The sequence below is a fragment of the Catenovulum sp. SX2 genome (genome assembly GCF_052056295.1).
Lineage (GTDB): Bacteria > Pseudomonadota > Gammaproteobacteria > Enterobacterales > Alteromonadaceae > Catenovulum.
On record NZ_CP182494.1, the window covers coordinates 173,014 to 288,356 of the forward strand.

At 39.9% G+C, this 115,343-nt stretch carries 76 protein-coding genes and 2 pseudogenes (2 of these 78 only partly in view); 37 read left to right on the forward strand and 41 right to left on the reverse strand.

The annotated features are described in order from the left end of the window. The 6 genes from ACMZOO_RS18160 to ACMZOO_RS18185 all read left to right on the forward strand — a co-directional run. Positions 1–3,558: the 3' portion of a TonB-dependent receptor gene (locus tag ACMZOO_RS18160; RefSeq protein ID WP_440906655.1), read on the forward strand. Its footprint begins 150 nt before the window's first position; the window shows 3,558 of its 3,708 coding nt (coding positions 151–3,708); its start codon lies beyond the left edge, outside the window; its stop codon occupies positions 3,556–3,558. A 54-nt stretch (positions 3,559–3,612) separates the two neighbouring features. Then, the gene (locus ACMZOO_RS18165) at positions 3,613–5,613 is read left to right on the forward strand and encodes a hypothetical protein (protein WP_440906656.1); all 2,001 of its coding nucleotides are present in this window, start codon (positions 3,613–3,615) and stop codon (positions 5,611–5,613) included. A 96-nt stretch (positions 5,614–5,709) separates the two neighbouring features. Next, positions 5,710–7,260, forward strand: coding sequence for a tryptophan halogenase family protein (locus tag ACMZOO_RS18170; RefSeq protein ID WP_440906657.1), 1,551 nt, complete (start codon positions 5,710–5,712; stop codon positions 7,258–7,260). Between the two features lie 39 nt (positions 7,261–7,299). Further along, the gene (locus ACMZOO_RS18175; protein WP_440906658.1) at positions 7,300–8,010 is read left to right on the forward strand and encodes a SapC family protein; all 711 of its coding nucleotides are present in this window, start codon (positions 7,300–7,302) and stop codon (positions 8,008–8,010) included. 254 nt (positions 8,011–8,264) lie between these two features. Beyond that, entirely contained in the window at positions 8,265–9,032 is a 768-nt protein-coding gene (locus ACMZOO_RS18180) for a phytanoyl-CoA dioxygenase family protein (RefSeq protein ID WP_440906659.1), read from the forward strand. A gap of 84 nt (positions 9,033–9,116) precedes the next feature. Continuing rightward, the gene (locus tag ACMZOO_RS18185) at positions 9,117–10,193 is read left to right on the forward strand and encodes a 6-bladed beta-propeller (protein ID WP_440906660.1); all 1,077 of its coding nucleotides are present in this window, start codon (positions 9,117–9,119) and stop codon (positions 10,191–10,193) included. Between the two features lie 45 nt (positions 10,194–10,238). Here ACMZOO_RS18185 and ACMZOO_RS18190 read toward each other — a convergent pair whose 3' ends face one another. The 4 genes from ACMZOO_RS18190 to ACMZOO_RS18205 all read right to left on the reverse strand — a co-directional run bounded on the left by ACMZOO_RS18190 (position 10,239) and on the right by ACMZOO_RS18205 (position 17,752). Then, a complete protein-coding gene (locus tag ACMZOO_RS18190; RefSeq protein ID WP_440906661.1) occupies positions 10,239–12,578 on the reverse strand; it encodes an agarase in 2,340 nt (779 codons plus the stop codon). A gap of 77 nt (positions 12,579–12,655) precedes the next feature. Next, positions 12,656–13,354 (reverse strand): SapC family protein, encoded by a 699-nt coding sequence (locus tag ACMZOO_RS18195; protein ID WP_440906662.1) that lies wholly within the window; start codon positions 13,352–13,354, stop codon positions 12,656–12,658. A gap of 8 nt (positions 13,355–13,362) precedes the next feature. Then, positions 13,363–14,916 carry a tryptophan halogenase family protein gene (locus ACMZOO_RS18200; RefSeq protein WP_440906663.1) on the reverse strand — a complete coding sequence of 518 codons (1,554 nt, stop codon included), beginning with the start codon at positions 14,914–14,916 and terminating at the stop codon, positions 13,363–13,365. 55 nt (positions 14,917–14,971) lie between these two features. Further along, positions 14,972–17,752, reverse strand: a complete 2,781-nt coding sequence (locus tag ACMZOO_RS18205; protein ID WP_440906664.1) for a TonB-dependent receptor — start codon at positions 17,750–17,752, stop codon at positions 14,972–14,974. Between the two features lie 198 nt (positions 17,753–17,950). Between ACMZOO_RS18205 and ACMZOO_RS18210 the strand changes: the two genes are divergently transcribed. The 7 genes and pseudogenes from ACMZOO_RS18210 to ACMZOO_RS18240 form a co-directional block, all read left to right on the forward strand. Further along, on the forward strand, positions 17,951–18,610 hold the full coding sequence (locus ACMZOO_RS18210) for a GntR family transcriptional regulator (protein ID WP_440906665.1): 660 nt from the start codon (positions 17,951–17,953) through the stop codon (positions 18,608–18,610). 22 nt (positions 18,611–18,632) lie between these two features. Then, positions 18,633–19,787 (forward strand): mandelate racemase/muconate lactonizing enzyme family protein, encoded by a 1,155-nt coding sequence (locus ACMZOO_RS18215; RefSeq protein WP_440906666.1) that lies wholly within the window; start codon positions 18,633–18,635, stop codon positions 19,785–19,787. 14 nt (positions 19,788–19,801) lie between these two features. Then, complete coding sequence (locus ACMZOO_RS18220) at positions 19,802–21,079, forward strand: MFS transporter (RefSeq protein ID WP_440906667.1); 1,278 nt, start codon at positions 19,802–19,804, stop codon at positions 21,077–21,079. Next, entirely contained in the window at positions 21,076–22,092 is a 1,017-nt protein-coding gene (locus ACMZOO_RS18225; protein ID WP_440906668.1) for a PfkB family carbohydrate kinase, read from the forward strand. Before ACMZOO_RS18220 ends, ACMZOO_RS18225 begins: the two co-directional genes overlap by 4 nt. Positions 22,093–22,164: 72 nt before the next feature. Then, entirely contained in the window at positions 22,165–22,803 is a 639-nt protein-coding gene (locus ACMZOO_RS18230; RefSeq protein ID WP_440906669.1) for a bifunctional 4-hydroxy-2-oxoglutarate aldolase/2-dehydro-3-deoxy-phosphogluconate aldolase, read from the forward strand. Between the two features lie 103 nt (positions 22,804–22,906). Beyond that, a pseudogene (locus ACMZOO_RS18235) lies at positions 22,907–25,093 on the forward strand (agarase); the annotation flags it as partial. Between the two features lie 144 nt (positions 25,094–25,237). Then, positions 25,238–25,996: pseudogene (locus tag ACMZOO_RS18240) on the forward strand (SMP-30/gluconolactonase/LRE family protein); the annotation flags it as partial. Between the two features lie 115 nt (positions 25,997–26,111). On the opposite strand, the gene ACMZOO_RS18245 reads toward ACMZOO_RS18240, so the two are convergent. Together ACMZOO_RS18245 and ACMZOO_RS18250 are read right to left on the reverse strand one after the other, a co-directional pair. Continuing rightward, on the reverse strand, positions 26,112–28,745 hold the full coding sequence (locus tag ACMZOO_RS18245) for a CRTAC1 family protein (RefSeq protein ID WP_440906670.1): 2,634 nt from the start codon (positions 28,743–28,745) through the stop codon (positions 26,112–26,114). A gap of 38 nt (positions 28,746–28,783) precedes the next feature. Further along, positions 28,784–30,484 carry a sulfatase-like hydrolase/transferase gene (locus tag ACMZOO_RS18250; RefSeq protein ID WP_440906671.1) on the reverse strand — a complete coding sequence of 567 codons (1,701 nt, stop codon included), beginning with the start codon at positions 30,482–30,484 and terminating at the stop codon, positions 28,784–28,786. Positions 30,485–30,643: 159 nt separating this feature from the next. On the opposite strand from ACMZOO_RS18250, the gene ACMZOO_RS18255 reads away from it, so the two are divergent. Then, positions 30,644–32,734, forward strand: coding sequence for a methyl-accepting chemotaxis protein (locus ACMZOO_RS18255; protein WP_440906672.1), 2,091 nt, complete (start codon positions 30,644–30,646; stop codon positions 32,732–32,734). Positions 32,735–32,810: 76 nt separating this feature from the next. On the opposite strand, the gene ACMZOO_RS18260 is transcribed toward ACMZOO_RS18255, so the two are convergent. From ACMZOO_RS18260 to ACMZOO_RS18275, 4 genes are all read right to left on the reverse strand, one after another. After that, positions 32,811–33,806, reverse strand: a complete 996-nt coding sequence (locus ACMZOO_RS18260) for a beta-agarase (RefSeq protein WP_440906673.1) — start codon at positions 33,804–33,806, stop codon at positions 32,811–32,813. A gap of 35 nt (positions 33,807–33,841) precedes the next feature. After that, the gene (locus ACMZOO_RS18265; RefSeq protein ID WP_440906674.1) at positions 33,842–36,100 is read right to left on the reverse strand and encodes a CRTAC1 family protein; all 2,259 of its coding nucleotides are present in this window, start codon (positions 36,098–36,100) and stop codon (positions 33,842–33,844) included. Between the two features lie 4 nt (positions 36,101–36,104). Beyond that, entirely contained in the window at positions 36,105–38,495 is a 2,391-nt protein-coding gene (locus tag ACMZOO_RS18270; RefSeq protein WP_440906676.1) for an alkaline phosphatase D family protein, read from the reverse strand. Positions 38,496–38,695: 200 nt separating this feature from the next. Beyond that, positions 38,696–41,098 (reverse strand): hypothetical protein, encoded by a 2,403-nt coding sequence (locus tag ACMZOO_RS18275; protein WP_440906677.1) that lies wholly within the window; start codon positions 41,096–41,098, stop codon positions 38,696–38,698. Between the two features lie 137 nt (positions 41,099–41,235). Between ACMZOO_RS18275 and ACMZOO_RS18280 the strand changes: the two genes are divergently transcribed. The 4 genes from ACMZOO_RS18280 (at position 41,236) to ACMZOO_RS18295 (ending at position 47,583) form a co-directional block, all read left to right on the forward strand. Next, positions 41,236–43,785, forward strand: coding sequence for a glycoside hydrolase family 2 TIM barrel-domain containing protein (locus ACMZOO_RS18280; protein ID WP_440906678.1), 2,550 nt, complete (start codon positions 41,236–41,238; stop codon positions 43,783–43,785). A gap of 134 nt (positions 43,786–43,919) precedes the next feature. After that, entirely contained in the window at positions 43,920–44,999 is a 1,080-nt protein-coding gene (locus tag ACMZOO_RS18285; protein WP_016953861.1) for a glycoside hydrolase family 117 protein, read from the forward strand. A 32-nt stretch (positions 45,000–45,031) separates the two neighbouring features. Next, positions 45,032–45,958 (forward strand): sugar kinase, encoded by a 927-nt coding sequence (locus ACMZOO_RS18290; protein WP_440906679.1) that lies wholly within the window; start codon positions 45,032–45,034, stop codon positions 45,956–45,958. Positions 45,959–46,269: 311 nt separating this feature from the next. Continuing rightward, positions 46,270–47,583, forward strand: coding sequence for an RICIN domain-containing protein (locus tag ACMZOO_RS18295; RefSeq protein WP_440906680.1), 1,314 nt, complete (start codon positions 46,270–46,272; stop codon positions 47,581–47,583). A 17-nt stretch (positions 47,584–47,600) separates the two neighbouring features. Here ACMZOO_RS18295 and ACMZOO_RS18300 read toward each other — a convergent pair whose 3' ends face one another. After that, positions 47,601–48,656: a hypothetical protein gene (locus tag ACMZOO_RS18300; protein ID WP_440906681.1), complete on the reverse strand. Its 1,056-nt coding sequence runs from the start codon at positions 48,654–48,656 to the stop codon at positions 47,601–47,603. 387 nt (positions 48,657–49,043) lie between these two features. Between ACMZOO_RS18300 and ACMZOO_RS18305 the strand changes: the two genes are divergently transcribed. Next, entirely contained in the window at positions 49,044–49,838 is a 795-nt protein-coding gene (locus ACMZOO_RS18305) for an IclR family transcriptional regulator (RefSeq protein WP_440906682.1), read from the forward strand. A 75-nt stretch (positions 49,839–49,913) separates the two neighbouring features. Here the strand turns inward: ACMZOO_RS18305 and ACMZOO_RS18310 are convergent, their stop codons facing one another. From ACMZOO_RS18310 to ACMZOO_RS18330, 5 genes are all read right to left on the reverse strand, one after another. Then, on the reverse strand, positions 49,914–51,545 hold the full coding sequence (locus ACMZOO_RS18310; RefSeq protein WP_440906683.1) for an MFS transporter: 1,632 nt from the start codon (positions 51,543–51,545) through the stop codon (positions 49,914–49,916). Positions 51,546–52,062: 517 nt separating this feature from the next. Continuing rightward, entirely contained in the window at positions 52,063–52,338 is a 276-nt protein-coding gene (locus ACMZOO_RS18315) for a helix-turn-helix domain-containing protein (RefSeq protein ID WP_440906684.1), read from the reverse strand. Next, complete coding sequence (locus ACMZOO_RS18320) at positions 52,335–53,684, reverse strand: type II toxin-antitoxin system HipA family toxin (RefSeq protein ID WP_440906685.1); 1,350 nt, start codon at positions 53,682–53,684, stop codon at positions 52,335–52,337. The genes ACMZOO_RS18315 and ACMZOO_RS18320 overlap by 4 nt, the downstream gene beginning before the upstream one ends. Before the next feature lie 198 nt (positions 53,685–53,882). Continuing rightward, the gene (locus ACMZOO_RS18325) at positions 53,883–54,860 is read right to left on the reverse strand and encodes a DUF1186 domain-containing protein (protein WP_440906686.1); all 978 of its coding nucleotides are present in this window, start codon (positions 54,858–54,860) and stop codon (positions 53,883–53,885) included. A 67-nt stretch (positions 54,861–54,927) separates the two neighbouring features. Beyond that, positions 54,928–55,476: a TrmH family RNA methyltransferase gene (locus ACMZOO_RS18330; RefSeq protein WP_440906687.1), complete on the reverse strand. Its 549-nt coding sequence runs from the start codon at positions 55,474–55,476 to the stop codon at positions 54,928–54,930. A gap of 369 nt (positions 55,477–55,845) precedes the next feature. On the opposite strand from ACMZOO_RS18330, the gene ACMZOO_RS18335 reads away from it, so the two are divergent. Further along, a complete protein-coding gene (locus ACMZOO_RS18335; protein ID WP_440906335.1) occupies positions 55,846–56,100 on the forward strand; it encodes an AbrB/MazE/SpoVT family DNA-binding domain-containing protein in 255 nt (84 codons plus the stop codon). Continuing rightward, positions 56,100–56,453: a type II toxin-antitoxin system PemK/MazF family toxin gene (locus ACMZOO_RS18340; RefSeq protein WP_440906336.1), complete on the forward strand. Its 354-nt coding sequence runs from the start codon at positions 56,100–56,102 to the stop codon at positions 56,451–56,453. Before ACMZOO_RS18335 ends, ACMZOO_RS18340 begins: the two co-directional genes overlap by 1 nt. A 54-nt stretch (positions 56,454–56,507) precedes the next feature. Here ACMZOO_RS18340 and ACMZOO_RS18345 read toward each other — a convergent pair whose 3' ends face one another. The 5 genes from ACMZOO_RS18345 to ACMZOO_RS18365 all read right to left on the reverse strand — a co-directional run bounded on the left by ACMZOO_RS18345 (position 56,508) and on the right by ACMZOO_RS18365 (position 66,708). Then, entirely contained in the window at positions 56,508–58,982 is a 2,475-nt protein-coding gene (locus tag ACMZOO_RS18345; RefSeq protein ID WP_440906337.1) for a ThuA domain-containing protein, read from the reverse strand. Between the two features lie 159 nt (positions 58,983–59,141). Continuing rightward, entirely contained in the window at positions 59,142–62,147 is a 3,006-nt protein-coding gene (locus ACMZOO_RS18350; protein ID WP_440906338.1) for a TonB-dependent receptor, read from the reverse strand. 36 nt (positions 62,148–62,183) lie between these two features. After that, positions 62,184–63,227 carry a FecR family protein gene (locus ACMZOO_RS18355; protein WP_440906339.1) on the reverse strand — a complete coding sequence of 348 codons (1,044 nt, stop codon included), beginning with the start codon at positions 63,225–63,227 and terminating at the stop codon, positions 62,184–62,186. Continuing rightward, complete coding sequence (locus tag ACMZOO_RS18360; RefSeq protein WP_440906340.1) at positions 63,224–63,778, reverse strand: RNA polymerase sigma factor; 555 nt, start codon at positions 63,776–63,778, stop codon at positions 63,224–63,226. The genes ACMZOO_RS18355 and ACMZOO_RS18360 overlap by 4 nt, the downstream gene beginning before the upstream one ends. A gap of 158 nt (positions 63,779–63,936) precedes the next feature. Beyond that, the gene (locus ACMZOO_RS18365) at positions 63,937–66,708 is read right to left on the reverse strand and encodes a TonB-dependent receptor (RefSeq protein WP_440906341.1); all 2,772 of its coding nucleotides are present in this window, start codon (positions 66,706–66,708) and stop codon (positions 63,937–63,939) included. A 307-nt stretch (positions 66,709–67,015) separates the two neighbouring features. Here ACMZOO_RS18365 and ACMZOO_RS18370 point away from each other — a divergent pair, with 307 nt between their 5' ends. The 5 genes from ACMZOO_RS18370 to ACMZOO_RS18390 all read left to right on the forward strand — a co-directional run bounded on the left by ACMZOO_RS18370 (position 67,016) and on the right by ACMZOO_RS18390 (position 76,028). Further along, on the forward strand, positions 67,016–67,582 hold the full coding sequence (locus tag ACMZOO_RS18370; protein ID WP_440906342.1) for a paraquat-inducible protein A: 567 nt from the start codon (positions 67,016–67,018) through the stop codon (positions 67,580–67,582). A gap of 97 nt (positions 67,583–67,679) precedes the next feature. After that, entirely contained in the window at positions 67,680–70,052 is a 2,373-nt protein-coding gene (locus ACMZOO_RS18375) for a beta-L-arabinofuranosidase domain-containing protein (RefSeq protein ID WP_440906343.1), read from the forward strand. A gap of 160 nt (positions 70,053–70,212) precedes the next feature. Beyond that, positions 70,213–71,655, forward strand: a complete 1,443-nt coding sequence (locus tag ACMZOO_RS18380) for a TolC family protein (protein WP_440906344.1) — start codon at positions 70,213–70,215, stop codon at positions 71,653–71,655. After that, positions 71,642–72,898 (forward strand): efflux RND transporter periplasmic adaptor subunit, encoded by a 1,257-nt coding sequence (locus ACMZOO_RS18385; protein WP_440906345.1) that lies wholly within the window; start codon positions 71,642–71,644, stop codon positions 72,896–72,898. The genes ACMZOO_RS18380 and ACMZOO_RS18385 overlap by 14 nt, the downstream gene beginning before the upstream one ends. Then, positions 72,888–76,028, forward strand: a complete 3,141-nt coding sequence (locus tag ACMZOO_RS18390) for an efflux RND transporter permease subunit (RefSeq protein ID WP_440906346.1) — start codon at positions 72,888–72,890, stop codon at positions 76,026–76,028. The genes ACMZOO_RS18385 and ACMZOO_RS18390 overlap by 11 nt, the downstream gene beginning before the upstream one ends. Positions 76,029–76,049: 21 nt before the next feature. Here the strand turns inward: ACMZOO_RS18390 and ACMZOO_RS18395 are convergent, their stop codons facing one another. Next, positions 76,050–76,526, reverse strand: a complete 477-nt coding sequence (locus ACMZOO_RS18395) for a DM13 domain-containing protein (protein WP_440906347.1) — start codon at positions 76,524–76,526, stop codon at positions 76,050–76,052. A 317-nt stretch (positions 76,527–76,843) separates the two neighbouring features. On the opposite strand from ACMZOO_RS18395, the gene ACMZOO_RS18400 reads away from it, so the two are divergent. Continuing rightward, positions 76,844–77,533, forward strand: coding sequence for a 2'-5' RNA ligase family protein (locus tag ACMZOO_RS18400; RefSeq protein ID WP_440906348.1), 690 nt, complete (start codon positions 76,844–76,846; stop codon positions 77,531–77,533). Between the two features lie 13 nt (positions 77,534–77,546). Here ACMZOO_RS18400 and ACMZOO_RS18405 read toward each other — a convergent pair whose 3' ends face one another. The 6 genes from ACMZOO_RS18405 to ACMZOO_RS18430 form a co-directional block, all read right to left on the reverse strand. Beyond that, positions 77,547–77,948, reverse strand: a complete 402-nt coding sequence (locus tag ACMZOO_RS18405) for a hypothetical protein (protein WP_440906349.1) — start codon at positions 77,946–77,948, stop codon at positions 77,547–77,549. 120 nt (positions 77,949–78,068) lie between these two features. Further along, the gene (locus tag ACMZOO_RS18410) at positions 78,069–78,557 is read right to left on the reverse strand and encodes a hypothetical protein (protein ID WP_440906350.1); all 489 of its coding nucleotides are present in this window, start codon (positions 78,555–78,557) and stop codon (positions 78,069–78,071) included. Between the two features lie 32 nt (positions 78,558–78,589). Continuing rightward, positions 78,590–79,051 carry a thioredoxin domain-containing protein gene (locus ACMZOO_RS18415; RefSeq protein ID WP_440906351.1) on the reverse strand — a complete coding sequence of 154 codons (462 nt, stop codon included), beginning with the start codon at positions 79,049–79,051 and terminating at the stop codon, positions 78,590–78,592. 251 nt (positions 79,052–79,302) lie between these two features. Continuing rightward, on the reverse strand, positions 79,303–81,438 hold the full coding sequence (locus ACMZOO_RS18420; RefSeq protein WP_440906352.1) for a trypsin-like serine protease: 2,136 nt from the start codon (positions 81,436–81,438) through the stop codon (positions 79,303–79,305). A 199-nt stretch (positions 81,439–81,637) separates the two neighbouring features. Continuing rightward, the gene (locus tag ACMZOO_RS18425; protein WP_440906353.1) at positions 81,638–85,261 is read right to left on the reverse strand and encodes a LamG-like jellyroll fold domain-containing protein; all 3,624 of its coding nucleotides are present in this window, start codon (positions 85,259–85,261) and stop codon (positions 81,638–81,640) included. A 2-nt stretch (positions 85,262–85,263) separates the two neighbouring features. Continuing rightward, a complete protein-coding gene (locus tag ACMZOO_RS18430; RefSeq protein ID WP_440906354.1) occupies positions 85,264–85,956 on the reverse strand; it encodes a PEP-CTERM sorting domain-containing protein in 693 nt (230 codons plus the stop codon). A gap of 149 nt (positions 85,957–86,105) precedes the next feature. Here ACMZOO_RS18430 and ACMZOO_RS18435 point away from each other — a divergent pair, with 149 nt between their 5' ends. Then, on the forward strand, positions 86,106–86,306 hold the full coding sequence (locus tag ACMZOO_RS18435; RefSeq protein WP_440906355.1) for a hypothetical protein: 201 nt from the start codon (positions 86,106–86,108) through the stop codon (positions 86,304–86,306). 37 nt (positions 86,307–86,343) lie between these two features. Here the strand turns inward: ACMZOO_RS18435 and ACMZOO_RS18440 are convergent, their stop codons facing one another. After that, positions 86,344–87,867 (reverse strand): family 43 glycosylhydrolase, encoded by a 1,524-nt coding sequence (locus ACMZOO_RS18440; protein ID WP_440906356.1) that lies wholly within the window; start codon positions 87,865–87,867, stop codon positions 86,344–86,346. Positions 87,868–88,165: 298 nt separating this feature from the next. Next, positions 88,166–89,353: an iron-containing alcohol dehydrogenase gene (locus tag ACMZOO_RS18445; protein ID WP_440906357.1), complete on the reverse strand. Its 1,188-nt coding sequence runs from the start codon at positions 89,351–89,353 to the stop codon at positions 88,166–88,168. Positions 89,354–89,638: 285 nt separating this feature from the next. Between ACMZOO_RS18445 and ACMZOO_RS18450 the strand changes: the two genes are divergently transcribed. Then, positions 89,639–90,487, forward strand: a complete 849-nt coding sequence (locus ACMZOO_RS18450) for a diguanylate cyclase (protein ID WP_440906358.1) — start codon at positions 89,639–89,641, stop codon at positions 90,485–90,487. Here ACMZOO_RS18450 and ACMZOO_RS18455 read toward each other — a convergent pair. The 8 genes from ACMZOO_RS18455 to ACMZOO_RS18490 all read right to left on the reverse strand — a co-directional run bounded on the left by ACMZOO_RS18455 (position 90,468) and on the right by ACMZOO_RS18490 (position 102,036). Beyond that, positions 90,468–91,670 (reverse strand): ABC transporter substrate-binding protein, encoded by a 1,203-nt coding sequence (locus ACMZOO_RS18455; RefSeq protein ID WP_440906359.1) that lies wholly within the window; start codon positions 91,668–91,670, stop codon positions 90,468–90,470. The genes ACMZOO_RS18450 and ACMZOO_RS18455 overlap by 20 nt on opposite strands. 68 nt (positions 91,671–91,738) lie before the next feature. Continuing rightward, positions 91,739–92,821, reverse strand: a complete 1,083-nt coding sequence (fbaA, locus tag ACMZOO_RS18460) for a class II fructose-bisphosphate aldolase (protein ID WP_440906360.1) — start codon at positions 92,819–92,821, stop codon at positions 91,739–91,741. A 12-nt stretch (positions 92,822–92,833) separates the two neighbouring features. Then, entirely contained in the window at positions 92,834–93,604 is a 771-nt protein-coding gene (gene tpiA, locus ACMZOO_RS18465) for a triose-phosphate isomerase (protein ID WP_440906361.1), read from the reverse strand. A 348-nt stretch (positions 93,605–93,952) separates the two neighbouring features. Next, the gene (locus tag ACMZOO_RS18470) at positions 93,953–94,900 is read right to left on the reverse strand and encodes a sugar kinase (protein WP_440906362.1); all 948 of its coding nucleotides are present in this window, start codon (positions 94,898–94,900) and stop codon (positions 93,953–93,955) included. Next, entirely contained in the window at positions 94,900–96,180 is a 1,281-nt protein-coding gene (locus ACMZOO_RS18475; RefSeq protein ID WP_440906363.1) for an MFS transporter, read from the reverse strand. Before ACMZOO_RS18475 ends, ACMZOO_RS18470 begins: the two co-directional genes overlap by 1 nt. Positions 96,181–96,188: 8 nt before the next feature. Further along, complete coding sequence (locus tag ACMZOO_RS18480) at positions 96,189–96,524, reverse strand: cupin domain-containing protein (RefSeq protein WP_016954248.1); 336 nt, start codon at positions 96,522–96,524, stop codon at positions 96,189–96,191. 119 nt (positions 96,525–96,643) lie between these two features. Further along, positions 96,644–98,857, reverse strand: a complete 2,214-nt coding sequence (locus ACMZOO_RS18485; protein WP_440906364.1) for a chondroitinase-B domain-containing protein — start codon at positions 98,855–98,857, stop codon at positions 96,644–96,646. An 80-nt stretch (positions 98,858–98,937) separates the two neighbouring features. After that, a complete protein-coding gene (locus tag ACMZOO_RS18490) occupies positions 98,938–102,036 on the reverse strand; it encodes a TonB-dependent receptor (protein WP_440906365.1) in 3,099 nt (1,032 codons plus the stop codon). Between the two features lie 245 nt (positions 102,037–102,281). Between ACMZOO_RS18490 and ACMZOO_RS18495 the strand changes: the two genes are divergently transcribed. The 3 genes from ACMZOO_RS18495 (at position 102,282) to ACMZOO_RS18505 (ending at position 106,487) form a co-directional block, all read left to right on the forward strand. Beyond that, positions 102,282–103,022, forward strand: coding sequence for a FadR/GntR family transcriptional regulator (locus tag ACMZOO_RS18495; RefSeq protein ID WP_440906366.1), 741 nt, complete (start codon positions 102,282–102,284; stop codon positions 103,020–103,022). A 326-nt stretch (positions 103,023–103,348) separates the two neighbouring features. Beyond that, the gene (locus ACMZOO_RS18500) at positions 103,349–104,452 is read left to right on the forward strand and encodes a polysaccharide lyase family 7 protein (protein ID WP_440906367.1); all 1,104 of its coding nucleotides are present in this window, start codon (positions 103,349–103,351) and stop codon (positions 104,450–104,452) included. A 334-nt stretch (positions 104,453–104,786) separates the two neighbouring features. Next, a complete protein-coding gene (locus ACMZOO_RS18505) occupies positions 104,787–106,487 on the forward strand; it encodes a VCBS domain-containing protein (RefSeq protein WP_440906368.1) in 1,701 nt (566 codons plus the stop codon). Between the two features lie 64 nt (positions 106,488–106,551). Here the strand turns inward: ACMZOO_RS18505 and ACMZOO_RS18510 are convergent, their stop codons facing one another. Further along, complete coding sequence (locus ACMZOO_RS18510; protein ID WP_440906369.1) at positions 106,552–107,031, reverse strand: LabA-like NYN domain-containing protein; 480 nt, start codon at positions 107,029–107,031, stop codon at positions 106,552–106,554. A 177-nt stretch (positions 107,032–107,208) separates the two neighbouring features. After that, complete coding sequence (locus tag ACMZOO_RS18515) at positions 107,209–109,035, reverse strand: polysaccharide lyase family 7 protein (RefSeq protein ID WP_440906370.1); 1,827 nt, start codon at positions 109,033–109,035, stop codon at positions 107,209–107,211. Positions 109,036–109,618: 583 nt separating this feature from the next. Here ACMZOO_RS18515 and ACMZOO_RS18520 point away from each other — a divergent pair. The 5 genes from ACMZOO_RS18520 to ACMZOO_RS18540 all read left to right on the forward strand — a co-directional run bounded on the left by ACMZOO_RS18520 (position 109,619) and on the right by ACMZOO_RS18540 (position 115,050). Beyond that, positions 109,619–110,374, forward strand: coding sequence for an SDR family NAD(P)-dependent oxidoreductase (locus tag ACMZOO_RS18520; protein WP_016953973.1), 756 nt, complete (start codon positions 109,619–109,621; stop codon positions 110,372–110,374). Between the two features lie 89 nt (positions 110,375–110,463). Further along, on the forward strand, positions 110,464–111,465 hold the full coding sequence (locus tag ACMZOO_RS18525) for a polysaccharide lyase family 7 protein (RefSeq protein ID WP_440906371.1): 1,002 nt from the start codon (positions 110,464–110,466) through the stop codon (positions 111,463–111,465). A gap of 23 nt (positions 111,466–111,488) precedes the next feature. Further along, the gene (locus ACMZOO_RS18530; protein ID WP_440906372.1) at positions 111,489–113,729 is read left to right on the forward strand and encodes an alginate lyase family protein; all 2,241 of its coding nucleotides are present in this window, start codon (positions 111,489–111,491) and stop codon (positions 113,727–113,729) included. 57 nt (positions 113,730–113,786) lie between these two features. Continuing rightward, positions 113,787–114,611, forward strand: coding sequence for a substrate-binding periplasmic protein (locus ACMZOO_RS18535; protein WP_440906373.1), 825 nt, complete (start codon positions 113,787–113,789; stop codon positions 114,609–114,611). Between the two features lie 82 nt (positions 114,612–114,693). Beyond that, the gene (locus tag ACMZOO_RS18540) at positions 114,694–115,050 is read left to right on the forward strand and encodes a zf-TFIIB domain-containing protein (protein ID WP_440906374.1); all 357 of its coding nucleotides are present in this window, start codon (positions 114,694–114,696) and stop codon (positions 115,048–115,050) included. On the opposite strand, the gene ACMZOO_RS18545 is transcribed toward ACMZOO_RS18540, so the two are convergent. Next, positions 115,051–115,343: the 3' portion of a MarR family winged helix-turn-helix transcriptional regulator gene (locus ACMZOO_RS18545; protein ID WP_440906375.1), read on the reverse strand. Its footprint extends 202 nt past the window's final position; only the last 293 of its 495 coding nucleotides appear in the window; its start codon lies off the right edge, out of view; its stop codon occupies positions 115,051–115,053.

Consider the following 115,343-nt stretch of genomic DNA (forward strand, 5'->3'; position numbering starts at 1 on the left):
AAGTCAATTAACGACAAGCGTTTCTCAAAAAACATCGCCGATACAATTAATGCAGAAGACGTTGGTAAAAACGCCGACCAAAATATTGCTGACGCATTAGGCCGAGTTACTGGTGTATCAATAGTTAGCCGTGATGGTGAAGGCGCTCAAGTAACCATTCGTGGTGCTTCTTCTCAACAGAATAATATTACCTTAAATGGTCAGCAGTTAACGTCAACTGACTTCAGCCAAGCAGTTGATTTAAGCTCGTTTTCAGCAGATATCCTTTCTCGTTTAGAAGTCGTTAAAACTTCTAGTGCCGACCATGATGAAGGTTCATTGGGTGGTAGTGTTAACCTAGTGACAATTCGCCCTTTAAATCGAGATGCTACTCGAACAGGTGAAATTCAAGGTCGATTTAATGATTTGGCTGAAGAAGAAGATTATAAGGTTCAATTTACGGTTACCGAAAAGTTTCTTGATGATACTTTAGGTGTCGCTTTTACCGCGTACAACGAAACCAATCATATTCGCCGTGACCAATATCGAGTTGACAATTTTGTTGAGTCATTAGATTTTCTCGCGGCTACAGATCAAAATGGCAATGTTTTAAATAATGTTCGCGGTATTACTCATTCAGCAACTATGTATGAATTGATTCGTAATAATACTGATAGAACGGGTATGACATTAGGTTTGCAATGGTTACCTGGTGATGCCACTGAAGTTATGTTTGATGTAACTTACAGTCAGCAAGATTATGAACAAACGCTAGACGGTTTGCGTACACGCTTAGGTTCAAGTGCAGGTTTTGTAGAAGGGGAGTTAAATGTACCTAACTATAGTAAAAATGCAGAGTACACTTCTCCATTTACCGATAACTTTGCCGATTGGATTGGCATAGACACAAATACTAATACATTAACGAAAAATGTGGGGCGTTTTGGTCAAGGGGATATTACTCGTTCTGATGGCGGTGATAAACAAAGTAATTTAAGCACCACCTTGGATATTAAACACTCTTTCACCGATGAATTGGAGATGAGCGTTAAACTTGGTTACTCGCGCAGTAAATCTGACAGTATTCCAGACAATGCTTACACTAATATGCAGAACTTCCATCAAGTGCCTTCGCCTTTATTGTTCCGAGCGGGTGAGAATGTCGTACCTGTAGGTTATGATTGTTCAGCTGGTAATTGTGAAATCGTTGCTGGTAATACTGTTAGTAATTTAGGCACACATGTTAGTTCAGAAGGTTATGTCGATGATGAAGGTATAGCTCGAGCTGGTTGGTGGGATAATACTAATGTATTAACTGGTTTTAATCCTGCTGACTCAAAAACTTTTCATTTAGGCTTCATTTCAACTAAAGATGTAACTGTTCAAGATGAGCTTGCGAATGCTCAAATTGATTTTGACTGGTATGCAGACTTAGGTCCAATTACAACGCTTGAATTTGGGGTTAAATTAAGTCAACGCGAAAAGTTTGTTGACAACCAAAACTACCGCTTTTCTTCGTCTAATCAAACTGCTGTGTTTGAAGATCCACAAACTGGTGAGAAATTTATTATTCAAGCAGGTGGTTTGGCTGACATTCGAGCAAACTTGATTGCAAGAGATGAGGGGTTGGGCGTAGATGATTTTATGCAAACCTTAGGTTATGAATCAAACTACATTACTAATGGTTTTGTTCCAATTGATATTAAAGCGGCACGAGATCTAATTTTAAGTGCAGAAGACACTGTTTACAACGTTGATAACACCGAAACGCGTAAAACAAATTTGGATACACAGGCGTTATATCTTAAAACCAATTTTGAGTTGTTAGATGGTCGTTTAACTGGTGATTTTGGTGTTCGTTACGTTAGAACTGAAGTTGAAACCGAAGGTTTCGCTGGTATGTCTAAATTCACCCACCGCGATTTCAATTTAGGTCGTGAGTTTGAATACAAAGACCTTATTAACTTACGCAATAAATCCTTGCCCGAGTGTTACGATGTGGGTGGTCGAGAGCTTGGTTATGAGAAAAAATTCAGCCGTGTTGATGGTTTAGGTTGGGATACATCATCAGGAACTGATCCGTCTCAATGGACAAAAATTCCTGCTCAAGGCGCCTGTCACGATCCGCTTTATGCTGATTGGTTTGAAGTGAAATCAGCAGATCCAAGTGCGGTTGTATATCCTGATGATTGGGCTGATGCGAGCCTACGCGGAGCAGATTTACCTGCTATTGGTTGGGACACTATGTGGCGTTATGCTCGAATAGACGGTTCACATTTCAATGAGTTTGGTGACGCAAGCTTGCAATCAGCTCCGTGGGTATTGGATCCAAATGCCGCGATTAACGCCAATGATACAGTTGCATTTGTACCAAATGAAGTTAGAGATACCAGTGTGCTTTCTATCCCGACAAAAGGTACACATACTTATACAAATTTGTTACCTAGTTTGAATCTAAATTATGCATTTAGTGATGAATTAGTTGGTCGATTTGCAGTGTCAAAAACCATGACTCGCCCAGAAATTGATCAGTTAAGACCCGGTTTTTCAATGAACCAGAATACTTACTGGTCTGGTACTGATTCTAATGTTGGCAGTAAGTTGACTATGTTCAATACTAAGTTAGAGCCTCTAGAATCAAATAACATTGATATTTCATTAGAGTGGTACTTCAATCCAACGTCTATGTTGAGTGTAGCTATCTACCAAAAAGACATGAAAAACTTTACCGATACAGTAAATGACCTGTATTACATTCGTGACTTCACTAAAGATGAGGGCCCTGTTGATAGCAGCACACTTAAGTTAGCAAGAGCTACTTTGGAAGATGAAGATGATGCATTATTACAAGACTGTTTATCTTTAATCGGTGTTGCTGATTATCCGTTTAATACCAGCACCCCTCACGCCCTTACTAATAACTATGACTTATTGTGTGATACCTATAATGTTGCAGAATACGTAAATGGTGATGGCGCAAAAATTACTGGTATAGAATTAGGTTATTCACAAACTTATGATTTCTTACCAGGATTCTTAAGTGGTTTAGGTGTTTCAGCGAACTACACCTATCAAAAATCTCAGTATGATACTGATTATGCTGATGCAGAGAAAACCATCAAATTACCAGAGTATCCGGTGGCCGATACGCCGGAGCACACGTATAACTTTACAACTTTCTGGGAACAAGACGGCAATCAAATTCGTTTAAGTTACCGCGGCACAACTGACACTTTAGTTGGTATTGATTGGAATACTGGCTTAAATGGTCGAACGTGGAATCAAGGTAGCTTATGGAATGAAGGTCGAGATTCATTAGATTTATCTGCAACTTATAAGGTTAATGACAATGTATCTATCAGTTTCCAAGCAGTTAACTTATTAGACTCGGAATACCGCCAATATTTCACCAGCCGTACTTTGCCTGTTGAGAAGATCGCTGCTGATAACGAGTTAGGATATACCTATGCGGAATACAACGAAGGTAACCCTCTAGAAGGGGAAGCACCTAAGTCACGTACCTATGTTAATTACAAAACAGGTACAACGTATCGTTTAGGTGTTCGAGTTAACTTTTAAGAATTAATTGTGTGGGCCTATATGGCTCACATATTAAAGAATGGTGTAAAGCATATGAATATGATGAAAAAAACACTTTTAGTGAGTGCTGTATTAACTGCACTAACAGGTTGTGAAGAAGATTATAAAGGTAAAGCATCAGTAGATGAAAACGTAGCGCCTACTCACTCGGGTAGCATTTCCGCTACCTTTCATGAAAAAGATGGCGTTAAACGCATTTACTTGTTAGGAACTACTGAAGGTCGTGCAACTGGTAAAGATGACAACGGTACGTTAGTTGCAACTGATGCTAATGGCGACCATTTACAAATTCAGAACTTGCAGGCTAGCACGGATGATTTAACGGGTTTTGAAATTAGTGATGGTCTTATCGTAGTTCGCCCGTCTGAGCTAGTTGATAGCTTGGATTCAGGTCAAACAAAATCAGTAACATTTAACTATGAGATATCTGATGGTGAGTTATCAGTAGCCCGCAGTGCAACAATTAATATTGAAGGTGAAGATTTTGCACCTGCTTTCGAAGCAACTTTGTCAAAAGTATTCACAAAATTTGACAGTAAACAGACAATCGACCTGTTAGAAGGTGCTACTGATGACGACGGCGAAACATTGACTGTTAGCGATTTCTCTGCCGACGCAACTTATCCTGCTGGTCTTTTTATTCAAACTAACGGTACTATTGACATAGATATTCCATCTGTTGCAGATGATATTGCAATTGGTGAAAACATGGTTTTGACGTTCAGTTACAATGTAAGTGATCATAACCATACATTACCTCGTACAGTTTCTGTGCGTATCCGAGGCGTTAGAACAGAGCCTGTTGCACCTATTGTATCTGGCGTTCAAACATCTACAGTGAATACAAGCGGAACGCGAGCGACAATTGACTTGGCTGCTGAGCCAGTGGTTGTTGACGAAAACGGTGATGCGCTAACTGTCGATTTTTCAAGTTTATCACCTGCTAATGGAGCGCCTGATCTTGAATTTGCAATGAGTTCTGGTAGCAATTTAGTCTTTGACCCGTCGATTTTTGGACCTTATGTTGCATCCGGTGCTACAGAAAAATTTATGTACAATTACGACGTGTCAGACGGAACCCATACTGAAGCAGCTAGTATCGAAATCACTGTGACCAATGATGGTTTAGGCAATCTAATAACAAATGGTGGCTTTGAAGACGGCTTGAATGGTTGGACACAAGCCACAGGCGGCGTTGCGACAATTGCTAATGCCTCAGCATTAGGTATGGATGTGGAAGGCTCTAATATTGTTGCCTTCGCGGGTGCCGAGACTATTAGTCGAAAACTTCCTGACTTAGCTACAGACGCTTATTATGTAATTGAAGCGCGTATGAAGCATAAAGATGGTTGGGGTGGTGCAAACTTAATGCGTGTCGTTGATAGTGAAGGTTCTGTTGTAGCCAACACAAGCACATATGAGCATGGTGGTGGCGCACGAACCAACGCAATTGCATTTATGGGTGGTAAAGGCCTCACTTTTGAGTATGAAGCTGCACAAGAATCTGAGCTAGATGACGTTCGTTTATATAAATTGGGTGTGGATCAAGGTATTAACATGATTACTTTGGACAATTCTAATTTTGAAAACGGTGCAGCTGATTGGGTGTTAGCGACAGGCGTATCGGTAAAATCTGATTCAGGCGTTATTTCAGGCACAAATAGCTTGTTCTCAGGGACAGGTGGTGATCCCCGCAATGTTTATGCCTTGCCAAATGGAGCATTGTCAAACACTCATAGATATATGATAGTGATGGATGTGAATATTACTGATTTTGCAGCATCTAACCACACTTTCCGTGCATCAGTAGTGAATGCAAGTAATCAAGATGAAATTGTTACCGGTCATGCGTTTGAGGGTGTGTTCATGTTGGCTGCAGAATCTCAAAAATTTGTCGCTATCTTGGATTTGCCTAGAGATGCAACTAAAACTGATTGGGCAACTACTGACCAGGCTTTACATATTGGCACTAACGTATGGGGTCAAGGGTTTGAATATATAATTGACAATATTCAACTATTCCAATTACCTTAAACTTTGGTTTGTACTCAAGTTTGTAGAAAAGCCCTATTTAGGGCTTTTTTTTCAGCTCCAAAATATTATATCCAGATATTCTTTAGAGGGGCCAAAATGCAGAACGTGTTAAAACACATCGCCATAGTCGGTGGCGGCTCAGCTGGTTGGCTAACTGCTGCCGTTATAGCTTCAACCCATAAACACCGTATTGAAACTGGTACTTTGCAAATTACCTTGTGTGAATCACCGAATATTCCAAATATAGGTGTAGGCGAGGGTACTTGGCCTACTATGCCAAAAACTTTACAGCAAATTGGTATATCTGAATCTGAGTTTATTCAACGCTGTGATGTGTCGTTTAAACAAGGTTCAAAGTTTGTTGGTTGGGGGCAAGATGATGGCACTGGCTTTTATTATAATCCGTTTGATTTGCCGCATGGTTTTGCAGAAGGTTTATCTGTGGAGTATTGGCATCATACTCAGCTAAAAGACGCTTTAGCTCATGTATTCTCACCGCAGCAAACAATATGCGAACTCAATAAAGCCCCAAAATTAGTCACGGATGCAGAATATGCACAAGTTTTAAACTATGGTTATCACCTAAACGCAGGCGCTTTTGTAGAGTTGTTGAAAGAACATGCGATTAATAACTTAGGGGTTAAGCATATAGTTGCAAATGTTGAGCATGTCGGGCTTGCATCCAACGGCGATATATCCAATTTATTGCTCGATAGCGGTTCACAAGTGACAGCTGATTTGTTTATTGATTGTACTGGCTTTAAACGCCTGTTGATTGAAAAAGCGCTTAAAGTTGGTTTCTCACCGTTAAATAATACTTTGTTTGCAGATACAGCGCTTGCCACCCAAGTTGAGTATGCAACTGATGATGAGGCTATCAAATCTTACACCCAGTCAACCGCACAAACGGCGGGGTGGATTTGGGATATAGCTTTACCAAGTCGTCGAGGTGTGGGCCATGTATATGCGAGCGACTTTCAGACGGATGAGGCCGCAGAGCAAACATTGCGACAATACATACAAAATTCCGGTGGCTTAGTAGAAAAGTGCAACATACGTAAAATCAGCTTTACTGCCGGCCATATGAATAAATTTTGGCATAATAACTGTGTCGCCGTCGGTTTGTCTGCAGGTTTTTTAGAGCCTTTGGAAGCATCGGCACTGGTGCTCATTGAACTTTCTGCAGCAAAAATAGCGGAAATTTTACCTGTAACGACAGATGTTATGCAGATAGCTGAAAAACGCTTCAATCAAACTTTTGCATACCATTGGCAAACAGCGGTCGATTTTTTAAAACTGCATTATTTAATGAGTTCACGGACGGATGATTTTTGGCAAGAAAATAGAAAAACAGCTACAGTATCAGGTAATTTGCAAGAGTTGATGGATTTGTGGAAGCACTCAGTGCCAAAAATGTCAGATTTCCCAGCTAGAGCTGAATTATTTCACGCGGCAAGTTATCAGTTTGTTTTGTATGGGCATGGTTATCGCAGTCAGCTATTTTTCGAATTATCAGAGCAAGAAAAAGCTTATGCCCAACAGCTTATTCAATACAATAAGCAGCGAATAGCGCAATTGTCAGATGCACTACCCAGCAATCGCGACTTAATTAACAATATTAAAAAGTATGGCCTTTCTAGGACATAACAAAGCTAAACCAAATCAGGCATTAACTTAGGAAACGCAATGACAGATAAAAATGTACAGTTATTAGATAAAACAGTTCACCGTACTTTAACCATAGATACAAGCCAAGTTGATATAGCAGAAAACCAAATAAATATGGCTATGGTTGTGGTTAATGAGCTAAGTACCATAGTGCATGAATATCCAGTTTTTATCGCCAAAAATCCGCAGACAGGTCAGTTTATGTTAGGCGCTTTGTTAGGGCTTAAATCTGGACAAAACTTATTTATTCAAGATGGTCAGTGGCAAGCATCTTATTTACCTCTGGAAATTTTACGCCGGCCATTTCAAGCCTTGTTTGATCCGGAAAAACCACAAGAAGGTGGGCGCATCGCTATTGATCTTAATCACCCTCAGGTGGTTAAAGACGGCCAAAAAATATTTGATGATAAAGGTGAAGCAACCGAATATTTAAAACGCATTCAACAAACTTTTGCTGCATTAATGGCAGGTACTCAACAAACAACAGAAATACTCACTCAAGCTGACAAACTTGGTTTAATTGAAGGAATTAATATAAGTGTCGATTTACCTAATGGTGAAAAAGCTGCTTTAAACGGTTTGTTTGCTTTTAATCAACAGGCTGTCAGTAAGTTGTCTGGAGACAATTTAGAGTTGGCACATACATCGGGCATATTGCAAGTTTGCCACTTAGTATTAAGCTCTGGCTTACATTTACAGAAGTTGGTGAAGTGGGCCGACGAAGCTTAATTTAGTCAAGTCACCAATAAAAAGCAGGTTGGCAGTCCGCTAACCTGTTGCTGCAGCGTTTAAACTTTCCTCCGCAATATTCATTTCCATTGATAGATCAATCGCTCTGGTGAAAAAAGAGTAGGCCACCTCGTAACTATAATTTTTGTTATTCTTATATGAATTTTTTATTCATATAAAAATAATTGTTGATCGGTTTTTGTGTTTGTGTGAACATTGTTGACAATTAAATGTTGTTTTAACTGAGGTGTGTTATGAGTTCAATTTCTTTAACTGAAAAACAAATGGAAGATTTCTACCGTGATGGGTATGTAATCGCCCGCGGCTATTTCAATATGGCTGAGATTGAAAAATTGCAAGCAAAAGCCTTTAGCGATGATTCGCTATACGACAGAGCTTGGAATAAAAAAGATGGCAGCGGTGCTGTGAGTAAAGTGTGTTTATGGCAAAAAACAGGTGACGACTTGTATAGCATGTTTTCCAGAAGCCGTCGTTTGGTTGATTCGTGTGAAAAACTGATTGGTGAGCCAACTTACCACACCAGCACTAAAATTATGATGAAAGAACCATTTGTTGGTGGTGCGTGGGAATGGCATCAAGATTTTGGTTATTGGCATCAAGACAATTTAATGCTTTATCCAAAAGCCATTAGCTGCATGGTCGCAATTAACAAAGCGACAATCGAAAATGGTTGTTTACAAGTTTTAAAAGGTTCACACCATTTGGGTCGATTAGATCACAGCAAAACGGGTGATCAAAAAGGTGCCGATCTTAAGTTTGTTGAAGAAGCGATGAAATATCACGAGTTGGTGAATGTTGAGTTAGAGCCGGGTGATGTGTTGTTTTTCCATTGCAACTTATTACACAAATCAAACCAAAACCGTTCGAAAGATCCTCGTTGGTCGATGATCTCTGCTTATAACGCAATAAGCAATCAAGCTTTTGCCGACAACGAAGCTGTTTATTATCCCCTAGAACGTGTTGATGATGATGCAATTTTAAATTGGCAAGAAAACCAATAAGCGCAAATTATCAATTTCTATACAGCCGCCGACAGAGCTCCTCTAGGCGGCTTGTTTGTTTTATAAACTCAGGATAATAACCAGATGAATAACAGTGCAACATTAAAAATTTCTGATGATTTAGACGGAAAAACATTCGGTGCTGCAGGTTTTGAATACACACTTGATGCCAATTGGGGCAAGTTAGATTCAAAACAATATCCAGTAGAAAATTGCCATGATTTAGCAATTGATTCAAAAGGGCGGATTATTCTAGTTACGGATAATGTGCAAAATAACTTTTTAGTTTACAACCAAGCGGGTGATTTACTCGATAGTTTTGGTACTGAGTTTCCTGGTGCACATGCGCTGAAAATTCGCCAAGAAGATGATGGCGAGTTTATGTATGTGGTTGACAGCGGCTGGAAATTAAATCGTGATTGGGACGGTGTATCTATCAATGAATGGGACTCGCCGCGTAACAAAGTTATCGCACAAGCTGGCTTTATTGCTAAATTGAATATGCGTGGTGATATTTTGTTTACCATTGGCCATCCACAAACAATAGGTATTTATACCCCTGATATGCCTTTTAGGCCGACTGACATCGCCATAGCTGATAACGGTGATATTTATGTGACTGATGGTTATGGCTCAGATTATGTCATTCAGTATGACAAACAAGGGCGTTATATTCGTCATTGGGGCGGCCACGACAACCAAGACCCAAATCTCAATTTGTGCAACACTCATGGTATTGAAATTGATAGACGCAACCCTGACAAACCAATGTTAATGATAAGCTCCAGAGCTGAATTTGCGTTTAAATTTTTTACCTTAGAGGGTGAGTATGTCGACACACTTAAGGTACCTGGCGCTTGGGTTGGGCGTCCGGTTTTTCATGGTGAGCATTTTTATGTGCCAGTATGTTGGTCTGATATTGATGGTAAAAACCAAGACGATTCAGGTTTTATCAGCATCTTTGATAAAAACAATCAGGTTGTGGCAAACATAGGTGCTGAACAACCAATTTATCTAGAGGGGCAATTGCAGCCAATGAAAACCAACTGGCAACTATTTAATCATTGCCATGGTTTGTGTATTGATGCTGAAGGTAATTTATATGTCGGCCAGTGGCGAGCGCATAACTCTTACCCGCTTAAATTGCTAAAACAAGACTAAAAATAACTAAGGGCGTGCTCGCCCTTAGTTATAAATCAGCACAAATTATTTTTTATATGCAGGGTTGTCGAAGTCACCGTTGAAGCGTTTTTCATAGACAGTCGACATAAAGGATTTAATTGCATCTACCATTTCTGGATATGGAATATCCGTACCTGCGACAAATCCAACATTGTAGGGTTCGCCGTCAAACGCACGACCGGTTAATGGCGAATCTATATATTGGAACCAATGTGCACCAACCATGTTCGGGTGAGCGGCCACACTGGTAATATAGTCTAAATACATTTTCGCTCTGTCTTTATGATCATGTGCTTGCACTAAACCTGCATGAAATACACCCGTATCTGTGGTTGAACCAATGTGGAACTCACCAATTGCCACAGGTAAATCAAACTCGGTTAAGAAACCCCATTCTTCAGGCTGGACACCTTCTTCATAAATGTTGAACGACAATACATCTGAGTATTTAACCGAAGCTTTAATGGTTTCTTTTGGCATACCAAAGTTCGCCATACGTGCGCCCATATACAAATGATTTGGCAAAGCTTGTTCAAGCGTGTCATGGACTACTTTAAAATAACGATCAGATAAAGCTTCAAGCATATGGGATAAATCGGCTTCTAATTCGCTAGAATACGGCGCTTGTAAATGCACTCCTTTTTCTATGCTTGCCCAGCTATCTGCTTGAAAATTCCACGCTTGGTTGAGCTGGTTAATGCTGCCATATTTTGCTTTTAAATATTCAGTAAAATAAGTTTTCGCAGGGCTATCAGCATTGTTTACGGTTAATGTTGATAAGATTACCCCGTATTTTTGGGCAACTGTACCTTCTGGCAATCCCCAACTTTTTTCATTATCGATAAAGATACCGGCGCACCATGGGGAGCCTTTAATTTCTTCGGCAATTACATCAATGGTGATTTTTGCACGGCGGACAAATTCAGGATCAAATGGATCAGGTAAAGGTGCCCAAACATCATGTTCAGATTTTAACGTTTTAAAATCACCGATAATCCAGCCATTGGCAAAATAAGGCACTTGTTCATTTGGATAAAATGCCGGATCAACCCAGTTACCAAATGAAGTGAATCCCCAGTTGTTCATACGATCTAACGTCACTTGTTGCCAAGTTTGTTCAAAGTTTTCACCATAACGTCTTTCTAAATTTGCCCGATAAAAACTAAAAGTTTCACCTGAAGTTAATGGGCCTTTATGTACTTCACGACGATAGCTATAGTGTTTAGCCATAGGATCGTCATAACTTGGTAACCAAGTAAACATGTTATTGCGTAGCTCTGATGCTACAAAACGTGTTTTCCGGACCTCGTCTGACACTTGTACTATGCCCATAGAATCTTCTGGTGTTACTCGAGTTGGGTCTATATATCGCACTGAGTCATCTTTAAAGTCGACACCTGTTAACGTGGTTAAATTTGCCATCCGCACATTAGCTGGGCCATGTGAGAAAAAGATATGGCCTTCAGGGTCGACCATCCACCAACGGCCATCAATTTTTTCTGTTCTGAAATAGCCAGTCGCTTTAAGTTTAGGGCCATCTTTCCAACCGCCGTATTTAGAGCGATTGGCCATTAATCCACCTTTGGCAAGCTCGGCAAGTTCTTTATCGGCAACTGCTTTAAGCTGTTCAGCAGAGTTAACTTTAATTGGAAAGTTTTGTTTAGCATTTTGACCAAATTCATCAGCCAAACCGACTAGATAACTGTCGTTGTATTCAGGGTTTTTACGTAAACGTAAGTTTGTAACTTCAATTTGTTTATCGTGTAAATTACCGCGCACAAACAAGGCGACTTCGGTAATGCGGCTTAAATCGAGTTTTTTACCAAAACGGGTGACAAACATTTCTTCGTTGGTTTGCCATGGGTAAGGTTTTTCACGAATACCTGCATTGGTATCAAAAAACTTGCCTTTAATAATTGAAAAGTAGGTGCCTTGTTCACCAGCGGCTAAGTTAACCGCTCGATTGAGAGAGCGTGCGCGGCTGCCGGTAATTTCCATATCTTCTTTGACACCAGCTTCGTCGGTTAACGACAGGTAAACTTGGATAGATTCGTCTGATAAGTTTTTAATATCAACCGCTAAGTTAAACTCATCAAATTCAGACCAATCCCAAGGTGTGTCAGGGTGAAATTTAACCGATGGACGGTAGTGATCACTCTGGTAACTGACTCTCACTGAGTTATTCAACAGCTGAGTTTGAGCACCCCAACTGGCAATATCCACATTGGAATTTGCACTGCCATTCCAAATAACAGCTAGTGCTTGTTCGGGTTGTGCTTGAGTTATTTGCACTTCGGACTTTTTGCTATCACAAGCTGACAGCAATATTGCAGATAGAATAGCTGCAATCGGGAGTTTACGCATTTTCGACCTCTTGTCATGTATAGTGTTGTAAATTTTTTGCTTGATTGACGCTAGCGTTAACTAAGCTTGGGCTGTAATTAACCTTTGTACCAATTGATCAATTTTTTGAAATTCTCTTGTGACGCCAACAACAAATAACAAGCTTGTAGTGCACCTGTTTTATGGAGATTAATAATTGATTGTTCAGATAAAGATGCGAGCTGTTGTCGGCTAACTTGGTACAAACCATCTATTTTTTTTGTTTGCCCGTCCGCCTGTTGAAATTGGAGTTGGCTCGGCTCAATTAAATCTATGTTTAATAAGGTTTGAATAAAATTTTGATTGCTGGCTAAACTTGACTGCAAAAACTCAACAAGCTTGGCCATTTTTTGTAAATAATCACTGGGTTGTTGATCATCCAAAAATAGTGCTTCACCAAGCTGATTATCTATTCTTGGGCTGTCAATATTTATCGCTAGGTTTAAACCTGTGGAATTATTATTGATTTGGTAAATAAAGGGTTGTCTTTGAATATGCAAAGGCAAGTAGTCTTGTCCCCACTGACCACTTTTAATGTATAAATTTTGATTGGGTTCAAAACCTAATAAAACATATAAACCAAATTGACCTGTTTCTGTGTCTTTTAAAAAACAAACCGGGTAATGAACTGCTAATTGATTTAACTCGTTTGCGACAACAGGTACGCAGTGAACATTTTCACCAAAATTTTCACCATGGCCTGTTTTAATGCGTATATCTTGATGGCGTTTTCCATCTAATGTTTCAAATGATTGCATAGTTATACCTAAATTTTTTGCAGCCCAAATTTTTTTATTTTTTCAATGAGTTTACGGTTGGGTTCAAGAGTATTGATAAGATGGTCTAGCTGTAATTGAATATCGCTGCATTGAGCCAAGAGTAAGTCTTTCTGTTGTTTACTAACTTTAAATGGATAACCAGTTTTAAAACCCATGCCGTACAAAATATATAAATAACTATCGAGCGGAAACACCTCTATTGCTTGTTCAAAATCATGCACACAAGGATATTGGTATCGCCACAACTCAAGCTGGTTTTGTAATGATTGAGGAATGCTCTGTGCTTGTTTAATATCTTGCCAAAATGGCTCGTGTCTTTGATTGAGTAAGTAATGCAACTTAAGAAAATCTATGATGCGTTGCCAACGATATAAAAATGTTTGATTAAACTTATCTGCAACTAATTGCATAGCGCTTTGATTTGCAGGAAAGTGCTCAGATAGAGTATTGGCTGACATCTCAATCAGTAATAAAGCCGAAGCTTCAAGCGGTTCTAGAAAACCAGCTGATAATCCAATTGCAACACAGTTTTTATGCCAAAATTTGCTTAAATGCCCAGGTTCAAATTTAATGGTTTTGAAAGTACAGTAGTTGGCATTGCCCGCTGTGTTGTTTATGTAGCTAGCCAATTGTGCTTGGGCGTCAGAGTCTGAGATATAATCACTGGCGAATACATAACCAACACCTCGGCGGTTTTGTAAGCCAATATCCCAAATCCAACCGGCTGATTGTGCAGTGGAAATTGTCGTTGAAGCAATTGCTTGCTCTTGATTAGCATAATCAACTTGGCAGGCTATGGCTGAGTCGGCACTAAGGATTGTTTTGCACGATTTAAACGGAATTTGATAATGTTTATTAATCAGGAGTCGCTTAAAGCCAGTACAATCAATAAATAGATCTCCAGACACAAGACCATTTTCTTTAGTCACCACGGCTGAGATAGTGTTTTCTACAGAAGCCTTAACTTCAATCACATCGTCTGTTAGCTGTTTTACTCCAAGTTTTTCAACACAATGTTTTTTTATAAAGTCAGTAAATAAACCAGCATCTAAATGGTATGCATAGTTGCTAACGGACGCATATTCGGGAGTGGTTATGCTTTTAGGTGCCAAACCAAGTTCGCATATATAATCTTGTACACAAAAAGCTTTGGAAAAAGCACTCTGTTGGGGTTGTGCTTGATGGTTCCAAGCGTGCAGCGTATTAAATTGTTCGTCTTCGCCTGCCAACATCAGCGGATGGTAATAAGCATCATTTTTAGCGCCTGAAACCCAACCGACAAATTTTGCACCTTGTTTAAATGTTGCATTGCAACTTTTAATAAACTCAGTTTCACTCACGCCAATACTTTTAAGGGTACGGCGCATGCTTGGCCAAGTACCTTCACCAACACCAATTGTTTTGATGTTTGGTGATTCAATTAGACTAATTGAAACTCGTCCAGCACATTTGTTTTTCAGCTTGTTGGCTAGTATCGCGGCAGTGATCCAACCCGCATTGCCACCACCAACAATAATCACCGACGAAATAGCATTATTCATATAACTAACCTAAAAGCGGCAAAATAAATTTTGCCGCTGATGTTGGACAACTCAATTAAAACTTGGCAGTAATACCAATGTTGTAACGCGCACCATAATCTTCAAAATCAACGATTTGATTTTTAAATCTGTTATGACGGCGAGTTGTCTCGTCGGTTATGTTTAATCCTTCAATAACTAAACTGACACTGTCGGTTAACTCAACGCTAGCTGAGATATCTATTTGCTGATAAGCCTCGGTAAAAGTTGGCTCGTTACCGCCTTTCAGTAAGAACTTATCACGCCAGTTATATGCAACTCGAACAGAGAATAAATCTTGTTCATAAAAACCAACTAAGTTTGCTGAATCACTTAGGCCAGTTAGTGCAAAATCATTGTTTAAGTTATAGATATCGTAGTTATCTGAGCTATCAACTAAGGTGTAGTTGGCGATAGCACCAAAACCACTGTCACCCAACATGTGCTGGATATTAAATTCCCAGCCCGTTACTTCAGTCGAATCTAAGTTTTTCGGTGTAGTCACTGTCCATAAAATTGCTGGATCTGTCGCTTGTGATGTACAAGCACTTACTGGATTAGTTGGGCTACCTTCAGGGCAATTTCCTCGTGGATTTGCACTCGGATTGGTCAAAGGACCATTTGGACCTGATATAATGCGCTCTTCTTCGCCAGTGGCGATAAAGTTATCAACTTGTTTACGGAAATGGCCGACTGACAAATAACTGGTATCCTCGTAATACCATTCTAACGAAACGTCAAAGTTGCGTGATTCAAATGGTAGTAGATTTGGATTACCTTGATTCGCTTCAAATGGGCCTGTAGACAGGTGGTTGTTTAACTCGGTTGCTGGGAACATTGCACTAATATCACTACGTGAAATTGTGGTGCTGTATGACATACGAGCGACAACTTCATCGGTAATGTTTAAGCTAAAGTCCATATTTGGTAAGAAGTAATTATAGTCACCGTATAAGGTGCTAGAAGCCACTTCATCAGCATACATTTTTGACATTTCTAAATCTGAAACCCAGTTAAAACCAACAACTGGTTTTTCAATTGAGTATGAGGAAACATCTGTGCTTTCGTATCTAACCCCAACATTTGCGTTAAAGTCCATACCGTTAAATTCGGTCGAAAAATCAAATGATAGGTAATAAGCTAAAGTATCTTCTTCAATACCATTTAAGTTTTTATTGGTATCAACAAACAAACCTTGTTGTTTCACCATGTCGATAAATTGCATAGCTGAGTAGTTAGGAATATGCTGAAAACCTATGCCACCATTTTCTAGCGATAGGTCAAGTGCAGAGATGTCCATTGCACCACCCAAGGCAAAGTTTGCGCTGTATATTTTAGTGGTATCAACTTTGTAGTTTGTGGTTGCTACACCAAAGTTGATTGCTGTCAGTCCACCACTAGAGCTGTTTTCCCAGCGGCCGTCTAATTGAATTTGTTGAATATTGTTTTCAATTTCGTAACCACGCTCTTGATATAAATCCGCACGCATATTGGCCAGATCATAAGCACCACCAGTTAACATAGAATCGTCATAACTAACACTTGGGATATCTGAGCTAAAATCTGCTGCTACGGTAACACCTTGACCATCAGATGTTTTTATATTCGCCAAGTTGGCTAAACGCTCTGCAGGTAGTGCACCTGGGTTGGCGTGTGAAGTTGAATCATGTAAATCTAATTCAAATTTTAAATTGTCTGTGGCAAACCATTCAAAGTTTAAGCCGTAAGAATCATTCTTAGTTTCAAAAGCATATTCCCACGCCCAGAAATTCAATTCATCGTTGGTGCGGCGAGGGTCGATAATTGTACCGTTTATATCCGCTTTGCCTGATTCAACATTGTCGAACCAAAAACTCATACGATTCATTTTAGTTTTTTCATCATGGCGTGACATAGTGTAATCAGCTGTAGCAGTTAGGTTATCTGCCAAGGCAAATTGCAATACGAGTTGAGCATTTTGACGTTCACGCTCAGTGTTTGAATCGTCTAAATCAACTGTTGGTACTTTCCATGTTTGTAACGTTGGATTTTTAGTTGTATCTATCGCGCTTGTATCGGGTGATTTTCCTGCTGCAAACCCTGGATATCCACGGCTCCAACCATTTTGTGTTCCAATTCTATCTTTATGGCTGTCACGCTCAGCGTGAGACATCGACAACATCACACCTACTGTGTCATCTAAAAATGTATTGCTAATTGTACCGGATAACTCTGGGGTAATTCTTCTACCTGTACCATCACTTGTGCTTGTGTCCATCACGGCTTTGGCACTTGCATGAGCATTAAATCCAGGGCGTTCAAAAGGACGCGCGGTTTTAATATTTATGGTTGCACCTATACCGCCTGAACTCACATGTGCTTTACCTGTTTTGTATACCTCAACGGTAGAAACAACATCAGCACCTACTTCTTTAAAGTTAAAGCTTCGAGAAATACCTTCTCCATCGAGTGCTGATGAGTTTGGCATCTGCCGACCATTTAGGGTTACTAAGTTAAAGCTGGGGCCAAAACCACGGACAGTAACTTGGTTACCTTCGTTATTAGAGCGATCGATGGATACACCGGTAATACGCTGCAATGATTCGGCCAAGTTAGTATCTGGAAATTTACCAATATCCTCAGCTGAAATGGCATCAATAACCCCTGATGCATCGCGTTTTAACGCAGCCGATTTATTGAGTGAGCTACGAATGCCTTTTACGTGAATGACTTCCGCTTCTTCCGCTTGATTAGTTTGAGCTTGAGCAACCGTAGTCATACCTGATGCAGCTAACATAGATAATAAGACGGTATTGAGTTTAAACATGCTATTACGCATTTAGTTGTCCTCTTGTTTGTGTTGTTTGTTGAGTGTTTAACTTCCTAGCTGTACTGCTTGTAATGTCAGCTTTACAAACATCTCTATAATATTTTTACTTTTTGTTAACGGTTGTTGTCAAGTGTTTATTGTAAACAATTAAATTTAAGTGTAGTCTGTAAATGGATTATGTGTAATTTGAATTGGGTTGTGAGCAATATGCCGGCAAGTGAATATTTCAAAGATTTTTTTCAACACGAGAACAAAGTTTATGCGCAAATTCTTGCTGACATAGCCCAAGGTATATACGTCAGCGGCGATAGGCTTGTGACTACAGCTTTGGCCAAACGCTACAGCACATCAATTAATCCAATTCGAGAAGCCATAAAACAACTTGAAGGTGAAGGATTTGTTACTTCGCAAAAAAATAGCGGCGCGCGCGTTGCGAATTTTAGCCACGCGACCATGCGCGATGTATTCGAAATTTTACAATTGCTCGAGCCATATTTGTTTGAATGGTATATCCAAAGATATACGCAAGATTGTTTGTTAAAACTCAACGAAGTATTGCATCAAATGCGCAGTTTAGCGGTTGATGAGCATATGAAATTTCGTGAACTCGACACAGAATTTCATTGGCTGATGTACAAACACCATTACAACAAAAGTGCTGTGCAACTTTGGAAAAAAAACAAACTTATCTTACAAGCGCTGCACGGCAATATTCCGATTAGTTTGGCAAGGCGGGAACATGCAATTGTTGAACATGAAAAAATTCTATCCGACATAGTCAACAAAAAGCCGCAGGACGCAGTGCAAGCCTTGCAGCAACATATCAATCAAGGTCGGCAATATTGGTCAAAAGTATTAGTGCAGTAAGTTGGTTAACTAGAGAAGTAACATGAAAATAACAGATATAAAAACATATGTATTTTGGCTCGGCTTTCGCAATGTTTGTTTGGTGAAAGTTGAAACTGATCAAGGTTTATATGGCTGGGGCGAATCTGGTTTGTCTGGTCGAGAAAAAGCTGTGGTTGGCACTATTGAACATTTTAAACAATTTTTAATTGGCCAAAATGCGCTGAATATCTCTGCCATGTGGCAAGAGATGTATCGCAGCCAATATTTTGAAGGTGGTCGAGTATTGGCAGCCGCCATTTCGTCTATTGATATTGCGTTGCATGACATTGCCGGAAAATATTTAAACCAACCCGTTTATCAATTGTTAGGTGGCAAACAACGCAATCATATCCCTTTATTTGCAACCTCAGTAAAAGATTTCAACCAAGGTTTAATTGAAGATTTACTCAAATTAAAAGAGCAAGGTTGGCAGTCTATTCGGGTGACTACAGGTGAACATGGCAAAGCAGAAGGTAAAACTGTTTTTGACAGCAGAAAGTCATTAGCCAAAACAGCACATTGGTTAACCCAAGCACGCGAAGCTATAGGTAGTGAAATTATGCTGGGTATTGATTACCACCACAGACTAAGTGTTGGTGAAACCGCATCTTTTTGCCAACGCATGCCAAGTGGCACTTTAGATTATTTAGAAGAGCCAATACGCGATCAGTCTATTCAGGCTTATAAAAATTTACGCTCCATGGTGGATATTCCGTTTGCGATAGGTGAAGAGCTTACCAGTAAATGGGATTTTGCCCCTTACGTTGACAGCGCCTTAACCAATTATGCGCGCATAGATATTTGTAACGCGGGTGGTTTTACCGAAGCAATGAAAATTGCTGCCATGTGCGAAACCAAATATATCGACATGATGCCGCACAATCCACTTAGCCCAATTTGTACCGCTGCATCAGTACATTATTGTGCTGCCATTGCCAATATGAGCTGGTTAGAGCTTGCGCCATACGATGGTGATTTATCTGAATACGATGAAATATTTACCAACCGACCAAGAGTAGTTAACAACAGCTTTGAAGTTAAAAACTGCGTTGGTTTGGGCATAGATGTAAACGAAGAAAAACTGCAAAACCAACAATTCAAATTTTGGGAACCACCCAGATTAATTAAACCAGACGGCAGTTACACCAACTGGTAATAAAGGGGGATAAGATGAAAAAAGGTGGCATTTTAGCGCTGATATTTATCAGTGTGGTCATTAACTATATGGACAGAACCAATATATCTGTCGCAGCGGCTGCAATTTCGGCTGACTTAAACATTAGCAAAGTTGAAATGGGTTTGATCTTTTCCGCATTTGCTTGGACTTATTCAATTATGCAAATACCGGGTGGCATGTTAGTGGACGCCGTGCGTATTCGTTTTTTGTATCCATTTATTTTAGTCGCTTGGAGTTTAGTGACTTTAGTGCAAGGTTTAGTTAGCTCAGTTGCGGCGCTTATTGGCTGTCGTATGGCGATAGGTTTTTTTGAAGCACCAAGTTATCCAGCTAACAACAAAATAGTCACTCAATGGTTTGCCGAGCAAGAAAGAGCAGGGGCGATTGCGGTTTATACCTCTGGGCAATTTATAGGTTTGGCGTTTTTAATGCCCGTGTTAGCAGTTATTCAAGACTGGTTTGGCTGGCGTGGATTGTTTATTGTTTCTGGTTTAATCGGCATAGTTTGGGCGGTTATTTGGTATATTTTTTATAAAGAAGCACCGACTGAAAACACCCAAGCCAATACTCAATCTAACATTCAAGGCAATAAAACAACTGCTGAACCAGCCAATGCAACACCCGTTAGCATGCAAAATTTGAAACTGGCATTTTCTAGCAAAAAACTCTGGGGCATTTATATTGGCCAGTTCTGTTTAGGCGGCACCTTAGTGTTCTTTTTAACTTGGTTTCCAACCTACTTAGCTGAATACCGCGGATTTAGTGATTTAAAAACCGGCTTTTTAGCCTCAGTACCATTTTTAGCGGCATTTTGTGGTGTGCTGTTGTCAGGTTTTGTATCTGATTTATTGGTGCGTAAAGGTTACTCAAATGAGTTTGCGCGTAAAACTCCTATCATATTAGGTTTGTTTTTATCTAGCTCGGTTATTTTTGCTAACTATACCGACAGCACTTTATGGGTGACTTTCTTCTTATCTTTAACCTTTTTTGGCAATGGTTTGGCATCGATTAATTGGGTGTTTGTCTCTTTAATTGCACCTAAACATATGGTTGGTTTAGTTGGAGGTTGTTTTAATTTTATCGGCGGTTTATCTGCGGTAATCGTACCTATTCTTATTGGCTTTTTAGTACAGGATGGCGATTTTAGACCGGCATTAGCACTGATAGCTGGTTTAGCATTTGTCGGTTTGTTCTCGTATTTATTTTTGGTTGGCAAGGTTGAAACCATAGAAATGCCAATTGTCGAAAATGAAGTGGAGGCCAAAGCGTGAGTATAGTTTTTTTTGGCGAAATAATGCAAAGGTTGACGCCAGCATTACCACAACAAAAATTGGTGGTGGCGAAAAATTTAGCCGTTGATTTTGCAGGGGCTGAAGCAAATGTTGCAAGTTCACTTGCAAGGTTAGGTCATCAAAGTTATTTCGCGACTTGTTTACCCGATAACCCAATAGGTGATCACTGTATTGCCACGCTCAAACAATACGGAATTAATACTGATTATTGTTTGCGTAGTGGCAAACGTATTGGCAGCTATTTTATTGAACTTGGTGCATCTATTCGACCATCGCGCGTGGTTTACGATAGGGCTGATTCGGCTTTTGCAACTTTACAGTCAGGTCAATTTGACTGGGAAACAATATTAGCTGGCAAAGACTGGTTGTTTTTAGGTGGCATTACACCTGCGCTTTCAAGCAACTGTGCTAGCGAAATAGTAAAAGCTGCACGTATCGCCAACGCCATGGGCGTTAAAGTTGCTTTTGATATTAATTACCGCCGCAGTTTATGGTCTGAAGAGCAGCAACAAAACAAAGTTGCAGAGCTGATTTTTAGCCAAATTTTACATTACAGCGATCTAGCTTTTGCCAACGCAGGTGCAGTTGCTGATGTGTTTGGCAAAACTTTTGACGAGGCTGATGCAATTGACCAAGCCAAGCTTGTGGCAGCTTATTTAATCAATACCTTTAATCTTGATACGGCAGTAACCGCGCGAATACACAAGAGTGCATCTAACAACCAGTTAGCCGCGATTTACCGCACCCAAGGCGAAAATTATCAAAGCAATTGGTTAGATGTAGAGATACTCGACCGCTTAGGTACTGGGGATGCATTTGCCGCAGGGATTTTGCATGGGTTACTAAGTGGCAAATCAGCACAACAGACAATTGATTTTGCCAATGCAGCTTTTGCACTGGCGCACACTTGTTACGGCGATCAACATTGGTCGGATGAAGCTGAAATAAATGCAGTCGTTCAAGGTTTTACCAGCGGATATGTTATTCGCTAATTTTTTTGTCTTTAAAAATTATAGTTAACAGTTAACGTTTTAATTTAAGGTGTTGAGGTGTGGAATTATCCAATGAATAAACAACAAATAATTGAACAGATGTTTAAACAAAAGCTGGTGGTGATTATTCGAGTTGAACAGCCAGAACAGATAGACGGCATAGTTGAAAACCTATTAACCGCGGGTGTTGGTATTTTAGAAATAACCAGCAACACCCCGGGGTTCGCGAGCAAAATCACCCAACTGCGCGAGCAATATCCAAACTTAATTGTTGGTGCTGGCACAATCACCACAGTAGAAATTGCTGAGCAAGCCAAAGCTGCGGGTGCGCAGTTCTTAGTAACCCCGAATACTTGTAAACAAGTTGGTGCTTTTGCTAATGAACACAATTTGCCAGTGTTAATGGGCGCATTTACCCCGACTGATGTGGTAGAGGCGAAAAAAGCCGGCGCTGATGTAGTTAAGTTGTTTCCGGCTGAGCCAATTGGCCCTGAATATTTGAAAGCTTTAGCCAAAGGGCCGTTTTTAGACACAGCATTTTTCCCAGTTGGCGGCATAGATCAAGACAACTTTGAACAGTGGATAGATGCTGGGGCGAAAGGTTTAGGTATAGGCGGCGCATTGGCAAAACCAGTAAAAACTGACGCAGAAAAACAACAACTCATTGCTGGTGTCAGCAAAATAGTTAATCGACTAAAACAAATGGGATAAAAGCACAATGCAATTTATAAATATAAAACACCTTAGCCTACTCGGTTTTGCTGGGTTATTAGCAGCATGCGGGCAAACTTCGAATACTTATAACAGTGAAAAAATGTTGTGGGATTTTGAGCAAGCGGCTGATTTTAATAATTTAGTCACTGAAAATGCTTTAATTAAACCTATTGTTGCAGGTTCAAATACAGCTGCCAAAATTAGCTTTGATTCAAAACAGCAGCATGTGTCCGGTTTTGAGTTTAAATCAGAGCATGGGTGGGACTGGTCGCACGAACAATCTTTTGCTTTTGCATTAGATATACAAAACCCAAAAACAACCTCAGTGCACATGTATGTCACAGTTAAAGATAAAGCTGGCAAAACGCATAATCGGAGTTTTGTTGTGCCTGCTAGTTCAGCAGACACCTATTTTATTGAACTTAAAGGCATAGATTTAGATGTAGAAACCGGCATACGCTCAAATCCGCCAAGCTGGCAGAGTGATTATGTACCTATTATTTGGCGACATGGCACAAAAAATATCGATATCAGCCAAATAACCAGCATTAAATTTAATGTAAGAGGTGTACTTGAAGATAAACAACTGATGATCGACAACGCCCGTTTGATTTACCCAAAAGCAGTTGATAATAACTACCTAACTAATTTAGTTGATGAATTTGGCCAGAGTACGCGCGTTGATTTTCCAAACAAGGTAACGTCAACCGCTGAGCTGATTGAGATCCACAATAAAGAACAAACTGAACTATCTGCGAGTAGTTTTACCGACCGCTCCAAATATAATGGCTGGAAGCATGGCCCCAAATTGGCAGCAACGGGTTATTACCGAGCTGAGAAATTCCAAGGAAAATGGACTTTAGTTGATCCTGAAGGGCACTTATTTTTCTCTAATGGTATCGCCAATGTACGTTTAGCCAATACTTCTACCATTACAGGTTATGACTTTGACCACAGTAAAATAGTTGAGCGCAAAGCGGGCGATTTAACCCCGGAAGATTCATTAGGTTTAAACCCAGCACCTAAAGCTGCATGGCCTAGCCGTGAAGTTTCCTCAGAGTTGCGAGCAAATATGTTTAGCTGGTTGCCAGAATACGGCTCTGAACTGGCTGATAACTTTGGTTATAGACGTTCAGTACATACAGGCGCTATCGATAGAGGTGAAACTTTTAGCTTTTACCGCGCTAATTTACAGCGTAAGTACCAAACAAATGATGACGCTGAATTGATGGAAAAATGGCGAGAAACGACAGTAAAACGTATGCAGTCGTGGGGTTTTACTTCGTTTGGTAATTGGATTGACGCTAAATATTACGACATGCAGCAATATCCATATTTTGCTAACGGCTGGATTATTGGTGACTTTAAAACCGTTAGCAGTGGCAACGATTATTGGAGCCCGTTGCCTGATCCGTTCGATCCTGTTTTTAAACAACGTACCGACATCACAGTCAAACAAATTGCCGATGAAGTAAAAAACAGCCCTTGGTGTGTTGGTGTGTTTATTGATAATGAAAAAAGCTGGGGCATGATGGGCTCAGTTGAAGGTCAGTATGGCATAGTATTAAATACGCTCACCCGCCCAGCCAGTGATAGCCCTGCTAAACAGATATTTGTTGATGAATTGGCTAAAAAATATAGCTCGATTGAACAGCTTAACCTAGCGTGGAATACACAAATATCTGATTGGCAAACCTTAGCCAAAGGCGTTGAAATAACCAAGTATTCAGATGTTATGTTGACCGACTTTTCACATTTATTATTTGTTTATGCCGAGCAATATTTCAAAGTAGTTAAACAATCCGTTAAGCACTATATGCCTAACCATATGTACATGGGCGCACGTTTTGCCGACTGGGGTATGACACCTGAAATCCGTTTTGCCGCAGCTAAACATGCTGATGTTATGAGCTACAACTATTATAAAGAAGGCATTAACGACGATTTTTGGGACTTTTTAGCTGAAATCGACAGACCAAGTATTATCGGCGAATTCCACAATGGCGCTTTAGATTCAGGTTTATTAAACCCTGGGTTGATTCATGCAGAGTCGCAAGCTGATCGTGGACGTAAATATCAAGAGTATTTGTACAGTGTTATCGACAACCCATATCTAGTTGGTGCACATTGGTTCCAATATATAGACTCGCCATTGACTGGCCGCGCTTACGACGGCGAGAACTATAATGTTGGTTTTGTCTCTGTTACCGATATTCCATATCAGCCTTTGGTTGAGGCGGTAAAAGAGGTAAACAAAAACATATATCCACGCCGTTTTAGTCAAGCTTTGTATCAAATACACCAGCAAGCAGCGCTAAACTATTTAGATATAAACCAAGGATATGAACAACTGGCTGAGGGGTTTAAATGGGTGGAAGGGCCATTATGGATTGAAAACTCACTTGAGCAATCAGGTTATTTGCTATTTTCGGATATCCCAAATAACCAGATTATCAAGTATTCGCCCACTGAAGGTGTATCTACTTATTTAACTGATAGCGGTTTTTCAAACGGGTTAAATTTAACACCACAAAATCGGTTAGTGCTAATGCAGTCTCGCAGCCGACAAGTGGCTGTGATGGAAGCTCCACTAAATAACGCCAAAACAAACTACAAAGCATTGGCAACCCATTACCATGGCAAACGGCTAAATAGCCCAAACGATGTTGCCGTTGATAACAAGGGCAATGTGTTTTTTACAGATCCGCCTTATGGTTTGCCAAAAAGAATGGACGACCCAGCGAAAGAATTAGACTTTCAAGGCGTTTTTAAATTGTCACCCGAAGGTGAGCTTAAACTGCTGGATAAAAGTTTAACCTTTCCCAACGGAATCGCACTTTCACCAGATAACAGAACCCTATATGTTGCAGTATCCGACCCAGATGCGCCTGCTTGGTATCAATACCAATTAGATGAGCAAGGGGAGGTACTTAGCAAAAAACTTTTTTACCAAGTTACAGGAGACGGCACGCATGACAATGGTGCGCCTGATGGCTTAAAAGTGCATAGTTCCGGGATAGTGTTTGCCACAGGCCCTTACGGCGTTTGGCTATTTTCACCAACCGGCGAAGTATTGGCAAAAATTAATATTCCATACTTTTGCGCTAATTTGGCATTTGAGGACAAAGAGCAGTATTTATATATCACTGCTCATGACAGGTTGTTACGAATTAAATTGGCCGGCGATTAATCGCCACCAAGGAAACTCATGTAAAAGGTTTTGACTACTGTGGCTGAGGGCTAGTTGCCCTTGGTTACGGGGAACAACACTAGGATCAGCTAGGTTCCATTAGGTTCAGCATTCCTCATTCCACCAAATCCAATGGATAAATTACTTCGTCGAGCATATCGCCGTTGCTTGAGGTAAATGACACTCTAAATTGATAGAAATGTTGCTGGGCTAACTCTGTAGTTGGTATTAAATCAGCAAGGTCAAAGGTCATTTTTGAGGTGCCAGATTCACGGCCAATAACAGCAGTATCAACCAAGACTACATCTTTTACCGGTATCCATTTAGATTTAAAATGTCGCAGCCAAAAACGTATGCCACCTTGGTCTGATTTAATAACTCGGTTGCCAGTTCCTGCATGATATTCCACTTGTATAGTTACTTTATCACCTATTTTAAGTGGCTTATTTTCAAACTCACTTCGGTTTAATATTTTGATATAAGGCGCGATGTAATCTGAACTATGTTCAACTTGGTTATTCTGTTTGTGCGCAGCTGTTAAAGTTACGCCAGCATCTATGATTTGATTAGCAGAAACCTTGTCAAAGCTAGCGGTTTCACCGTTGCGCCATTTAACTGTTATTTGCTCAATGCTTTTATGTTCAGCTAAGCCAAAATGGACAATATTGAGTAAACTTTGTGAGAATACTGAACCTGCGGAGCCAACCTTTTGTCGGTAAGTTTTATCACCTACTTTAGCTGTAACCAATGCTGATATAGCGTCAATCTTAGCTGCAGGTGAATAGCCCACTCGAACTAATGCATAGTTTGCTTGTGCTTGTTTAACTTGATTGGGAGTTTGGTTTTGATATAAATACCATTCACCACCTTCGCTACCACTGAGTAAATCAAGATCACCGTCTAAGTCAAAGTCAAACGCTTGGCCCATGTCACCGTTTCCTGGGCCAAGCGGATCGCTGGCACCGTGCGAAGTGGTGGCAATAAACTGCTGCTTACCATTGTTTAATAACATTAAATCTGAGCCTCGGGCATGAATTAAGCCCCAACGGTACACCAATATGTCTTGGAAAGTGTCGTTGTTGAAATCACCGACAGTCACACCCAGTGAATTACCCCCTTTAGGGATATTCCATTGGCCGGAAACGTCGACAAATTTGCCATTGTCATTGCGCAGTAATACATCTGTCATATTGCGATTTTCCGGTTGAAAATCAATATCTGTTGAATCTACTCCAGCTAAACTGAATTTATAGTTCCAAAATATATTGCCATTGCGCACTAAAGCCGCTCGCCATTTGTTGTCACCAAGATAGCCAAAGTACGCACCATTTTCGCTTATATTTTGTGGCCAGCCTAATGCAGCTTGTTGATGTAACGTGAATTCATCACCAGACATCACCACATGAGGCTGTTTATTTTTGCCTAAAAATATTGGGTAATCTTGGCCTCGAAATTCGCCTTGAGTGAGATAATAATGGTTGAATAAGGTGACTTCGGCTGGTGCGGTAAAGCTGAAATTGTCAGTACCTTTAAATCCACGTGGTTTAATCGAAAATATTTGTTTTTCAGGTTCAAAATCAACACTCGGCGCTTCGCCAAAACCGTTTTCAAATTCTTTACCGCGTGCTAGGTATAAGTCTAAATCACCATCGTTATCTATATCTAAATCGGCTACTGCCATTATGCCTTTTAGCTCACGGATTCTTTCAGGAAATTGTTTGGTGATGTTAGTGAAGGTAAAGTCTCCGTTGCCTTGCCAAACGGACAGAGGGCTGAACAAAATGATATCGTCAATTTGATCCTGATTTAGGTCAGTGACAAGTGTTCTGGAAGGGTGTTGATCGAGTAATCCTTCAATATGACGCAACTCAAAAGTGCTATTACCTAAATTTTCATAAGCAAAATGTTGTGGTTTATCACCATGTAAACTCGTTTCGTTGACTAGGAGTAAATCTAAATCGCCATCCACATCCATATCAATCCAAAAGCCACCACGACCACGGCCGCCTTTGTAGATGTTGACGTCACCTGTCATTAACACTAACTTGCCATTATTATTTTGGTAAAAATTTGCAGTTGACGGATTTTTACCATTGCCGCCACCTTGAGTTACTATTAAATCAAGATCACCATCTTGGTCGTAATCACCTGCAGAAATACCGTGGAGGTCGTGCATAAACCAGCGTGCTAAGTCTTTGTTATGTTTGCTAACTGTGCCGTCGCCATTGTTCCAATATAGTTTGCTGCTTTCGGCATTGTGATTATTAACAATAAAATCATAGTCGCCGTCATTATCAATATCGGCAATTGTTGGGCCGCCGTACTTTATTGAACTAACTTTATCTAAACCGGCTTGCTCGGAAATATCTTGGTATTGTGGAATTTTAAGCTCTGTGATATCAGTTATTTTGAGCGAAACTATATTCAAGGTTGCATTCAAGCTAGATATTGTCAGTGGGGCATCACCGGTTTGGTTAAATTTTACTAAAGCGCTTAACTTGTGTTTGCCACTGGATTGAATCGACAAATTGTCAATAAGGATTTGCTGACCACTTAATATACTGATGCTGGCGTATTCACTTGGATTGTGTAGTTCTATATCTACTTGTTTAGTCAGTGAGCCTGTCACCTGATAGCGAATTTCGATACTTTGTTCTGGTGATACTTTAAGGTTATTTGCGATTTCTAGCTGCTGTTTTGTACAGGCTGACAAAAACAGTAGTGCAAAGTAATAGAGAATATTTTTCATTGGATAACTAATTTTATCTAGTGAGTGAAAGATCCGCATTAATACGGATCGTTAGGCTTGAGTTTAATGATTTCGGCGTAATCAGTAATTTTGTTGGCAACTTTCCACTGTTCAGACATTTTTACTAGTTTAGTGACCAGCTCAGGGTAGTGTTTAACTAGGTTTTTGGTTTCGCCTGGGTCGTTGGCTAAATCGTAAAGTTCAATACTCACACCGGGTTTCGCCAAAGTTTGTAGATACCAGCCTGGTTCAATTAACAGCTTCCAACGACCTTGGTAAATAACACTTTGCTGGCCTTTATCATTATTGAATATGGTTTCTGGTGGGGCGATTTTTTCCCCTTTGAGTGAGGCTAATACACTGCGGCCATCTAACGGGTGAATTTTTTTACCTCGGTAGCTGGTTGGGAATTGAGTATTCGCCATTTCTAAAAAGGTTGGCATAAAGTCGCCTACCCAAATTACATCGTTGTTAATTGTATTAGGTTTAATAACATTTGGCCAAGTGGCTATGGCATGGGCTCTGGCACCACCTTCCCATAATAGGGCTTTTACACCATTATAAGGTGCATTCATTAAGTCACCTATATGTGAGGCTGAGCCGTTATCAGACATATAAACAATTAAAGTATTGTCGTACTCACCACTGTCTTTTAAACCTTGAACAAGTTTGCCGATATTTTCGTCTAATTTTTCCATCATAGCTGCGTGAACGGCTGACATCAGTCTAAATTCTTCAATTTTGGCTTTGTCTTGTTTAGTCCACATGTAGTTGTTGTTACGCACCTCTGCATCTTTTGGATACAAACCTTGTTTAACTAAACCCGCATGTCTGTCATCGGCAATTTTTTGTAAATCACTGTAGCGAGCTAAGTATTTTTGCACTAATTCTTCAGGCGCTTGCAAGGGTTTGTGTGGCGCACGGTAAGCCACATACATAAAAAACGGATCATCTTTTTTTGACGCATCTTTAATCATGTCGACAGCTTTGTCTGTCATACCGTCGGTTGCATAAAAAGCGTGACCTTTTTTGCCATGGCAGTCGCTATACATTTTTTTGGCAAAGGGGGTTTTCGCATAACAATGCATTGTGTAATGGTAATCGTACTTTAATTTGGCCGGTTTATTACCCTCGTAATATTCATGTGGCTTGTTTGGTAAATAGAATAAATTTCCTTGGGCGCCATGAAAAACAAAACTTTGTTGGAAACCACGTTGTGGTGGGAGTGCTAGGTAATCAAGTTCGATTTCTTCTTGTGTTAATTGCATTTGTGGTGGGTGAGTACGCTTCCAGCCCTCTGCCATTTGGGGGTTATGTTTTATATAACTACCACCTAAATGCCACTTACCCACCATAAGCGTTTGGTAACCATTGTCACCGAGCAATTCTGATATAAGCGGCTGGTCATAAGCAAGACGACCTCGGTGTGCTTCAAAAGGCAATTCGCGCACCCAGTCACCAACAACACCACCACCAAATCCTACTTTTGCTGAATCTACACCTGTTAATAACGATGCGCGAGTTGGGCTGCAGCGCGCATTGCTATAAAAAGCGCTAAATCGCATTCCTTGTTGCGCCAGTGAGTCTAAATTAGGCGTGTCAATTTCACCGCCGAAGCTGCCTAGGTCGGTATAACCTGCATCGTCTGACAATATCACGACTATGTTTGGTCTTTGTTGAGCATGTGCGCAAACCGAAAAGGATGCGACTAAAAAAAGAATGAGGACTTTTAAGTTCATTATGTTGTTTGTATATTGTTGACAATTATTGTTAATGTAGAACAAATAATTCTCTATGTCACTCCTTTATTAACCAAACAGTAACTTTTCCATACTCTGTATTATTGCAGTATTACGTAAACTGGTATAAATTCTTTGAATGTTGTTAATGGTAAATTGATGACAATTTTCTGGTTGGCAAGTGTGGTTAAATTTAAAGGTGGTAGGTGTGGTATGCGTATATTGAATAGATTTAAAATCAAAACAAGAATGATAGCTTTATCGCTTGTGCCACTTATCGTTACCTTTATGTTTGCATCTGAACGCCTCAACCAAGCGTTTTCGCAGCAAGATAAAATTAAAGAGCTAGAAATAGTGCTAGAGTACGGTCATGTTACTTACCCGTATATTTCTGCGCTATTAAACGAAGCCTATTATAGTCGCCAATATATAGATAATACTGACACCCAGATGCAAGATAGTTTGCGACAAATGCAAACCTATAATCGAAAAGCTGTTAAAGCACAAAAAGCTTATGTTGAATTTATTGAGTTAAATAAACAAAAGTTGCGTGAATTTACCGTTTTGTCAGAGCAAATAAACCAAGTCACAGCTTTGATTAATTCTCTGGTTTATGTGCGTAAAGGCGCAGCGGCTAAAAGTCACACACATAAAGAAAGTGGCATAGAAACCCATGTGATGTGGCAATTTAATTTAACCGCCAGACAGCTAGTGTTAACTCTGAATGAAATTGCCGTGATCTCTAGTCAAAACGAAGTTTTGAGTAGAATGTCGAATGCATATTTTAATTTGGTGTCTGCACTGGCAGAAACTTCTTTTCACAATGCATACGTATATACCTCAATTACTAAGCAGATAGATGCGTATATATTTGGAGAAATTTTCCGAGGTGCAACATCGGTTTCACGTTCAATTGAGTTGTTTAATAGTTTTGCTAGTGACGAAGCGAAAAGCGCATTTTTAAATATGGTGAACCACCCAGACTATAAAATGTGGGAAGAGGTTGCACTGCAGGTACGTTCCGACATTTATCAAAACGTAAATAAAAAAGTACTTTTGAAACAAGAGGTTGATTGGAATCAAATTAATAACAGTGTGATTAATTTATACGATCAAACTATGGCAAAGGTGCTGGCACAAATTATCGATACAAAAGAACTGCTAGTCGCTGACGCGCAAAGCAAAGTTGTGCAAACTATCGCTATGATGGCATTTTTATTGATATTAATTGGCATATTTTCATTTATTGTCACTAATAGTATCGTCAAGCCGTTAAAAAGTATGGTTAACACTTTTAGCCAACTGGCGAGCAAAAAAAATATGTCAACCAGATTAGATCAAACTGGCCAAGATGAACTAGCGGAATTAAGTAAAGCTTTTAACGTGTTGATTGCGAGTTTTAATACTACTTTGTTAGGTGTGCAGGCAGAATCTAATAACATTAGAAAAGCAACACAAGCAGTAAACAGTTCAATGGCTGATACCTCAGGTTTGTTGGGTAGCCAACAATCGTCTACTGATAGTATTTCTGTCGCAATTAATGAAATGACCACCACAATTGAAGAAGTCGCGAACATGGCGACCCTTACGTCAGACAGTGTGCAGAAAACTTTCGAGTTATCGGTTTCAAGTGCCGAAAGTGCTGAAAAAAGCAAAATAGTGATGGAAAACTTAACTCGCGAAGTCGGCAATACCTCTTTATTGATTGAAAGGTTAAATCAAGACAGCGATCAAATTGGTAGTGTGTTAAACGTGATTCAGGGTATAGCAGAACAAACAAACTTATTAGCACTTAATGCTGCAATTGAAGCGGCTAGAGCTGGTGAGCAGGGGCGTGGTTTTGCCGTTGTAGCCGACGAAGTTAGAAATTTAGCGTCTAGAACACGAGAGTCAACCGAACAAATTCATCAGCAAATTGAAACCTTGCAAAAAGGCGCTATATCCGCCACGCAAAGCATGAACAACTTACAGCTTGAAGGCGAAAACGCAGTTAAGAGTGTAATTAAGAGTGTTGAAGCATTTGAAACTATGAAAACTGAACTGGATGCCGTTACTCAAATGGCGGTGCAAATAGCCACAGCAGCTGAAGAGCAAAGTAGCGTTTCTAGTGAAATTAATCAGCGCATTTTAACCATAAAAGATGATAGTGATAAAATTACCTTACAAACCTCTAATACGGTTGATACAGCGCGTGATATTGATGACACGGGCAAGCGTTTAAATCAGCTGATCCATGAATTTAAGCTTTGATTTAAACGGGACTATTTAGCCTAGTGATGACGCAGATTCGGAGATTCAAATCTGCGTTTTTAGCATTTTAAACGGGTTATTCGTCAACCAATTGCCAAGTTCTGACCCAATCGATTTTCATTGTATTGCGGTTCTCATCTAACAAATCAGATTTTGCCGGTAAACCGCCAACCCAGCTTGAATCTTGCGTCCATAGATCCCAGATCAGGTGCTGTTCTAAGGTAAAAGCTTGGGTGGATGTAACTGAATTAACAGGTTCACCATTTAAGTAAAATTGAACTGTGTGAGCGTCTTTCCACCAAGCGCCATATACATGATAGTCTTCGTTCCATTTTACCCCTCTCAAAGTATTGCCTTCCGACAATTGGCTACTGTGTGATGGGTTGTTGTCGCCCGCACGTTCGGTTACACCGTCTTTAACAATAAAATACTGAGAGTGCATTTCAAGTGGATATCTATCGTATTTCGCACCAGTCATAGATGGGTTTGAATTATTTTCAATGATGTCTATTTCATCACGATTATTAGCATCACCATTGTTTAACCAAAAGGTGTTATAAGCGGAGATGTGTGCGGTTTTAATCCGGCTTTCTGTGTACATAGGAAATTTGATTTTAGCTTTTGAACGAACGCGCGCTGTTTCAAACCATTGGTCTGCACTGCCTTCGTCTAACGTCGCTTTTAACCATAAATAGCCATCGGTGACACCTGAGTTTTTGGCCATCATATTGACTGGCGTATTGCCATAATTCCAAAAGGTTTTTAACCACTTTGAATCATCCCAAATATCAAATTCATCTGACAAAGAGGTGACTTTTTGCCATGTTTTACCCGCTGGTGTGTTGTCTTCAAATGAGACAAACGAAGGGTAAGCCGGGTTTGCTGTGTTTACATCTATTATGTTAGCCTGAGGTTGCTCATTTTCTTCAGGTGTTTCATCTTTCGCTGGTGTTTCTGGTTGAACTATTACAGGTTCGTTATCATCTTGTACTTCTACTTGTTTGGTTGAATTACATGCGCTTACAAGGCAGAGCGTGACAGCGGCCGCGAGTGCTGTTTTATTGTTTTTCATGGTCTTAAACCCTTCTATTTGTTTAAATTCAGAATTTATGGCGTGCTTTGGTATAAGCGGTTTGCAGTTAAATTTGTCAGTGTTTGAGTTTCACCATTGCGCCAGCGAATCGTCGCCGACTTAATTTCTCGCTCGTTGCCTAAACCAAAATGGACTATGTCTAATAAACTTTGTGCATGGATTTCACCTGCTGAGCCAATTCGCTGCTGATATTTTTTGCCCGATGCAGTTTCAATACTGACAAGCGCTGCGTTGGGGTCGATATTGTGTTTGGGGCTGTAATTTACGTCGATAAGTAGATAGTTGTTGTTGGTACTTGTTTGGTTGCTGAATAAATACCAATGACCTTCTTCTTCGCTACCGCTTAATAAATCTAACTGGCCGTCAAGGTCAAAATCGAATAATTGCCCCATATCACCATGGCCAACGTCAGTTGGTTCATAAGCACCGTGGCTGGTGATAATGTCGAATTTTCCTTTACCAGTATTCAGCAGCAATAAATCTGAGATACGCTCACTTAAATGACCATATCTATACACAAATAAGTCTTGCCAGCCGTCATTGTTTACATCGCCTCTGGTGACGCCCCAGCTATTACCACCTAACGGTAGGTTCCACTCTTTGCTTGCGTTAACAAATTTATCGCCTTGGTTCACCAGTAATATATCTTGTACATTACGGTTGTTAGCTTGCCAGTCGTAACTGACATCCGATAAACCAGTTAAAGAGAAGGTCACTGTCCAATAAATATTGCGGTCGCGTACCCATTCGGCTTGCCATTTGCCATTACCCATATGGCCAATGTATAAACCATTAACATTGCGCTCGTCAGGCCAGCCTTGTGCGTCAGCTGCACTAAAGGTCATTTCTGACGGTGCGGTTTTCATTTCTTCTGGCAATTGTGTTGGTTGAAACCCTTTAGCTTTTACTATTTTGCGGGTTTTATTTTTACCTAAAAATATCGCAAACCCATCATTGTACTGGCGATAGGTGAGATCCATATCAGATAATTTAACGCTGCCTTTGGCATCAAAATTGATTAAGGTTGTACCTTTTTCGCCATCGTCACGTACGTCTATTCGTTTGCTTTGTGGGTTAAAATCGATCGATTTACGCGATAGCTGATAATGTGTGCGGCTGCCTGCAAAATATAAATCGAGTAAACCGTCATTATTTACATCAATATCTGTTGCTGCGTTGTAACCAACATCACCTTGAAGATCTTTTGGCAACATTTTTGTCGTTACATCGGTAAAAGTGAAATCACCATTGCCTTGCCATAAAGTGATTGGTGAATAAATCACAATATCGTCAATATTGTCGTGGTTAAAATCTGTGATCAGTGCTCGCTCACCGTAAGCTTGTTCTATCCCGTCTATTTGCTGTTGGGTAAAACTGCCATCACCATTATTTTTGTAAAAAAGCTGGATTGGCCCGTCATAATTGGGCGTTTTGGCATTAAATAAGGCTAGGTCTAAATCACCATCTAAATCTAGGTCAAGCCAACGCGGCGAGCGACCTCGCGCTGGCGTTAAAATGCCAGTTTCAGGTGAGGCATTGGTAAATTTTTGATTGTCGTTTTTTAGCAAGATATACGAGGTTGGGTTAGTACCATTGGCACCACCTTGTGCAACCATAATGTCTAAGTCGCCGTCGTTATCGTAATCACCCACTGCCGAACCATGAAAATCTAATGAATGTTCAAACAAGCGCTCAATTTTTACCGTACCATCACCATTATTGGTAACCAACTGGGTAGGTACATGGTTGTGGTTGTTTAAAACAAAGTCATAGTCACCATCTGCATCTATATCCCCAATAGACGGGCCGCCGTATTTGTAGGTGATTTCTGTATCAAAATTCGCTTGTTTGGAGATGTTAGCGAATTTCGGCAAGTTTACATCCGAGACATCTTCAAATTTAATTGAATGAATTTTGATATCCGCACTGCGGCGAATAAATGTCAGTTTTTGTATGCCAGTTTTTTCAAAATCGACCAAAAAATTTAATTGGTGTTTGCCTTTAAAGGGAATGTTAGCGTTATCGACCAATACTTTGTCGTTTGCTAATACGGTTAAGTTTGCATACGGCTTTTCAATCGACACCTCGGCAATTAAACGCTTAACTGTTGAGCCTGTTACTAAATAATCGGTTTGAAAATTTTGTTTATTGGTTAGAGTTTGCACTTGTTCTACGAGTTTTACTGACGGTAACTGACTTACGCAACCGCTAATGGTGGCAGTAGCCACAACACTTGCTAGTGTTGTGGCTAAAATTGTTTGAATAAACTTCATCTTATTAACCTAATTTATTGATGCCGATATTTTCGTCTTGCGCTATGGTCACAGGCCAACCGGCAAATTGGTTGTCTGGATTTTTATCTGTCACATCAACCAAAAATTTGTAAGCAGAAGTAGTGTAGGTTTTATTGTGAGTATCAAATTCAATAAAACCAAAACCACTGCCTTTTTCATGCGCTTGAATATATCTGTTGCCTGACTTGCCCACTTGTGGATTGCCAACCGCATATACGTATACTTTGTTGCCAAAGCTATCTAGGTATTCACCCGTTTGTTCTAATCCGTGTGAAGGGCGGTTTTTCATTGGTAAGCCCATAGCATCAGGTCGCCACCATCTTGGCCAACCTGCAGAGATTGCTGGGGTACAGAATGCCCAGTTGCTGTCACGTTGTTCATTGACACCATATTGCGAAAGCGTGCCCAAATGGGTATCGCCACAAATATGCAGGGCTTTTGATTTACGCATAATTTCTATTGCACGGTTTCGTGCCGAAGCGGGCCAGCCACTGCTGTCAAAATCGTATTTTAAATATCTATCTGGTAACGGCTGGTGAGTAGAAATACCGGCAAATACGGTTTGGCTGAGCATGGCTTTTAAATTGTGGCCACGCCAATCATTAGCCCATTTTTCTAAGAAATCTTCTTGGCGTTTACCGAGCAACTCTAGGCCATCGCGGTCAAAATTTGGGTTAAAATAGTTTGGTGCTTCGTCGTTGCCACTGACCCCAACGTCAATATTTAAAGTTTCTGGGCCGCTTTTCCATTGTCTGTCGGCAATAATTGCAAAACTGACATTGCCGTACACTAACTCAGTGTAGTAGACACTGATGTTGCGCGCTGAAGGTGTTGGGTCAACCGGATCTGGGTGGTGGCCTGTATGCGTTTTATGCACAACATTTACTAGTTTTACCGGGCTAATATAACCGCCTGAATTATCAGTACGACCGCTTGCTATTGCCTGATCACTCATGGCGTTACCACCTTCCCCCCACAAATTGCCTTGCAGAATATCGTGATCGTCTGGCAAAACCACAGTTGGTGCGTTGCGCATTGCTTCTCTAAATGCCCAACCAAATTGGTAGTATTTACGTAAATAATTCAAAATTGCTAAATCGGCAGGGGCGTATATCACACCAAAACCGCCGTGATTTTCGTAAATTTGATCGCCAGAAAAATAAACTAAATCTGGCTGCATATTCACAACATTGTTAGCAACTGGTGCATATGGGAAGCCATAATCATTTTGGCAGGTTAAAGCCGCCATACGTAAGTTGCGATTGGTCGGACTCGCTTTTATCGTGCCGCTAAATACGTCTTGAGTTGTGCTGTTGTTTTTGTGTTTTTGGTTATAGATAACACGGTATTCGTGATCGGAATTTTCTTGCCAATTATTTACTGTGAAGGTTGCGCCCCAAGCGTCTTGGTCTAACTTTGCTTGCGCAACAGCTTGCCATTTACCGCTTTTTTTAACTTCTAATGTGAGCTGGTGGTTATCTTCTTTACCTAGTGGGCCGGTTAACGCAGACAGTTTTAAAATGAAACCTTGCTCTGAGCGTGAATCATTGAGTGTGTACATGCACCACAATATCGGGCCAAATGTTTGTTGTGGCTTGTCGCAAAATGCCTCACCACTTATTTGCCAATCAGTAAAACGATAGAGTGAGCCAATTTCTTGCTGGCCTGGCTTTTCACTCGATTCAATCGCAAAATTACTCACAACAGCAATATTGCCTTGTACTTCATTGGCAGGATAATAGTCGGTTAAGGTCGCGATTATATTGTTATCTGTTACATCAACAGCTTGTGCGGTTAATGCATAAATGCCGTTGGTGACATTACCAGACAAGATCACTTTTATTTTGTCTTTATGTTTATCTTTATCGCTCGCTTGGATTAAGTGAGTGCGTTTTTTGCCAAGCACTAATTGTCCGTCAATTACCCCGGCGTCTATGCCTTGTTGTACAAAGCAGTTACTTTTGTATTCGTTAATATCACTTTTAGCGCCGATACGAATACCCGCGCCGCCGTCCGTCTCGCCAGCTTGATATTTTTCAACAACAACCGAGGTTGAAAAGTTTTTATCTAAATTAACAATTTGGTGTTTCAGTGAATGAATACTGCGGTTACCACCTTTTGATGTACACTCTGCCGCACCATTTTTGATACACCAGTTTTCCATTGGATTAGCCCAATAGTCGCCACCAATAAAAATACGATCAAAAGTGTTGTGCCATTGGCTCGATATAGATTTGTTCAGCTGAACATTATTCTCGCTAGCGAGTTTGCTGGAAGCTTGCTCTGAGAGATTTGTTGAACAGCCAATAGCGGAAGTTGCGATACCTGTCATTGCAATCTTTAAGGCATCGCGGCGAGATAAGTGGTAATTCATTACTGCACCTCAGTGAATTGTGTCGAGCTTTAAAAAACTATATCGACGATCTTTTTATTTGATTATTGTTAACAATTAACTTTTGTTTGTAAAGTTAATTTTGTGATACCTTTTAAAGAAGGTTAATAGAATTGCAGTTTTAAGAATGGTTAAGTGGCTCAAACTTGAGCCACTTGCATTAGGATTATGGATAGGTTGTTTTAGTTTGCTGTTAATACTTGTAATACAGCAGAGCTGACATAACCACCTGTGTCTGAAAACTCCACTGTTACTGTGTTGTTTTGTTGCAGTTGGTCGTATGTCACTGGAATTTCCACTACACCAAAAAAGTTTGGTCTACCTGTACTATTTTTCCCTTGTTGTTGGTCATAACCTTGCACGTCACTTGGAACTATCACACTGTTACCATTTATTCTCACAACTGGCGTTAATGATTTGCCGTGGTCTCTACCTAAACCTAAACGCAATACTGCTTGCCCGTCAGTGCCTAGTTGTACTGAGTTAAACGCAAAGTTGATGCTGGTATTAGCGACAATTGCTTGTTGATAGCTGGTGGCATAATATCTTTGTTCGGTTGTCGACTCAGTTATGTTGATATCCTTGGTGTATACCAGTTTAACTATCATAGTTGCTTCAGCTGGTAGTTCGATATTTTCAGGCAGTTCAGTTGCTGACTGCTCGGTAAATTGTGTTTCGTTATTGTCTGTGTAACTTAGTAGTTTAAAATCAACAGACTGCAAATCATTGTTAGTGATCCCAAGGGTATTAACCGCGAGTTTTATATCATCAAATTCCAAATTGGTTAAAACAACATAAGCAGTATTGCCGTCAACATAACTTTCAGTTAATAGGTCGATTTCAGATGAGCTTGTGTCAACACGAGTACCGTTCACTTCAGACCATAATTGGTAAAAATAAACATGATCAGAGTAGACCCAAGTATTATCGTCTGAGCCGTCACGTTCTTTTTGTTGCACCATTAAACGGCTTGAATATGCAATGCTGTTGCCATTGACATTACGTCGACCCCATTCGGCTTTTACCGGAATAAACGGGATCACTTTTAAAATGGTATTAGGGCGTTGCAAAAATTGTGTATTCATTGTGGTGATGGAGCGAACTTTTTCGGCATCACGCTGCGGTGTCCAAGCTTGATTAACCCTAGCATGAACAGATGAACCAACTTCAGAGATCAACATAGGTTTTACCGCACCATATTTTAAATAGGTGTAGTGTTCTAGCATATCTAAGGTGGCTTCTAAATTACTGCCACGGCGGTAACGCTCGCTGTTTTGAAAGGTTGGGAAATCGTATAAATGCAGCGAGATAAAATCCATATTGTCGCCTGCGGTATCAATAAAGAGTTTGTCTCTGTCTTCCCAGCGTTTAAAGTTGTCTTTGTCAAAATCTGGAAAAGCTATGGTGTAACCACCAACCATGACATTGTCATTGTTTGCATTTTTTCTGATTTCAGCCGCTACTGTATTGTGAAACTCAAAAACTTTTAACGGCTCAACATAGTCTGCCTGGCCTTCTCGGTCGGTTGTTAAGTCGTATAAAGGTTCATTCATAACCTCAAAATAGACAGGTTGAGCTTGGCCTAGATCATTGTCATTTAGAGCGAAAAATTTGGCTAAAAATTGCGACATGTAATGTCCAGTCGCTGTGCCAAACGGCTCTTGTGCAGTGTCAGTTTGTGAAAATGCCCAAGCTGGATCGCCATTAACAGGATTAATCAATGTGCCTTCTGGCCAGTAAGGATGTTGTTGACCACCTGCAATCATGTCTTGCATTCTATCTTCGACCAAGCGCGCGTTAACATACTTATATCCAATGTTATTGTCGTAAACCCATTTTACGTCTCCTCCACGTTGGCTAGCTGAAGCTTCGTCAACAAAACCTGGACGAGTTGCGTCTTCAGACACATTACGTAAATTCCAACCGATAGAGCCAGTATCTCGGCCAAAATACACATCATACCCTTGCATAAAGTCGAGCATTAAATTTTCACCCAGTTCATTCGGCGCATTTAAACTATGGACATCGTTTTGCCCCCAATCGTTTTCTAAACTAGACGCATGTATATTGATGTATTTTTTACGCTCAAATTTATCTATGCCACCAATACTGTGTTTGGTATTTAACTTAACATTTACCTGCACAATATCGTTATCGACTATGGGCTGTGCCATAGTGGTCACGGAAAATGTTCTATCAACAGCGTTTATGCTGACTGTTGCGGTAGATGCTGTTTGATAAGTATTGGCGGAAGACACTCTAATTTTAAGTGAATCACCATTGTTTAATTTGCCGGCTAAGCTGGTGTAACTACCACCGTTGATTGAATACTCGCCGCCACTGATGGAAATATCAATGGCAGTATTTATGCCTTTGATAACAACAAGATTTGATTCAGCTTGAGCGTTTAAACCAATATCTTTTACTGCCACAAAGGTAAAATTATCTGGTGTGCTATCCAGTGTTTCTTCTGTTTTATTTTCATCGTCAATGCTGACGGAGCCACCTCCACAAGCGGCTAAACTCAGCATTGAGCTTAAACAAATTGCAAGCAAAGGTATTTTAGAGTGACCTCGAGTAAGCATAGTGTACAACCTTATATAAACTGATTTACCAATAAGTTTCTTATATGTATGTTAATGTGTTGACTGTATATTGTATACAATTTAATATGTTTTTAACTAAAAACTTACGCATAAATACATTTATGAGGAATTGCCACGTGCTCAGGAATATACTGTGGATCTGCTTATTATTAGGGTTTTCGCAACTAAGTTTCGCGAATGCCAATAAAACATTACGCGAAACAGATTTTAATTTTGATTGGAAATTTACATTAGTTGAAGATACAAAATTACCGCGAAATATACCCTTGCAAGACGACAATTGGCGCGATGTTCGCTTGCCTCACGATTGGAGTGTTGAAGCATCTTTTGCGGAAAAATGGGAGGGCGCAACAGGTTATTTGCCCGGTGGTGTTGGTATTTATCAAAAGCATTTTAAAACTCCGGCCAATCCAAATGAATTTAACGTGTTTGTTTTGTTTGATGGCGTGTACAACAACGCGACTTTTTGGCTAAACGGCGAAAAACTCGGAGAAAACCCCTATGGTTATTCACCCGTTTATTGGGATTTAACCGACAAATTATATACAGACGGTAGAGAGAATATTATTACCGTGCATGTTGATCACTCGCGTTATGTGGACAGTCGCTGGTATACAGGTAGTGGTATTTATCGCAATGTAAAATTGGTCACTGTCAATAAACTGCATATTCCAATTTGGGGTACCTTTGTCACTACACCTGAAATATCCACCGACAAAGCTCAGGTTGATTTGGCTGTACAAGTGCAAAATAATTTTGCCACAGATGTTGAATTTGAATTAACCACTAAGATAGTTGATGACCAAGGCCGCACCGTGGGCAAAATTGCAAGTCAAGTGCAGTTAGCTGAACATTCATCAGACACCGTAAAGCAGAGTTTAAACATATATAACCCAAAACTTTGGGATACAGAAACCCCCAACCTATATAAAGCAATTACTTATATAAATCTGAATGGCAAACAGCTAGATGCATACACCACAAACTTTGGTGTACGAGATATCAAGTTTCAAGCGGGTAAAGGCTTTTTCTTAAATGGCCAACCAACCCTTATGAAGGGCGTTAGTCTTCACCATGATGGCGGTTTAGTTGGTGCTGCAGTACCTAAAGGTGTATGGGAGCGTAGGTTAAAAATATTAAAAGCCAGTGGTGTTAACGCAATTCGTACCGCACATAACCCGTTTTCAGAAGAGTTTTTAGACCTGTGTGATGAACTTGGTTTGTTAGTACAAAATGAGTTTTTTGATGAGTTTGATTATCCAAAAGATAAACGACTAAACAAAAACGATAGACATGATGACTACATATCACGCGGTTATACCGAGCATTTTCAAACTTGGGCAAAAAGTGATTTAACCCGCACTATGTTGCGTGATCGTAATCACCCGAGTGTTGTCCAGTGGAGTATAGGTAACGAAATTGAGTGGACTTATTTAAACTACCGTTATGTGACAGGTTATTGGGACCCAAGCAAACCAGAATTAGACAATGATAATTTTTGGGGCGGATTGCCAAAATTTAGCCCAGCGGAATTAAAACAAAGGTATGACGAGTCGGAAAAAGGCCAATACAAACTGCATGAAACTGCAAAAAAACTCGCAGATTGGACAAGAGAATTAGACGATACAAGGCCTGTCACCACCAACATGATTATTCCACAAGTCAGTTTGGTTACAGGTTATGCGGATGTGGTGGATATTATTGGTTTTAGCTATCGCAACATTACCATTCCATGGGCTCAGAAACATTTCCCAGACAAATTAATTACCATCAATGAAAACCCAGGTTTATGGAATGACTGGAAAATGGTATTAGAACACCCAGGTGTATTCAGTATCTTTATGTGGACTGGCATAGACTATATGGGCGAGCGCCATAATAAATGGCCAGAAAAAAGCGGCTGGGGTGATATTTTAGATTTAGCCGGTTTTAAACGCCAAGGCTGGAACTACTTTAAAAGTATTTGGGTTAATCAGCCGCATTTGTCGCTAGGAACATTACCTTTGGCTGAATCTGGCTTTAAACAAGATGAACTGTCTGGATTAGCATTGCCATTAGCCGAAGATTCAAACGGCTGGGGGGCTAGTTATGCATGGCGAGATTCTAATCTGCATTGGAACTATAAAATTGGTGAACCCGTGTTGGTCGAGGTGGCATCTAATCATGCAACTGTTGAATTGCTGCTAAATGGCCGTTCATTAGGGTTTAGGAGTATGTCAGAAAGTGTTAACCGAGTGATGCGTTGGATTGTGCCTTACCAGCCTGGCACTTTAACCGCTCGTGCTGGATTTTCCGGGCAAGAACAACAAGTGCAACTGACCACTACCACAGCACCTGTAAAATTGAGTGTAACCTCAGATAAAAGTGACCTAACGGCGGATGCGTACGATGTCGCGCATCTGGTGGTGCAATTACGTGACAAAGTGGGCCGGGCAGTTACTACAGACGAAACTCAAGTTAACTTCGAAATAACAGGCCCTGCCAAGTTGCTTGGTGTCGACAATGGTGCTCCAGACAATATTCAAGACTTTCAATCAAATAAAATAGTGACCAAACGCGGTAGGGCGTTGGCAATTATTCAATCGACCAAGCAGTCAGGCACTATTAGAGTGAAAGTAACAGCAGAAAATTATCCAGCACAAACTATCATTATTGATAGTGAATAAGGTCTAGTGCAAGAATTGGCATTTTATATTGGAATGATTTATTGTTAACAATGTACAATTTGTTTTGTCTCGTGTATATTGCCAATTCAAGTGAAGAATATGACTTGGTATCCAAGTGTAAAGTGGTGAATTAAATGTCTGAACAAAAATTGAGTTTAGCCAGTAAACGCGCGCTAGAGCGTGGCTATGATGAAAAAGACTCTCAATGGTTGATTGAGTTTGAAGTAGAACCTTTATTTGGTGATTTTGCATTTGAAGAAGGCATTATTCGACGAGACCCAACAGCAGTCATTGAGGTCGATGGTCTTTACCACGTTTGGTATACCAAGGGGCAAGGCGAAACCCTTGGTTTTGGCTCGAGCAACCCAGAAGACAAAGTATTTCCGTGGGACTTAACTGAAGTGTGGCACGCAACTTCAGCTGACGGTTACACATGGAAAGAACAAGGTATGGCAATTGGCCGCGGTGAAGCTGGTCGATTTGACGATAGAGCGGTTTTTACCCCTGAAGTGTTAGCGCATCAAGGCAAATATTATTTAGTCTATCAAACCGTGCAATTTCCTTATACCAATAGACAATATGAAGAAATTGCTATTGCTTGGGCTGACTCGCCATTCGGCCCTTGGAATAAATCTGACGCACCTATTTTAAGTCCAGCCAAAGATGGTGAATGGGATGGTGACGAAGACAACAGATTTCATGTTAAATCAAAAGGGAGTTTCGACAGTCATAAAGTACATGATCCTTGTTTAATGGTGCTAAACAACAAGTTTTATCTGTATTACAAAGGTGAAACTATGGGCGAAAGCATGAACTTTGGTGGTCGTGAAATCAAACATGGTGTCGCTATTGCAGACAATATTTTGGGCCCTTACGTTAAATCTGAATATAACCCAATATCTAACTCTGGCCATGAAGTGGCGGTATGGAATTATAACGGTGGCATTGCGTCACTGATCACAACTGATGGCCCAGAAAAAAACACCATTCAATGGGCTGCCGATGGCATTAACTTTGAAATTATGTCGCACATCAAAGGCGCGCCTGAAGCTTTGGGTATTTATCGTGATCCTGAAGGAAAAGAAATTGCAGCACCTGGATTAGAGTGGGGTTTATGCCACAAGTATGACGATAGCTGGAATTGGAACTATATCTGTCGTTACCGTATTAAGCGCCAAATTCTTGATGCTGGTACTTTTCAGAACAGCAACTAAACCGACACTTTGGTAATTAAAAAGGTAATGATATGAATAGGTTGTTGGTTGTCGGCGAAGGTATGGTTGAATTTAAATACGCAGCCGACGGCAATCTTATCCAAAAATTTGCTGGTGACACACTCAACGCGGGTATTTATGCCAAGCGTTGGTCACCTGCAACAGATGTGAGTTATTTTAGCGCATTAGGCTCAGATATTTTTAGCCAAAAAATGCGTGCTTATTTAGCGTATGAGCAGATAACAACTCAGGCTGTTTTGCAAAGTAGCAACGCCAATATTGGCATTTACGCCATTCAAACAGACGAAAATGGCGAGCGCTCTTTCACCTACTGGCGTAAAGAGTCGGCTGCAACACAAATGGTCGATTTGTTATTAGCAAGTGGCGGCGCTGCACTGTTGCCAACTGCAGATATAGTATTTTTTAGTGGGATATCTTTGGCTATTTTGACAGATGCAAATAAAAGCAAACTGCTTGAAATTCTTCAACAAGTACAAGCACAAGGTAGCAAAATTGCATTTGATCCTAATTATCGTCCACGTATGTGGCGCGACCAACAGCATGCAATGGAGTGGATTGAAAAGGCATATCATTTGGCTGATATTGCGCTACCAGGATTGGATGAACATCAAGATTTGTTTAACCATAACACAGTAGATGCTGTTAAAAATTACCTACTTCAGCAAGGTACAAGCGAGTTTGTAATTAAAGCAGGCGTACAAGGTGTGTACGGTTATTCGGCAACTGAAGATGATTGCCATGTGCCATTTAACCCAGCACCGAATCAACTTGATTCAACTGCAGCAGGCGACTCTTTTGCTGGTACTTATTTGGTTTCACGAATTATCGGCAACTCAGTATTACAAGCAATTAACAATGCGGATAATGTTGCCAGAGAAGTTGTGCAACACCCAGGTGCAATTATGGATGCGCACTTGTATCAACAGGCTTTTAAATAGCTAATTAAATATTTGGCACTATTAGTTAGTAGACGCTTTAGTAGTCGTGCTCGTGTGATGAGCAATTAGCAGGGACGCTTTTTTTTACTCACACTTAAGTTTCATTATCATTTCTCATTTCTCATTTCTCATTTCTCATTTCTCTTTTCTTAGCTAAATATGTTTCCTCATTAACACGTCAAATAAATGTAACATTACCAATGCTTATTATTTATTTTTGTTATTTGTTGTTGGTTAATTGTTTACAATGTGTGTTGTGGTGTGTAATTATACTGGTGCAGTAATCACACAAACTTAATAGGAAATCAGTTATGCGAAAGAAAATAGCCTTATACGCTTCTCTTACACTTTCATGCACCAACGTTTTAGCAGCAGATTGGGATGGTGTACCGATTCCGGCACCAGCGGGTCAAAATAAAACTTGGCAAATACAATCTGTTTCAGATGATTTTAACTACACAGCTTCAGCCAATAATAAACCATCCGCTTTTACCAGCCGTTGGAATGACAGCTATATTAATGCGTGGTTAGGGCCTGGTGATACAGAATTTAGTGCAGGTCATTCGTATACTAACTCCGGTAAATTAGCTTTGCAGGCCGCTGAAAAAACAGGTACAGACAAAGTATACGCAGGTATTATTTCTTCAAAACAAACATTTACTTATCCGCTTTATATTGAAGCGCGCGCAAAATCAACTAACAATACTATGGCGAATGCCGTGTGGATGTTAAGTGCTGATTCAACTCAAGAATTAGATGCAATGGAAGCTTACGGTAGTGATAGACCTGGCCAAGAATGGTTTGATCGCCGCATGCACGTAAGCCACCACGTATTTATTCGCGAACCATTCCAAGACTACCAGCCCAAAGACGCTGGTTCATGGGTATACAATGAGCAAGAACCATGGCGTGTTGCATATCATAACTATGGTATGCATTGGAAAGATCCTTGGAATGTTGATTATTACATTGATGGTGTTTTAGTTAGAAGTGTCTCTGGCCCTCAAATGATTGATCCAAATAACTTCACCAACGGCACAGGTATCAACAAACCATTACATATTATTATTGATATGGAACATCAAGACTGGCGCGATGTTAAACCAACTTCTGCTGAGCTAGCTGATCCTGCAAAAAGTATTTTTTATGTAGATTGGATCAGGGTCTACAAACCTGTTGATTCAGGTGCTTCAGCGCCTACGCCACCTACAGGTGCCACTTCTTTACAGGCGAGACATAGCAGTAAATGTTTAGACTTATCAGCTGGTAATTCGGCCGATGGCACTAACATGCAGCAGTGGGGTTGTAGTGCAACCAATACTAACCAAGATATTACTTTTGTGGCTAAAGGTGATGGTTATTATGAGTTGAAAACTAAACACAACAAATGTATTGATGTTGCAGGTAAAGAAACAACTAATGGTGCTAACCTTGTGCAGTGGAGTTGTTACAACGGTACTAACCAGCAGTTTAAATTGCTTGATAAAGGTAACGGTTGGTTTCAATTACAAGCAAAACACAGTGGAAAATGTTTAGAAGTCGCCAACTCTGCTACCACCAATGGTGCAAATGTGCAGCAGTGGGCTTGTGGTAATGGCAATAACCAGCAATGGAAGTTCCAATAAGCTAATTCTACCCGCAATCAGTTAATTGGTTGCGGGTTTATTTCTAAAGAATTCGCCCAATCAGTAGCAGCTTCTTCATCTATTTCTCGCCACTTTTGTATAACTACCTTAGCAATGTCAGCTTGGCTATTTGCTGGGATAGCATCAAATTTATCAACTAGCCATAATACATCTTGATTAGCGATATTTTGCGCTACATTCAATAACAAGTGTTGCTGCATGTTAGGTTCTGTTTCATTTAACGCCATTTGCCAAGCAAATTGATTATTTTGTGGCTCCGCTACCGCCAAATCTAAAATAGTGGTTAACGCCGCGGCACGCTCGGTTGAGTTTTCTATGGTTTTTGCCCAAGTTAAAGCCGAATTTAAATCTTGTTTAGCTGCTGCATGTGCGTAACGCGCAAGCAGTTTAGTCTTTTGCGGGTTTTCTGGCATTAACTCTAAATAATACAAGGCTTCGGAAGGTTGTAGCTCTAACAGGTTTAATACCAGATTATTTACCACAGTATGATACATATCTGAGCGCTCGCGTCCGTCAATCCAAGCTAAAACCGCGTTGTAATCTTGCTGTGCCCAATCAACTAGAATGTTGTCCATTACTTGTGTTTTTAATTGTGGATTGGATAGGCTTTCAGCTAACGACAAAATCGATGTTTGGTTATTGGCACTGGCACCAACATAAGCAGATACAAATAAATCAAACTTAAGGTTTTCTTCTAGTGTTTGTGAGTCAAGCCAAGCTAACACTGAATTTAAATTATTTGAACTTGCAGCACTGATCACGTCATAAATTAAATAACTCGAAATTTCAGTAGGCTGAGCCACTAAATGAGTCAAAGCTGAATGTAAATCTAACGCAGCCCAAGCTTGGTATAAAGCCATTAAGTGTTCAATTGATGGTGGTTTTTCTGCGGATATTAGCGCTAGACAAGTTTTAATTGTTTGTGGGTTATCAAGTTGCAAAGCTTTGTCGTCACATTGTGCAGTATTTTTTAGCGAATCTGCGATTTGGACTCTGTTTAGCTCAGCCGACATTCCAGCATCCGCCCGTGAAATTTCGCTATTTGTCGGCACTCTTGTTTCTTCTACGGAATTGGGTGGCTGCCTTAATAGAAAAGACAGCAAGCCTACAATGCAAACAAGAGTTATGGGTAGAGCGAGAACAACAGCTTTCATAACCTACTCACAAATTTAGTGAACTTAGTATTGGCCATAATTGACACAGTTTGTCTGAATTTAACAAAATAGGGCAAAATGCTTTGCCCTATAAAAGATGCACCGCCATTGCTGAATGGTTGTGCCGCCAGAAAAGTTTTAGTTTTATATTATACAATTTTAGCTTAATGTTATTCACTCTTTTTGTAAACAATAAACATTTTAAATGTAAGCATGAATTGGCTCTAAGCTTTAAAGCTCCTATGTTAATATAAGCGCCAAATAATATGCTTGAGGGCAACAACTTTGACAGCAGTTGAAAGCAAGACTGGCAGTAGCAGCAAAACAAATAAGTATGCAGTACCAGCCTTAGACAAAGGCTTGGATATTTTGGAGTACTTAGTTAGCCAAGAGTTACCGAGATCACAAGCTGAAATAGCCCAAGGTGTGGGGCGTAGTGCTAACGAAATTTACCGAGTATTGGTTGGACTTGAAGCGCGCGGATATTTAGTACGTGACGAGTTGTCAGGCCGCTATCAACTGTCGTTAAAGTTGTATAATTTGTCGCGCTCCATTTCGCCAATTGATCAATTGCGTCAAGTTGCTTTGCCACAAATGGAAGACTTAGCTGTGCGTATTGGGCAATCTTGTTATTTGAGCATGCTTTATCAAAGCCAAACTATGGTCATTATCCAAGCACGCAGCCAAGTTCCTGTGTCAGTTAACATAGCTGAAGGTTCATTATTTCCAACTATGACAACAACCTCAGGTAAAGTATTGTTGGCCAATAGTAATGACGAAGTACGCGATATGATTTTACAGCGTGAAAAAAGCTTTTCTAAACTGACTAAATCAAACCAAAATAACTTATTTGCAGAATTAAATACCATTCGCGCACAAGGTTATTTGTTGGCAGATAACTCAATTACTGACGGTATTTGTGACGTCGCAGTACTGATTGGAGAGCCAGAAGGCAAAGTGGTTGCTGCGTTAGCGGTATCAGTATTAAAAAATAAAACTGACCAAACAAGCAGTATGCTAGATATTAAAAATGAATTGGTAATCACGGCAGGTAAAATTGCTAAACAGCTTGGCTACTAATTTACAGAGCTAAAGAGGTGTGTAGCCGCCTTTAGTGCGGCAAACAAACAAATTTAAAAGGCAGCTACACGAAAACTAATTAAACGAATTGGCTTGTTTAATATTTGAATTTTTTGTTTGTGGCTCGTCGTTTTCTGCTGAAATTAAATCTTCAATTTCTTCAATTGTTTTGCCTTTAGTTTCTGGGGTTATTTTCGCCATAATCGCTAAACCAGCTATACAAAAGCCCGCATATGCAAAAAAGGTTAAACTCGCGCCCAAATTCTCAATTTGCCAAGGAAAGAAAGTCGGAACAATAATGCCACCAAATATGGTCGCAACTAAGGCACTTGAGGTAATCGCCACTGCACGCACTTTAGTTGGGAAGATCTCGGAAAACAAAATCCACAAAATAGGCCCAAGTGAAAAGTTATATGCACATACAAAGGTGATGATCCCCAATAAGACCAATTCGCCAGGCATATCTGTGGTGAGTAACAACAAATCTGATTCTAACAATGAGAATTGGCTTTGGCCGATTAAGTTAATTACCGCTGCTTTAAATTCGATATCGCTATAGAAAGCTTGGTCAAGCATAGGTTGTAAGAGTTGGCTGTTGAACTGTGGATGCGTTAACGCTAACTGTTCAATTGTACTGCTTTCAATAAGGTAGACTGCGTTAAAAAAGCCATAAGCGACTAAACTTAAACTAACAACACAAGTAAACAAACCACCCAGTAATATCTTGCGACGACCTAACTTATCAATTAATACCAGGGCTAACACGGTAAACACAGTACCAATTAAGCTCACCCAAATTGATTGTAAAAATGCCGAGTCACCACCACCAACTTGTTGGAATATCATAGGCATAAACGCCAAAATTGCATTCATACCAGATAAAGATTGAATAATGGCCATAAATACACCTATTAATAAAGCTAGGCGCATGCTCTTGCTAAACAGGCATTTTATCTGCTCTATGTAACTTAGGCTGTGCTCTGTAGTATTTAAATGCTGTTTGATTTGTTTATATTCAGCGTCTACTTCGGCTGCTGGAACTAGCTTTTTAATAACATCAAGCGATTGTTGTTTTTTGTTGTTCAGCATCAACCAGCGAGGGCTTTCTGGAATAATTGTTAATAATGCTAACCAAATTAACGCTGGCAAAATTTCTAAGCCCAACATCCAGCGCCATACGTTACCTTCATTTAAACCAATAGAGCTTGCCCATTCGCTTTGCGTGCCAACAGTTTGCACTAGGTAATAATTTAAAATTGTAGCTGCAAGAATACCAAATACTATATTTAACTGATTTAAACCAACTAGTTTGCCACGCATTTTAGCTGGGGCGATTTCACCTATATACATTGAAGCTAAACTGAGCGAGGTAAATGCAAGTCCACCGATTAAGCGGGCGAAAAATAACCAAAAGTAACTGGGCGCAAATGCTGAGCCTATAGCTGAAATTACGTACAGACCCGCTATTATCATTAAGGTTTTTTTGCGGCCAAGGCGTTCACAAAAATAACCAGCAACTAATAATGCTAATAAAGCGCCATAATTTGGCGCTGCGGCAATGTTGCCTTTTTCAATTGCGGATAAACCAAACTCAACCGTGGTATATTGAAAGGTGCCAGAAATTAACATGATATCCAGGCCAAAAATAAAGCCGCCTATTGAAACAATAAAAGCGTAAAACAAAGCGTTTCTTTCAGGTTGTGACATTCTTAACATTCTCTTAAATGACTCTTTGCAATATAAACCAAACTGTATAACAAGGCCAAAGTATCATAGATAAAGTTTCTTTGGAATCTTTTTAATGTTTATTGTATACAATTTGTGTTTTTGGGTCACTAATAACCTCTTCCAGCTAAATAGTTAAACTGTTACTAAATAGAGGTTAAATTTCCAACAAAAAATTGACTGTTAAACAAACGGAAACTAAGCAATGGCGACTGAATTTTAAATGTTAGTTAATGGTGAGCTTGTTGGCGCCGAAACGACTTTCCTGTAGTCGATGTTTTTCCACTGGCGTGAAAAATCAATGCCACGTTTCCTCGAAACTTTCTCTGTTGATGGGGTGAAGCAAGATGGTGGCTCGGTAGATCACTAACCAGCTTAGCTAAACTGTTTGTTTGCCAAAGGGCCAACTGCGAAAGCACTGGCCTTTTTTTGTTTGCCCAGTTAAGCTGGCAAACCCGTCAGATTGAAAGAAATCTGAATCACCCTGATTATCTGCAAGTTATTTAAGCTTCACTCCCATTGTCATACCCATTGGTTTTAACACTTTGTTGAGTGTCTGTAATGACGGATTGCCAGTATCTGTTTCAATTTGTTGTATGCTTCTACGGCTAATTTTTATTAATTCTGCATAATTCGTTTGGGTTAAATGCGTTAATTGCTTTCTAAATTGAGTAACCGCCTCTCCCAATGATATTTCATTATTTTCAAGTTGCTGCAGTATTTCATTTCGAATCGCTTCACGTTGGCTTGGTGTTAAATTAGTTGGTTTACTCATACGCTAGCCACCCATTTTTCATGTTTAATCTTCCAATGTCTAAAATGATTCTTAGGGTGTTCGATAATGCTAATAGGACAACCTGCATCAACCAACATCTCAGGTAGGCTCTCAAATTTGCTCATCGCTTCGATAAAAGCTGCTGTTAATATTGTTTCGTCACACGCGATCTCCTGCTGTGCACAGTATTGAGCTAAAGAATGAATTATTTTTTTCCATTGGTATTCACCGCCTGATTCATACTGACTGCCCCAAGTAATGGTTCTTCTTATATCTTCAGGGTCAACTCGCATCGGTGCAAAATCATAAATAGGGGATAGCTCTATTTTATTGTCTGACTTTAGCAAAGAGCTATTGCGTGCATGATTGTCTGCATTGCCAAACATCACATTCAGTACATCTCGTTCAAACCATTGGCAAACAAATAACGCTTCGTCAAACTCTGTATCTGTGTCGGTTATTGATTGTCGGATGTTATTAATCGTTTTGCTTATAACCTCAAAATGATTTAATGGTGCGCCAGATGAGCCTTGAATTGTTGAAAGAATACTTTCTAAACCATAGTGCGCTTCCTGCCCATCGTCGAACTTCAAATCAAACCTAGGTAACCATAAAGACGGCATATTAACGCCTTCTTCTAGCTTCATGTTCAGAATATCTATTGTGTTGTAGCCTGCACGGCTTAATACTTGGTAGTAACTGTATTCTGCTCGTAATATATCTTTATCTATATCTGTACGAGCACCACGTGGAAATTTAATTAAGTAAGCTTTGTCTGGCAAGTTTGTATTTTGGAAGCAGTCAATCCATACCTGATTATTATCATTCACTCTTAGTAGTAACTTAGGTGCTTCGCCACCTGCGCCAGTTGCGCCCCCTGTTAATGCGCCTCTTTCGTGGGCGTAACTTAAAAAGTCCGAATCCCGATTAATAACATCTTCGATAGGGAAGTACTGCGTAATTATATTTGCGTTGAGCTTTTCAACGGCTGATTTGATTCTTAAGTTGCCAACAGGAGAAATAGCGCCTTGCGTTAATAAAGCAAACTCAAGATCATCAGCTTGTTTTATTTCGTCAATTTCTAGCCACTTTCTTCTAGCTGCACCAGCAGGAATGATATCGTCGATAAATCCTAGTAATTTATCTTCATTATAAATATCAAAAGTTACCGGATAGTTTACACCGCAGGCTTTAGACGATATATCGGCATAGTAAGCACTTTGGTGTTGCTGCATGTATGCAAATTTGTTGGTTGAGTGGATGATCTTTTGGTTACCAATAAACTCAACTTGGCAAATGGTCTGCCAAGTTCCATTTACATGCATTTCAACGTCTACAGTTTTCATAGTCAGCCCTACTACAATATGTGTAGCGCAGTATAATACGCATTTACTTATTACTCCATGGTTTTAAGCTTACTATAATGCGCTTTTACTGTCTTTTGTTTTTCCTTTGCGTTTTATAATGCGCTTTTTGTAGATGAGTTTGTATACTTAGATATGGGAAACCTGTTTCTATTTAAAAAACACAGGACTTGTGTTGATTCAATGCAAACAACATTTTTTATATTTTTTGCCGCTACCACATGGGCAAGGATCATTCCGGCCAACTTTGGCGGTTAAACTGCTAACAGGCACACTGTTTTGCAAAATGTATTCTTCACCAAATAAAGTATTGCTACGCAACTCGCTGGTTGCTTGCGCCATCAGTTGGGTTATTTCGTCATCCATTTGCTGTTGGTGAGGCTGTTGCTGAGCGCCGTCGTCAGTTAAATTGTCAGGTGTATGCCAAGTAGCAAAAATTTCTGCTAAGTTGAATTCCGTATAAATTAAGCCGGATTCTATTTGTTTAACACCATTGGCATGATCCCATGCTTTAATCTCTTCTTTTGGAGCGCGATCTTCATCAAAAACATCTTTACTGCACAGGGCAATAAACTCGTTTTTAAATTCGTCTAGTTGGTAATCAATACATGATGTTGCTAAAACGCTGAGCAAATAACGATTGGTTAAGCTCAGATTTGTTAAAAAGGTAGTTTTCCAGTAAGACACATACTCAAACAGTTGAGATCTGGAAACTGCACCAGCTTCATATTGGGCAAATACCACCTCAATAGCCGAACCTTTGCCATACATAGCCAAGTGACTATCTAAAATGTAGTCGGATAATATTTCGGGGTTTCCGTCGGCTAAAATATAAAATACGCTTGGGATCAATTCTGTCAGCGTATCGCCAAAAACACTTTCAATTGGGGTTAAAAAGGTGTCTTGGCAGGAAAATAGTTCAAGCACTTTATCTAGCGCTTGGTTATGTTTCATTTCCGCAAGTAAAAAGGTGCCATAAAATAAAGTACTTTGTTGTTTTGTGGTTAACAGAGCAGGATCTGTAATAAAAACATCAATTGTATTAAGGATCTCAGGGCACACTAAAGACCATTGTGCTTTTGCTTGATTGATACCATCTATTGGCAAAGAGTCGTTATCTGTACTTGCTAAGGCGTTTAAAATTTGTTCTAAGTTCATCTGTTTAGTTTAGTGTGCACTCATGCGCCGGATTATAACCTATTGCGCGCACCGCTGCAGTGTTGGATTAGAGCCTGTCGTGTTTGAAAGATTTTACATGCCTGTCGTACATCACAATCGAGCTACACACACCCACATTTAACGAATTACCCATAGCTATTTTTACAAAATCTAAATGGGCTGTGTGTTTATTGCCAGCTAAATGCTCCGCTGGTATATCTTTGTTTAACTCAGCAAAATGCTGTTTTATGCTGTTAAGTTCATTCTGGCTAAAACCTTTTAACTCTGGGCCAAAGATGTAAGTGGCGTTTTCTGGGTGTTGATAGCTTTCTAAGTATTTAGCTTGCTCTTCCATTTCAACCACAACCAAAGTCGTTTTAGCGGGTAAGTGTTTTAAGAAATCTTCAAGCGTTGCAAAATACAAAACGGTTAAGTTAGACATACCGTCTTGTGTATCCATTTGGTGGGTAAATTTATGAATATTGCCTTTGTATTTATCGGCAATAAAACCGCCTATTACAATAACTGACGATACTGAAAAATTTTGCCCGCTGCGCATAACAGTGGCTAAATTTTCACGGTTTCTCGGATTCAACAATACAAAATTACACACCATAACTAGTTACGCCCAAAGCAAAAATTTACAACGCCGCGAATTTAACCCCAGCCGATACTAGAATGCAACCTCAGTGGCTTATAACGCAAATTCATTAATCTAGATAGTGTAAAGTATATGATGTTTAAAAAAGGTTAAATGGCGTAGTGGGTTGATTACCAGATTTGACTTCTGTAAAGCGCGAATCTGGTATTTTTTTATCAATGAAATTGGCGTGATAACTTGGTATTTTGTTTTGTTTCTAGAGAGCTGATAATAAATGTTATGTTAAATTATTGGTTGGGTCGTAGTTATAACAAAGTTGACACTAGCAATGGGCAGCGTACAATCAATCATGTTATAACAATGTGATTACTAATGAGGTGTGATATGCGCACTCAAGTCCGAAAAATTGGCAATAGTCTCGGCAATATAATTCCAGCCGCTTTTATCAAACAACTTGGTTTAGCTGAAGGTTCTGACATTGAGGTTAAAGCCGATGGTAAAAAAATTATTATCGAACCAATTAAACGCCCGAAAAAACGCTTTCCCTTCAGTGAACAAGAGCTATTAAATGGTTTGGATGCTCACACTGCTCATGCTGATGAACTTGCGTCCGTATCGGATAAGGAATTGGGTGATTAATGGCTGAGTATGTGCCTAAACGCAACGAAATTATTTGGCTGGATTTTGAGCCAGTGAAAGGTAAAGAAATCGGCAAGTACCGACCTGCATTAGTCCTTTCAAGTAAAGAATACAATCAGCAAACTGGCTTGCTGATTTGCTGCCCGATTAGTACCAGTATTCGAGGTCAAGCCACCGAAGTTCCGGTAAATAACCTAGATAAACCAAGTGTTGTTGCTTCAAGTTTGATTCAAACACTTTCGTGGAAAGACCGTAAGGCGCAGAAAATTACCACGGCTGAAACTGGTGTAATGCAAGATGTTTTGTTACGACTTGTCCCTTTAATTGGGGCTGAATCTTTATTTGATGAATAGCGAGATGTATAACTGTCTACCAAATTTGCAGACAGTTACACTCTAGGTAGTAAATTATTCCTCTGCTTCAGCCGCAAACGACAATATATATTCAGCGATTAACTCGCGCGTATCTTGAGCGATAAAGTCGTGAGCAGGCATTTGATGAATCCCCCACTGACCCGAACTGCCGGTTGCAATTACTGTGGCAATTTTGTTTTTGCTGTCTTCAACTTGGTTATATTTGTTGGCGACCTTGATAAAACTCGGTCCTACAGAGTCTTGTTTTTCTTGGTGACAACCAATACAACGGTTTTCTTTGGCTGCGTCTTTGCCTTGAGCAATTGCTAATTGGGTTTGATGGTCAACTACTTTGTCGCCAGTTTCTTCCGTTTCCGTTTCCGTTTCCGGTTCTGCGTTTGCTGCGGCTGATTGTGCTGCTTTTAACTCTGCAATTTGTGCGATTATTTGTTCAATTGGTGCATCGCTGTATTCGAAATAACTTAACTTCGAGTCTTTGGCTTCATCAGCCCACCATTTGACTCCGTATTCCAGTAACCATAAACGACCTTTGGCGTCTATTTGCATATCAAGCAATCCAGCAAATTGTGCATGTGGCGCAAAGTCGTCAATTTTTACCACGCGGTCAAATTCGTCTAAAGTGACTACTTTTACCCAGTGGCGCATAAAATCACCTATAAATAACTTTTTAGCAAAATATTCTGGGTAGCTGTATTCATCTCCAGTTGGATAAACACCAGCGGTTAATGAGTTACGTCCACCTTGGCCTAATTCAGGGAATTCTTGTGATGGCCCATATGGGTAATACAGCACAGCAGGCTTGGCTGGTGGCAAGTCTTTTAAGCCTGTATTGCGTGGTGAAAAATTATGTGGCGCAAGTGGGTTAAATAACGAGCCAGATTTTTTCGCAGCATAATCGTACATGCGGTATGACTTATTATTGGCGATCATTGTCGGCCAACCAAAGTTACCCGGTTCAGTTACTTTATTTATTTCACAATAACCACGTGGGCCAAATTCATTACTGTCTTCGCGAGCGTCTGGGCCAACATCACCAAAATAAATTGTGTCTGACTGTTTATCTACCGCCATAGTGTATGGGTTACGTGTACCCATTACGTAAATTTCAGCACGACCTTTTGTGCTATCAGCAAATAAATTGCCTTTAGGAATGGCATAACCACCCTGTTTATTAGGAGTGATGCGTAAAATTTTACCGCGTAAGTCTTGAGTATTACCGGCGGTGCGCAATGCATCATGGTGTAGGCGACCGTCTTCATTTGACATTGGCCCTGTACCGTTCGATTCAAATGGGTTTGAGTTATCCCCTATGGTTATAAATAAGTTACCGTGGCGGTCAAACTCTAAATTGCCACCTGTATGGCAACAGGTATTGTCCATAGGAATATCTAACAATACTTGCTCGCTTTGCATGTCGAGTTTTTTATCGACAACTTTAACCTGAGAGATTCGTTGCAATAAATCATGTTGGCCTGATGTATCAACTATGTCGTACATCAAATAAACCAGTTGGTTTTGTTCAAAGTCTGGGTCGAAAATGGTTGATATAAAACCAAATTCACTTTGTTTGTGGTCTTTTGCATATAGGTCAAGTTCAACCATTATATGCTGTTGGCCTGACTCTATATCCACCCATAATAATTGACCACGACGCAAAGTTATCAATGCTGTGTTTAAGTCTGGCGATAAATCAAAGCTGACTGGTTCAACTAAATCTTCGATCACAGTTTGTTGTTGGAAACGGCGTAAATCCGGTTTTACTTTTGTGTAATCTAATGGTTTGCGTTTGGCCAATACATAGTCCAAACCACCGGATAGATGTTTTAAATAAATTGGATGTTTATAAACTTCGTTGGTATGACCTATACCAGTATAAAATACCCGGCCACCGTCAAATTCGTGATACCAAGCTAATGGATGATATGCACCGTGTAAACCACCTTGGTAACTGCTCTCATCTAAAACTAATAAATCTTTGCGTCTGTCTGACAAATCTTTAAAGTCGTACCACTCATCCGCGATTAGAAACTCTGCGGGTAAGGCTTCAGTTGCAGGGTGCTCTGTATCAACTACTTTAATGCGTGCTTGTTGAACATTTGATGGGTCATTCGGGTGTGATTTAAATACCCCACCTATCATGCGGCGATACCAATACCATTGGCCTTCGTGCTCAGTATCGGTTGCTGCATGTATTCCAACAAAACCGCCACCTGCTTGCATATATCTTTCAAGCGCTAATTGACCATCATCGTCTAACACATCGCCTGTGGTATTTACAAATACGACAGCCGCCATTTGTTTTAATGTTTGTTCGTTAAAAATATTGGAATCTTCACTTGTGACAACTTTTAAACCTTTTTGTTTAGCCAGTTTGCTCACTGCATCAACGCCGGTGGCAATTGAGTCGTGTCGCCAGCCGGTTGTTTTCGAAAAAATTAAAATAGTGTTGAGTTTATTTTCTGGCTCAGCAGCCGTTTTTTCTGCTTTGTCGCCGCATGCTAGTAACATTCAGCCTGCAACTACAGCCAATAATATTAGTTTTTTGAATTTCACTTTTTAAACCCACAGCAACAGAAAGTATTAATTCAATTTACATTTTATTTGCAAATTATCCAATAGATAAACTCGTTGAAAAGTAGGACAAAATCGGCGTGATATTTGATGGGGCTAATAATTGAATCTAAAACCAAGCGAATAATACCGCCCTTCATCGCGCACATCCTGCGGATAAAAAAGGTGCTCGCCGTAATAATTATAATTTCGAAATGGTTTAGCTAAGATATTGCTGATAGCGATATTCAAAAACCACTTGTCTGTTAATTTGTAGCGCGCAGAAAAATCGAGTTTGGATTGCGGCGCTATTTTGTTGCCAGCAAAATACTCGTTACTTTCTGCTGAATACCAAGCTATTTGTTCACCTGTGTATTGATATTGTAACTGCGCTTGTAACTCTTCACTTTTATAAAAAAGCGCCATACTACCAACCCAGTCTGCTAATCCTTCTGCTTGGCGAACCACAGTGGCGTCTTGCAAATGTTCACGCATAAAACCAGCTTGATAAGTAGCATTGGCATTCAGCCCAAAATGCTGCCAAAAACTCGGTAAAAACCAAAACTGAGTTTTGCCACCTAACTCAAATCCTTTAATCCAAGCTTTTGCTGCATTGGTGGGTTTAAATACTTCAACTAAACCTATTTGCTCAACTAACTGCAATTGGTTTTGCTGACGAATAAAATCATCAACATCTCGATAAAAAATATCTGCGTGTACATAAGCAGGTTCAACAAAATAGTATTCAAGCGTTAAATCTGTATTAATCGAACTAACAGCTTTTAATTTGATATCACCTGCTGTTGCGTATGCATCTATACCTTCAGCTAAATTTCCGGGATCAACATTCAGTACTTGGGTGAAATTAATGGTTGAATTTAACAATTCAAAAGATGGCCGACTCAAAGTTTTAATTGCGCCAAAGCGAACAATTAGATTGTCGGTTAAATTACTTTTAATGTTTAAACTCGGTAAATAATGGTTATAACTATTTTGAAAACTGTTTGTGTTGGAAGAATTTGCTGGCTGGTTGAATGCTAGCGTATACACGCTTAACTCTGTTTCGGTTCTAACCAGTCTTACGCCTAAATTGATATCAAAAGAAATCTTCTCTAAATCAACAGCATATTGTTGTTGCCCGTACCAGGCATAAGTCTGCTCAGAGGCAGCAAAATAGCTTGCAGGGTTGCTACTAATATCACTGTTTTGCCAAGTTAATAACTGCCCTTGGGCAATTTCGTCACCTTCCGTAATTAACTGCTCAAGCCCATCAATTGCCGTGTTTGTTAGCTGGGTTGTTTGCTTAATGATACTTTGCCGAGTGGGTACCATATATTGCTGAAAATTTGAATTTAGCTTGCGGTACGGTTTGTCGGTTAAGGTGAAATCTAAAAAGTCTAACTCGACAAGTGGGCGCTGCAAATTTAATAAACCAGCATATCTGTTGCCGTATTCTCTGTGTGCTTGTCTTGAACTGTAGCGAACACCGCTTTTTACTGCTTGCAGATATTTTCCATTGGCGCTGTAATTTGCATCTAACCGCCACTGCACACCTTGGCTATCCGCTTGATATTTTGCTTGGAAATAACCACGCAGCAGATATTGTTCTGCATCCCAAGTTTGGAAATTATCAACTTGAATACGTGGTTGCTGCTTGGCAAAAAAATCCACGTCAAGCTGCTTGGGCGCTGCAAATGAGCTATCCAAACTCCATTCACGCAAATCATATTTGCTGTCGGTATAGGCTAATTCTGTTTGCCATTGAATGGCGTCCATTTGCCAAGATGCCCCAACTGCATATTGGTCTGTATTGGTTTTACCAACTTGCGCTGAGCGATAACTCCAGGCCGGTCGCCCGGCTGTTTTTTCAACTTGAGAGACTTGTTGGTTTTCCGAATTTCCGACAAATTCAACTTGGTCAAAACTTGGCTCGCCAAATGTTTCATCACTATCGGTTAAATGAAAGATTATATTGTCGAATAAATGTTGGTTGGCATATCTTTGCTGCAAAATATCTAAGTGAATTTGCAGCTGATTTGTCGGTTGCCATTGTAACGCAGCAACTAAAGAATCGCGCTGGCGTTCACCAGCATTAGCATATAAACCCACTTGTGCAGGCATCACATAACCTTCAGTGGTTGTTGGAAACCAACCCGCGTTGTAACTTACGCCATTTTGATAATTGCTAAAATTGTGCGAAAGGCTAGTTAATAAACCAAATTGGCCGAAATCACTTTGCCATTTGTCGCTATAAAACAAATTACTGATATGCGAAATCTTGTCATTTTGATCATTATATTTGCCAGTTAAACCAACAGAAAATCGCCCTGCTTCTAGCTCGAATGGCCGCAAAGTTTGCACATTTAATAAACCTGAATGACCTGATTCGACTTTATCTGCGGTCGCTGACTTATGTACTTCAACACTCGAAATCACTTGGGTTGGGAAATCACGTAAACTGCCGCGGCGTTGCTGCGCTGTGAAAAATTCGCGGCCGTTATATGTGGTGGTAAAGTCCGCAAACCCACGAATTTGCACATTAACCACTTCGTCATTTAAGCGAGTTACTTGAATACCTGGCACTCTAGCTAAACTCTCAGCTACCGTGATATCAACCAAAGGAATTAAATCATCTACCACTAAAGCATCAACTATGCTTTTAGCGTGCAGTTTAATTTCTTTTGCTTGAATAGTTGCAGGGCGGCGGCCGTCCACTTTAATGACTTCTGTTTGCGCGAGATTGGTTGTAACTTGCTCCAATGCACTGTTATTGATTGGCGGATTATCCGGCGTTTGTTGTTTGTTTAGTGTGGTAATTTTAATGCCTTGCACACTTACATTCGCAACAAGTCCTGTGTCTAGCAGCATATAATCAAGCGCTTGTAGCAGAGTAAAATAACCATAAATTGCGTTGGCTTGAAAGTGTTTGATTTGATCGTACGAGTAAATCAACACAGTATCAGTTTGATGAGCGAGTTGATTTAATAAGGTTGGCGCGTCACCACGGGGGATTTTCAAGTAATGAACTTGCGCTAGGCGATCTTTATTGTCTGCTGGTTGGGCAGTGGCTGGTGTCAAACCAGGCGCCAAAGCCAGCACTAAAGCGAATAAAAGATATTTCATGAATATCTTAGCTATAATCGCGACCTCTTTGTGTAGTTAGTTGTCTGTCGGTTTTGAACGTATGCTAATTTGGTCGATTGCAGTTTTATGCACGACTAAATCAAAGTTCAGTTCTAAATTTTTAAACAACTCTTCTATTCGGTCAACTCTAAAACGCCCACCTATTTTTAGTGAACGTAATTCTGGCTCTGCAATTTCAATGCTCAATGGTGTGTAGTCGTGTAGCTGATTAACGACTTCTGCCAAAGTTTGGCCAGTAAAAATTAGCTCGCCATTTATCCATGCATGATTTACTTGTAATTGTGTTTTCGACAGCGCAATTAAGTTTTCAATTGCTTGGCTAAAACCTTGGCTAAAACTAGTGGTTCTATCTAACTCAGTATATTCGCCTGCCGTCATATAAGTAACGTGTTGCAAAGAGTCGCGATAACTTTGTTGATTACTTGGGTTGTTGGCAAGCGCCAACGCAACTTTCCCTTCAGTTACTTGTACCTGCAATTGCTGCTTTTTCGCCAAATTAACACTGAATTCAGTGCCAACCGCCTGTACCCTGCCACTGGCTGCGTATACATTAAATGGGCGGTTTTTGTCTTTAGCTACTATAAAATAGGCTTTGCCTTTTATTAACCAGATATCGCGCGCACTAACTGTATAGTCGACTTCTATCTGGCTATTGGCGTCTAACACAATTTGGCTACCATCTGCTAATTGTAGTTTTTGTTGTTGACCAATTGCCGCAGCATAAGTTGTTTGCACCAATTCTTGCTCTGGTGAATAGTTAACAAGCCAACTTGCGGCAAATAGCACAAGCATCAGGCTTGCAGCAACTGCCCACATAGGTTTAAACACTTTAGTTTTAGCCGGTTTAGGTTGAATTAATTCATCTAACACAGGGCTTGTCCAAAACTCGTTAAAAGTTTTAATGGTTTCAACATGCGCAGGGCTGCGACCCAACCATTCAATTAGCTGATCTTTTTCGCGTTTAGTTAACGAGTCTTCAGAGTCAAGACGGACAATCCATCGCCAAGCTTCGGCTTCTAAATTGTTTCGATTTTGGCAAAATTCAGAAAAATTCTTCATTGTATTTTCTTTCTACGGATATCACGTACGTTTGAATAATTTGGTGCGGCAGTTTCATGGTAGTTACGCACATACTGCTGACAAAAAGCACCGGCAAGTTCTAAATGTTTTTCAACACTACTAACTGAGATATTGAGTTTCTTGGCAATTTCTTTGTGCTTTAGCCCAGACACTTTGCGCATTATATAGATTTTTCGGGTTTTAACCGGCAATTGTTCAATTGCTTCACAATATACCCTAAGTGATTCAGTCGCTTCCGCTTCCGATTCCATAGTCGCGGTTCTTTCGGTTGGAACGGATGCAATACAGTCATCTAAATAATGGGTGACTGTGCGGTAATGTTTGCTTAACTCATCAATTGCTAAGTTTTTTGCAATTTGAAACATAAACGCTTTGGGCTGTTTAATATCCGTGTTTTTTTCGGCTAAGTGCGCTTTTATATAGACTTCTTGCACTATGTCTTCAACGTCTTGCTCGCAAGACATAAATTGCCGTAAAAACTTTTTCAAAAATGCGTTATTTTCCAGAAATATTCGGGAAATAATCGACATGCCAACCCCATTTAAATTCACCCAGAACAATATAAGACGGTTGGTAATTAAAAAACCATAAAAATAATTGAAAAAACTTTAAAAAAATAACCCCACACAGACACACAAATGTGTGAGGTTATTTTACTCTCGGCTTAACCTATTGATTTAATTTTAAATTAATAGCTAAAACGCATACCTACACCAAAGTAGCGACCTTCGTCACGTACGTCGCGTGGGAAAAGGTAACCATCTGGATGTAAGGTATTATTTCTAAATGGTCTAGCAAGTATGTTCGCCATATCTGCATAGATAGTGATTTTATCGTCAAAGGTGTAGCCAATAGAGAAATCTAGACGATTTCGCGCCTTCACTCGCTCTTCAACTAAGCCACCTGTTCTCGACGCTCGTGAATCTGTAATCCAAGTATCACGAAGGTTGTACGATAGACGAGTATAGAAGCCGTCTTTTTCATAAAATAGCGCAGCGTTATAGGTGTATTTAGATAAACCTGGGATGGTTGAAAAATCTCCAAAATTACCATTTTCGTCCGGGTCGCGTTTTTCACCTTCTAAACTTGTAACGTTGGCGGTAAAGCCTAAAGCATGTAATGGCTCAGGCATAAAGTCGTAATCGAAGAAGGTTTGTAGGCTTACTTCCCAACCGTGAATTTTACCTTCACCAGCATTTTCTGGTCGATCTAATCTAACTGTTCCATAATCAGGTGTTTCAACATAACGATTGTACCATTTAATAAAGCCGTCTAATTCTTTATAGAAAACAGCTGCGCTAATATAACCATTTTCAGTAAAGTAGTACTCTAAGCTAATGTCGTAGTTGTTTGCTTCCATTGGATTTAGGTCAGGATTACCACCCCAACCAAATGCGTCGTGATCAACTTCACGATCTGGGTCAACTTCACTTGGGGCCACCACGGAAATATTCAATGCAGGGTTTAAATCACCAAAATGCGGTTTAGTTACGGTTTCAGTGTAACCAGCGCGTAATTGTAAATCGTCAGTAAGTCGCGCACGAATACTAATATTTGGCAGCACATCAATATAATCGTTGTGAATTTCACGTGGCTCTAGCGCTCGCTCACCTTCTCTACTTACAACCGAAATGCCGTAATTGCTAGATTCTGTTTTGGCAACACGCACACCTGCTAATAGATCAACACCCACATCACCAATATCAAAATACGATTTGGTTTGTAAATAAACTGCATAAGTTTTTTCTTTAGCTAACCATTCATTTTCAGGATCATTTTCTATTGGTTGATTCCATTTATACGCATCCCAAGCAGCTTTATCTGTTAACTTTTCGTAAGACAAAGCTTGTAGTTTTTCTGCATTATTGGTGATGCTATCGCGTGTTGGCGCTAAGTATTGAGTAAAACTTTGTTCTTCATCACGCAATGCATTTTTGGTCATTTCCATCTCAAGAAAATCTAAATCTGTCATTGGTATGTGTAAGTCCCAAATCCAAGCATAACGATTACCTTGACTACGTGTAGCTTCGCGGTCGCTAAAACGGACACCTGTTTCAATGGTATGTAACCAGTCACCCCAGCCTGTTTTGTATGTTACATCGGTACGCCATTGAGTACCTTTACCCGTTACTTTGTAGCGAGATTCAAAATAACCACGCATTTCATAAGTGCTTTTATCTGTTACGTCCCAATCTGGCACACTAAAGAGCACACCGTCGTCACCCAAAAAGTCAGCTTCTATGGTTGGTGAAAAAGATAAACCCGTGTCAAAACTCCATTCGTTGTTTTTATATTCGCTGTCGGTATAAGCGAGATCACTCTCGATTTTTATTGTGTCGTCTTTCCAAATCAGGCCAACGGCATATTGATAAGTATCGGTTCTATCTTTATTGGTTGAGCGGTAGGCCATAGTCGGCACACCGCCTGTTTTTGTTACGCTGGCAATTTGTCTGTTATCAGTGCCTTCAACCATGGTGATATTATTTAGGTGCACATCACCTGTACCATTTAGCCAGTCCCAGTCAGTCATCGAAAGACCTATCCAATCGCGATTTCTAAAACCTCGATAACCTTGGAAAATACCTTCAACATACATTTCTAAATTATCATCACGACGCCACTGTACTGCTAAATTGCCGGATGGACGCCAACGTTCACCATTTTCGCTGTAAATACCTATTTCAGCAGGCAGCACCACGGCGTTGCCATCGTACTCTTCTTGCACATTCCAGTTTGGATGTTCATCTCTAAACCAGTTGGCATTAAAACGTACACCGTTATAAAACTCAGCACGCGCATAAGTTGCATTGGCTAAAACACCGAATTCACCTATGCTGCTGTCCCAACGGTTAGAATATAAAATATTTGCCGCTGGCGACGCTTTGTCACTTTGGTCGTTATATCCATAGTGCACACCACCAGCGATTTTTTCGCCATCAAAATCAAATGGACGACGGGTACGCACATTAACTAAACCAGCTAAACCCGGCTCAATTAGCTTAGCTGTACCAGATTTATATACTTCTATACCTGCTAATGCTTGTGCTGGAAAATCTTGTAGTGCACCACGTCTTTCTGCACCTGTGAAAAATTCACGGCCATTGTAGGTTGTTGTTACATCAGGCAAACCACGAATTAAAATAGCATTTGCTTCATCGTTAAAACGAGTAACCTGAATACCAGTAATACGCGCTAATGATTCAGCCGCAGTTACGTCAGGCAATTTACCTATATCTTCAGCCACAATCGCATCGACAAATGAATCCGAGTTCATTTTGATCTCTTGTGCTTTGATTAAACTTGATCTTAAGCCTTTAACAACAATAACTTCGCTGGCTTCTTCTTGTTCAGCTTTAGTTTCGTCTTCTAGGTTATTTTCTTGTGCGTAAGTTGGTGAACAGATAGTTGCAACCGCCAGCGCTAACGCACTTGGCGTGAACTTAAAGTTTCCACGACTCATATCAATCTCCACTTTGTCTAGATCGTGTTGATAGATCAACACGCTCAACTTATTAATTGTTTTTAGACTTCCAAAGCCAGAGCGACTTTAGTAAGCAGATATAAGACGGTTCACATTTTTAAATCCATAATTTAATATTACGATAACACCATTTAAACATGAGCAGAGCTAGTATTTATCGGCGTTGCCAGTAATAAAAATTTTTTACCTTGGGTATAAAAGCAGGGCGCAAATAAACAAACCTGACAAATGTGCAAATGACAGGCATTATATTTAGCCTCAGTTATCACAATTACTCGTAAACTATATGAAAAATAAACACTTAGGCTTGTTGTTAACCCTTATCTCCATCGGCTTATTTATTCCGGGTATTAGCCAACCGATTTTTAGCCTGAACATGGAAATGCAAGCCAACTTAGGTTCATCGGTTTTGTCTAGTTCAATTATTGATAAAGAATTGTCTATCATTGCGACAGTGGAAGAATTGTGGCAAGAACAAAGGCTGCTTGTTGCCGCTCTGATATTTATCTTTTCTGTGCTAGTACCAATATGCAAAACCTGTTTAGTGACTATCGCCTATTGGAAACGCTCAACAGAATATGAACGCAAAATAATGCGAGTCATAACAAGTATTGGCAAATGGTCAATGGCTGACGTATTTGTAGTTGCTGTGTTTTTGGGCTTTTTATCAACTAATCACGCTGATACGGCAAATGCGCAACAGTTGACTGTTTTTGGTTTTCGTCTCGACATGATAATCAGTAGTGAAACTTTATCGGCTGTTGGTAGCGGATTTTATTATTTTACCGGTTATTGTTTATTAAGTTTGATAGGCACTCAAATTTATATGTATGGCAGCCACAAGCAAGATTAGCTGCTAGTTTGCTGTATGCCTTTAAAACATAATTTATGGATTTTAAAGGCATAACCGTCTTATCTCTGTCTGGATTTATTTCACAATAGAGAAGAAGATGTTAAAAAAAACTAAAATTCTACTATCTGCCACTACTTTGTTAGTTGCACAAATCAGCTCTGCATTTGCAGCGCCACTATCTACATATGCACTTGAAGATGTGCGCTTACTCGATGGCCCTTTTCTACACGCACAAAAAACCAATGTCGATTATTTATTAAGATTGTCAGCGGACAAATTACTCGCGCCTTATTTGCGCGAAGCCGGTTTAGACGCAGGTGAAAGTTATGGCAACTGGGAAAATACTGGCTTAGATGGGCATATTGGCGGACACTTTTTAACCGCTTTAAGTTTAAGTTATGCGGCTACGGGCGATATTAGGCTTAAACAAAAATTAGATTATATGATCACTCAGCTGCGCCGCGCTCAGCTTAAAAATGGCGACGGTTATATAGGTGGTGTACCTAACGCTAAGCCAGTATGGCGTGATGTAGCTGCGGGCAATATTCAAGCTGATTTGTTCTCGATGAACCATTTGTGGGTTCCTTGGTATAACTTACATAAAGTATATGCAGGTTTGCGAGATGCCTACCTCATTGGTAAAAATGAGTTAGCCAAAACCATGTTGATAGATTTGGGTCACTGGACACAAAAATTGGTCGCTAATTTAACCAACGAACAAATTCAATACATGCTGATCACTGAACATGGTGGTATGAATGAAGTGCTAGTTGATATCGCTGAAATTAGTGGTGATAAATCTTTTATCAAACTAGCTGAGCAGTTTTCACAAAAATCCATTGTGCAGCCGCTTGAGCAACATCAAGATAAATTAAATGGCTTACACGCGAATACACAAATTCCTAAAGTGATAGGTTTTAAACGTGTTGCCGATGTAACGGATAATGACAGCTGGCAAAGCGCTGCTGAGTATTTCTGGGACAATGTTGTGAATAAGCGGTCAGTGGTGATTGGTGGCAACAGTGTGCGTGAACACTTTCATCCTACAGATGACTTTACCAGCATGGTTGAAGACGTCGAAGGCCCTGAAACCTGCAACACCTACAATATGATGAAGCTGAGTAGCATGTTGTTCTTAACTTCAAGCAACAACAAATATATGAACTACTATGAGCGCGCTTTATATAACCATATTCTGTCTTCGCAACATCCAGAGCATGGTGGCTTGGTTTATTTTACCCCTATGCGCCCAGGCCACTACCGCATGTATTCAAAACATGATGAGGGCATGTGGTGCTGTGTGGGTTCAGGTATTGAAAATCATGGCAAATACGGTGAAATGATTTATGCAAAAGACCAAAGCAGCATATATGTAAACTTGTTTATCGCCTCAAAGTTAACCGATAACAGCCGTGGCATAGTGTTACAGCAAGACACACAATTTCCGGATAAAAACACCACTAAGTTGACGATTAAACAAGGCAAAGGCAATTTTGCGCTAAAAATTCGTCGTCCAAATTGGATCCAAGGCGGTAAAGTAACAGCTTTATTAAACGGTAAAAAAGTAAAAGTTAAGTTAGATGAACATGGTTTTATCAGCTTCAAACGCAACTGGAAAAGCGGCGATACACTTAAACTAACTTTACCTATTGGCAATACCTTAGAGCAGTTACCTGATGGGAAAAACTACTATGCTGTAATGCACGGGCCAATTGCTATGGCAGCTAAAGTGAATCCGTTTAAAGATGAACAACTCAACTTTATTGGTGATGATTCACGTATGGGTCATATAGCCGCAGGGCCTGTTTGTCCACCAGAAGCAACACCATTTATTGTTGGAGAGCCGACCAAATTCTTAGATGGATTAACCCCAGTAGAAGGACAAGCTTTAGCCTACAAAGTGAATAGTGCCGTGTACAATCCGATGGAACAAAGTTTGACGCTAATTCCATTTTTCCGTTTACACGACTCTAGATACGAAATTTACTGGCCACAAACTAGCCCAGCCGAGATGGAAGATTTCTTAAAGCGTGCAGAAAAACAGGCAAAAGAAAGAGCAGCACTAGAAGCAATAACCATAGATAAAGTTGCACCGGGTGAACAGCAGCCAGAATCAGATCATTTCTTTAAAGGTGAAGACACCCAAGCAGGTGTGCATATGGGTAAACACTGGCGTCATACCCACAAATGGTTTAGTTATGAATTGAATGACCCAAAAATGGCTGCAAAAACCTTGCGCATCACCTACTTTGGTTTAGACAATGGCCGCTCATTCGACATTCAAATAAATGGCAAAACTATCGCGACTGTCACATTAACAGGTGCGCATGGACCTGAGTTCTTTACTCAAGACTATAAAATACCACAAGAGCTAGTGCGTAATAGCCAAGGCAAATTAACAGCTAAATTTGTTGCGCATAAAAACTCGATAGCGGGTGGTTTTTATGGTGTGAGATTGTTAAACCAATAATCCATCTATTCTTTTAAATCAAGGAGGTTGTCACCTCCTTGATTCTCCCCCCCCCCAAAAAAAAGATATCAATACAGCAAAAGTCATACTGGGTATTTTACAAAACCTTTACACACAAAAAAGTGTAAACGTATTACCTAACCTTTTATAATGCTTTTTTATGGAACTATCTAAGGCTTGTGAGCGTATTGTGACTTATATTGGTAAACCCAGAATTTTTGCAAGCATAGTGTTAAGTATATTGCTGGTTGCTTGTAGTCAAACGCCCGATACTGAATCTCGCCTTGTTAGTTACCAATTACCCAATCAATGGTTGAATAATCAAACTTCAGCTTTGTCTGCTGATGAACAGCGCCCGCTAGATGTTTTCCCTGCTGAGCTAAATGAGTTAATTGCTATTGCGCTGCAAAATAATCATGATTTGCAACTCGCAATACAAAGGCTCAATTTAACCCAAGCTGATTTAAATATTCAAACTGCCAGCCGTGTACCTGAAGTCAACTTCTCCAGCGGTTGGAGTTACAATGAAAGTAGCAATGCGCTGCAACAAAAAAGCTTTCAAAGTCGCACTAGCCAAAAACTTAGAGTTGCATGGGAGTTTGATGTTTGGAATAAATTAACCGATTTATCAAATGCCGCTAACGCTGAATTTGAGGCTAGCCAAGCAGATTATACCGACGCACAACAGTCGCTGGTGGCGCAAGTTATTCAAGCTTATCTTGATGTGTTGTTGAATAAACAGCTGGCCGATTTATTAACAGCTAACCTTAAAAACCAACAGAACCGCTTAACGAGCATAACGAAAAGGGTTGATTTAGGTTTAGCCAAGCCTGTTGATTTATATTTAGCACAAACCAGTTTGCACAATATTGAAACCAACCTATCAGCCCAACAAAGCCGCTTAGAGCAAAGCAAACAAAACCTCAATATTCTTTTGGGCTTTTACCCAAGTAAACCACTCGAGTTACAATTAGCGCCACTGAATATTCAAAAGTTTAATTTAACCCTATCACCGGCTGAAATTTTAACTAATAGACCAGATATTCGCGCTGCTGAGTTGCGTGTGTCAGCTGCGTTTAGTCGTTGGCAACATAGCTCAAAAGCTTATTTACCCAGTTTTAAATTAGCTGCAGAACTAAACGCGTCTGAAACTAGTTTTAAAGATATATTTAATATTCAAAATTGGTTGGCGCGACTTGCTGCCGATATCACAATGCCAATTTTTGATGCCGGCCAGTTGGAACAAATCGACTATAAAAATCAAACTCGTGAGCAAATAGCTTGGTTAAATTATCAAAAACGTGTGTTGTCGGCGATGAAAGAAATTGAATCAAGTTTATACGCAGAATACGAATTAGTTGAGCGTAAAAATTTTATTACTCAAGCAACAGTAAAAATATCTTCGGCTGAACATTTGTTGAATAGCCAATACGAACAAGGTATTGCCAGTAGTAGCGAAGTTTTTAATATTCAAAGCCGACGTATTAATAGCCAAATTGATTTAGTTAGAGCTGAACACGCGATTATTTCAAACCGTGTAACCCTAACCTTAGCTTTAGCTGCGCCCTTTCCTCTAGAGGTTGTTTCCAATGACTACAAATAAAAATATGCGAAATTTATCAATTAATTGGGGTATTTGGGTTAAATGGCTATTAACGCCATTGTTGTTAGCTAGCTTATTGTTTGCTGGATCAGCTTGGTTTGCCGCCAATCAACCCGAGCCAGAATCACGGCCAAATAAAATCAAAAAAGTGCGGGTATTTACCTATTTAAGCAAACAGCAAAAAATTCAGCTGAAAGCTTATAGCCAAGGGGAAGTTAGCGCGGTTAATCAAATTGAAGTGCGCCCACAAGTGAGCGGCAATTTAGTTTATGTTGCCGATAATTTTGTTGCAGGTGGGGTTATTGAACAAGGCCAACTGTTAGTTGAAATAGACGCAAACGATTACCAATTAGTTGTTACCCAAAAACAAGCAAAAGTTGCACAAGCGCAACAACAATATATTCATGCCCAAGCTGAAGCCGAAGCAGCTCAAGCTGAGTTACTCAGCTTAGGGCGCAGCCAAGCAAGTGCGTTAGCTTTGCGACAACCACAACTAGAACAAGCAAAAGCGAACTTAGCCGCCGCTGAAGCAGAACTGGCGATGGCTGAGCTAGATTTAACGCGTACCAAAATTTATGCGCCCTTTAATGGTCGTGTTGCCAAAGAAAGTGTTAGCCAATTTCAATACGTTAATAAAGGCAACAATATTGCGAACTTATATGCAACCGACATGTTTGAAGTGCGTTTACCCTTAAGTCTAGATGAACTTAAACAAATTGAATTACCGAGCGCGTTTTTTAGTAGCTATCAACAATCTGATTATCCAGTAACCCTGACTGATGGTTTAGGTGACGATGCAAACAGTTGGCAAGGCAAAATTGTCCGAACCGAAGCAAACATCGACGCTAAAACACGTTCAATTTATTTAGTTGCACAAGTGCAGAACCCCTACCAAAACCCACAGTCCCCCTTGTTAAACGGCAGTTTTGTTTATGCACAAATTAGCGGTAGTTGGATGGAACAAGTCAGCGCCTTGCCGAAAACTGCATTACGCAACAACGGAAAGCTGTGGGTGGTGGATGACAATAAAAAGCTGAAAATTGTCAGTGCGCAGGTGGTGCAACGCAATCAAAACGACATCATAGTTGCTGACTTGCCGCAAAATACTCAAGTTATCACTTCCTCTTTGGCTATGGCGACAGACGGCTTAACCGTTATTCCAATTAATGCCAACAAACAACAAAAAGCCCAAGTAACTTTGTCGGCAGCGGGTCAAACAGAAGGACTGAATAATGCCTTCTAATATGCCATCAAACTCAATTTTAGCTTGGTGGATCCGCAATCCTGTTGCGGCAAATCTTGCCATGCTGTTGTTAATTGTCGCTGGTGTTTTAAGCTACTTTTATTCGGTCGAAAAAGAACCTTTTCCAACAGTGCGTTTGCCGATTATGGATATCAGTATGCGTTGGCCGGGCGCAGGTCCACGAGAAGTTGAAGACCAAATAGTAGTGCGTTTTGAAGAGGCGATTAAAAATGTCGAAGGCATTAAATATGTAGTGTCTAACTCATTTGAAGGTGTTGCACGTATTTCTGTTACTGGTGAAGAAAAAGTGGATAGACGCAAATTTGCCGATGATATTCGTGAAAAAATCAATTCGGTAAATGGTTTACCAGCCGATGCGGATAAAGTGATAGTGACAGAGCGGACGAATCGTGAACCTATGATACGCATTGCGCTGCATGGTATGGTGGACGAAGCCATGCTCAATAAAGTTTCGCGCGAAATTCGTCGTGAGGTTGGCTCACTGCCTTTGATATCTTTGGTTGAAGTGACAGGTGATTCAGCAGATGAAATTTCAATTGAAATATCTGAAGAAAAGCTCAGTTATTATCAACTGAGTTTTGATGAAGTGTCTGATGCGATTAAACGTCAATCTGTCAATTTATCTGCTGGGGTGATCCGCAGTGAAACAGAATCTTATACCTTAAGCGTGCGCAGCCGCGCCAATAATCAAATCGATTTTGAAGATATCATTTTGCGCCACAACAATCAGGGCGCAATTTTACGCCTCAGAGATGTTGCGACCATTATTGATGGGCCTATCGCCGCGCGGCGATTCTCTACTTTTGATGGTGAGCCAGCAGTCTTAATTGACGTGATGAACTCTGATTATATGAACATTCCGTTGATGTCTGAAAATATCAATAAATACATACAGCGCAAACAAAAAAATTTACCGCAAGGTTTGTCTCTCACCGTTTGGGAAGATTGGAATAATGCTTATCAAAGCCGTTTAACCTCCATATTTAATAATGCGCTGAGCGGACTTATTTTAGTTTTTTGTACCCTACTGCTCTTTTTGCAACCGAAAATTGCGCTGTGGGTTAGTTTAGGCATAGGCACAGCATTTTCCGCCGCCTTTTGGTTATTACCTTCATTTGATATTTCATTAAATATGATTTCTTTGTTCGCGTTTATGATGGTTATCGGCATAGTTGTCGACGATGCCATTGTTATAGGCGAAAGCATACATAGCGCCAACGAAAATGGTTTGAGTGGTGAACAAGCCGCTTATCAAGGGGTTAAAGAAGTATTCAAGCCTGTGGTCTTCGGGGTGTTAACCACCATTATCGTATTTATTCCTATGTCTATGTTGCCGGGCAGCACAGCAGAGTTTACCCGCTCTATAGCTTTGGTGGTTATTCTTGCACTCTTGTTTTCTTTATTTGAATGTTTATGTATTTTGCCTAGCCATTTAAAACATTTATCTGAATATCCAGAGCAAAATCGCGTTAACAAACTAAGCCAAATTCAGCTTGCTTTTGCCAATGTTCTGCACTTTTTAGCCAATAAAATTTACCAACCTTGTATGCATTTATTGCTGCAGTGGCGTTATTTAGTGGTTGGTGTATTTATTTTAAGTTTTATGTTTGCGCTGAAACTGCTAAACGACAACCATATATTGCAGTCGTTCGAACCCAAAATTGAAGCCGACACAATACGCTTAAATGTGAATATGCCTGAAAATACTTCGTTTGAACGTGTCCAGCAGGTTTATCAAAGCATTAATCAAGCGCAGCAAAAGTTAAACGCGCACATTGCACAGTTAGATACCGACAACAATGAATTTGTTGAACATGTATATAGCCGCATTAGCAATACCAGCATTCGTAGTTTTATTAAATTAGTGCCCATGCAAGCACGCGCAATTGATATAGATAGCGCAACCGCACTCCTCACCGAATTTATGGGCGATATTCCAGATGCTGAAGAAATTGAGTTTAAAACCACACTGAATACGCGTGATCCACGTATTGCTTTTATGCTTAGTGGTGACAACTTAGACGCTATGGCAGCCGCCGCGAATGAACTTAAAGAGCATATTGCAACTTATGATGATGTCTTTATGGTTAGGGACAACCTAGATAAAGGCAGTAAAGAAATTGTCCTTAAACTAAAACCTGGTGCAGAAAGCACAGGTGTTGATGTGCGGGAAATAAGCAAACAAGTGCGCCAGGCCTTTTTTGGTCAAGAAGTACAAAGGTTGCCGCGTGACGGTGGTGATGCGAGAGTGAAAGTTCGTTATTCACGCACTGAGCGCGAAGCACTCGACTCTATTTTTAAATTAAAAGTTCGCATGCGTGATGGTCGAGAAATTCCAATTATGTCTGTGGTTGATTTAGAAATAAAACCGGGCGTGAGTCGTATTACCCGCCGTGACGGTAAAAAAACTGTCTGGGTTTGGGCTGAATATGCAGGTTCTAATCGAGCAGCTGTGATTGACAGTATTCGCAAAGAGTTTATGCCGGAATGGCTGAAACGTAATCCAGAAATATCAACCGACCGCAGTGGCCGCAATCCAGATCAACAAGCATTTATCGACCAAGTGATCTTCCTTGAGGGCATGGCACTTCTAGCTGCATATGTGTTAATGGCAGTGGCTTTTAGCTCGTATACCCAGCCACTGTTAATTATGTCTGCGATACCGTTTGCTTTTTTAGGTTCAATACTCGGCCATTGGGGGCATAATATTTATTACGGTGCGTTTTCTATGTTAGGCATATTGGCCGCAAGTGGTGTTGTGGTAAATGATAACCTAGTATTAATCGACAAGCTTAATAAGTTAAGAGCACAAGGTTTGGCGCCATTTGCTGCAATTTTACAAGCTGGAACAACTCGATTTAGGCCGATATTACTCACCTCACTTACCACTTTTATCGGTTTAATCCCTATGTTGTCAGGTGATAATGAACAATCGAAATTTTTAGTGCCTATGGTGGTATCACTTGCTTATGGTGTTGTGATGGCAACTCTAGTTACGCTATTTTTTGTACCTTGTTTGTATTTAATCGGTGTAGACGTAAAAGAGAAGTGGTTAGCTGGATTTAGCTGGTGGCAAAACCTTGGAAAAGCCGATAAGGCCACCCTTTGAAGCTGAACTTTGGATAATAAGTTAGCGGTACTTGGCTGCAGTTATAAATTGCCCGAAAGACTCGCACCAAACTATCACACTTGTGTAGTTTGATACTTGAATGTCCGAAGGCAATTTTACGATAAAATTATTAAATGTGTTTACCTCACCGACTGATAGCATACTGTCTTTTAACCGGTGAAAATCAGCTTCTGTTTCGACAAACTCTGCTGAGAGATATAATTTGTAGTCAGGTCCTGGGGCTAATTCGCCGCTAAAAGTAATATAACTATCACTAATTGAAACCTCTCCCTCTCCCCAATGTAAAAAGTCACTGTCTTGCAAATTTTTATCAAAATAGCCTGTATACATAGCCCCTTGTGAGGCTTGGGTTATTTCTAATTGGGTTGGCGCATTTGGCGCTGTGATTATCGGCAGTAGATAAATGCCAGCAGCAAAACCAACTAATCCGACAAATGAGTGCGTAACAATAAATAATAGCTTTGTTTGGAGTTTCATCTTGCTACCTTGATTGTGCAAAACAATAAAATGAAAATAGCAGTATTTGTAATACATTTCGACTGCTAAAAATCGAAAGGCATAAAACGGCTAGTAATTAGGCACAAACAGCTAGTTATAATATTTGCAAATACATTTAAGCTATTCCCGACCTAGCGTCTTGAATTTATCTTGCTTTAAGATTGTAAATAATTGTTTTAGTTGGTAAAAACACTTCGAGAAATATTTGGTTTTGCTAAGGCGTTAAGTCATATTTAACTGCAGAACTTAACCATAGCACCTGACGGTGCCGCTAGAGATATAGAGTTTATTTAGGTATGGCAAAACAAATTTACGAGCAGATGTGGCAAAGCTTTGAACAAGCGCTTGTCAGCAATAGCTATCAACTGGATAAATTAATTAACGATAGCAGCGATAGCCGCCGAGGTATTACTGCGCTGGCATACATACAAGACAATAATCAGGCGCTAGCGCAGGAAATTAATCAATTTATCCAAAAGGTAGCTAGATTAGAACCTAGCCAATATTATTATCCAACCAATGAACTGCATTTAACCCTACTGTCAGTTATCTCTTGCATTGCGGGTTTTGAGTTGACTGAAGTTAATGTCGAAGCTTACCGTGAACTCTTTATCGAGGTTATGCGTGATTGTGCGCCAATTAGCATAGAATTTGTTGGCATCACAGCCTCCCCTTCGTCGATCGTTATTCAAGGGTTCCCGGTTGGTAATGGTTTGCAGCTGCTTCGCGAAAAATTGCGTAAAGCACTGCAAGCAAGTGGTTTGCGCACAACTTTTGATACTCGCTATAAATTGGTGGCAGCGCACATCACGGCTGTGCGATTTTGTAATCCGCTAGAAGATAACAATAAACTACTGAGTTTGTGTAAAAGTTATCGCAGCCACTCGTTTGGTACAGTCACCTTTAAGCAATTTGATTTGGTATTTAACAACTGGTATCAAAACTTATCAGTGACTAAATCTTTGGCTAAATATGAGTATGATTAGTCTGAATAACTTGTTATGTTCCTGTTCTCGCATAGACATCAAGTAACGGAAATTTGCTTTGTCCAAAGTTAACAACAATAGAAAGTGTTTCATTAGCTAAGAAACTCTGTGCCAATTCTTGCGGATGAATCCGACTCCCATTCGCAACTAATGCCATTACATGATTATGATTTAGTGTGCGACGACCGTTAGCTGTATTGGTGACAGTAATAACCACCCACCTTTCACCTTGTTCGTTGCTCATAGGCACAAAGTTTAAAATAGCAAAGTCACTTACATCAGGTTGAATATTGGATTCATTTGGAAACGCTAATTTAATGTTTGTGGGTGGTCTTGTTTCTATGGAAAGAGACTCTTTGTCCGCCATTGCGGTGCTAGAAAAAATAGATAAAGATAAAAACATCCATCTAAACATAAAACTCTCCTTTAGGAATGTGACGCCGCATTATTGGGCGGATAAAAGCTCGGTTATAGTTGGGTGGAGCACAAACCAAGCCAAGCTTTATAAGTTCGCGTTGATGCATTTGTTATGCTGCTAATGCATATTCCCGTTTAGGTTTAAGCGTGCCGAATTTACGCGAATGTCAATTTCATTAATTATGTTTTGTTGCTGATTGTCGTCGATAATAATTAACTTACCTTTAGAGGAATCGAATATTGTGAAAGAGATTTGCCCACGCTTATATAGCCAATAGCATATACCAACCATAGAAAGCCAGATACTCATAACTAAGATGCCAGCAATTAGCTGCATACTACTTTCAGAGATCACAACAGCTTTACCAAAAGTCATAATAGCTAAAAACCAAAACGGTATTGTAACGAATTTCCATATAACGTTTTTTTCTCTGTGTTTAATGGGAAAGTCTATATCAATTTGTTCATAAGGAACTTTAAATTCAATAGATTCGTCTGAATCGGAAAAGTGATACTGAACATATTTTTCCGCAAATTCAAACTCTGTTTTCTTTCCTCTAAATTCTTGACGATAAATCAAAATTTCCTCAGCAACATAATGGAGCATTCAGCCTCTTGTGTCCGTCCTTAAACGCATTTTTATACCCTCTCGTTCAAAGACTTAACTATACCTAGAAGCTCCAACAAGATTTCAGGATTGTCGGCAGGCAAGAAGAACATGTAATCCCTCTTTTCGCCAAAGATTCCTGAAACGATCTGACCATTCTTATCAATCACTATGGTTTTAGGAACATACTTCTGATCATATTCTTTCAGTGCCTTAACCTTCAGCTCAGTTTCAGCATTAGCTTTGATTAGAGTCACCCCTTTCGATGCGGATACGACTGCACTGTCCTTGAATACTTTAGAGTACATCTTACAGACAGAGCACCAATCAGCGTAAAGCACAATTACCCCATAAGAATTACTTGATTGCAATTCCTTTATTCCGCTCTCATAAGTATGCCAGTTTATTTCATCACTATTCCAGTCGATATCTTCCGCTGCAGCAGTAACTGAAATAACACATAATATTACGCTTAATATTAACTTTCGTATCACCCTTTTCCTCCGAAGGTATAACGCCGCAATATTGCGCGCACAAAAGGCTTGGTTAAAATTAGGAACGAAGTGACGCAGCCAAGCTTTTTGCGTCCATCCTTAATACGATTGTTATACATCGGTCCGCCGTATTAACCAATGTAAATAAAGACCAACTAGTGTTAGTGAGGGCAAGCGCAAAGTAACTAACCATGCAACGGGGTTTAAAAAGTACCTAAACCAAACGCCCAACCAACAGCGTTATGACTACCTTATTGAACAAACGGTTGAGCTGTTTTTAGCCCGCTATGCCGCCAAAACAACATAATTAATACACCCAACAGCCAGTAACCAAAAGTACCGCCTTTTTTACCCTGATTATTGTTCGGATTTGGTTCAGGATCTGGGTCGGGTGTTGGTTCAGGTTCGACGACTGCTTTTGGTCGAAATACAATATTTTTCACATAACCTTTGTCATCAAACATGGCTTCAAATGGGTCTTTGCGATAAATCCAACTGACACGATTTGTACCTGAGTCAGCCACATTTACTAACACCACATCAAAATCCACTAATCCTGAAATAAAATCAATTTTTTTGCCATTTACATAAACTTCTAATACATCAAATGGATTAAACGGCTCGTCTACATTTTCTTCGGATGCAACTGCCCAATCAAAACTTAATACCCCAGCCCCTTCAAACTCAGCCATTAAGATACTTTGTTGTAAGTTGCCAATATCACCACTTTCAAACTGACCTAGCGCCTGGTTGTACGACCAAATAGTGTCGCCGCCGCTATACCAAGTTAATAACTTTTCCGGTTGGTTTGGGGTTGATTTAAATTGCTCAGCGACAGCTATGGTGGTGGCTGATAACAGAGCTTTGTTTGCAGGTACGCCGCTGTTGGTATTAATAGATAATTCAGTTTGCTGCTCACCAATCTGGTTAGCTAAAAAACGAATGGTTAATTGGCAGCTTTGTGTCGGTTGAAGGTCTTGGCAGTTGTGTTGGCCTAGTTGATATTGATTACTGCCATTTAACGAAAAATCTAGGTTAACAATGCTATTGCTGTTGTTGTCTAACTCTACTTTAAACTCAAAAGGTGAATCTAGCCCAGCTGCACCTACATTGATAAGGGACTGCACTGAAACACCGTTAACGATTGAATCAACCCAAGATGCATAATTTGCAGTTCGGGTATAAACACCAAAGTAACCATCGGCAGCGCAGCCGCGGCCGTGGCTTACAATACCAACTTGCTGCCAACCAAAATTAGTGTTTAACATTAAAGGGCCACCACTGTCGCCTTGGCATGCACTTTTACCGCCGCCAATCACACCTGCGCAAATCATATTATTGGTTATGCCCAAATCTGAATTGGCTGATGGCGCTGGCTGGTTTGGGTTGTCTCGAATAAATGCTTCGCGCAGTATTTGCCGACAATCTGCCGCGTTATATAAATCTAGCTCAACTTGTCTGAGTGTTGTGGCAGTCACAATTTGTGGTGTTTCGTTAGGTTCGTAACCTAAAGTTGAACCCCAGCCCAATACTAAACTAGGTGAATGCGCTGACTCAGCCGATGCAGTTTGCGCTTCTGTTGCTATGCTGATACTTGAGGCGGTTTGTGGCGAACTTGCAAGTTTAATTAACGCAATATCATGCTCAAAAGTAATCTTGTTATAGTTGGGATTAACAAATATTTTGCTGGCGGCGATAGCGTTATCTGCACCGTTGAGTAAATTAAATTCACCTACATTAGCTTTAACATCAATTGCTGAATCGACACAATGCGCTGCTGTCATCACCCAGTTATTACCTAAATATGTGCCGCCACAGTATGAAGCTTGCGCCACTATGCTCGTTTGCTCTGAGATAAATAGGTTAGCTGTTTGGCCAATTAAATTTAAAAGGTTATTACCGCTAGTTTGTGAAACCGCTAATGTTGGTATGTTAGTGGTATTGTCGGCACCTAATGTTCCACCGTAGAGGCCTGCTTCGTTATTAAAAATAATGGCACCTATACCTCCACCATCTTGGCAGTTTTGCACTTTCTCAACAAAAAAATTCTGCCCTCTTTCAATCAAACAAATTTTACCTGTGGCGTCAGTACATACGGCTAAACCAAGTTGGCAGTCGACTAATTCGGCTGTGACATCGCCTTTAGCACTAAAGCTGAAAATAGTATGTTCGAAGTTATTTTCGCTGACTTGTAGTTGACTGTCGGTTTCTTCTAATGTGCGCACCAGCGCCGTCATAAAAGGCCAACTGCCGGATTGTGCTTGTTCGCCGCCAACTATTTGTGGGGATACGTCGGATGATGAGGGAATATTTTGTTGTGGCGCGGCAATCGCCGAATGAGCAAACAGGCTGAGTAAGACGACAGTGCCTAACAATGACTTGTGCATAATATTCCCTAATACAAACTAATTTTAAATCATAATTAATATAACCGAGTATGGAACAAATTAATTACAAATTAAACGATAGAATAAGTTTAGCTCTGTTGTAGCTATTAGCAGGTGGGTTTAAAGGAACTTTAGCTGAAGTTGTGATAATGCGCAGAAAAGCGATAACTTTATCAGTTATCGCTTTGTAGTTTGCAAGTTAGTCTGCTTGAGTTGCAAGTAAACTAATATCGTTATCGGTTAATACTGAATCAAACACTTTAAGCTCATCAATATAACCATTAAACGGTAAGTCGGGCCAGTAGTTTACCCCTAAAGTGAAAGTCGCGTTTTGGCCGCTGAACAAATCACCTAAACCATTCCACGAAGCACTTTCAACGCCATTTACATAAATTGTCGCTAAACCATTATCAACTGTAAATGCAACATGTGTCCATTGGTTGGTCGTTAACGGCCCAGTTTGGGTGTTAAACCAATTGCCGCTGTTAAAACTCCATATAGTTGTGCCACCGTCCCACCAGTTTTGCGGTAAAAAGCTTAACCATTGTTCAGTGCTGTTTGCAGCAAAAAACATGGGTGTATGCACGGATGTTGAGGTTGGATTTACCCAGAAAGATACAGTGTACTGATAGTTATCAATTAGGCCGTCAGGTAATGCAACACCTGTGCTGCCATCAAGATAAATTGCTTGGCCTTCAACACCTGCTGCAAAGTTTTCATTACCACCGACAGAGCCGATTGTTGAACCTATAATACTGGCATTAGAGAAATTACTGTTAGCGTCAGCTAAATGATTGTCAAAACTAAAATGTGCGCGAGCAACTGCTGGCGCTCCAAGCGATTTGACTGTCACGCTAAACTCGCGAGTCGTTTGTTCTCCGCCAATGGCAATAGTTGCGGTTAGGGTAACTACAGCATCAGCTTGACCAACTTGTGGGCGTGTGACAACACCTTCTGCAGTAATTGAACTGCTGTCTGATGTTTGCCAGCTAATGCTTGAGGTAAATTCGCCAGTGAGAGGCAAACTTAAATTGTCAGTTACCGCATTGAGGTTACCTAAGTTGATTGAACCAGCGACTTGGTCTAACAATTGGCTATTGGTTAACTGGTTTATATCTAGTGCAATAATTTCATTTAGCGATAAAGTTGCATCGTAGATACTTAGTTGGTCAATTAATCCATCAAATGGTAAATCCCAGTAGTTAACACCTAATGCAAAAGTACCCTCATTATTTGAGAATAAATCCGCGATTGTGCTACCTGAATATTTTTCTTCGCCATTTAAATAAACTTTGACTAGCCCATTGCTGACTGAAAAAGCCATGTGTGTCCACTGGTTAGTCGAAATACGCTCTCCGGTTGTGCCGTCAAACCAAGCTGTGCCACTCCACAACATAGTATTGCCATCCCAACCTTGTGGCAAAAAGCTTAACCAAGCATCGGTTGCTGCAGCTGCAAAAAATGCAGGGGTAAAGCCAGTAATTTGGTTTGGATTAATCCAAAACGACACTGTGTATTCATAATTTGAAATTAAATTGTTTGGCAATAACACACCATTTGTACCATCTAACAACAGAGCTTGGCCGTTTATACCTGTTGTATAGCTTGCACTACCGCCAGGGATATAAATTTTGTCGCCAGTGGTTGTTGCGTTGGCAAAATCACCAAAACTATCCGTTAAGTTATTTTCAAATTCAAATTGCGCTACACGGTTGTAGACACTTCTTGCTTTAACTGTGATCACAAATTGTTTTTCAACTTGCTCTCCATTAACTTCAATTGTTGCTGTTAAAGTAACGACAGCATCCTCCTGACCAACAGCGGGTCTGGTTACTGAGCCATCTACACCAATTACTTCAGGGTGAGAGCTGTGCCACTGAATTGCAGCCGCACGAGTTGCGCGTGTTGGTAATTCTATTGCCGAAGCTGTAGTAGTTGATTTAAAAGTCAAACTGTCGGTTATCGCGCTAATCACTTCTGCTGTGGTTTTATTGGGTAATTTTGAGCCCCAAACTGTAATACCGTCTGAAGATAACGCAGTAAATGCAGGCACAAGCTGCTGAAGAATATCATTGTACTGCCACTGTATTACGCCGTTAAATGTACCACCGGCAAAACCAGTTTGGCTATTTAACTGCAAACTAATCTGACTTGGATCATTAGCCGAAACAAAATATTGGCCTGTATATTCGCCAGTTACCTGCCCGTCTGCAGTTAAATTAATATACACAGAAGTTTTTGCTACTGAGTTGGTATCATGTTCATGATTGATAAAACGATAGTCACCCACTATGTCTGCAGGGTTTACATTTGTATCGCCTTCAATTGGTACATATCTATGAGGTGAGGTAACCAGCCAGCCATCTTCATTAATATACATTTCGTGTACACGAATAGCGTGTTCTTCACCTCGGTTTGGAAAACGTGTATGGGTAATTAATAAATGTTTGCCCAATGTTTCGTCGTAATAAGCTGAATTGTGACCTGGTGCTAAATAACCTTGGCTTGTGCCTTCATCACCTACTTCGGCAACAAAGGTAAATCCACCCATAAGTTTTACACCATGTTGTTGTGGATCGCCCCAAACGTCAGCCATGTTAAAACCTTCGGCGTCATAAAATGGACCATTTGGATTACGCGAGCGTGATATACGCATATTGTAACCGCCGTCAGAAACAAAACCGCCTAATGAGGTGAATAGATAGTAATAGTCACTCTCTGGGCTGTACAACATGTAAGAACCTTCATTAGCGTAGAAATTACCACCTGTTAGACGAGTACCATAACCTTGACCGGGTTTTGGTTTGGCTGTTTGTTCATCCATTTCAAGTACCCAGATACCACCAAAGTGAGAACCATAGATCATCCATAATCCACCCTCTTTGTCATAATAGACAGCTGGATCTATCGCATTTGGCATTTGGCCATCAATATAAACATCAACGCCCTCTGGTAAGTCGTCGGCGGTGACGCTACTGAGTGTACCTGATTTCAAAAAGACCCCTTTGTCTACATACGGGCCTTCAATGTTATCGGATACAGCAACACCTAAATAGGAATGCGGCATATTACAAACACCAGAGCCTGGGTTGGCACAGTGGTTGTAATAAAAATAGAATTTGCCATCACTTAACTGAATGACATCTGATGCCCAAGAGCCAACATGGCCGCCTGTCCATTCAATTGCTTCGGGTAGTGCATCTGCGTAACTTGGCGTGAATAAAATACCATTAGTAAAGTTATCGCCTGGATTAACAGCTTGCCAGTTCATTAAATCGCTTGATTTAGCTGCACCTAAATGTGAGCCAAATACATAATAAGTATCTGCAACTTTAATAACAGACGGGTCGTGCACACCATAATCGTTAAAATTGATAAGTTCACTATTAACGCTTGGGCCAGTTGGCGCCTCAACAAATTGTTGTAACTCGGCAGTGTAACTAAATGCACCGCGTTGACGTGCAAATATTATGCGAGTCGCTGTATTTATATCGGCAACTTCAAAGTATGGAAAACCTGCTTCATTTGTGCCATCGGCATTTAATACTGCAAAGCTACTGCTAGTGACAACTAATCTAAGTTGCTCCGAAAGTGTCACATCATCAGTGATCAGTATGTTGTTATCCGTGTAATAACCTGTACCACGTAAGTAAAAACGTGAGCCTTGTTCAATACTTGCTTGGTCTACCAGTTGCCAGTCGCCTTCGGCGGCTCGGACGTTGCTATTGAATGTGAGTTGAGCAACAGCTAATGCGCATAACAGCAAAACACTACGCCAACTGTTTGCAGCAGATGCAAACCTTGAATGTAATTTAGGTAGCATGATTACGCCCCTACTTTGTTGTGAGTGTGTTTATCTGCTCTCGTGACTGTTTTGCCTAACCAGCGTTGACGAGCTAATAGAAGTAAACCACTGAGTAACAATGCAACAGACGTTGGTTCTGGTACATCAGTTGCTGTTTCAGTTATGGTTAAGTTTGATATTGTAATTGAATCGAAAACGTCAAAATCGCCGTCAATCACACCAAATTGAATCGATGCATTTACACCAGACCAATCAGTCACATCAAAAGCGCCACCCGAGGTTAAGTCAATTGCGGCCAAGTTATCGTCTAAATCAAGTAGTTCAACAAAAGCGTAGTCAAAGAAATCATCGGTCAACGAATAAGACACATCCAGTGATAGTGTTAGGCTATTACCAGGGGCAACAATATCGAAGGTAAAATCTTGAAATAACACGACACTCCAATAATCATTTTCATCATCAAATGATGTTGTGAGGGTTGCACTGCCAGCTGACGTAGAAAAGTTGTCTACATAGCTGGCTGTGATGTCGCCAGAATCGACATTGTCCATGTCTGCTAGATAGTTGTAACTAACCACTTCGCCATTCCAATGGTCAAATTCGTTTGCGAAATCACTATTGATTAACCCTGCGCTTGCAGATTGATGCCAAAACAGGCTAGCTGCCAAAACCAATGGTGCGCACGCCCCTATTCTTTTGTTGAGTACTTTCATGTTATTTCCTATGCCAATTGTTGTGCTTATGATAAAGTAATTTAGTATTACTGTATCATAAATTAACATCTTGTATCTAAGTAGTGTTTTTTGTTAATTTGTTTTTATAAATTATACGAATGTGTCATATCAAAAGGAGAAAGATGTACATGTCTAAAAACTCAAAAATATGGTGTCTGTTGTTAATTGCTTTAGCTGGCGTGATTGGAATTGTGTTGATTAGCTTACTAGCTATAGATACTGGTTATAAAGGCGCTGCTTTGCCTATTCTTATTCTGTCGGCTCTGGTTTATAAATCTTTGGATATTTTCGCTAGAATGATGGCTGGTAGTTTGAACGAGTCTAGATAAAGATAGGTAAGACTTTAGTCTTACCTATTAATTACGATTAAAACTGCTTATCGCCTGCTACTGGCAAAGGGGCACCAGCGAAAAAGTCTGGTGCTGATACTTCAACAGTTTGTCCGTGCGTTTTAAATACTAAATATACATTGCGCTTTTCGCCGCGTGCTTCGCGTAAAAAGGTTTCGGTACGCGCATTATTAATTTCAATACTATTGTCACGTAATAACAAAGTGCCCATTAACATACCGTCCGGGCTGTCGCGGCGCACTTCAATATGGCCGTTACTAATGGTTTTATGCACTGTCATACCAAAATAATAATAGCCTGTGCCTAAATCTAAGTTTTTAAATTCAACTACCGCACCGTCTTTCGCAACTATTTTGTCTTGCACTAAGTTAAAGTTGGCGCCTGCTGGTGAAATTTTAGGTTTAATTCTAAAAGGTTGTTTAATGCTAACGGCTTTTACCCCTTCTAAGGTTTGCTGCACAGGTATAGCTAGACCATTTTCATCGTAATTTAAGTAATCAACCGACACTGAGCGCTGAGTCCAAGTCCCCATACTTTCAAACTCATCTTGTTTCCAAGATGACAAGGCCGAGGTATGGTAAAAGAAATATTCTTGGCCATGAAACTCGACAACTGCACCGTGATTTGATTGAGTTAAACGCCATGGTACGTAATCTTTTCCTGGAAATTTAGGGCCATTGCTATTATCAACTTGATAACCCAACTCCCAATTAATTGTGCCTTTATAATCTAGTGGGCCGGTTGCCGAATTTCCGATTGAATAGTCTAAATGTGATTTAGCCCGCTTTGGATCATCAGGGTTATTTTTATCGACTTTACCGTTATATTTTGTGTGGTATTGGTAATAGTATTTGCCGTCGCGCTTGTGCATCCAAGCAGCTTCCATGAAGTTGTTTGTGCCATAATCCAATTTAAAATATTTGCCATCAATATCTCGCATATCATCTTGCAGTTTGCCCATTAATGCACGGTTCCAATATAGATAAGCTTGGCCGTCATCATCAATAAATACCGAAGGGTCTAAACCAGCAATAGGTACGCCCGCCATGCGTTCAACCGTAACTTTATAGTTACCATCCGCTCGGTTACTTTCGGCGACTGCGACATAACGGTCGACACCTTTGTCTTTACCTTTGCTAACATCTAACAAATTGCGCATTGGGTAGTAAATATAATAAGTACCATTACGGTAGACCATATCAGGTGCCCAAATGGCCCAATCTTCATCTTCACCTTCTGGCATATCTTTAGTGTGCAATATGGTGCCGTGATCGACCCAATGTTTCATATCTGCCGTTGAAAACATTTGTAATGCTTCCATATTGTGATAACCCGGCTTATCTAAATGATCAACCGAGGTGACCATCCATACTCGACCATCCGGCATAACTTTTGGCGCTGCATCCGCTGTATACATATGCGTAATAACTGGATTGCCATATGGATAAGGTTTGTTGTTGACGTTCTTTTTTGCGGCTAAACCAAGCGAAGGCACAGCAATTGATGCGCTAATTAACAATGATAAAACTTTAAGCTTCATGTAACACCTTTGTACTAATTGTTGTTAAGCCTAGTCTCATACAAATTTTAATAATATGTTAAATTTGGCGTCTCACATTTCAAACCTATTGTTTTAAATTTTAAATTCTTAATTGTGACTGCTGGTCAATGCTTAATTTTGACAAACTTGACCATTTGTCCTTGCGGGCTGAGATTTAGCCTGGCATTGTTTCGGCGGTTATAAACATAAAAGCCACTTCTGTTACTCACTACAGAAGTGGCTTTGCTTTGGCTATCTTACTTCTTGGTTTTAACTACCCAAACGGGTTGGGTATAGTCTATTTACACAGTTGGTAAATTCTTACGATCTCATCTTTAGTAATAGGACGTGGGCCAGCTGTACTCTCTGGCGCACCACCTGGGAACATACGTACAACATCTTCGGCCATTTGCTCAAACTTATCTTCACCTATGCCTACATCAGACAAAGTTAAAAATGCATCCATGCGTTTGAACCATTCACGTACTTTAACGTGCAGCAAGTTAGCTGCAACTAGATCATCTGTTTCTGTCACACCAAAACAGCGGCGCGCTAATTTGGCAAAGCGATGCGGAATTGCATCCGCCATGTGTTCTAAATAAGCTGGGATAACAACAACCATGCCACGAGCATGTGGTAAGTCATAATATGCGCTTAATGGCATTTCAACCGAGTGCATTGGAATACAACCCAAACGCCCAAGCGCTTGAATACCTGACCAACCAAAAATCGAACACAAAGCCAGTTGGCCACGTACTTCTAAATCTTCAAGATTGTTGATGATTTTTTCAAAGTTATCCATCAAACATAAAATCATGCCTTCAGTCATCCTGTCCGCAAACTCAGATTCAGCATGGCTAGATAAATAATGTTCAACTAAGTGAGAGAAAATATCGATACAGCTCTCTTTAGTTAAGTGCATAGGTACAGATTGCAGAATTTCGGGGTCGACAATCGCTACTTTTGGAATGCGGTACGGTGAACGCGAAAAGCTTTTTTCGTTGGTTTCTGCGTTTTGTATTACACCACCCGCATTACATTCTGAGCCTGCGGCTGAAATACTTGGTATTGAAATAATTGGGTAAGCACCAGTGTACTCTCTTGGTGTACGTTCACCTAATACAACATAATCCCAAGATTTACCGCCAGAAAAAGCGGTGGCAGCTATGTATTTTGAGCCGTCTATAACGCTACCACCGCCAAGAGCAATAACTAGGTCGCATTGTTCTGCAATAAATAATTCGGTTGCCTGATCAATTGTTTGTGCTCTAGGGTTAGGTTCAATGCCAGTAAAAATTACTACATCTAAACCAGCAGCACGCAAAGATGTTTCTACCTTGTCCACAACAGGATCTAATGATGAGCCTTTAGCATAAGTTGCTATCATGGCTTTTTTGCCATACTGAGCAGCAATTTGCCCAACTTCACTTACTCTTCCTGGTCCGTAGGTTAATTTTGTCGGAAAGTTCCATTCAAATGGAGTCATATAGCACCTCATGTAAATCTGTGTGAATTAACTTAATTCAATGCGTGTGTTACTAATGTCATGGAGTTATAATCTCAGTGGTTTACCATAATGTCAAACAAAAATGTAAAAATTGGTATGAAATTGTATTTTACTGATCTATACTGACCAGGAAATGAACAGAACGGAATTCTTAATATCAACATTCAGTGCATTGTTGAAGAAGCAGTTTGTGGGGCAAGCTGCAGCCAATAATGTCGAAACTGCTAAGTGAGGTGTTTGGTGATTAATTCGTTTAAAAGAAGTATGAAATGTCTGACAGTTTTGTTGGGGTTAGTTTACGCGACATTTGTTAATGCAAATCCAAATCTTGTGATTAAGCACAACAAGATAGACTCACCTAAAGAAGAATATCAGTTTGGTTTGTTAAAACTTGCGCTGAGTTATTCGGATAAAAAATATCAATTTGATGAATCTAATACTTATTTAACTCAGCAAAAACTCATGTCTGATTTAGGCTCAAATAATATTAGTGTCGCTTGGGTTGGTACTTCTAGCGAATATGAACAAACGTATCAACCTATCCGTGTGCCTTTGTTTAAAGGTTTATTGGGTTATCGAATATTTTTAATTAAACCAGAAGCACAAGAAAGTTTTAATCAGATTAATTCGGCTAAAGATCTTTCTGGTTTGCGTGCAGGGCAAGTTCGCACTTGGGTGGATACACAAATTTTGCAACAAGCCAATTTGCCTGTGGTAACTTCGAATAAATTTAGCAACTTGTTTTATATGTTAGAAGGCCAAAGGTTTGACTACTTTCCGCGTAGTGTTTATTCAGCTTATGCAGAAAAACAAAAATACCCTGAGCTTGGTTTACAAGTTGAGAACAGTTTAATACTGGTTTATACCTTACCAGGTTACTTTTTTGTCAATAAACAAAACCAAGCTTTGTACCAAGAAATATCTGCTGGCCTGAATGCGGCAATTGATGATGGTTCGTTTGATCAGTACATGCTAAATCATCCATTGATTAAAGATGCGCTCGAATTAAGTAATATTCAAAATCGCAAAGTTATTCGCTTGGATAATCCGTTTTTGCCACCACAAACCCCAATAAATGATAAACGCTTGTGGTTTAATCTTGCACAACATTAGCGGTTAAATGTTGTAAATAATTGAAAGAATAATTGGTCGCGTGCTGCAGATGCACTTGCTGATAGTGGCGCGACATTTTCAAAAAATTAATCTGCTCTAAATTGAAATATTGGTTGTTGTGTTTAAATAAATGCACGATCGACTCATCCATTTTTTGTAAATCTAAATTAAATGTAACCCCAATATCTGCTGCAAAGTCTTTACCATTGAGATAGTCGTATAACAAGGTCATGGCGTAAGCCCCTTGTAAAAAATGCCCGCCGTAACTGACGCGCATTTGTTTTAATTCAATCGCTTTTAATGCATCCGAATTCCAGTCTACTCCACCTATTATGTATTGTGTTGGGTCTAAGTTCGCATCTATAAGTCCGTCTATCGCTCCTAAGGCTAACTCGTCATTAGCACACCAAATAATTTTTACGTCACCATGTCGTTTGAGTAGTTTAGGTAAAACTTCTTTTGCGCGGCTACGAGACCAGCTTCCCTCAATTAATTGAGCTAAATGGAAATTTGGCAATTTTTCTAGTGCTTGATTTAAACCTTGTTTACGCAATACACTGGCACTATGTGTGCGCTCACCTGCTATTGCGATGACCGGAATATTATTTTTATCTGTGGAGTTTTGCGCAGCATAATGAGCGGCCAAATAATGCATCAGTTCATTACCTGCTTTTTTATCATCTGTCCTAAATTCTCCAAGCCAATGTTTGAATAGTCCTCTTGGTCGTCCAACAGCATTATTGTTAGTGTTATCGAGTAAACTTTCATTGAGGAAGTTGGTAATAATACTAATGGAAGCAATGTTAGCTCGCTCTAGGATATCTAAAACTTTACCGCCTTTATTTAGGTAATTGTAGAAGATAACTGCATCAATTTTGCCGTACTTGCCAGCTGCGACTTCTTGCGCACGTTCAACATAGTTAAATCGATTGCGATTAAAATCCACTAGTACCAACTCAATACCCAAATCTTGGGCAGCTTTTGCGGTAAATTTATGTGTGTGTTTCCAAAAGGCATTCCCTTCACCAAATATGATTTTTTCGTCGGCTAAATCAATTGGTACAAACCAGGCGATACGCAAATTCGCGTGTGCATTAAAGGTAAAGAAAAGTAACAAGAGGTAGGCTATCTGGCGATAGCCTATAGAAAGATTAAACATAACAGAGCGAATAATGTGTTTCATCTAACAAGTATAGTTAGCTGCAACAAATTGACAAATATGCCGCCTGCTTTTGAATAAATTTTGCTTTTTTATCTAAGCAAGGTATTGCGGTTGATACAATTTAAATCAGCGAAACTCTGCTCTAAGCGTTTAGCCATGTTCTCTTCGCCTTTGCGCAACCAAACTCTCGGGTCGTAGTATTTTTTATTTGGTTTGTCTTCGCCATCTGGGTTGCCAATTTGACCTTGCATATAGCCTTCGTTGGCTAAGTAGTATTGGTGAATACCTTGCCAAGTCGCCCATTGAGTGTCTGTGTCGATATTCATTTTAATTACACCATAACCAATAGAGTCACGAATATCTTGTAAATCAGAACCTGAACCACCGTGGAACACAAAGTTAAGTGGGTTGTATTTAAGGACAAAGTTGTCAACTAAATAGGCTTGGGAATTGCGTAAAATCGCTGGCTCTAATTGCACATTGCCTGGCTTGTATACACCGTGGACGTTACCGAAGGAGGCTGCTACTGTGAACCTATCACTAATCTTAATCAGTTTGCGATAGGCATAAGCAACGTCTTCTGGCTGAGTGTACAAAGCAGCACTATCTATACCGGTATTATCAACCCCATCTTCTTCGCCGCCTGTACAACCTAACTCAATTTCTAAGGTCATTTTTATGTTGTACATACGTTTTAAATATTGTGCACAAGTATCAACGTTTTCTTTTAACGACTCTTCCGATAAATCAATCATGTGCGAACTAAACAAACTCTCGCCATGTTTTAAGAAATATTCTTCACCTGCATCTAACAATCCATCAATCCAAGGCAATAATTTTTTCGCAGCATGATCTGTATGTAAGATCACCGGAACTTCGTAATGTTCAGCGGCCATGCGTACGTAATGTGCGCCTGCAATCGCGCCCGCGATTGACGCTTCAATTGAATCTAATTCGCTGCCTTTACCAATAAAAAAGCCAGCACCACCGTTAGAGAACTGAATAATAATCGGTGAATTAACTTTTTTTGCCGCTTCTAACGCTGCGTTAATTGAATTGGTATTAACCACGTTAACTGCTGGGATGGCGAACATATTTTGTTTAGCGATGGCAAACAACTTTGAAACATCATCACCGGTTAACACACCATGGGTTTTGGATAATCTTGGCATAGATAAAGCCTCTTAATCGGTTTTTTGGGAAAATTGATCGGCGACCTGACAAATTTCCATAAAGTGTGATGGATCTAAGCTAGCGCCGCCGACTAACAAACCATCGATATTTTTTTGTTCCAAAAGTAGTGCTGAGTTGGTTTTATTGACGCTACCGCCGTACAAAATACGTACTTTTTCGGCAACATCTTTACCAAATAAATGTTTAATCTCTTTACGAATAAAACAATGTACTTCTTCGGCATTTTCCGCTGATGCGGCGTTGCCTGTGCCTATTGCCCAAACTGGCTCGTAAGCAATTAATACATCGTCACCGCTAAATTCAATGCCTTCTAAACCTTCACTGATTTGTCTAAACAACACATCACGGGTCACTCCGGCATCGCGCTCTTCGGCATTTTCACCTATGCATAACACAGGTTTTAAATCGTTGGCTATGGCGCTTTGAACTTTAATATTGCACGACTGGTTGTTTTCACGAAACATTGAGCGACGCTCTGAGTGGCCAATTAAACAATATTTACAGCCGGCTTCTTTAAGCATTTGCGCTGAGGTTTCGCCTGTGTAGGCACCAGACTCAAATTTACTGACGTTTTGACTGCCAATGACTACACTCGAGTACTGTAAAAAACTCAGCATTTCACGTAGATAAATATAGGGTGGGCAGACTACTACATCGGCTTTAAAGTATTTTCGGATAAAACTGGCAACTGATTTACACAATAAATCTATGTCACCATTGAGTTTCCAGTTGGCAATAATAATAGGGTTTCTAGCTTTCATAACGACAACCACCTTTAAAAAAAGAACATCCTTGTAAAAAGTACGACTACTAAATTGTGGGCCTATTTATCTTTCGTGAACAATTTTGCAGCGAATTGTTTGGTATTTGTACAAGGCATAGCGATTGTCATGTAGTTGAACTACATAAATGAGCTATAACGAAGTAGAAATGCCAAACAAACACTGCCTTTCAGGTTCGTTCTAAATGCTTTTTACTCTATGTTGCAGCATTTCGACTTAATTCATTAGGCCTTCAACGCTGCGCCTTGATTAAAAAGCATTTAGTTAGAACAAAATTTGTTCCCGAAAAATAAACAGGCCCTAATCTTTTAAAATAGCAAAGGCGTGTTATTTTGCAGGTGCGAAGTCCAAAAATAACTGTTTTACTTTTTTCGAGAATATTTCTGCGTCAACAATGGCACCTTTGTGCTGAACAACTTCACCAGCAATGCTGCTGGCCATTTTTACGCTGGTTTCAATATCGTAACCATTTAAACGCGCGCCAAAATAAACGCCATTAAATGAATCACCCGCTGAGGTGGTGTCGACCACATTAGTCACTGGGGTAATCTTGACGACAGTTTGTTTGTTTTTATATTGCACAGTTACGTGTTTAGCACCGTTTTTGAGCACCAATTCTTTAATTGGGTAAACTGACAAAAAGTCTAAAACCCCTTGTTCATCTTCAATGCCGTATAACAGACTGAAGTCTTCAACACCTGGCAATAAAATGTCAGACAAGATAAAACATTGTTGAAACAAGGTTTTTGCAACGTTGGCGTCAGCCCAAAGTTTTGGTCGATAGTTAGGGTCAAAGGCAATCCGCACGCCTTTTTGTTTTAACTTATCTAACAAATCAAAGAACTTGGCTTGATCTTCTTTTGGTAAAATGGCTAAAGAAATACCAGAGAAAAAGAAAATATCAGCACTGCTTAATGATTGAATCTTGCTTGTATCTAACAATTCAATCGTGCGTTTCGCCGCTGAGTTTTCACGCCAATAGTTAAATATCTTTTCACCCACTTCGTCGTTATGGATCCAGTACAAACCTGGAATTAACTTAGGATGGCGCAATACATTGCTATTGTTAAGCTGCTCGCGAGCAAAAGTTTCAACCATTTGCTCACTTTGCAAATCTTCACCGACAGCGGTTAATAAACCGCTGTCGATATATTTAAAGGTTCGTTTTAAATACACACAAGTATTAAAAACATCACCGCCAAACCCTTGGTGAAGAGCGCCTTCGCGAGAAGAAAGCTCAATCATACATTCACCGAAAGCAACAAACTGACTCATTATTTAGCCCCTTTTTTGGCCACTCTTTTAACTTTGCCGCCAAGTAATACAGAGATAAAACATAAAGGTACGAAGGTTGCTGCCAAACCAAATACCACAGAGTAGTTACCACCAGCTGACAAGATAGGTACTAACTGGGTGACCACAATAACGCTGAATACCGCACAAGCACCAGACAAACCAGCCAAAGAGCCAACCGTTTTACCTGAGAAATAATCGCTCGGTAGTGTTTGAATATTGCCGATAACCACTTGGAAACCGAATAAAATAAAGGCAATTAAGGTTACAGCCATAGTTGCAGTGTCAGCGTAAATAGTTGCTAAAAGTGCTGGCAACATAAACAAACAGCCAAAACCAATAACAGTGCGACGAGCGCGGTTAACCGACCAACCTTTGTCAATTAATCGGCCAGATAAATAACCACCTAATAAAGCACCGACCATAGCACCAACATACGGAACCCAAGAGAAAGCCCCAATTTGTTGAACGTCAAAACCAAATCTTTCATTTAAGTACAGTGGCAACCAAGCAACAAATAACCACCAAACAGGGTCAATAAAGAAACGAGCTGCAATAACACTCCACGCCTGTTTATGGCTTAATAATTGACGGTATGAAGGAACATATTCTTCTTGTCCACCAGCAGCGTCTTTTTCAGCTTGCTGACCTTGCAAAATGTACTGACGCTCAGCTTCTGCAATCAATGGACTTTCGCTAGGCGTACCCTTGTATAAATACAACCAAGGAACTAACCAGAATAAACCAACAGCACCTATTACAAAGAAAGTCGCTTCCCAACCGATAAATGCATATAAAGCAGCAATTAAAGGTGGAGCAATAATAGAACCAATTGACGCACCAGCATTAAAAATGCCTTGGGCTAATGCACGTTCTTTAACTGGGAACCACTCAGCATTTACCTTAGTTGCACCCGGCCAGTTACCTGCTTCACTGAAACCTAATAAAAAGCGGAATATCGAAAAGGATGTTACTGTGGTGGCAATACCATGCAAAATAGTTGCAATTGACCAAACACCAATTGATAAGGTGAAACCAATACGTGCACCTAATTTATCGAATAAACCACCAAATACACCTTGACCGATTGCGTATGAAATCATAAACACAGACATGATATTCGCGTAATCAGATCTATCTAAGCCAACATCTTCGGCAATACCTGGCCACATTACCGCTAACGCAGAACGGTCGATATAGTTAATTACTGTTGCTAATGCGATTAAGGCGATTACAGCCCATCTAAGTCGGTTAATAAACATCTTTCACCTCACAGAAAATCTTCACGAACTGGACTAAAGGTATCGATTAAAACACCCGCCTCGATACACACAGCACCGTGCAACTCTTCAGGTGGAATATAAAAACCATCGCCTGCTGTTAAACGCTGTACTTCGCCATTAATAAATACATCAAATACACCACTTTCCACATAAGTTGATTGTGAATGTGGATGTTGATGACGGTATCCTTCTGCGCCTTGTTCAAACCAAACTTTAACTACCATAATTTCATGGTTGTAACCTAAAATTTGACGTTTAACACCGCCGCCTAAATCTTCTACTTGTACTTTTTCAGCTTTTACAAAACGTTCACTCTGTGTCATCGGATACCTCTTTGTATAAATTAAAACTTTAGCTGACCTCTACCTGTTTTCGCTAAAAACAGGCGCGCGTCCCTGCGCTACACGACTACCGTAAATCAAGGTCAGACTTACGATTCGGTTTATTTCGATGCTGTTATCGAAATATCAAACTCTGCTGTAGCTACTAATTGATTGTTTTCAATCGCCACTTTTGGTTCACCCACTTGGGTAACTAGCTGTACACTGGCAGAATTTTTAAAACTGTTGTTTTTAATGTGCATTTCTTGCACACCTAATAACTCAAGGGCCAAACCACCTTTGTTATTTTTGCCTGTACCAACATTAGTGAGTTGGTTATTTTGCATATTTAGGTGCGGGCCAAAGGTACTTTCATCACGGCCGCCTCGGTATAAACGAACTAGCGTACCTTGAATATTGCTAAAGCTATTGTTAAGCAGTACAACGTGGTCTGCGTTAAATACACCTAGGTCATCTGTTTCTTTATTCAGGCGCAAAATGTCACCCGTGATATTTTTAAACTCAGAATTAGTGATAGAAATTGTGTCTGCAAGGCTTCTAAAACCAGCATCAAATATGTTGTAAAAACCATTGATGTCTAAGTCACGCACTACCAAGTTATCCATGACTAAACGGAAGTTTTTGTACATACCAGACTTCAAGGTTCTAAAAATGGTATTACCTTTATAATCAGGGGCTGCATCTCCTGCTATAGTGACATCAAGCATTTTTAATGAGCCATTGTTTTGAATTTCTAAAAAGGTACTGCGCATTGGTAAAATGGTTACATCTGCACCTTTTTGTGCTTTAACTGTGATGGTTTTATCTAAAAAGATAATTTTTGGTGACGGATACAAACCAGCAGCAAGTTCTAGCACGTCGCCGTCATCGGCCGCAGCAATCGCATCAAATAAAGTATTCTCACCCGCTTGTACTTGATGAACTTTACCTGAATCAAACGGGGTAAAAGCGGCTTTTTTGCCATACCAAGCAGGACCAACTTGTTCTTTGGATAAAACCTTAAAGTTTTTCGCCACACCTACATTGTTAATGTTTGCAGGGTAAATTAAACCGTTAGCTGCACGTTTGATTTTTAATCTATTTGCTGAAGTGTTATCTAAAGGGATTGCGCGACTCAACACATTTACCGCTGGGTTATTGTCGAAATCTATACCTGATGCATCTGAATGCACAGTGACTAAATTTTTTTCTGTATGGTTGTAGATAAAGTTATTGGTAAAAGTTGAATCGCTTGGCGCTTCACTTCGTTCTGCATCTGCACCTGCACCAATTTCAATAAAATCTAAATCTACAAAAGTGTTATTTTCTATTTGTGCATTTTTTACTGACATATAACGGTTAACCGGTGAATTTGGTACCCCATTCATCACAGTAAAACCTGCGCCAAAACGATAACCTGTTAACCCTTCTAAATAGTTGTTACGTACGACTTGGTCTTGGTTGATAATACGAATACCGCCTGTGTGCTCAACACCATGGCCAAAAAACACGTTTGATTCAACCAAATTCCCATTGCCGTGACGCAAGGTTAATGTACCTTTTGAGCGATCAAACACATTGTTGGTTAAACGGTTTTTACCGGATTTAATCGAAATAATTTCAACCTCACCATCACAGTTTTCAAAGTAGTTTGAGTCAATTGTGGTCAGTGAATTAAACATTGAATAATGGCTAGTACCAACGCGTAAAGTTTCACCACCATTTGAACCAAACACTGGACGATAACCAAAATAGTTGTGGTCGATTAAATGGTTATTTTCACGACTTTCTTCAGTGTCTAATCTTACCGCTACTGTTACACCGCGGTTGCGTTTACCCGCCAGATAATTGTGGTCAAAACGATTATTTTTTCCATATAGAGCAACCCAATAATCAGACTCGAATCTGTCAGGGTTGCTAAACTCATCAATCACTACTTCGGTTACACGGCTGTGATATGCAAGCTTGTCTTTGTTAATTCTAAAAGAAATAACCTCAGGGCTAGGGGTATAACCTTGAGTAAACACCAATCCTTTAACAACTAAATACTCACCTGCTAAACGCAAGTTAGATTGACCAGTAATCAATACCTGTCCGTTAGTTTGTGCGCGTAAAGTAATTGGTTTAGCTTGAGTACCTTGGCCGTGAAAAACTATTTCAAAGTTCTCCCATTGACCATTTGCTAATACAACTTCGTCACCAGCTTGTAGCTTGTTCGCCACTTGCTGATATTGCGCAATTGTTTTAACTAAATAAGTCTCGGCGTTAGCGCTATAGGCAATACAAGCCAATAACACAATAATAGATAAACCGAATGTATTCCGTGTGATTTTCATATAAACGCTACCGTTAAAAAAAGCGGAACATTCGCAAGTAGGCAAATGGAATGTTCCGCTGAAGAACCAACCTTTACAGATTAAAACTTAGCTTTAAGTGACAAGAAGTACTTAGAGCCAGTAGATGAAATTTCATGGATGTTTGAATCTACACCACGAACTTGCACCTGAGGTTCGTTTAACAAGTTCAGCGCTTTTAAGCTCACTGAGAATGTTTTGTTGATTTTGTACTTAGCACTGAAATCTAAGTATTCAGAGTCAAGTACATGGCGAATCGAATTATCGTCAAATAGATCACTTGGTTGATAATATTTTGAACGGAATTTATACAACACACGGAATGACACATCATCGAAATCCCAGTAAACAGAGGCAGACGCTGTTTCTTTCGAGTTACCCCACATATTTGCAGGCTCAATTGTGGTTGGATATCTTCTATCTATCGTCTCGTAATCACTGTCTGCATAGTTGTAAGCAGCTTTAATACCTATACCATCAAATGGCGCTGGCAATTCGCTAAAGTGTTTTTGAGCAGAAATTTCAATACCGGTAATAGTAGACTCTTGGTCTAACACATCATTTACGCTAACACGTTTAGTCATAGTGTAAGTGTCATCACCAAATGCTACGTTAAAGTCTTCATTTACTGGAGAAGCACCTAAAACTGCATTAAAGCGTTTCCAGTAGTAGGCCGCACTTAAGTATGCGTCTTCACTTGGATACCATTCCAACGAGATATCACCATTCCATGACATTAACGGTGCAACTGTCGGATTTCCGCCAACTACGTTGGTAACTAAACCAGATACTTCACCAATGTTTGTGATTTTTCCATCAACCACGTTTATTGAAACTGAATCATTGCCTGAATCGTCTGTTACGAAAGTTCGACCAGCACCCATATCTTGCAGGGCAACACGAGATAATGAGCGATAACCAGCAAAGCGCAATTTAACTTCATCATGTAAATCCATAATTAAAGTCGCACTTGGTAACCAACGTAAGTTACTTGACGTAATTACATCAGGTGATCCGCCGCTAACAGAGGCCTCAGCTAGTTTATATGCTTGAATACCAGTTGTTGGATCTGGGTCGCCATCTGCAACGATTTCTAAACCACGATTCCAGCTTAAAGATTCAATTTCAGTATGCACAGCACGTACACCAAAATTACCTTCAATTGGAATACCGGCAAGTTCACTACGATAATTAGCCATAATGTAAGCTGCTGTTACGCTTTCTGTTGCATCTACGTCGCCCGAACTGCGTGTGTCTGGATTTTCACCAATGTCAGTGTAAGATCGGTTCGCTGCTTCTAACGTGTCTCTGTCATACATTTGCGCTACTGTACATTCGCCGTCTAACATGGCATAAGCACCTGATCCAGTACCGTCTTGACCACCAAAGAAGTTATTGTTGTTGAATTCACTAATACAGTTTTCGCTGACATCTTGGAGCAATTGGGTCACGATATGATTACCATCTGCGTCTTTGGCATTGTCGTTTTGTGAATCCCATTCAACATTTGAATATCCACCAGCCATGTTCTTTGTCCAACGAGTATCGTTGTCTACAACCATGTTTTCTTGTGAATAACGCACACCGGTTTTGATACTTTCGATAAAGCTACCGCCTAGGTAATAATCTACATCTAGACGAGCAGCATAAATGGTGTCATCACGCTTTTCGTGCTCACGATAATAGCGCAATCTGTCTAGCTCATTGCCCCACCCTTCAACACTTGCTTGATCAAAAGGTACGCTTGTTGCATCGAATCCGTCTTCCCATGGCGCATTGCCATTGGCATCATCTAGTCCGAATGAAGGTACTAATGTATTACGGCGATCCCAGGTGTAGTTATACTCATTTGCGGTTTCTACGCGAGCACGGTGACGTAAACGGTAGCGCTCTGAATCAGAGTACGACACATCTAATTCAACTTTTAAATTCGTATCCGGAGTATAAGTTGTTTTTAAACCCCAACCTGTGTATTCATCAACTTGGCTACGACGTTCACCAATTAACTGCAGATCTGACAAGCCTTTGTAGTAGGTTAAGGCACCTTCATTATTAATTACTATGTCTGCGGGATCATGGTTATCGCGAGAATTCGACACAGCATATTCATGTCTGTGTTCAACGTACTCAAGTTTTGAATAAACGGCATCAAAGTTGAAATCCCAATGCTCATTTGGCGTATATTGTATCGCTGTTACTATACCTTTACGCTCGTCTTCATCTTCAATGCTTCTATATGTGAAACTATTAGGCATCATAAATATGCTTGTAGGATCATAAGCACTTAAATCTTGTTCAGGATTATCTACAGAAGGAAGAATAACGTGATTGCTGCCTCGACCATTACGAGCGTCACAGTCAACCGTTCCGCCTATATCAGAGCCGTCAGCATTACGAAGCGCACATAAATTTAACGTGGAGCTAGAGGTATATATTTCCTCAGGGTTAGATGAATCTGAATAAGTTAAACCTAACGTATAACCTAAGTGTCCTTCACCCAACTCTGTTTTTTGTACAGTAGAAAATAATAATTCTTTGCCGTAAGGGCTAAAACCATCAACATGGTTGGCGCCTTGGTTATATACGCCTGTTACTTCAACGATAGTTTCTTCTTTACCGTAAGAAACTGGTCTTAAAGAACCAACTTCAATAGTTCCGGATACACCACCTTCAACTAAATCTGCTTGTTGGCTCTTATAAACAACAACTTTATCAACTAGTTCTGAAGGGAATTTTTTAAAGTTAACAGCGCGGTTTGGACCTGCATTGGTAATTGGTCGACCGTTAAAGGTCGCACTACCTAAAAACGGACCTAAACCACGTAATGAAATTTCGTTTTGGCTACCTTTTAATCTATGGCCAGTTGCACCTGGCACGTTTTCAATAACGTCTGACAACGACAAGCCTGGTAAGTCACCAAAATCTGCTGCTGCTATTGCATCAACAACTGCTACGGTATGTTTCTTCTCACTTAATGAGCGACTCATAGTCGCACGATTACCTGTAACTTGAATAACTTCTGCTACTTCTTCGTCTTGTGCTACTTCTTCCGCAGCGATAACCGCTTGTGGAGCCATAGACAACAAAAGAGTTGAGCTACCGTATACAAATACATTTCTAATCGCTTCAGCGATTTTATTTGTTTTATGTGTTTGTTTCATGCTGAGTCCTCTATCTGACCTTTATGTTTTACCTAATTTAAAATGATCACGATTCAATTGTCAAACACTTTAAAATATTTTTAACATAAAGTGTTTTACAAGGTGGTATACCATGACTATAGTCAAATTTAGGGTGGAAACAATAAAGATAGATTTTGTTTTACAATTTTGCTAATTTAATAGTCATATTAATTGTAAGAAATTAAATGCTCTGTATTAGAGCTGTTGACAGTGAGGAATTTGTTTTGAAAAGTCGTCGTTTATTTTGGAGTGTCGTAGATAAAATAGAAGAAGGCATAGATAACGGCTCTTATTTGCCTGGCACCCGTTTACCCTCTGAGCGTGAGCTTTCAGAGTTGTTTAACGTTAGCCGTCCAACTTTACGTGAAGCTATTATAGCGTTGGAAGTTCGAGGTCGTGTTGAAGTGCGCACTAATGCTGGTGTGTATGTTATGAATCAAGAAGAAAAAGCCAAGAAATCAGCTGTGAGCCATATATCCGCGTTCGAACTAACCCAAGCGCGTGCTTTAGTTGAGGGTGAAGCGGCTGCTTTAGCGGCTGTCTCTATTACCCCTGAAGAATTAGATAAACTGGGTGAATTGGTCGAGATGCTTGATGATGAAGCTAGCAGTGATGAAGCCGATAGAGACTTCCACCTAACGATTTGCCAAAGTACTCGCAACAAAGCGCTAATTCATACAATTCAGAATTTGTGGGAATTACGTAAGCAGCCTTCTGTGCAGCAAGCGCATAGTTATATTTGTAGCCAAAGTACTGCTCAACGTAAAGAAGAACACAATGTTATTTATCAAGCTTTAAAAGCTCGCAACCCTGAGCAAGCTAGAAGCGCAATGCACAAACATTTTAATCGTTTGATTAATGCTTTGTTTGAAGCAAGTGAAGTACAAGCACTAGAAGAAATTAAACAAAAATCTGAAGCAACTCGTCAGTTGTATTCGTTAGACCGCATATTATCGAGCAAGTGATCCTTGCTCGAGCCTTCTATCCCCCAACTATTTCTATTCATCACCTATTAGTTTTTTTTATAACTCACCAATATTTCACAGCCAACTTGTTTGACAAAATGAACAAGCTCACCAATATTTATTCATAATTAGTAACTTTTTACTTATCCATTCGCTGTTCTATATCGCTGTTTTTATTAGGTGTTTTAATGAACTTGGTTGTTTAATACCTTTTGTGATTACAATTATGTTGAATGTGTATTACAAAGTTGTAATAATAAAATCAATTGCAGACAGATTTGTAATTAATTATTCACCTTCAACTCAAGCAACAAAGGTAGACTTTTATGCAATCAATTAAAGCAGTTAGTGTGTTATCTATAGTCGCCACAGCGCTTATAGCTTGTTCGTCAACTACAAATTCAGAGTCAGCTACGGCGTCAACTAATAGTTCGATCCCTGCTGAAAAATTTGATTTAAGCGAGTGGAAAATTACCTTACCAATGGACGGAGACGGTGATGGAAAAATTGACGAAATTGATGTTAAAGAAATCCAAAGTTATTCACATCCAGATTATTTTTACGTCAATGCAGACGGACACATGGTATTTGCTGCGCCAAACAAAGCTATCACAACCAGTGGCTCAAGCAATACTCGCAGTGAGTTACGCCATCAACTACGTGGCAGTAATACTAAGATTAAAACCAAAGCACCCCAAAACAATTTTTATTTATTAGCCCATCCTTTGTCAGACCGTTTTGAGCGTTTAGGCGTACGAATTGGTGGCAAAATGGAAGCGAGTTTAAAAGTTGATCATGTAGCAACAAGAGCGGGTCATCCAGACAAACCACCTGCTTATTCGGTTGTTGTTGGTCAAATTCACGCGGGTAAAGACCAAAAAATTATAGATCTTGGCCTTGGTTTTGGTTGGGGTAACGAACCAATCAAAATTTATTATAAAAAATTCCCGCATCACGACAAAGGCTCGGTATTTTGGAACTATGAACGTAACTTGCCAAAAGATGATCCGAATCGTACCGACATTGCATATCCTGTATGGGGTAACACTTGGGAAAACCCAGCAGAACCGGGCGATAAAGGCATAGCTCTAGGTGAAGAATTTAGTTATGTAATTAACGTACATAACAATATTATGCATCTAGAATTTACCGCAAAAGACAAACCTACAGTTAAATATTCAATTGATCTGACAAACAATATAGATGCTTATGGCAAAGTAGATGAGTTTGATCATCCAGCTGGCTACACTGGTGATTGGAATTATTTTAAAGCGGGTGCCTATAACCAATGTAGTACTAAAGATGCTGCAGGTGGTTGGTACACAGCGTGTCCAGGTACTGGTGATTGGCAAACGGACAAAGCCAATGGTGATTATGTGCAGGTAACTTTCACTAAATTGAAAGTGGGAGAAAGTACCCCAGTTAAATAATTAAAGCTTGTTAACCAACTCATAAAAGGCACTTTTTAGTGCCTTTTATTTTAACTGGTTGAATAAAATGAATTTTAGTGGATTGTAACTAGTTTTTATTTTGGTGTAATACATAATTGTTAGTCATAAATGTAAAAACATCTTGTAAGTAATGTCGTATCTGTTGTATTGTAAACGTATCGTTAATTTAGATAGCGAACAAAAGGGAATGTTTTATTCTTGTGAATAAAACAAGTTGTCAGGAAGACTAATTGGCAAATACAACACAAAGAACTGACAATTTTACCTAAAGTGTTTAGCACATAGACTGGGTAAGCTAACGAGGAATTAAATCATGAATATGAAAAAATGCTTGATTACTGCCGCTATGGCATTGTCACTAACTGCCTGTGAACTCGACACAGACAGCACAGGTGATAATGTATCTGCACCTGAAAATTTACCAGGGGTTTTTCTGGGTGATCTGACTCACTCGATACAAAATGATGCTGGAGATCTTGTAGGATCAATTGATGTTAGCGATCCTGACGCTGGAGAAAATGGTGTTATTGAACAAGTTAGTATGGCAACAACCTATGGTACTTTCTCAATCGATTTCGGTGGTAACTGGGTGTATACAGTTAATACCAGTGATGCAACGGTAGCTAATTTGGTTGATGAAAATGATTCTGTCGTAGATGTTATTACCATTACCTCAATTGATGGTGTTACTGCAAATATTGAAATAACCATCAATGGTCAGCCAAGCACACCTATGGTGACTAACAATGTATTAAAGATAACAGATACTGATAGCGGTGACTCAGGTGAATTACGCGAAAAATTTGGCCCTTTGACTGTAGGTAAGTTAAACATTCGCTTTAATAAAGAAGAGGTTTTAACTGCTGATGGCAGTGTCAAAGAAGCTTATATTGCACTTTGGGGCACTTCAACTTCAACGTCTAACGCTTTGGTTGATTTACGTATAAGCAATGGTTCGTTCAAGATCCGTGAAGCGACTACTGACGTAACCCCTACTTTCACTTTAAATGAGTGGAATGATGTAGAAATTACTTGGGACGCGACCAATGCCACCGACACAGTTGCACCGTTAGTTACTGTTAAAATTAACGGTGTCGATTCTGGTTTAGGTACGTTTTCATCATTCAGTAAAGACCTGCCGTCAGTCATGGCAGGTGCTGATAAACTAGTATTAAAATTAAGTGACAATAGCTCAATAGTAAACGGCGCTGTTTATTACGACGATATCGTTATTTATTCAGACTTAACCGGTACAACTAAAGTATTTGAAGAGGACTTTGAAGCATACGCAGCAGACTTTGACCTATCGAGCGTTTATACCGACTCAGCGACAAACGAAGCTGTTGTTGCCCAACAAACTAGTAGCGCGCCAGTTGTAACCACGACTAAAGTTGCGAAGATTTCAGATACAGATAGTGGCGATTCTGGTGAGTTGCGTCATGAGTTTGAAAACGGTGCACTTAAAACTGGTAAAATTACCGCAAGATTTAATAAAGACGAAGTGTTAACTAGTGGTGGCAGTGTTAAAGAAGCCTATATTGCATTATGGGGAACTTCAACTTCTACCTCAGACGCATTAGTTGACTTACGAATCAGTAATGGTTCATTTAAAATTCGTGAAGCAACCACTGACGTAACACCAAGCTTTAACATTGGCGAATGGGTTGATGTGGAAATGACTTGGGATGCAACCAACGCGTCTGACACTGTTGCACCACTTGTTACTGTTAAAATAAATGGTGTTGATTCTGGTTTAGGCCAATTCTCTTCGTTTTCAAAAGACCTTAGTGCGATTTCTGGTGGTGTAACTAAGTTAGTTTTAAAACTCAGTGATAATAGCTCGACAGTAACTGGCAGCGTTTATTATGATGACATTAAAGTGTATTCAGATGTGGCTGGTACAACGTTAGAGTGGGAAGAAGACTTTGAAGCTTATTCAGCCGATTACGATTTGTCTAAAACTTATGATGATTCTGCAACCAACGAAGCTGTTGTAGCTGAAAAAGAACTGTAAATTTAACAACTTGTATCTTGTTATCTAAAGGCACGTTTTACGTGCCTTTTTTATTTTGCTAGCTTTAAGCTAATAACAAATCATGCTCGATCGGAAAATACTCTGTAGCGGATGAAATTAGTGAATTTGCCGTTAATTGAGGAACACCATAGACCTCAACTCTTTTATTCTTTTTAATCCTCAAATTATCAACAAGTAGATCAAAGTCACCGTCACCTGATAGCAAAACAATAGTATCAACATTATTAGCATACTCTAAGGCATCAATGGTAATTCCAACGTCCCAATCGCCTTTTGCTGAACCATCCGCTCTTTGGATGAAAGGTTTTAATTTTACTTCGAAGCCGATAGCTCTGAGGATATTTTGAAACTCTAATTGTTTCTTATCGCCTCGATCAATCGCGTAAGCTATGGCTTTTACAACTTCCCGTCCGTTACTAACTTCAGCCCAGAATTTATTGTAATCAAATCTTCCATTGTAAGCTTGCTTGGTTGTGTAATAGACATTTTGAACATCAACTAAGATAAGTAATTTTTTAGACATAAGTTTTAATTTTGCTTGTTTTACCCCGCAATATATGGCAATTGACGGTAGTAGCAAACAAATAGCCATTCAACAGACTAAATAACCTCTGGTGAGGTTAAATAAAAAGGCCGCTACCCTAATAGGTAGCGGCCTTTTTATTGAATTCAGTATTTACAGTGATATTAAATTTAACAACTAATAGCTATAACCATCATGCGTATTACTTAAGCTATAAAAAGTCGCTTGCACATAATCGTTACCATCACCTGTATTGTTTTGGTTATATACACCAGCTTTAAAATACATATATTGGTTTGAACCGTTATGGTAACCACTGTTGCTCATATCGACAGTTTGTACCACATCTGGTTTGTTGTCTCGGTAGATAGTGACTGTTAAGGTGTTACCTGTAACATTTATTGAGTATCCGAATCGTTCGCCTAACTCTATACCATCCGAAGGTTCAGAAGCAGAACTAGAGCGATCACCTATCATGTTGTACCACTGTTCACTATTACCATTGCCCGGTTCATGCGCCAAATAAATAGAGCCTTTAGTGTGGCCAGGTAATAAACGGTAATACAAACGCGCAGGTTCATCATCTGTAGCGTGAATTTGTCCGATAATCACGCGGCCCACTTGGCTACTGTTACCTGTCGTCGTTACGTGGTCAACTTTTAATTCAGCCGTTAATTCACCATCTATACCACCAGCAGCACTTTTGTCTGACGATGAATATGTTGAGAATACCCAGTTATTTTTATTTACGCCTTGAGTGCTAATACTGGTGTCGCCTCTACGTAACATTTCTCGTAACTCTGAACGTGTATAACTTGTATTAGTTGACGTTTTAGGCCCATCAATTGGTGCTTTAAACACCATGCCACCGTCGGTTGCTGTATAAAACCATTGGTTGTGTTCGTAGCCGTTTGCAAGTTCGTTTTCTTTAATGGTGTCAGACTTACCATCGTTGTTATCGTCAACAGGTACACCTAAAGTCCAATCAAGTAGATCAAAATTACCTGAAGGTGGCAAACTCGGATCTAAATCACCGGATGGTGTTGGGGTCGGTGTTGGCGTTGGAGTCGGCGTAGGTGTAGGAGTAACTGAACCATCAGTACAGCCGCGTACTTTAGTTTCAATAATACTATTCCACGAATTAGATGAGTTACCATAACCTGTAATGCGCACGTAGCGAGCGTCAGAATCTGTTACATCAGCCGTTTCGTAACTTGAGCTTGAGCCACTCGATTGACCACCGACCAAAACAGAAGTCCAGTCAGTATTGTTGCTAGAAGTATCAACATCAAAATATGAACTACGAGAATTACCTTTATACCAAACAACTTGTAAGTCTTTGACTTTGACTAAACCACCTAAATCATAAACAATCGATTTGCCTGACCCATTTGATGACCAACGTGATTCATCAGCTAAATCGCTATCTATGGTATTGAGTGGGCCATGTCCATCATTTGTGCCATCATCGGTCGCGTTGGCTATGTTCAAATCTGTAGTACCACTACAATTAACGCTTGTGGGTGTTGGAGTGGGCGTTGGTGTTGGAGACGAAATGCTTTCTAAATAAAAATCGTCAAAGCGCCCTTCTCCACCACTGTATTCAGCAAATACGCTTATTGACGTAGCGCTTGCTGAATTAAACTCGACTGTAACCTGCTCAAAATTACTACCACCGCCAGTTTGGCTGTAACTAGTACCATTGACAACAGCACCAATTTTACCTGAGCCTTTAATATAGGCAGTTAAACGGTATTGAGTATTTGCACTTACACTAACCGTTTGTTCGGCTTTCGCACCACTGCCGGTAAATTTTGCCGAACTATTACCTGAATATGCATCGCTTGAAATAGCTGAAGGATCTGTGTCGTTCCAACCATCCCAATTTGATTCAAACCCAGGGTTAGCAATATTTACTGAACTAGCTTGCGAAATGCCTGCCGCGGCGCTCGCTAAAACGCCAGCTATGTAATAAGCCAAATATTTACTTGTGTGTGTTTTCATTTAGATATTTCCTTTGTTAGTTTTGTGTGTTTTACCAATACAGTTACAATGTTTGTTTTGTGGTATACATTGTTTGATGTATTGATTTACAATATTTGCACATAAAATACACTTTATCAACAATTTATCGCATAATTTGAAAGACAATTTTGTTTGGTCTGTATGCCAAATGTGCTAAAACCAAAGCGATCAGATAGACAAGTCATGCGATAAATTAGAATAAATCTATTCGTTAACAGTTAGTGGAAATCCTAGTTTTTTCATAGACATTACAGCTTTAAAGTTAGTAGAGTTTTATTTAAAGCATTAAAATACAGTGATTTATGGTTTTGTTGGCGTTTTTAGAGCGTCTTGGCGTGTTAGTTATAAAAGACTGGAAGTGGCATTTTTATCTAAATCATGCAAATAAAATGGTAGACAAAAATGTAATACTTGGTATTCTTTGTAAGAATCAATTGTCTTACATTGGTGTTGGCTTTTCTGTAATGCGTTTTTGCATGGCATGGCTGAATTATCACCTTAAGTCCATTTGGGGGCGCAGACTTTGATAGACCGTTTAAAAAATAATAGAGAGTAATTTAATATGTCTAAAAAAATAGCTTTAGTGACTGGTGCAACCGGTGGTATTGGTTTTGAAGTAGCAAAGCGTCTCGGCCAAGATGGATACACTGTTGTACTTAATGGTATTGAAGATGAGCAAGGTGCTGCTCGTGTTGAAGAGCTTAAAGGCTTAGGCATTGAAGCTGAGTATTATGGTTTTGATGTAACTAATGATGAAGCTGTTAGCCAGAACGTAACTGCGATTGGCGAAAAATATGGTCAAATCGATGTTGTTGTAAACAACGCTGGTGGTTTAGGTGGCCGTAGCCCAGTTGAGAGCATGACAACCGATTTTTATCGTTTTGTTATGGCGCTTAACTTAGATAGTGCTTTCTTTGTTTCAAGAGCAGCTATTCCTTTCTTGAAGAAAACAACTGGCGGTTCAATTATTAACTACACGTCAAACGCTGGTTGGAATGCTGGTGGCCCAGGTGCAGGCATTTACGCTGTATCTAAAGGTGCAGTGCATACTTTAACTCGTGCATTAGCCAAAGAATTAGCTCCAGCAGGTATCCGTGTAAACGCTGTATCTCCTGGCACTATCGATACACCTTTCCACGCGCAAATCAAAGCAACTAAGCCTGAAGTATTTGCATCATGGAAAGACAGCATTATGTTAGGTCGTTTAGGCCAACCTGAAGAAGTTGCTTCAGTTGTATCTTTCTTAGTTAGCAAAGATGCTTCATTTATTACTGCTGAAACAATTCAAATCGGTGGTGGTCAAGCTTTAGGTATCTAATCTCAAGCTTATATTTGCCGAAGATACAGCTGTCCACTTTTTGTATCTTCGGCGTTTAATTCGCCCCATAGTCGGGGAAGGAGTTGGCTGTGACTAAAACTCTATTAATCGTGTTCTGTGTAATGTTAATGTCGGCATGTGGTAGTTCACAAAATACTCAAGCAGATATCTCCCCCACTACTCCACCAGATTCAAATACCCCGTCTACCCCAGAGCCAGAAGGTGAACCACCTATTCTTGCAGAAGGCGTTTCGCCGAGTGAACTTTCCATCGAATTAGCTGATTGGTATTTAAGTGTGCCAACAGATACAGATGGCAATGGTAGAGCTGATTCGATCAGCACAAAAAATCTAATTTCCGGTTATGTTGATAGCAATTTTTTCTATGCAGCGACTGACGGTGGAATTGTTTTTAAAAGCCCAAGTTATGGTTTTAGAACTTCAACCAATACTAAATATGTGCGCTCTGAACTACGCGAGATGTTACGCCGCGACAATACCAGTATAAGTACTCAGGGTGTGAACAAAAACAACTGGGTGTTTTCAACCGCGCCTTTAGCTGACAGACAAGCTGCCGGTGGGATTGATGGCAGATTAACAGCTGAACTAGCAGTTAACCATGTGACGACCACAGGTGATAACTACCAAATTGGCCGAGTTATTATCGGACAAATACACGCAAATGATGACGAACCTATTCGACTGTATTACCGCAAGTTACCGAAAAACAGCAAAGGCAGTATTTATTTTGCGCATGAAAAATTAGGTGGTGATGACAGTTACGTAGAAATGATTGGCTCGCGCGCAGACTCAGCGGCAAATCCAACAGATGGTATAGCGCTGAATGAAAAGTTTGAATATCAAATTGAAGTAAATGGTCATCAGTTGAAGGTTGTGATTAGTCGAGTAGGTAAACCGGATGTGACTTCTGTGTTGGATATGTCTAACAGTGGTTACGACCAAGGTGGTCAGTATATGTACTTTAAAGCTGGCGTATATAACCAAAATAACACGTCAGACGAAGCTGATTACGTTCAAGCGACATTTTACCGAATTGAAAATAGCCACGACGGTTACAGTTTTAGCGAATAAAAACGCACTAATAGAGGTATAGAATGAAATTTAAACATATTAGTACGCTAATTTTATCAGTGTTTGTGTTAACAACAGCGCATGTAGCGCAAGCCAATGAACATCCAAAGCTGATATTAACTAAAGTGGGGGTTGCAAAAATCCAGCAAAATTTGGGTAAAGCTCCGTTATTTGATGCAAGCTTAGAAAAAGTAAAACAACAAGTTGACGAAGAAATAGCGCTTGGCATAGACACACCACAACCTAAAGATTTTTCTGGTGGTTATACCCACTACCGCCACAAACAAAATTTTATCATTGCGCAAAAAGCTGGTGTACTCTACCAAATATTGCAAGATGACAAATACGCTATATATGTACGTGACATGTTGTTGCAATACGAAGCCATGTACAAACACTTGCCAATTCATCCACAAAAACGTTCGTATGCGCCTGGCAAGTTATTTTGGCAATGTTTAAACGACAGTAACTGGTTGGTTTATATGAGCCAAGCCTACGATACGATTTACCATTTTCTGACCGCAGAACAGCGTTCAAGGTTAGAAAATAATTTATTTCGCCCTTTTGCTGATTATATTTCGTTAGACAACCCTGCATTTTATAATCGAATTCACAACCATAGCACTTGGGGTAACGCTGCTGTTGGTATGATAGGTTTGGTGATGAATGATCAAGCACTTATCGATAGAGCTTTATATGGTATTGAAGATGATGGGCTACCAGTTGGTGGTGTTGACAACGATGGTGGCACTATCAAAGTTGCAGATCAGAAAAAAGGCTTTTTAGCGAATTTAGAAGACCCTTTCTCTCCTGATGGCTATTATACAGAAGGCCCGTATTATCAAAGATACGCTATGTATCCTTTCCTAATATTTGCATTAGCAATGGAAAATACCCGTCCTGATTTAAAAGTATTACAACACAAGAATAATGTGTTGTTGAAAGGCGTTGATGCACTGCTTAATTTAACCGATGCTGACGGTAACTTTTTTCCATTAAACGATGGGCAAAAGGGTATGTCGTATTATACCGCTTCGTTAGTAACCGCTGTGAACATTGCTTACCATTATGGCGATAAAAATCCACAGTTGCTCAGTATTGCGCAAAAGCAGAATCAAGTATTGCTCGACCAGTCTGGTTTAGATGTTGCGTTGGCAATTGAACAAGGCAAAACTCAAGCTTTTAAAAAGCAGTCTATCCTATTGAGTGATGGCCATGATGGTTCACAAGGTGGTGTGGGTATATTGCGTTATGGAAACGAAGATTTGTCATTGGTATTTAAATATGCTGCACAAGGTTTAAGCCACGGTCACTACGATAAATTGTCTTATTCGTTTTACCAACAAGGCAATGAAGTCTTGCAAGATTATGGCCTTGCACGTTTTGTAAATATTGGACAAAAAGGTGGTGGAAACTATTTACCTGAAAACAAAACTTGGGCAAAAACCACGATTGCACACAATACCCTTTCACAAAATGAACAGATGCATTTTGGTGGTAACTACGCAGTCGCAAGCCAACATCATTCAAATTTAGCGTTTTATGATATTGATAACCCTAATGTGCAAGTGATAAGCGCAACTGAAAGTAATGCCTACCCAGGTACAAAAATGCGTCGCACTATGGCCTTGATTAAAAATAAACATTTTGAACAAGCGTTTTTGTTAGACATTTTTAAAGTTAAATCAGCGAGCAAAAATCAGTACGATTTACCCTTTTATTATTTGGGTCAAGTGATTAGCACGAATTTTAGTTATCAATCTCCGGTAAGCTTGCAACCTTTAGGCGATAAAAATGGCTATCAACACTTATGGGTTGAAGGTACAGGCAAGGCAGTTTCAGGCAATACGCAATTTTCTTGGTTAGGTAAAACAAAGTATCACAGCTTAACAGCCGTCACTAACGACAGTGACCAAGTATTGTTAACTCGAATTGGTGCAAATGATCCTAATTTCAATTTACGTCGTGAAGCTGGAATTATGTTGCGCCGCAATGATGTTGCGAATACCAGTTTTGTATCTGTTATTGAGTCGCATGGTAGTTATAGTCCAGTGACTGAGTTGTCACTGAATTCCAATACTAATATTGCTGAATTAAAAGTCGTCTATGACGATGAGAATTATACCGCTGTGCGCATTGTTGATATCGCGGGTAATTATCAATTATTTATTGTCGCGAACAAGCTTGTTGCGCCTTCAGCTAAACATAAAGTGACTATCGACAAACAAGTTTATAGCTGGACTGGGCCTTATTATTATCAGTAAATATCCAATCCATTTATAGAGGGAGTTGTAGTTAACACAAGATTTTGCGAGGCGTAAATGAAAACATTCCTTAATTTTATTTGGATTGTATTAAGCTGGCTGTGTGCACCTGTTGTGCACAGCCAATCGCAATTATCTAAGATTGTCGTTGCAACTCATATTGAACCGCCATTGGTTTATCAGTTGGTTGATGGCTCTTTCCACGGCAGCAATGTTGAAGTGGCTCGGTTGTTGGCTGAGTCGCTTAGTGTTGAAGTAGAATTTGTATATTGTCCTTTTGCGCGCTGTTTGTATCAAACTCAAACAGGCCAAGCTGATATCATGATAGGTATCAATCGCACTAAACAACGTGAACAATTTTTCGATTATTTACCTCAACCTTATTCAAGTTTAATTACCCCAGTTAAGTTTTATTTAAATAAAAATCGCCCCGCAGAAATTAGTAGATATGAAGATTTAGTTAATAAAAAAATTGGGGTATTACGCGGTGCGGTATATTTCCAACCTTTTGATAATGACCCACGCTTAGCTAAAGTTCCAGTTGTTGATCATGAGCAATTAATCGCATTATTGCGCGCTGGGCGAATAGATACCTTTTTGGCGCGAGATTTAAGTATTCGTCAACGCATAAACCAAGTTGAGTACAGTGAACTGCTAGATGTTGCCGAATTTTCATTTGAAAAACGCCAAGATTTATTTATTGCGATATCAAAAAAATCGCCGTTAAAAGACTACCAGGTTCAATTAGCTTCAACACTTTCTCAATTGAAACAACAAGGTATTGTCGAGAAAATAATGGAAAAGTATTGTTTGCAAACAACGGTTGCCCAACAAACTAAGTTAAACGCAGGTATAAACTTAGGGCTATCAAAAAGCCGCTAGCAGATAACTTTTGATCCTGCTAAGCTGAAAAAATTACAATAAAAAGGAAAAGTGTATGATTTGCCCTAAGTGTCAATCACATATGAAAATTTTGAATGGCCTACCAATTTCGGCATTGAAGTGTGAAGGCTGTGCTGGTTTATGGTTTAAAGATGGCCAAGTAGCAGTTGAACAAGCGTTAGAACATGCGCAAATTTTTGATTCGGCAGAAAATAAAGCCGATGACTTTTTTAACCAAGTTCGTGAGATTGATTGCCCAGAGTGCGCTAAACCTATGAGTAAAATGACCGACAAAACTCAATTTCATATCAAGTACGAAATGTGTACCGATTGTCGTGGCATATTTTTAGACCAAGGTGAGTTATTAGATTTGTCTGAATTTACCCTAACTGAACGTTTACAGCAGGCAATAAAAACCTATCAAGCAAATATAAAGTAATTAGCCTTCATAATAACTCAGCATGCTAGTTAACAAGGCGTCGAATTTTTCTAAATCGTCAGCTGATAACTTTATCGAACTGCGTTCAACCGCATGTAAATTTGGCATAATTTCTTCAACTAACAGTTTGCCTTTCTCTGTTAGTTGAACCATTTTGCTGCGTTTATCATCTGGGTTTTCAACGCGTTCAATCAAACCCAAACTTTCTACCCTAGTTAAAACTTTAGTTAAACCACCTGAACTAAATAACATAGTTTGGTACAAATCTGTTGGTGTTAAGCAGTATGGTGCAC

Bases quoted from the DNA above. Each gene is read 5' to 3' on its own strand.
- ACMZOO_RS18165 (WP_440906656.1), top strand. From the start codon at position 3,613: ATGAATATGATGAAAAAAACACTTTTAGTGAGTGCTGTATTAACTGCA.
- ACMZOO_RS18170 (WP_440906657.1), top strand. From the start codon at position 5,710: ATGCAGAACGTGTTAAAACACATCGCCATAGTCGGTGGCGGCTCAGCT.
- ACMZOO_RS18175 (WP_440906658.1), top strand. From the start codon at position 7,300: ATGACAGATAAAAATGTACAGTTATTAGATAAAACAGTTCACCGTACT.
- ACMZOO_RS18180 (WP_440906659.1), top strand. From the start codon at position 8,265: ATGAGTTCAATTTCTTTAACTGAAAAACAAATGGAAGATTTCTACCGT.
- ACMZOO_RS18185 (WP_440906660.1), top strand. From the start codon at position 9,117: ATGAATAACAGTGCAACATTAAAAATTTCTGATGATTTAGACGGAAAA.
- ACMZOO_RS18190 (WP_440906661.1), bottom strand. From the start codon at position 12,578: ATGCGTAAACTCCCGATTGCAGCTATTCTATCTGCAATATTGCTGTCA.
- ACMZOO_RS18195 (WP_440906662.1), bottom strand. From the start codon at position 13,354: ATGCAATCATTTGAAACATTAGATGGAAAACGCCATCAAGATATACGC.
- ACMZOO_RS18200 (WP_440906663.1), bottom strand. From the start codon at position 14,916: ATGAATAATGCTATTTCGTCGGTGATTATTGTTGGTGGTGGCAATGCG.
- ACMZOO_RS18205 (WP_440906664.1), bottom strand. From the start codon at position 17,752: ATGCGTAATAGCATGTTTAAACTCAATACCGTCTTATTATCTATGTTA.
- ACMZOO_RS18210 (WP_440906665.1), top strand. From the start codon at position 17,951: ATGCCGGCAAGTGAATATTTCAAAGATTTTTTTCAACACGAGAACAAA.
- ACMZOO_RS18215 (WP_440906666.1), top strand. From the start codon at position 18,633: ATGAAAATAACAGATATAAAAACATATGTATTTTGGCTCGGCTTTCGC.
- ACMZOO_RS18220 (WP_440906667.1), top strand. From the start codon at position 19,802: ATGAAAAAAGGTGGCATTTTAGCGCTGATATTTATCAGTGTGGTCATT.
- ACMZOO_RS18230 (WP_440906669.1), top strand. From the start codon at position 22,165: ATGAATAAACAACAAATAATTGAACAGATGTTTAAACAAAAGCTGGTG.
- ACMZOO_RS18245 (WP_440906670.1), bottom strand. From the start codon at position 28,745: ATGAAAAATATTCTCTATTACTTTGCACTACTGTTTTTGTCAGCCTGT.
- ACMZOO_RS18250 (WP_440906671.1), bottom strand. From the start codon at position 30,484: ATGAACTTAAAAGTCCTCATTCTTTTTTTAGTCGCATCCTTTTCGGTT.
- ACMZOO_RS18255 (WP_440906672.1), top strand. From the start codon at position 30,644: ATGACAATTTTCTGGTTGGCAAGTGTGGTTAAATTTAAAGGTGGTAGG.
- ACMZOO_RS18260 (WP_440906673.1), bottom strand. From the start codon at position 33,806: ATGAAAAACAATAAAACAGCACTCGCGGCCGCTGTCACGCTCTGCCTT.
- ACMZOO_RS18265 (WP_440906674.1), bottom strand. From the start codon at position 36,100: ATGAAGTTTATTCAAACAATTTTAGCCACAACACTAGCAAGTGTTGTG.
- ACMZOO_RS18270 (WP_440906676.1), bottom strand. From the start codon at position 38,495: ATGAATTACCACTTATCTCGCCGCGATGCCTTAAAGATTGCAATGACA.
- ACMZOO_RS18275 (WP_440906677.1), bottom strand. From the start codon at position 41,098: ATGCTTACTCGAGGTCACTCTAAAATACCTTTGCTTGCAATTTGTTTA.
- ACMZOO_RS18285 (WP_016953861.1), top strand. From the start codon at position 43,920: ATGTCTGAACAAAAATTGAGTTTAGCCAGTAAACGCGCGCTAGAGCGT.
- ACMZOO_RS18290 (WP_440906679.1), top strand. From the start codon at position 45,032: ATGAATAGGTTGTTGGTTGTCGGCGAAGGTATGGTTGAATTTAAATAC.
- ACMZOO_RS18295 (WP_440906680.1), top strand. From the start codon at position 46,270: ATGCGAAAGAAAATAGCCTTATACGCTTCTCTTACACTTTCATGCACC.
- ACMZOO_RS18310 (WP_440906683.1), bottom strand. From the start codon at position 51,545: ATGTCACAACCTGAAAGAAACGCTTTGTTTTACGCTTTTATTGTTTCA.
- ACMZOO_RS18315 (WP_440906684.1), bottom strand. From the start codon at position 52,338: ATGAGTAAACCAACTAATTTAACACCAAGCCAACGTGAAGCGATTCGA.
- ACMZOO_RS18320 (WP_440906685.1), bottom strand. From the start codon at position 53,684: ATGAAAACTGTAGACGTTGAAATGCATGTAAATGGAACTTGGCAGACC.
- ACMZOO_RS18325 (WP_440906686.1), bottom strand. From the start codon at position 54,860: ATGAACTTAGAACAAATTTTAAACGCCTTAGCAAGTACAGATAACGAC.
- ACMZOO_RS18330 (WP_440906687.1), bottom strand. From the start codon at position 55,476: ATGGTGTGTAATTTTGTATTGTTGAATCCGAGAAACCGTGAAAATTTA.
- ACMZOO_RS18335 (WP_440906335.1), top strand. From the start codon at position 55,846: ATGCGCACTCAAGTCCGAAAAATTGGCAATAGTCTCGGCAATATAATT.
- ACMZOO_RS18340 (WP_440906336.1), top strand. From the start codon at position 56,100: ATGGCTGAGTATGTGCCTAAACGCAACGAAATTATTTGGCTGGATTTT.
- ACMZOO_RS18345 (WP_440906337.1), bottom strand. From the start codon at position 58,982: ATGTTACTAGCATGCGGCGACAAAGCAGAAAAAACGGCTGCTGAGCCA.
- ACMZOO_RS18350 (WP_440906338.1), bottom strand. From the start codon at position 62,147: ATGAAATATCTTTTATTCGCTTTAGTGCTGGCTTTGGCGCCTGGTTTG.
- ACMZOO_RS18355 (WP_440906339.1), bottom strand. From the start codon at position 63,227: ATGAAGAATTTTTCTGAATTTTGCCAAAATCGAAACAATTTAGAAGCC.
- ACMZOO_RS18360 (WP_440906340.1), bottom strand. From the start codon at position 63,778: ATGTCGATTATTTCCCGAATATTTCTGGAAAATAACGCATTTTTGAAA.
- ACMZOO_RS18365 (WP_440906341.1), bottom strand. From the start codon at position 66,708: ATGAGTCGTGGAAACTTTAAGTTCACGCCAAGTGCGTTAGCGCTGGCG.
- ACMZOO_RS18370 (WP_440906342.1), top strand. From the start codon at position 67,016: ATGAAAAATAAACACTTAGGCTTGTTGTTAACCCTTATCTCCATCGGC.
- ACMZOO_RS18375 (WP_440906343.1), top strand. From the start codon at position 67,680: ATGTTAAAAAAAACTAAAATTCTACTATCTGCCACTACTTTGTTAGTT.
- ACMZOO_RS18380 (WP_440906344.1), top strand. From the start codon at position 70,213: ATGGAACTATCTAAGGCTTGTGAGCGTATTGTGACTTATATTGGTAAA.
- ACMZOO_RS18385 (WP_440906345.1), top strand. From the start codon at position 71,642: ATGACTACAAATAAAAATATGCGAAATTTATCAATTAATTGGGGTATT.
- ACMZOO_RS18390 (WP_440906346.1), top strand. From the start codon at position 72,888: ATGCCTTCTAATATGCCATCAAACTCAATTTTAGCTTGGTGGATCCGC.
- ACMZOO_RS18395 (WP_440906347.1), bottom strand. From the start codon at position 76,526: ATGAAACTCCAAACAAAGCTATTATTTATTGTTACGCACTCATTTGTC.
- ACMZOO_RS18400 (WP_440906348.1), top strand. From the start codon at position 76,844: ATGGCAAAACAAATTTACGAGCAGATGTGGCAAAGCTTTGAACAAGCG.
- ACMZOO_RS18405 (WP_440906349.1), bottom strand. From the start codon at position 77,948: ATGTTTAGATGGATGTTTTTATCTTTATCTATTTTTTCTAGCACCGCA.
- ACMZOO_RS18410 (WP_440906350.1), bottom strand. From the start codon at position 78,557: ATGCTCCATTATGTTGCTGAGGAAATTTTGATTTATCGTCAAGAATTT.
- ACMZOO_RS18420 (WP_440906352.1), bottom strand. From the start codon at position 81,438: ATGCACAAGTCATTGTTAGGCACTGTCGTCTTACTCAGCCTGTTTGCT.
- ACMZOO_RS18425 (WP_440906353.1), bottom strand. From the start codon at position 85,261: ATGCTACCTAAATTACATTCAAGGTTTGCATCTGCTGCAAACAGTTGG.
- ACMZOO_RS18430 (WP_440906354.1), bottom strand. From the start codon at position 85,956: ATGAAAGTACTCAACAAAAGAATAGGGGCGTGCGCACCATTGGTTTTG.
- ACMZOO_RS18435 (WP_440906355.1), top strand. From the start codon at position 86,106: ATGTCTAAAAACTCAAAAATATGGTGTCTGTTGTTAATTGCTTTAGCT.
- ACMZOO_RS18440 (WP_440906356.1), bottom strand. From the start codon at position 87,867: ATGAAGCTTAAAGTTTTATCATTGTTAATTAGCGCATCAATTGCTGTG.
- ACMZOO_RS18445 (WP_440906357.1), bottom strand. From the start codon at position 89,353: ATGACTCCATTTGAATGGAACTTTCCGACAAAATTAACCTACGGACCA.
- ACMZOO_RS18450 (WP_440906358.1), top strand. From the start codon at position 89,639: ATGAAATGTCTGACAGTTTTGTTGGGGTTAGTTTACGCGACATTTGTT.
- ACMZOO_RS18455 (WP_440906359.1), bottom strand. From the start codon at position 91,670: ATGAAACACATTATTCGCTCTGTTATGTTTAATCTTTCTATAGGCTAT.
- fbaA (WP_440906360.1), bottom strand. From the start codon at position 92,821: ATGCCAAGATTATCCAAAACCCATGGTGTGTTAACCGGTGATGATGTT.
- tpiA (WP_440906361.1), bottom strand. From the start codon at position 93,604: ATGAAAGCTAGAAACCCTATTATTATTGCCAACTGGAAACTCAATGGT.
- ACMZOO_RS18470 (WP_440906362.1), bottom strand. From the start codon at position 94,900: ATGAGTCAGTTTGTTGCTTTCGGTGAATGTATGATTGAGCTTTCTTCT.
- ACMZOO_RS18475 (WP_440906363.1), bottom strand. From the start codon at position 96,180: ATGTTTATTAACCGACTTAGATGGGCTGTAATCGCCTTAATCGCATTA.
- ACMZOO_RS18480 (WP_016954248.1), bottom strand. From the start codon at position 96,524: ATGACACAGAGTGAACGTTTTGTAAAAGCTGAAAAAGTACAAGTAGAA.
- ACMZOO_RS18485 (WP_440906364.1), bottom strand. From the start codon at position 98,857: ATGAAAATCACACGGAATACATTCGGTTTATCTATTATTGTGTTATTG.
- ACMZOO_RS18490 (WP_440906365.1), bottom strand. From the start codon at position 102,036: ATGAAACAAACACATAAAACAAATAAAATCGCTGAAGCGATTAGAAAT.
- ACMZOO_RS18500 (WP_440906367.1), top strand. From the start codon at position 103,349: ATGCAATCAATTAAAGCAGTTAGTGTGTTATCTATAGTCGCCACAGCG.
- ACMZOO_RS18505 (WP_440906368.1), top strand. From the start codon at position 104,787: ATGAATATGAAAAAATGCTTGATTACTGCCGCTATGGCATTGTCACTA.
- ACMZOO_RS18510 (WP_440906369.1), bottom strand. From the start codon at position 107,031: ATGTCTAAAAAATTACTTATCTTAGTTGATGTTCAAAATGTCTATTAC.
- ACMZOO_RS18515 (WP_440906370.1), bottom strand. From the start codon at position 109,035: ATGAAAACACACACAAGTAAATATTTGGCTTATTACATAGCTGGCGTT.
- ACMZOO_RS18520 (WP_016953973.1), top strand. From the start codon at position 109,619: ATGTCTAAAAAAATAGCTTTAGTGACTGGTGCAACCGGTGGTATTGGT.
- ACMZOO_RS18530 (WP_440906372.1), top strand. From the start codon at position 111,489: ATGAAATTTAAACATATTAGTACGCTAATTTTATCAGTGTTTGTGTTA.
- ACMZOO_RS18535 (WP_440906373.1), top strand. From the start codon at position 113,787: ATGAAAACATTCCTTAATTTTATTTGGATTGTATTAAGCTGGCTGTGT.
- ACMZOO_RS18540 (WP_440906374.1), top strand. From the start codon at position 114,694: ATGAAAATTTTGAATGGCCTACCAATTTCGGCATTGAAGTGTGAAGGC.